This window comes from Oceanobacillus sp. J11TS1 (assembly GCF_018333215.1).
GTDB lineage: Bacteria > Bacillota > Bacilli > Bacillales > Amphibacillaceae > Oceanobacillus.
In genome coordinates this window covers 57,672-148,683 of sequence record NZ_BORO01000008.1, presented here as the reverse complement: position 1 = coordinate 148,683, position 91,012 = coordinate 57,672, and the positions used below count along the sequence as shown (strand labels likewise).

89 protein-coding genes, 3 pseudogenes and 1 riboswitch (1 of these 93 running past the window's edge) are annotated in these 91,012 nt (G+C 37.1%); of the genes and pseudogenes, 15 read left to right on the top strand and 77 right to left on the bottom strand.

Going from position 1 to position 91,012, the window contains the following annotated elements:
• Positions 1-321: 321 nt before the first annotated feature.
• The 3 genes from KI343_RS08990 to KI343_RS08980 all read right to left on the bottom strand — a co-directional run bounded on the left by KI343_RS08990 (position 322) and on the right by KI343_RS08980 (position 4,350).
• Positions 322-1,347, bottom strand: a complete 1,026-nt coding sequence (locus KI343_RS08990; RefSeq protein ID WP_212926069.1) for an Rpn family recombination-promoting nuclease/putative transposase — start codon at positions 1,345-1,347, stop codon at positions 322-324.
• Positions 1,348-1,905: 558 nt separating this feature from the next.
• A complete protein-coding gene (locus KI343_RS08985; protein ID WP_212926068.1) occupies positions 1,906-3,777 on the bottom strand; it encodes a serine hydrolase in 1,872 nt (623 codons plus the stop codon).
• Positions 3,778-4,131: 354 nt separating this feature from the next.
• On the bottom strand, positions 4,132-4,350 hold the full coding sequence (locus tag KI343_RS08980; protein ID WP_280530122.1) for an ATP-binding protein: 219 nt from the start codon (positions 4,348-4,350) through the stop codon (positions 4,132-4,134).
• Between the two features lie 160 nt (positions 4,351-4,510).
• Between KI343_RS08980 and KI343_RS08975 the strand changes: the two genes are divergently transcribed.
• Positions 4,511-5,041: a P-loop NTPase family protein gene (locus KI343_RS08975; RefSeq protein ID WP_212926066.1), complete on the top strand. Its 531-nt coding sequence runs from the start codon at positions 4,511-4,513 to the stop codon at positions 5,039-5,041.
• Positions 5,042-5,188: 147 nt separating this feature from the next.
• Here KI343_RS08975 and KI343_RS08970 read toward each other — a convergent pair whose 3' ends face one another.
• Positions 5,189-5,491: a CD3324 family protein gene (locus tag KI343_RS08970; RefSeq protein WP_212926065.1), complete on the bottom strand. Its 303-nt coding sequence runs from the start codon at positions 5,489-5,491 to the stop codon at positions 5,189-5,191.
• Between the two features lie 375 nt (positions 5,492-5,866).
• Between KI343_RS08970 and KI343_RS20585 the strand changes: the two are divergent.
• The 3 genes and pseudogenes from KI343_RS20585 to KI343_RS20580 all read left to right on the top strand — a co-directional run.
• Positions 5,867-6,046: pseudogene (locus KI343_RS20585) on the top strand (winged helix-turn-helix domain-containing protein); the annotation flags it as partial.
• A 66-nt stretch (positions 6,047-6,112) separates the two neighbouring features.
• Positions 6,113-6,283 carry a hypothetical protein gene (locus KI343_RS20105; RefSeq protein WP_244856871.1) on the top strand — a complete coding sequence of 57 codons (171 nt, stop codon included), beginning with the start codon at positions 6,113-6,115 and terminating at the stop codon, positions 6,281-6,283.
• Between the two features lie 15 nt (positions 6,284-6,298).
• Positions 6,299-6,460, top strand: a complete 162-nt coding sequence (locus KI343_RS20580; protein ID WP_374705423.1) for a hypothetical protein — start codon at positions 6,299-6,301, stop codon at positions 6,458-6,460.
• A gap of 113 nt (positions 6,461-6,573) precedes the next feature.
• Here KI343_RS20580 and erm read toward each other — a convergent pair whose 3' ends face one another.
• From erm to KI343_RS08900, 13 genes and pseudogenes are all read right to left on the bottom strand, one after another.
• On the bottom strand, positions 6,574-7,311 hold the full coding sequence (gene erm / locus KI343_RS08960) for a 23S ribosomal RNA methyltransferase Erm (RefSeq protein WP_212926064.1): 738 nt from the start codon (positions 7,309-7,311) through the stop codon (positions 6,574-6,576).
• 623 nt (positions 7,312-7,934) lie between these two features.
• Positions 7,935-8,623 (bottom strand): annotated as a pseudogene (locus tag KI343_RS08955) (DJ-1/PfpI family protein).
• Positions 8,624-8,812: 189 nt separating this feature from the next.
• Entirely contained in the window at positions 8,813-9,583 is a 771-nt protein-coding gene (locus KI343_RS08945) for an NUDIX domain-containing protein (RefSeq protein WP_212926062.1), read from the bottom strand.
• Between the two features lie 109 nt (positions 9,584-9,692).
• A complete protein-coding gene (locus KI343_RS08940) occupies positions 9,693-10,325 on the bottom strand; it encodes a response regulator (protein WP_212926061.1) in 633 nt (210 codons plus the stop codon).
• Positions 10,318-11,370: a sensor histidine kinase gene (locus KI343_RS08935; RefSeq protein ID WP_212926060.1), complete on the bottom strand. Its 1,053-nt coding sequence runs from the start codon at positions 11,368-11,370 to the stop codon at positions 10,318-10,320. Before KI343_RS08935 ends, KI343_RS08940 begins: the two co-directional genes overlap by 8 nt.
• Complete coding sequence (liaF, locus tag KI343_RS08930) at positions 11,367-12,098, bottom strand: cell wall-active antibiotics response protein LiaF (RefSeq protein WP_212926059.1); 732 nt, start codon at positions 12,096-12,098, stop codon at positions 11,367-11,369. Before liaF ends, KI343_RS08935 begins: the two co-directional genes overlap by 4 nt.
• A 99-nt stretch (positions 12,099-12,197) precedes the next feature.
• On the bottom strand, positions 12,198-12,839 hold the full coding sequence (locus tag KI343_RS08925; RefSeq protein WP_212926058.1) for a PspA/IM30 family protein: 642 nt from the start codon (positions 12,837-12,839) through the stop codon (positions 12,198-12,200).
• A gap of 28 nt (positions 12,840-12,867) precedes the next feature.
• Entirely contained in the window at positions 12,868-13,221 is a 354-nt protein-coding gene (locus KI343_RS08920) for a lmo0954 family membrane protein (protein WP_212926057.1), read from the bottom strand.
• 210 nt (positions 13,222-13,431) lie between these two features.
• A pseudogene (locus tag KI343_RS20100) lies at positions 13,432-13,725 on the bottom strand (RNA polymerase alpha subunit C-terminal domain-containing protein).
• A 94-nt stretch (positions 13,726-13,819) separates the two neighbouring features.
• Entirely contained in the window at positions 13,820-14,263 is a 444-nt protein-coding gene (locus tag KI343_RS08915) for a GNAT family N-acetyltransferase (RefSeq protein WP_212926056.1), read from the bottom strand.
• A 139-nt stretch (positions 14,264-14,402) separates the two neighbouring features.
• Positions 14,403-15,554, bottom strand: coding sequence for a serine hydrolase (locus KI343_RS08910; protein ID WP_212926055.1), 1,152 nt, complete (start codon positions 15,552-15,554; stop codon positions 14,403-14,405).
• Positions 15,555-15,574: 20 nt separating this feature from the next.
• Complete coding sequence (locus tag KI343_RS08905) at positions 15,575-16,441, bottom strand: ABC transporter permease (RefSeq protein WP_212926054.1); 867 nt, start codon at positions 16,439-16,441, stop codon at positions 15,575-15,577.
• Positions 16,434-17,366 (bottom strand): ABC transporter ATP-binding protein, encoded by a 933-nt coding sequence (locus tag KI343_RS08900; protein WP_212926053.1) that lies wholly within the window; start codon positions 17,364-17,366, stop codon positions 16,434-16,436. The genes KI343_RS08905 and KI343_RS08900 overlap by 8 nt, the downstream gene beginning before the upstream one ends.
• A gap of 243 nt (positions 17,367-17,609) precedes the next feature.
• Between KI343_RS08900 and KI343_RS08895 the strand changes: the two genes are divergently transcribed.
• On the top strand, positions 17,610-17,834 hold the full coding sequence (locus KI343_RS08895) for a hypothetical protein (protein ID WP_212926052.1): 225 nt from the start codon (positions 17,610-17,612) through the stop codon (positions 17,832-17,834).
• A gap of 173 nt (positions 17,835-18,007) precedes the next feature.
• Here KI343_RS08895 and KI343_RS08890 read toward each other — a convergent pair whose 3' ends face one another.
• The 20 genes from KI343_RS08890 to KI343_RS08795 all read right to left on the bottom strand — a co-directional run bounded on the left by KI343_RS08890 (position 18,008) and on the right by KI343_RS08795 (position 44,040).
• Complete coding sequence (locus KI343_RS08890) at positions 18,008-18,220, bottom strand: D-arabinono-1,4-lactone oxidase (protein WP_212926085.1); 213 nt, start codon at positions 18,218-18,220, stop codon at positions 18,008-18,010.
• A gap of 35 nt (positions 18,221-18,255) precedes the next feature.
• Positions 18,256-18,762 carry a DUF3189 family protein gene (locus tag KI343_RS08885; RefSeq protein ID WP_212926051.1) on the bottom strand — a complete coding sequence of 169 codons (507 nt, stop codon included), beginning with the start codon at positions 18,760-18,762 and terminating at the stop codon, positions 18,256-18,258.
• Between the two features lie 250 nt (positions 18,763-19,012).
• Entirely contained in the window at positions 19,013-19,423 is a 411-nt protein-coding gene (locus tag KI343_RS08880) for a VOC family protein (RefSeq protein WP_212926050.1), read from the bottom strand.
• Between the two features lie 21 nt (positions 19,424-19,444).
• The gene (locus KI343_RS08875; protein ID WP_306432558.1) at positions 19,445-20,620 is read right to left on the bottom strand and encodes a CAP domain-containing protein; all 1,176 of its coding nucleotides are present in this window, start codon (positions 20,618-20,620) and stop codon (positions 19,445-19,447) included.
• A gap of 223 nt (positions 20,621-20,843) precedes the next feature.
• The gene (locus KI343_RS08870; protein ID WP_212926049.1) at positions 20,844-22,070 is read right to left on the bottom strand and encodes a DUF819 family protein; all 1,227 of its coding nucleotides are present in this window, start codon (positions 22,068-22,070) and stop codon (positions 20,844-20,846) included.
• A gap of 127 nt (positions 22,071-22,197) precedes the next feature.
• Positions 22,198-23,079 carry a 4-hydroxy-tetrahydrodipicolinate synthase gene (gene dapA, locus KI343_RS08865; RefSeq protein WP_212926048.1) on the bottom strand — a complete coding sequence of 294 codons (882 nt, stop codon included), beginning with the start codon at positions 23,077-23,079 and terminating at the stop codon, positions 22,198-22,200.
• 242 nt (positions 23,080-23,321) lie between these two features.
• A riboswitch (Lysine riboswitch) is annotated at positions 23,322-23,502 on the bottom strand.
• 224 nt (positions 23,503-23,726) lie between these two features.
• Positions 23,727-24,650 (bottom strand): cysteine synthase A, encoded by a 924-nt coding sequence (gene cysK, locus KI343_RS08860; protein WP_212926047.1) that lies wholly within the window; start codon positions 24,648-24,650, stop codon positions 23,727-23,729.
• 3 nt (positions 24,651-24,653) lie between these two features.
• Complete coding sequence (locus tag KI343_RS08855; protein WP_212926046.1) at positions 24,654-25,079, bottom strand: PH domain-containing protein; 426 nt, start codon at positions 25,077-25,079, stop codon at positions 24,654-24,656.
• Between the two features lie 359 nt (positions 25,080-25,438).
• Positions 25,439-26,335, bottom strand: a complete 897-nt coding sequence (locus KI343_RS08850) for a 5'-3' exonuclease (protein WP_212926045.1) — start codon at positions 26,333-26,335, stop codon at positions 25,439-25,441.
• Entirely contained in the window at positions 26,322-29,963 is a 3,642-nt protein-coding gene (locus KI343_RS08845) for a dynamin family protein (RefSeq protein ID WP_244856869.1), read from the bottom strand. The genes KI343_RS08850 and KI343_RS08845 overlap by 14 nt, the downstream gene beginning before the upstream one ends.
• 350 nt (positions 29,964-30,313) lie before the next feature.
• Positions 30,314-31,843, bottom strand: coding sequence for an acyl-CoA carboxylase subunit beta (locus KI343_RS08840; RefSeq protein WP_212926044.1), 1,530 nt, complete (start codon positions 31,841-31,843; stop codon positions 30,314-30,316).
• A gap of 21 nt (positions 31,844-31,864) precedes the next feature.
• Positions 31,865-32,650, bottom strand: a complete 786-nt coding sequence (locus KI343_RS08835; RefSeq protein WP_212926043.1) for an enoyl-CoA hydratase — start codon at positions 32,648-32,650, stop codon at positions 31,865-31,867.
• 15 nt (positions 32,651-32,665) lie between these two features.
• On the bottom strand, positions 32,666-32,875 hold the full coding sequence (locus KI343_RS08830; RefSeq protein WP_212926042.1) for an acetyl-CoA carboxylase biotin carboxyl carrier protein subunit: 210 nt from the start codon (positions 32,873-32,875) through the stop codon (positions 32,666-32,668).
• Position 32,876: 1 nt separating this feature from the next.
• Positions 32,877-34,232: an acetyl-CoA carboxylase biotin carboxylase subunit gene (locus KI343_RS08825; protein WP_212926041.1), complete on the bottom strand. Its 1,356-nt coding sequence runs from the start codon at positions 34,230-34,232 to the stop codon at positions 32,877-32,879.
• A 16-nt stretch (positions 34,233-34,248) separates the two neighbouring features.
• Entirely contained in the window at positions 34,249-35,391 is a 1,143-nt protein-coding gene (locus tag KI343_RS08820; RefSeq protein WP_212926040.1) for an acyl-CoA dehydrogenase family protein, read from the bottom strand.
• Between the two features lie 335 nt (positions 35,392-35,726).
• Positions 35,727-38,186 (bottom strand): DNA topoisomerase IV subunit A, encoded by a 2,460-nt coding sequence (gene parC, locus KI343_RS08815; RefSeq protein WP_212926039.1) that lies wholly within the window; start codon positions 38,184-38,186, stop codon positions 35,727-35,729.
• Positions 38,187-38,211: 25 nt separating this feature from the next.
• Positions 38,212-40,167: a DNA topoisomerase IV subunit B gene (gene parE, locus KI343_RS08810; RefSeq protein WP_212926038.1), complete on the bottom strand. Its 1,956-nt coding sequence runs from the start codon at positions 40,165-40,167 to the stop codon at positions 38,212-38,214.
• 851 nt (positions 40,168-41,018) lie between these two features.
• A complete protein-coding gene (locus KI343_RS08805) occupies positions 41,019-41,435 on the bottom strand; it encodes a CoA-binding protein (protein WP_212926037.1) in 417 nt (138 codons plus the stop codon).
• A gap of 20 nt (positions 41,436-41,455) precedes the next feature.
• On the bottom strand, positions 41,456-42,979 hold the full coding sequence (locus tag KI343_RS08800; protein WP_212926036.1) for an ABC transporter permease/substrate-binding protein: 1,524 nt from the start codon (positions 42,977-42,979) through the stop codon (positions 41,456-41,458).
• On the bottom strand, positions 42,976-44,040 hold the full coding sequence (locus KI343_RS08795; RefSeq protein ID WP_212926035.1) for an ABC transporter ATP-binding protein: 1,065 nt from the start codon (positions 44,038-44,040) through the stop codon (positions 42,976-42,978). The genes KI343_RS08800 and KI343_RS08795 overlap by 4 nt, the downstream gene beginning before the upstream one ends.
• A 158-nt stretch (positions 44,041-44,198) precedes the next feature.
• Between KI343_RS08795 and plsY the strand changes: the two genes are divergently transcribed.
• From plsY to KI343_RS08775, 4 genes are all read left to right on the top strand, one after another.
• Positions 44,199-44,780: a glycerol-3-phosphate 1-O-acyltransferase PlsY gene (gene plsY, locus KI343_RS08790; protein WP_212926034.1), complete on the top strand. Its 582-nt coding sequence runs from the start codon at positions 44,199-44,201 to the stop codon at positions 44,778-44,780.
• Between the two features lie 112 nt (positions 44,781-44,892).
• Complete coding sequence (folE2, locus tag KI343_RS08785) at positions 44,893-45,822, top strand: GTP cyclohydrolase FolE2 (protein ID WP_212926033.1); 930 nt, start codon at positions 44,893-44,895, stop codon at positions 45,820-45,822.
• A gap of 7 nt (positions 45,823-45,829) precedes the next feature.
• Positions 45,830-46,066, top strand: coding sequence for a membrane protein insertion efficiency factor YidD (yidD, locus tag KI343_RS08780; RefSeq protein WP_212926032.1), 237 nt, complete (start codon positions 45,830-45,832; stop codon positions 46,064-46,066).
• 260 nt (positions 46,067-46,326) lie between these two features.
• Complete coding sequence (locus tag KI343_RS08775; protein WP_212926031.1) at positions 46,327-46,626, top strand: HesB/YadR/YfhF family protein; 300 nt, start codon at positions 46,327-46,329, stop codon at positions 46,624-46,626.
• Positions 46,627-46,681: 55 nt separating this feature from the next.
• Here KI343_RS08775 and KI343_RS08770 read toward each other — a convergent pair whose 3' ends face one another.
• From KI343_RS08770 to KI343_RS08750, 5 genes are all read right to left on the bottom strand, one after another.
• Complete coding sequence (locus tag KI343_RS08770; RefSeq protein WP_212926030.1) at positions 46,682-46,978, bottom strand: hypothetical protein; 297 nt, start codon at positions 46,976-46,978, stop codon at positions 46,682-46,684.
• Between the two features lie 2 nt (positions 46,979-46,980).
• Entirely contained in the window at positions 46,981-47,409 is a 429-nt protein-coding gene (locus KI343_RS08765) for an acyl-CoA thioesterase (RefSeq protein WP_212926029.1), read from the bottom strand.
• Positions 47,410-47,437: 28 nt separating this feature from the next.
• On the bottom strand, positions 47,438-48,043 hold the full coding sequence (locus KI343_RS08760; RefSeq protein ID WP_212926028.1) for a TlpA family protein disulfide reductase: 606 nt from the start codon (positions 48,041-48,043) through the stop codon (positions 47,438-47,440).
• Positions 48,044-48,208: 165 nt separating this feature from the next.
• Entirely contained in the window at positions 48,209-50,920 is a 2,712-nt protein-coding gene (gene acnA, locus KI343_RS08755; protein ID WP_212926082.1) for an aconitate hydratase AcnA, read from the bottom strand.
• A 248-nt stretch (positions 50,921-51,168) separates the two neighbouring features.
• Positions 51,169-52,290, bottom strand: coding sequence for an ATP-binding protein (locus tag KI343_RS08750; RefSeq protein WP_212926027.1), 1,122 nt, complete (start codon positions 52,288-52,290; stop codon positions 51,169-51,171).
• A gap of 464 nt (positions 52,291-52,754) precedes the next feature.
• Here KI343_RS08750 and KI343_RS08745 point away from each other — a divergent pair, with 464 nt between their 5' ends.
• Complete coding sequence (locus KI343_RS08745) at positions 52,755-53,231, top strand: DUF2621 family protein (protein ID WP_212926026.1); 477 nt, start codon at positions 52,755-52,757, stop codon at positions 53,229-53,231.
• A gap of 128 nt (positions 53,232-53,359) precedes the next feature.
• On the opposite strand, the gene KI343_RS08740 is transcribed toward KI343_RS08745, so the two are convergent.
• From KI343_RS08740 to sirA, 4 genes are all read right to left on the bottom strand, one after another.
• Complete coding sequence (locus KI343_RS08740) at positions 53,360-53,830, bottom strand: CcdC family protein (RefSeq protein WP_212926025.1); 471 nt, start codon at positions 53,828-53,830, stop codon at positions 53,360-53,362.
• 410 nt (positions 53,831-54,240) lie between these two features.
• A complete protein-coding gene (locus KI343_RS08735; RefSeq protein WP_212926024.1) occupies positions 54,241-54,945 on the bottom strand; it encodes a cytochrome c biogenesis CcdA family protein in 705 nt (234 codons plus the stop codon).
• Positions 54,946-55,601: 656 nt separating this feature from the next.
• On the bottom strand, positions 55,602-55,823 hold the full coding sequence (locus tag KI343_RS08730) for a YneF family protein (RefSeq protein WP_212926023.1): 222 nt from the start codon (positions 55,821-55,823) through the stop codon (positions 55,602-55,604).
• Positions 55,824-55,870: 47 nt separating this feature from the next.
• Complete coding sequence (gene sirA, locus KI343_RS08725; protein WP_212926022.1) at positions 55,871-56,329, bottom strand: sporulation inhibitor of replication protein SirA; 459 nt, start codon at positions 56,327-56,329, stop codon at positions 55,871-55,873.
• A gap of 375 nt (positions 56,330-56,704) precedes the next feature.
• On the opposite strand from sirA, the gene KI343_RS08720 reads away from it, so the two are divergent.
• The gene (locus tag KI343_RS08720; protein ID WP_212926021.1) at positions 56,705-57,739 is read left to right on the top strand and encodes a hypothetical protein; all 1,035 of its coding nucleotides are present in this window, start codon (positions 56,705-56,707) and stop codon (positions 57,737-57,739) included.
• A gap of 132 nt (positions 57,740-57,871) precedes the next feature.
• Here KI343_RS08720 and tkt read toward each other — a convergent pair whose 3' ends face one another.
• From tkt to KI343_RS08705, 3 genes are all read right to left on the bottom strand, one after another.
• The gene (tkt, locus tag KI343_RS08715; RefSeq protein ID WP_212926020.1) at positions 57,872-59,872 is read right to left on the bottom strand and encodes a transketolase; all 2,001 of its coding nucleotides are present in this window, start codon (positions 59,870-59,872) and stop codon (positions 57,872-57,874) included.
• 100 nt (positions 59,873-59,972) lie between these two features.
• The gene (locus tag KI343_RS08710) at positions 59,973-60,206 is read right to left on the bottom strand and encodes a DUF896 domain-containing protein (RefSeq protein WP_212926019.1); all 234 of its coding nucleotides are present in this window, start codon (positions 60,204-60,206) and stop codon (positions 59,973-59,975) included.
• A gap of 159 nt (positions 60,207-60,365) precedes the next feature.
• The gene (locus KI343_RS08705) at positions 60,366-61,022 is read right to left on the bottom strand and encodes a YneB family resolvase-like protein (RefSeq protein WP_212926018.1); all 657 of its coding nucleotides are present in this window, start codon (positions 61,020-61,022) and stop codon (positions 60,366-60,368) included.
• Positions 61,023-61,841: 819 nt separating this feature from the next.
• Here KI343_RS08705 and lexA point away from each other — a divergent pair.
• The gene (gene lexA / locus KI343_RS08700; protein WP_212926017.1) at positions 61,842-62,462 is read left to right on the top strand and encodes a transcriptional repressor LexA; all 621 of its coding nucleotides are present in this window, start codon (positions 61,842-61,844) and stop codon (positions 62,460-62,462) included.
• A gap of 181 nt (positions 62,463-62,643) precedes the next feature.
• Complete coding sequence (locus KI343_RS08695; RefSeq protein ID WP_244856867.1) at positions 62,644-62,907, top strand: hypothetical protein; 264 nt, start codon at positions 62,644-62,646, stop codon at positions 62,905-62,907.
• Between the two features lie 166 nt (positions 62,908-63,073).
• Here KI343_RS08695 and spo0A read toward each other — a convergent pair whose 3' ends face one another.
• From spo0A to KI343_RS08575, 24 genes are all read right to left on the bottom strand, one after another.
• The gene (gene spo0A / locus KI343_RS08690; RefSeq protein ID WP_212926015.1) at positions 63,074-63,853 is read right to left on the bottom strand and encodes a sporulation transcription factor Spo0A; all 780 of its coding nucleotides are present in this window, start codon (positions 63,851-63,853) and stop codon (positions 63,074-63,076) included.
• Positions 63,854-64,175: 322 nt separating this feature from the next.
• On the bottom strand, positions 64,176-65,360 hold the full coding sequence (gene spoIVB, locus KI343_RS08685) for a SpoIVB peptidase (RefSeq protein WP_212926014.1): 1,185 nt from the start codon (positions 65,358-65,360) through the stop codon (positions 64,176-64,178).
• Positions 65,361-65,605: 245 nt separating this feature from the next.
• On the bottom strand, positions 65,606-67,300 hold the full coding sequence (gene recN / locus KI343_RS08680; RefSeq protein WP_212926013.1) for a DNA repair protein RecN: 1,695 nt from the start codon (positions 67,298-67,300) through the stop codon (positions 65,606-65,608).
• A 24-nt stretch (positions 67,301-67,324) separates the two neighbouring features.
• Positions 67,325-67,774 carry a transcriptional regulator AhrC/ArgR gene (ahrC, locus tag KI343_RS08675; protein WP_212926012.1) on the bottom strand — a complete coding sequence of 150 codons (450 nt, stop codon included), beginning with the start codon at positions 67,772-67,774 and terminating at the stop codon, positions 67,325-67,327.
• Between the two features lie 23 nt (positions 67,775-67,797).
• Complete coding sequence (locus tag KI343_RS08670) at positions 67,798-68,607, bottom strand: TlyA family RNA methyltransferase (RefSeq protein ID WP_212926011.1); 810 nt, start codon at positions 68,605-68,607, stop codon at positions 67,798-67,800.
• Positions 68,608-68,627: 20 nt separating this feature from the next.
• Positions 68,628-69,512 (bottom strand): polyprenyl synthetase family protein, encoded by an 885-nt coding sequence (locus KI343_RS08665; RefSeq protein ID WP_212926010.1) that lies wholly within the window; start codon positions 69,510-69,512, stop codon positions 68,628-68,630.
• Positions 69,513-69,515: 3 nt separating this feature from the next.
• Positions 69,516-69,758: an exodeoxyribonuclease VII small subunit gene (locus KI343_RS08660; protein WP_212926081.1), complete on the bottom strand. Its 243-nt coding sequence runs from the start codon at positions 69,756-69,758 to the stop codon at positions 69,516-69,518.
• Positions 69,736-71,106, bottom strand: coding sequence for an exodeoxyribonuclease VII large subunit (gene xseA, locus KI343_RS08655; protein WP_212926009.1), 1,371 nt, complete (start codon positions 71,104-71,106; stop codon positions 69,736-69,738). The genes KI343_RS08660 and xseA overlap by 23 nt, the downstream gene beginning before the upstream one ends.
• The gene (folD, locus tag KI343_RS08650) at positions 71,103-71,957 is read right to left on the bottom strand and encodes a bifunctional methylenetetrahydrofolate dehydrogenase/methenyltetrahydrofolate cyclohydrolase FolD (RefSeq protein WP_212926008.1); all 855 of its coding nucleotides are present in this window, start codon (positions 71,955-71,957) and stop codon (positions 71,103-71,105) included. Before folD ends, xseA begins: the two co-directional genes overlap by 4 nt.
• Before the next feature lie 12 nt (positions 71,958-71,969).
• Positions 71,970-72,350: a transcription antitermination factor NusB gene (nusB, locus tag KI343_RS08645; RefSeq protein ID WP_212926007.1), complete on the bottom strand. Its 381-nt coding sequence runs from the start codon at positions 72,348-72,350 to the stop codon at positions 71,970-71,972.
• A 339-nt stretch (positions 72,351-72,689) separates the two neighbouring features.
• The gene (locus KI343_RS08640) at positions 72,690-73,073 is read right to left on the bottom strand and encodes an Asp23/Gls24 family envelope stress response protein (RefSeq protein WP_212926006.1); all 384 of its coding nucleotides are present in this window, start codon (positions 73,071-73,073) and stop codon (positions 72,690-72,692) included.
• 17 nt (positions 73,074-73,090) lie between these two features.
• On the bottom strand, positions 73,091-74,458 hold the full coding sequence (gene accC, locus KI343_RS08635) for an acetyl-CoA carboxylase biotin carboxylase subunit (protein WP_212926005.1): 1,368 nt from the start codon (positions 74,456-74,458) through the stop codon (positions 73,091-73,093).
• Between the two features lie 13 nt (positions 74,459-74,471).
• Positions 74,472-74,963, bottom strand: a complete 492-nt coding sequence (gene accB / locus KI343_RS08630; protein ID WP_212926004.1) for an acetyl-CoA carboxylase biotin carboxyl carrier protein — start codon at positions 74,961-74,963, stop codon at positions 74,472-74,474.
• 256 nt (positions 74,964-75,219) lie between these two features.
• Complete coding sequence (locus KI343_RS08625; RefSeq protein ID WP_212926003.1) at positions 75,220-75,774, bottom strand: SpoIIIAH-like family protein; 555 nt, start codon at positions 75,772-75,774, stop codon at positions 75,220-75,222.
• A gap of 13 nt (positions 75,775-75,787) precedes the next feature.
• Positions 75,788-76,426 (bottom strand): stage III sporulation protein AG, encoded by a 639-nt coding sequence (gene spoIIIAG / locus KI343_RS08620; protein WP_244856866.1) that lies wholly within the window; start codon positions 76,424-76,426, stop codon positions 75,788-75,790.
• Positions 76,423-77,037: a stage III sporulation protein AF gene (spoIIIAF, locus tag KI343_RS08615; RefSeq protein ID WP_280530121.1), complete on the bottom strand. Its 615-nt coding sequence runs from the start codon at positions 77,035-77,037 to the stop codon at positions 76,423-76,425. The genes spoIIIAG and spoIIIAF overlap by 4 nt, the downstream gene beginning before the upstream one ends.
• A gap of 19 nt (positions 77,038-77,056) precedes the next feature.
• Positions 77,057-78,235 carry a stage III sporulation protein AE gene (spoIIIAE, locus tag KI343_RS08610; RefSeq protein WP_244856863.1) on the bottom strand — a complete coding sequence of 393 codons (1,179 nt, stop codon included), beginning with the start codon at positions 78,233-78,235 and terminating at the stop codon, positions 77,057-77,059.
• A gap of 76 nt (positions 78,236-78,311) precedes the next feature.
• Positions 78,312-78,704, bottom strand: a complete 393-nt coding sequence (spoIIIAD, locus tag KI343_RS08605; RefSeq protein ID WP_212926002.1) for a stage III sporulation protein AD — start codon at positions 78,702-78,704, stop codon at positions 78,312-78,314.
• 11 nt (positions 78,705-78,715) lie between these two features.
• Positions 78,716-78,916 carry a stage III sporulation protein AC gene (gene spoIIIAC / locus KI343_RS08600; RefSeq protein ID WP_042534715.1) on the bottom strand — a complete coding sequence of 67 codons (201 nt, stop codon included), beginning with the start codon at positions 78,914-78,916 and terminating at the stop codon, positions 78,716-78,718.
• Positions 78,917-78,961: 45 nt separating this feature from the next.
• Complete coding sequence (spoIIIAB, locus tag KI343_RS08595; RefSeq protein ID WP_244856861.1) at positions 78,962-79,480, bottom strand: stage III sporulation protein SpoIIIAB; 519 nt, start codon at positions 79,478-79,480, stop codon at positions 78,962-78,964.
• Positions 79,443-80,396 carry a stage III sporulation protein AA gene (gene spoIIIAA, locus KI343_RS08590; protein WP_212926000.1) on the bottom strand — a complete coding sequence of 318 codons (954 nt, stop codon included), beginning with the start codon at positions 80,394-80,396 and terminating at the stop codon, positions 79,443-79,445. The genes spoIIIAB and spoIIIAA overlap by 38 nt, the downstream gene beginning before the upstream one ends.
• Positions 80,397-80,654: 258 nt before the next feature.
• The gene (gene efp, locus KI343_RS08585) at positions 80,655-81,212 is read right to left on the bottom strand and encodes an elongation factor P (protein ID WP_212925999.1); all 558 of its coding nucleotides are present in this window, start codon (positions 81,210-81,212) and stop codon (positions 80,655-80,657) included.
• A gap of 24 nt (positions 81,213-81,236) precedes the next feature.
• A complete protein-coding gene (locus KI343_RS08580; RefSeq protein WP_212925998.1) occupies positions 81,237-82,298 on the bottom strand; it encodes a M24 family metallopeptidase in 1,062 nt (353 codons plus the stop codon).
• Positions 82,299-82,382: 84 nt separating this feature from the next.
• Positions 82,383-82,907 (bottom strand): YqhR family membrane protein, encoded by a 525-nt coding sequence (locus KI343_RS08575; RefSeq protein WP_244856859.1) that lies wholly within the window; start codon positions 82,905-82,907, stop codon positions 82,383-82,385.
• A 556-nt stretch (positions 82,908-83,463) separates the two neighbouring features.
• Between KI343_RS08575 and KI343_RS08570 the strand changes: the two genes are divergently transcribed.
• Positions 83,464-83,841, top strand: coding sequence for an SA1362 family protein (locus KI343_RS08570; protein WP_212925997.1), 378 nt, complete (start codon positions 83,464-83,466; stop codon positions 83,839-83,841).
• A gap of 284 nt (positions 83,842-84,125) precedes the next feature.
• Here the strand turns inward: KI343_RS08570 and KI343_RS08565 are convergent, their stop codons facing one another.
• From KI343_RS08565 to KI343_RS08555, 3 genes are all read right to left on the bottom strand, one after another.
• Complete coding sequence (locus KI343_RS08565) at positions 84,126-85,016, bottom strand: patatin-like phospholipase family protein (RefSeq protein WP_212925996.1); 891 nt, start codon at positions 85,014-85,016, stop codon at positions 84,126-84,128.
• 137 nt (positions 85,017-85,153) lie between these two features.
• Entirely contained in the window at positions 85,154-85,573 is a 420-nt protein-coding gene (mntR, locus tag KI343_RS08560) for a transcriptional regulator MntR (RefSeq protein ID WP_212925995.1), read from the bottom strand.
• A gap of 353 nt (positions 85,574-85,926) precedes the next feature.
• Complete coding sequence (locus KI343_RS08555; RefSeq protein WP_212925994.1) at positions 85,927-88,485, bottom strand: vitamin B12-dependent ribonucleotide reductase; 2,559 nt, start codon at positions 88,483-88,485, stop codon at positions 85,927-85,929.
• A 289-nt stretch (positions 88,486-88,774) separates the two neighbouring features.
• Here KI343_RS08555 and KI343_RS08550 point away from each other — a divergent pair, with 289 nt between their 5' ends.
• On the top strand, positions 88,775-89,149 hold the full coding sequence (locus tag KI343_RS08550; protein WP_212925993.1) for a rhodanese-like domain-containing protein: 375 nt from the start codon (positions 88,775-88,777) through the stop codon (positions 89,147-89,149).
• 484 nt (positions 89,150-89,633) lie between these two features.
• On the opposite strand, the gene gcvPB is transcribed toward KI343_RS08550, so the two are convergent.
• Positions 89,634-91,012: the 3' portion of an aminomethyl-transferring glycine dehydrogenase subunit GcvPB gene (gcvPB, locus tag KI343_RS08545; RefSeq protein ID WP_212925992.1), read on the bottom strand. 79 nt of this gene lie beyond the right edge of the window; 1,379 of the gene's 1,458 nt are visible here — the last part of the coding sequence; its start codon lies beyond the right edge, outside the window; it ends in the stop codon at positions 89,634-89,636.

Genomic DNA, 91,012 nt, shown 5'->3' with positions numbered 1-91,012 from the left:
TAAAGGTATTTTGATTTATACTTTGAGACATGGTAGGGTCTCCTTTCTTGATTTTTTGTCCAATTTCGAGGGTACCCTACCTCTTTTTTTATCTCAACTATTTTACACAAACTATTTTACGTCATCTAAGTATTAGATTAGAAACAGATATATCCTATTCAGAAGATATATCTGTTTTTTCGTTTGAGTAAAGTTTAAATTATGTTCCCTAACAAATCACATAAATTTTTATAACCAATAGCAGTTTCTAAAAATTTAAAGAACCTATTGTTGCTAATGTGAAATAATTAACAGTGATAGGTTCTTTCACAGGTGATTTGATTAATTTTCAAGTGATTTCCGTAGCTCATTAACTTTCTTAAGCTCGAGACCAGTTAATTCAGATATCTCTTCATCCGAATAGTTTCTTTCTAAAAGCTTCTTCACAAAATTTCGTTCTGCTTCTTTCATTCCTTTCTCTATACCTTTTTCCATGCCTTTTTCCATACCTTTTTCCATGCCCCTCTTTGTCGCTTCTTCTTCGATTTCTCTAAACAATCTTCCAAACGTCGGAGTGTCTCTTAACTTTTCCATTCCCATTATTTTTCCTTCCTCCTTTTCATTTTGTGCGATTGGTAATGATTCGTACAGTTTTTCCTGGAATTCCGGTGGTATTTGCAGGATATAATCGATAAAGTATAACAAGGCTGAAAGATAAGTTCCGCGATTTGAATATTTTTTGAATGCCAGGCTGATGAGTTTCTGCTTAAAGTGGAACTTTTTTTCATTATCTTTATCTGTCTTTCCAGTGTTTTTACTGACATAAATTCCCGCAAGAACAGCTAAAGCGAATGGATTATCAGATCTTTTCAGCTCCTCCTCATCTTTTCCATAAAATCGATAAGTATTATATGCATAGGTTAGTTCTGTTCCATAAAAAGAATAATGAAACGAGTCTTTATGATGCTGATGGCTTGCATCGGTTAGAAGGGCGATGGAATAAATCGGTTGATTGTATTTATCGTAGATTCGGTAAAAATATTTAAACATACGTTCAGCAAAGACTTGTTCTCCTATGGCCTGCACTTCGATATGGATGAAGACATATTTTTCTTCTCCGTTTTTCAGCAGCACTTTGACTAATTTGTCCGTATAATTTCTTCCTTTTCTCGAATCAATAACAAACTGAAAAAGTTCCAGATTCAAGAAGTTTGCTCCTTTTTCCAAATCAATTTCCGGATACAAATCATGTGCAAAATATTCGATAAATTCCCGAAACAATTCCTCAATCAAATCTTTCCAGAGCCCATCGTAATCCGTATTTCTTTCACGGTAAGTCTTTTTATTTTCTTTTACTATTGTCGGCATTATTTTACCACGTCCCCAAGTAATAATAAATTTATTTTAATTGTATAGACTTTGTAGGGAAAAGCAAAACCGTAAAATAGGAATTTCCCTGTACATAATCAATGTATAAATAGATTTTCAAACCCGTATTTTACGTTTTTCAACCATTGAACAACATTTATATTGATTTTTTGGTAATGTTAAATCATTGTTAAATTTCTGATTCGAAGGTACATTTCCTTCTGCAGATAAACAAAACGGCAAAGGCTCCATTGGTCTGCACTTTGCTCTAAAATAAATTCATGAGTTTAATTTTCATCTAAATCATAGATATAAGTCATTTGATCATCAGTTTTTTTTAGAAATCTGTCAAAAACGTTATATCCTCAACCAGCACTCCCGGAATGTCAAGTAGCCCCTCCTCATCTGGAACAATAGAAATATCATTCTATGAGAAAATATGTGTATATCTCAGACCACTCAAATACAATCTGTAAATAAACATGTAATTGGGAAAAAAGAGAATCCGTCAGCGATAATGACTTCCTCTCTTCGTTTCAGCAATACAATATTGTTCATCTATGCATACATCTGCCAAATAATCAGCCAAGCAATAAACAAAATGCTGCTGATACAAGTCAGTAGATATCCAACCTTCTTCCATTTCGATAGCCGAGCTTTTTTCCAGACTATTATCACCATAACAATGGAAATTAAACTGATTATAGTAAAAACATAGTTACCTATAAAATGGATAAGCAGCTCTGAAGAAGCCCGCATTGGGTTAGATAACATGCGTACAGCTAACACCGCTAAATTAACCGCTAATGCCGTTCCTGAAAGCGTCATCACCCAGTTCCATTTTGTAACTGCCGTTGCTCTTTGTTTCCTTCTCTTTCGTAAAAATGCCAGCACCATTAAAACAAATGGAGAAATCAGAAAATATACCATGAACCAAATAAACAGTCCTAAGCTTATGAAAAGAAAAGGTTTACTTTTATCCATAGCCACATAATCAGCATAAACAGTTGAAATTTGCTCTGCTTCTCCATCATTCACATGAAAATACATCACATTGTTTGGGATAAAAATATCATTTCCACTTTTTAACTTATAGACATATGGACTTGTTTGCACATAAGTTGCTTTAAAACCTGCTAAACCCAATTCAATTTCATTGTCGTTAATAGATTGAACATCCAATGGTGCTAAATAGGCATAAAGATTCATAAAACCATTATATGTACGGCGTGCCGTTAGATAAGATCCTTCTACTTCAGACGTTGAAGGAAGATTTTCTTGCACCGTTTGATCCCCCCTTCCAACTAATTCATCTATCAGCCCATATGAAAGATCTGTTTCAGCAGCCTGATTAGTCAAAACGATAATTGCAAAATTATCTTCCGGTACGATTTGCATATTACTGGAATAAGCAACGGTATTTCCTGCATGCGTTAACCCTCTGTAAGCACCATCGTATTCCCAGAAACCATGAGCGAGTCCTGGAACACCCTCCTCAGGAGAATAACTTGTTGAAAGCAGTTCAGATAGTGTTCCGTTTTCTTGGAATAAAGAAGTCTCCTCCGACTCAGGCGGCATCAAAGCCTGTGCAAACTTTGCTAAATCTATCGCTGTTCCATTTATTCCTCCACTCGGATAAACGGAAATATAAAAAGGCTGCGATTCTGTAAAATCACCGTTCTCTCCAGTTAAATATCCTTTTCCTTTATTAAGCATAATTTCTTGATCATCTTCAACAGGCAAATGCATGGTTGAATAGCTCATTCCTAATTCTTCAAAAATATGTTCATCCACATACGCATAAAAAGGCTGACCGGTGATGCCTTCCATAATATAAGCGGCTAAGGAAGTAGAATAATTGGAATAGGCAACAACCTCTCCAGGCTTATAAACCTGTTCTGGTTCTGCTAATTTCAAGGATTCCTCCAAAGGTTCTAAATGTTCTGGAGAGTCAAATGACAAATCAAAAATATACTCTTCAAAGCCTGCATTATGATGCATTAAGTTTAGCATGGTAATGGGTTCATCAAAATGTAACTTGGTCAGAAAATCATCCGGTAAATAGGTTCGGATATCTTCCTCTAAATCCAGTTCTCCTTGCTCAGCAAGTTGCATAGCGGAGACCCAGACGAATAATTTTGTAATCGATCCCCATTCGAGAACCGTTGTCTCTGGATCCATCCGAATTTGATTTTCTACATCAGCATAACCATAGCCTTTGGATAGGACAATTTCGTTATCTTTGATAGCAATAATTGCTGCGCCTGCTACGGTATTTCCTATGTATTCTTCTGCATAATCGTCTACAAATTCCTCCAGTTCCTCAATTGGGATACCGGATGGTGTTGTATCTTCTGCTGCTGAAAGCGTGCGTGGTAAACATAAACCTAATAAGAGTATATAGAGAAAAACATGGATTCTTTTTACCATTTGCTTCCCCTCTTCCCTTTTCTTCTTTTTCAAATTACTAGTTTAATATTCATCATAACATTAAAGAACATGTTCTGACAGTTATTATTTAAAAAATTCTAATAATTATACAACTTTGATTTCCCGTAATATGACAGAAAAAGGAAAGTCACCGCATTGTTTGATGTTAAAAAGGAATTTACTAAGACAGTCTATTCATCAAATAATCCTCTTTAATTAAATTCTGCTTTCCACTTAACAATACTTCTTCAAAGAATCTTTGAACCTCTTTTTAATTATTAGTATAGTTAAACGAAAAACAACAGCTATATACCTCAAGCTGCCGTTTTTCTTCACTAATCTTTTTATAAAATTTTAATCATAAGGTAATTCCACCACAATCGTTGTCCCTGACTCCGGCTCGCTATTCACTTCAATAGATCTTTCATAAGCAGTAATGATTTGCTGGACAATTGCCATTCCGAGTCCGGTTCCTTCTGAACACGATTCTGTAGAAGTTCCTCTATAATAGCGGTCAAATAAATGGCTGACTATATATTCGCCCATGCCATTGCCACTATGATAAAGAAATATTAGCTGAATTAATTATTGGTGTTAAAACAATGTCGGGAAAAACTTGACACATACGATATATTTCTATGTTTAGAAATCAATAAAAATAAGTGTTTATATACATTCCTAAATAGATGAAGATGTTATATTGATGATACGTATTGAAAGGAGTGGGAATAAAATGATGGAAGAATACAGGTCAATCGCCAATCGAATCATAATCATTGGAAGTCCGGGCGCAGGTAAATCAACATTATCCACTCAAATTGCTCAAATAGGAAACATTCCTTTGCTACATTTAGACAGCATTCAATGGATTGACAATGAAACGAATGCCTCTCAAGCAACTTTTGATGCAAAATTGAAAGAAGAAATCAAAAAAGACCAATGGGTTATTGACGGTAATTATGCCAGAACGCTAGAATTGCGAATGAAACGTGCAGAAATGGTTATTTGGTTAGATCTCCCCCGGAGCGTCTGTTTATATCGTATACTCAAGCGTTATGTGAAAAATAAAGGAAAGAAGAATCCACACGGAAATCCGGATAGACTAGACTTTTCTTTTCTCCGTTTTGTTTGGAATTTTAAGAAAGAAAATGATTCTAAGATAAAGTCATTGAAGATTAAATATCAGGAGCAGCTTCATTTCATGCCTATTCATTCTGGGCGACAGCTCAAAGAATTCATGAAAAAATTTGAAACCAAGCCTTAGCAGAAATATATATGTCGATATGTACGTATGTTTTTGAAACGAAACTTCATTCTATAGCGGGGATTTTGATACGATAAAAAAGAGTGGTCTCACTAAGACGTTAGCGAATGCCACTCTCTTAATAAAAGGGGTTTAGTCTCAAGCTCCCTATGGATGTAAATACGGTTTTACGTCGCTATGGAGCTCACGTGTTTTATAGACGATTTTACGAATACTATCCATCGACAGATTATAGGTTTGCTCCAATTCCTCAAATGAATAGCCTTCTTCATATAATCGGTAAATCTCTTCATTTCTTTCAGCCAGGGCAAGACGTGATCCATTCGCTTCTCCCCATCCCGCACGCTGGTTGGTTTGCTTCGGAATATAAATAAGCTCTCCTTGAATATATTTCTGGAGCTCCTTTAACAAATGAGGTGGAAGCACCTCTCTTCCATTTTTATATGACAAGCTAGAACATCCTTTCTATCAAGATGTATGGTCCGGACATGCATTAATTTCTTATCCATCATTAAAACTCCTTTCATTTGGTTTTATTTTACGTAAGCCTTTTCATTTTTAGTATACATGAGTTTAGGAAAGAAAAGGAGACCGCAAAATAAATGCGGCCCCGTTTTTTATGATTTCCGCTATGCGAAAATCACCTCATATTTTGTGATCAATTTCAATCAGCCTCCTTTCCGAAATTCTATCGGTCCGACACCCTTATTAACTCATATAATCCCCCTTCTGAACAAGGGGGAAAACGATTATAATTATTTTTTACCTCTTTCTGTGATTCATCATTCCCTGATTCAGCCAACCCGCCACTAACATGTATATTCTATCCAAAGTAATAATCTGCTGCTGGTATTCTTAGCTCCTAATCAAGCTTTCCGTAAAGAACAACTCTATGATAACATTTGGGGAACACATGAATATGGTGACATCAATACAGATACGATTCATATACAAAAAATCAGAGAAAAACTGAGGTACAGCAGCTATATCACTGCTTTACGCGGAATAGGCTATCGTTATCATCACTGCTTGTATACCATTTCCGCTTATATTGAAGCGTTACAGGATGGCATGGCAGAGAGTTCGGAGGAAGAGCAGCGTTATTTAAAAGTCATTCAAAAAAAGGTACATGTATTAAATGAACTTTCCAATCAATTAAGCTTAAGCTACGAAACACCGGACACCATTCATTTGGAAATCTATGAATGGGCAGTGGACTGGCTGGAAAGCATTCTTGTGTAATGCCAGACAACGGATATACATCCCCAATTACATAGGATTTTTGAACGGTTTTATACGGTAGAACTGCACAATGCCGATGGTCATCTGGGTTTAGGACTTTATATAACGGCTACACTTGTTCAAGCGATGGATGGGAAAATAACAGCCGCAGTGAAAGATGGCCGGATATATTTTTAAATTACTTTTCCAATTGTAAAGATTTAATTTTATTCATCGATTTCTGTTCTAGATAGAGAAAAGCATTCAAAAGATTTTCTTCTGAATGCTTTTCCCTTTTTAATACCTTTTCTTCAATTTAGGAATAACTTATAGCTCTGAAACATTGATAACACCTGCTCACCAGTTAAACAATTTATATTTGTTACCCCGGCATGCTTCAATGTCTTTTTAAACTGATTTTTTGTAAACAGCTTATAATATTCCTTATTTACCAGTTTATAAACAAAATACTGATACAATTCTCTATCTCTCAAATGAACTTTAGATACTTTTCTTCTAAGCCGAATTAAAACAGAATTTATCCTAGGCTTAGGATGAAAATAGTCACGGGGTATTATTTTTAAAACGCTAATATCAACCTCTGGAAATAATAGTAATCCTAAAGCTCTTCTATAATCTGTCAGCCGCTTAAGAAAACCTTCTTCAACAATCAAAAAGCTATCTGTAGCAACACTTCCGAAGACAATCTTCTTCACTATTTTCGTACTTATATTATAGGGAATGTTTCCATAAATTTTATACGGCTGATTTCCTTTTGGAAACGTATAATTTAATATATCTGAGTTAACGACCGTAAAATTATTAGAACTGCTGATTGACCTTTCTGTTATTGATGCAAGTTTAGGATCTATTTCAACAGCTGTGATAAAATAACATCTCTTCACAATTTCTCTCGTGAAATGACCTTTTCCTGAGCCAATTTCAATAACGGTATCCTTTTTACATATATTCGTTCGAGATAATATATCATTAATATGCTTTTTCGACGTAATGAAATTTTGACTATCTTTTGGATTTATTTTGTTCATTATAACCCTCTATCCCATTGGTTATAACGAACTTTATTTATCGTTCATTATAACCATTTCATATTTTTCTTGGTTTATAATGAACTTTTTTAACAACAGCAATGCTGCAAATTCCCATGTCTATCCTCCTTTCGAAAATTTTAGAAGAACAGACAATTATCTATTACTGCGATAGACGCAATTCCCATTACAATTACCTCCAAATATAATATTACAGATTGATTATAACAGATGCTTGCATTTAAAAACAGCCTAACTCTATCATTCTGCTATTGGCAATACACTCTGTGCAGCCAAACCTCCATAGTGACTCTTGTCAATAACGACTTCAACGCCATGCGAATAGAAATAATCTACTTTTCAATCAGCAATCCCAGACCATGCCTAATCTCTCAAGAACGATTGCTCCCAAGCATATAGTGCGGAGTATTATATTTCTTTCTGGCGGCTATCGTCCTTTCTGCTGAATTGACCGTTCTCAAGCAATATAATACTCAACCCATTAACATGATAAAACTTCATTCGTTCTTCCAAGTCCATTTTTTAACTCCAAATTATTACCTCCACTAATTTTGCAGTGTTAATATAATGGCTGTATCACATATATTTAAATAATTAAACACTTATTTCATGATTTTCAGGATGCTTTTCGAATGTTTGACCATCCCAAGCAATTCCATCCCCTTTTTTGCATCTTTTGTTAATTTCGTCCCTGCTATTTTTTTAATTTTTTCTTCCGCATTTGAATAATTACCAACCTCGAATAATGGTTGCGGATCATATTCTATCGCGAGTTGAATCGCTTTCGTTTCATCTTCTCCAACAAGCTTATCTGATAAATATAAAGCCATATCTATACCCGCTGATACTCCCGCAGCAGTGATATATTTTTCTTGCTCTACTATTCTCTCTCTGACTGGTATTGCTCCAAAATCACTTAGTAAATTTATAGGCTTCCAGTGTGATGTTGCTTTTAATCCGGTGAGTAAACCTGCTGAAGCCAATAACATGGATCCTGTACATACCGATGTCGTCCATTTTGAGGTTTTATCTATTTCCCTTATCCATTTCAATACCGGTTCATTTTTCATTTCTTTTATAAATCCAATTGTTGAACCTGGAATTATTAAAATATCAGCATTTTTTATTTCATCAATACATTAATATCTATAAAACCTGAATCAACTTTTATTTCTCCCTTTCTTTCTGCGACAAAGCACACTTCTGTATCCCTCATATTTCTTAAAACCTCGTAAGGCCCAATAGCATCAAGCATTGTTATGCCATTATATAAGTAGATGACTATTTTCATAATTGCCTCCTTCTTTTTCGTTTATTTTACTGTTAAAAATTCTATTTTGAAATATAATTGCCTGTCGTCAGAGCTGTGTATTCCAATATTCAGAAAAACAATCTCTATGTTAGTAAAAAGGATATATGTCTTATATAATAAGCATATATCCCCTTCGTTAAATCTAGTAATATAACAGAGCAGCAAGCTCTAATTGGAAAGGATAAGGTTAGAAACAACTATTTTTGACCATGATTCCAACTCGTCAAAATGTTGTTTTAACTCCTCTTTTGTCATCCATATCCCCGTAAGCTCTTCTTCCTCTGATTGAATATCTTTACTATTTAATTCTATTTCATAAATAATCCCCAGATGATCACTATCGACACCATCATTCGTTTTAATTATACCTTTCATTTCCAGCTTTTTAACCTTTTCTGCTTTTATTCCAGCCTCTTCTTCCAGTTCACGCCAAAGTCCGTTTTCAATAGAACTTTGAATATCTCCGGCTACTGCATCCATTTCCCCGACGTGTCCCCCGAGAAACCCTTTTTTTCCGGCAAGTCTGCTTTCGCCGACACCTGCTCCACGCAGTATAAAAAAGTATTCCTCTTCATATCTAACAGCGACGTATGGGATCGGGTGCCTTTGGTTCGGGTGGTATTCCAATAAACTCCGTTCTTTTATTTCATAATCTATTAAAGGCAGTTTCTTTGCTTTACTGAACCCCAATGGGATACTGTCTAAGTCAGCTTCTTTAAAATATAATATTTTTTCCGCTGTACTTGGTTTTTTCTTTTGTAAAATTTCCGATTTAATCTTATTTAAATACTCCCACTCATCTGATTCAACAGGATACTGTGACCTCGCAGCTAGTATTTCTTCCAGACTTTTTTCTTTGAGAAAATTTTCATCGTTTTTAAGAAAGTTGGCTGTCTCCTTCTTTTTAATAGAAGAATACATCGTTTCTTTATTTGTCATAACATCACCTTTTCTCTAAAACTAGAGGTCTCTTTTCATTTATTTAATGAAGCTGAAGATAGCCGTTCCAACAGGTTTCTTAGGGTAAGTACTTGCAACCCCAGAAATACTACTCCACCAGCTTATTCTGAAAAGCATAAATCACAGCTTGCGTCCGGTCGTTAACTTCTAATTTCCCTAAAATATTGCTAACATGAACCTTCACTGTTTTTAAAGCAATAAACAGTTCATCCGCAATTTCTTGATTGGACTTCCCTTTTGCCACTAATAATAAAATTTCCTTTTCCCGTTCCGTTAATTGTTCGTGTAAGGCTTTCTCCTGCTTTGTTCGCATCCGATTCATAATTTTCCCGGTAACTTCCGGTTCCAGGATAGATTGCCCCTCGTGGGTTGCTCGAATCGCCTTGGCAATCTCTCCAGCTTTTGATGTTTTCAGCATATAACTTGTTGCTCCAGCTTCTAAGGCAGGATAAACCTTCTCATCATCCAAAAAACTGGTAACAATAATAATTTTTGCTTCCGGCCAGGCTGCCATTATTCTCTTTGTTGCTTCAATTCCATCCATTTCCTTCATCACAAGATCCATAAGAATGATATCTGGACGAAGCTCTAAAGCTAAGTCTACTGCACTTGAACCGTCATCCGCTTCTGCAATCACGTCAATATCTGGCTGAGAAGAAAGATATGCGGATACGCCGATACGTACCATTTCATGATCATCAACAAATAAAACTTTAATCATTGGATGTATCTTCCTTTCTTAAAATAGGGACTTTTACTTCCAAACGTGTGCCTTCATTAGGTAAACTGATAATTTTTAATATACCACCCACTTCATAAGCACGTTCACGCATATTCTGCATTCCATAAGAACTCGTTTTAACAGCTTCAGCCTGAAATCCAACTCCATCATCAGCAACACGTAAAATGATATTTTCATCTCTTTCAATTAATAGAACTTGCAGTTTGGTCGCCTTCGCATGGCGTAAGGTATTGGAGATAGATTCCTGAAAGATGCGGAATAATTGATCTTCGACGCCTTTATCTATCTTAAATTCCTCTACTTTCGCATCAATTTCCAAAGGTACTTTTTGTGTTAATTCATGTAAGAGCCCTTCTACTCCTTCTTGTAACGACTTGCCTTTTAATGCAACAGGACGTAAGTGTAATAAAAGCGCACGCATTTCCAATTGCGATTGGTGAATCATTTTTTCAACCATTGTTAATTGTTTATTTAAAGCCGGGTCCTCCGGCGGTCCTGCTTCATTTATCGCAGACATCAACATCGAAGCCGCAAATAGCTGCTGACTGACAGAGTCATGCAGTTCCCGGGCTAGACGATTTCTTTCTTGCACAACGACATCTTGTAGGCTTTGTTCACGCTCATTTGCTCTTTCTGTCGCAATTCGCTGTGCATGCTCTGTTTGCGCTCTTAATTTTTCTTGGAGCTGATTCATTCGATTGGATATCGCATCAAGCTCTTTGGGAACTTCCTCCATTTCTGGATGTCTGTCTCCTTGGATAATTCCTATAAGCATCTTCTCTATTTGCTTTAAGATCCCTTTCCAATACCAGCCAATGATCGCACCGATAATGGAACCGAACGTTATACTAAAAGCAAATACAGTCAGAAGAAAAGAAACATCTCCTATTTTTCCTTGCCAAAGTACTTTCCACCCCAGTGCGTCATCTATGGAGAAAGTAATAAAAGTTAATAGAACCATGGAAACAGCTAAAATGAAACTACAGGCAATAGACAAGAGGACATAACGAATAATTGTATTCATACGCGTTTCACCTCAATATCTCCCGAAAATAAAGAGGTAACTATTTTCACTCTTGGATAGGTAATGTTATAATCCTTCGTTTCATAGTGAATGGATTTATTCATCAACCGGCTGTGATACGCGCCAAAAATCGAAGCTCTGCCGAAAACAGAGCTATGATGAATGCTGACTTCCACTTCATAAGGAACATAAATCTCAATATTCCCTACTACATGACGAATAGAGATAATCGCTGTATCATTTGGCAGCACCGTGTTACTTAAATCTATGATACGATCCCCGTAAATACCCTGCATATTGACATCTTTCCATTGATAAGCCGTTTCTTCTGTCCGAAAATCATCAAAAAAGCGTTCATCGAATAAAGAATCAATTTGAATGAGAGGCTCCTCATTCAAACTCGCATTATTTGGGAATTCTGGTTTTACTTTGCTTGGTTCCTTCGTTGATTTGATATAGTTTAAAATTAAAAAGACAATCGTAACAACCACAAAAAAGCGAACTGCAAGTAAATTGAAAAATGCAAGGACAAAACTAATCATTGAAATCGCAAATACAATTTTCCACCATAAGGTATGAAGCCTTTTCCAGCTAAAGTAAACAAAGAAACCAGAAATGACAGCAGAAACTAATGAGCCGCCATGAAAAAAGACGATTTCAAAAATAAGGAGAATAGCGCCAGTAATCAATATCCAATTTAAATTTTTCGTAGTAAGTTGTTTGAACATGCTCCATTCTCCTTTCATTTCGTATGTAAAATATACAGGCGCAAGAACAACTTGCGCCTGTATAAGTATATCATGAATTTTTATTTCAACCTACAAATTCTAGGCTTCTTCATTTCCCTTTTCTGCTAACTTCTTTTCCAGTGCTGCAATTTTATTGTCAAAAGTACTTTGGTAGTAAGAGCTATTTACTCTGTACTCCAGATTTTCAATATATTGCTCCATTTCTTCAAACTTGGAGAAGGGTTTTTCGGGTGATTCCTCAACAACCCGGTTGATTTGGTGGTTTGCTTTAGCGATATTTTCACGTCCCATTAGTTCCATACGGCGCAAATGCATATCTTTTAAGCGATGCTTCATTTCTTCATATTTTTGCTCCAGATTTTCAAGTTGTGTAATTGCTTCCTCTCTGGATGCTTTCATGCGGTCTGCACGGTTTTGATATTCTTCATGCTCTTTTAAGGCAAATTCATGCATTTCTTCTTCTTGTGCACGCTCTGCTATTTGCGCTTGTTTTAGACGTTTATCGGCAAGATCTTGCGCCTTCAAATACTCACCTGCAAATTCTTCTTTTAACTTATATTGGCGATCAATCAGCTTTCTTACTTTTTCCTTTTCTTGTTCGCTTTGACGTAAATAATGATTTAACGCTGCAATCGGATTTTTTTGTTCCTTCTTATCCATCATAGTGTGAAGATCTGCTGAAATAGAATCCTTTATTCGAGTGAAAATATTTGTTGACATAAACAATCTCTCCTTATTATTTAGTGATTTATTTATTTAACTCTGCCCACTGTTTTTCAAAGTTAGTGAATGGGTCATCCTCTTCTTTAATTTCGTGGACAACAGAGCTTTCCGGTGTGTTCCAATTTTTATAGATAAGGTAAAGCGCATATGCTGCGGCAACACCTAAAACGGCATAGATGTTCGAGAATGTGATGCTTAGTACGATTAATCCTAAAATCACCCATCCTATTTTGGCAGCAACTGAATCTGTACTGATAAATTTTTTAAAGCATAAATAAAGTAACCATACGCTTAATGCTAGTAATACCATTGGACCAAGATTTGCAAGAAGTACAAGCAAAGCTACAAGCCCTCCGATAAATAACATAAATTTTTTCATTTACGTTTTCCTCCTTTCATTATCGTATCTTTATCTTACCGAGTAATGCTTTTTTCCGTAATGAGCCTGAGAAATATCTTTGTCTAAGCCTTAAGGTCTATTTGCTTCTAAACCGTTACTGCAGTACTGTAATAAGTTTCGAGAAATTCCCACCAACTCAAAAATGGAATGATACCTTCGACTTGAGATACCATTCCATTTCTATTCCGTCTATTCATTTTTAAATGTAAGACCTGTTTCATTTAAAGCCTTAGTTAATTTTGGCAGGGATGCTGGACCTATCCCGTGCAGGCCCAAGATTTCTTTCTTTGTATGAGCTGCCAACTGTTCTTCCGTTGTTATACCTTCATTTACGAGAGCTCTTCTTGCTGGAGCGGAAAGATCTGCAAGAAAACCTCATTCTGGCTTATTTTCCTTTTCACAAACCGGACAACTTTTACAATCAGAACTCTTAAAAAAAACATGCCCTTTCTGACATATTTTCCGTTGCTTTTGACTGGTCATTTAACTTCCTCATTTCTTATTTTCATTATATGAAGAATGAATTCCTAACAACTTTAGTTTACATAATATAATTATGGTAACTTAAAAGATAATTTTATACATGTTTCTCCATAATAATTTCTCCCTCTGGGTCATATTCGCCTGTTCGCTTGAAAGCGTGCTTTTCATATAAATGTTCAGCTTGCTTATTTCCGGGCACAAAGCTTAAGCGAATCAAATCCACAGAGTAATTATCCTTGATGTACTTCTCAATTAATGGGATAAAGCGATTTGCATAGCCTCTTCCCTGGTAATGGGAGTCAATCATGAAACGGTCAAACCATATGCTTCTGTTGTCCTCACAGTAAAAACCGACCATTGCATAGCCAACCGGCTTACCCTCGTCGTATAAACCAAGCGATGTTGTACGCTGTTCCATAAGGCCTTCTGCTAAACAAAACGGCACACTTTCTATAAAATCTTTTTGATTTTCTGCTACTTTTAACGCAGCAATTTCTCTCCAATTTTCTCTATTTACTTCTTCTATATAAATTGACACTTATTTACACCGCTTTCTCTTCGTTTGCTCTCCATCATTATAAGCCAAACTTCCAATTGTTGCATTAACAGCAGAATGGAAAAATCCCCTCATACTTTCCTAACCAGTATGAGGGGATGATAGCAGGTACATTTTTGAGTTACTCGGCCAGTGCTTCTCTAACTTCCTCTCGAAATGCTTCCTCGGTTAATAATTTATCATGTAATGTTTGAACCTGTGTGGCAACTATCTCTAGCTCTGAAAGTCTGAGGTTGTTCGTAAATAATATCATTTCGAAACGATTACCATTCCTGTCTTCTACATATACTGCCTGATTGAGAACAAAAGCGGTACTTCCACCTTTTTGCGCTGCACGTACAATCGAATCATCTTCTGTTTCTATGCTGAAGATGGCATCTAATTCTTCGTAAAATGCGTCAGAATAATGCTCTTTTTTATTTAGCATGGTCATTATTTTATGATAGTCTTCTGCCGTGGAATGGGCCAGACGATCTGACCAAACCTTTTGAATGGACATATCAAGAAATGCAATAGCGTCTTCTCTTTGTTCTTTACTTAAGGGCTTCTCTTGCCATTCTTCAAAAATATCGACAGCTGTTTGCCGGTAAGAATCATCATCCAAATCACGCAAGACGGCTTCTAATTCATTTTCTTCTAAATCATTATCTTCCATTACTTTTTTCGGAATGACAATACTTGCTGTTAATGGATAGATCGGCTTATGATTAGTTAAATCCAATTCTGCAATCCGATGGTTTACTTCTTCTAAACCTAATCTTTCCATTAAATAATCTGTATTCGCATTTGAGCTAAATCTCATCATACCTTGTGCAATTTGTTCCAGAGATACTTGCTCTTCCCCCTCCAAGGTACGTTTCCAGGCTTGATGCGCTCCGCCGTCTGTATTTGGAAAATAGTACTTATCTACTTCTTCCATAGATACCTTATCAGAAGGGACGATTTTACCTTCTTCGGCTTGACTCGCAAACTCTATCGCGATAATGATTTTGACCACACTGGCAAGAGGTAAAGCTAAGTCTGGATTGATTTCTGCGATTATTTCACTATTCCAAGTTGCTATAAAAGCGACTCGGTCAGATTCTTTATTATCATGAATAAATTCCATTAATAGACCTGTATCTAAATCAAGTCTTTCTTTATCCTCATTATTTCCTTCCCTACCCTCGACTTTAGATGAATTTCGACTGTCCTTTTGCTTTTCCTCACCGTCATTAGAACAAGCACCTAGAAGAATAAGACAAACAAATAAAAATACATACCTGCTCCTCATTATTATCCTTCCTTTCCCAATTAATGTCCCGTCACATCCCTTTTTTGGAAGGTAAGCCAGGATATCACCATAAATACAAGATAATATATAATCAGGATGGTAACTGAGAAGCCAAAGGAAGTTTCCTCAACTAAAGGAGCCCCTTCAAAAATACTTCGTAAGTTTAGATGTGCTGTTAAGAGATACTTACTAATTTCGTATTTACTTACCATTAGTGTAATAATTGGTGCAGCGATATATACGGTAAGGCTTGCCGCAATAGCCATTGCACTTCCTTTGAATAAAATAGCAACCATAAAGGACAACGTTGCTATCACAATTAATGGGACAAGATAAAATAGTACGTCCTTACCAATTGCAGCAATCATGGAAATTTCCGTATAACTAGATCCCATATTATCTAAAATGATTGGATTCCATGCATCTATGCCAAAGAAGATAAGTCCAATTAACATGGATAAAATAATTGTATAAATAATTAACACAACCGAAAAAAGCAAAACGGTAATATACTTTGATGTTAGCACCGTCCCCCTTCCCGCTGGACGAATAAGTAGTAATTTAATGGTTCCCCACTTATACTCATTCGAAATGATTTTAGCAGCAACCACAATGGTAAATATTATAATTAGGTTAATTAATGAAATGTTTTCAGACAAAAACGCCCACATATCATAAGCAGGAATTTCTACTCCCATGGACTGATAGGCTTCTGCAAGTCCCTCTTGAAATGTCTCGTTAATCATTAAACTTTGATCAACAAAAAAACGAGTAATTAACGCGCTGCCAACCAGGAGGACAGCTATGAAAATATACATTGCCCAAGTAGATTTATAATGATGCAGTTTAATGAATTCGTTTTTTACTAATTGGTCTAAGTTACTCAATGACATTCTCTCCAATCAAATCGAAAAATTTGTCTTCTAATGTGTTTTTCGTTGCCTGCACCTCGTACACATTTATATGATGGTTCAATAATTCTTTTAGAATGTGAGGGACTTGCTCACGTTGGATAGCAGTTTGGATTGTCGTATCGTCGATAACCCGCACAAATAAAGAATTCTCTAATCCATCCAGATGTTCTTTCGCTGCTTTCGCCTTATCCACATAAATTAGGTATTCAGAGATATCGCTATCCTGCAGCTTTCTGTTTTTTTCTACATCTTCTACAGCAATTAAAGAACCATTTTTGATAACCCCTATCCGGTCACACATTAATTCAATTTCGGATAATAAATGGCTAGAAACAATTACACTGACATTTTCCTTTTCTGCCAATCTGCGAATATATTGGCGAATCTCCTTCATTCCAGATGGATCGAGCCCATTTGTCGGCTCATCTAAAATTAGAATGGATGGCTTATGTAACAGAGCTTGTGCGATTCCTAGTCTTTGCCGCATACCGAGTGAATAACCGCCAACCTTATCATGAATTACTTTCTCTAGGCCAACTAACCGGACGACTTCTTCAATTCGTTCTATTGATGTCCCTGGTACCATCCGGGCAAATTGTTCGAGATTCTTTCTCCCTGTTAAAAACGGGTACATCTCCGGATTCTCTACAATAGCGCCAACTTCTCGTATTGCCTCACTGAAGTCCGTTTGAATACTTTTGCCAACAATCCGGATATCTCCTTCTGTTAGTTTCATTAAACCAACCATCATTCGAATCGTAGTCGTTTTACCAGCTCCATTGGGGCCAACAAATCCAAATACTTCACCTCGCTTGATTTGAAAACTGACATTTTTAATGATTTCCTTATTTTTAATCCGTTTACTGACATTTTTCAATTCCATAGCTATTTCTGTCAATTCTAGCCCTCCTCCTGCGAATTTCACTTCTCCATTTTATACGAAATGATTAAATAAAAGTTTCATATTTACCTGTATTTTTCAATTAATCGTCAAGTCATCGCTCTTATTCCGGTTAAGAGGAAGAGAACTTGGCATGTAGTATACATCTCATTTAAAAAATGTGTTAGCTCCTATTAGGTTTGTCTAGTCTCTTTTTTTTTCCTTGCGTATATTAATTGAGAAAGGAGGGAAAAGCTATGTGTGCTAAACATCCTTGTAGAAGAAGAAGACACGACGACCACCATCACTGTGGTTGCGGCCGACGCAGAGATTATCATCATGATAGGTGTCACCACGACAAACACGATCATGATGGATGTCATCGGGACAGGCATCATCATCACCATCATCACTGTGGTTGCCGGAAAAGCTATTATAGAAGCAAAAAGAAATTCTGTTATTGTTGTAACAGATTCTACTAATTAAATCTCATCTGAAAAATTAGTCGGACGGTAAGCTTCATTCCTCACCAATTCACCCCAGCAAGAAGAGCGAAGACTCTCCATGTTGGGGTGAGTTTTATTTACTAGAAATTCGTATATAAAAGGTACAAGTCTTCTGACAGCAATAAACCTTTCATATAATCATTTAAAAATATATTATTTGGATCTATTTCTCCGCAAAGAGGTCTGTCGCTGTATTTTTTTCATCAGCTGTTCCATTTCCGTAAAATGGACTTCGTACTCCATCCCTTCATAAATATGAAATGCAAGATAAGCAGATTCTCTCTGGTAAAACGGGCTAAGCCAACTTTCATGAAATCGTTCTGAATTTAATTTTCTAGAAATTCGTTCTATTTGTACAAGAACCATCAAAAAGTTATTTTTGCATAGTTTTCTAAAGAAAATCACTTAAACTTCTTATTCTCCAATACAATTACATTGGAGTTCATGGAATGACTCGCTTTTTTCGTTTCCTCAACTAACCGGTTAATTTTTTCACAGCATTGCTTTGCACCCACAACTAGTAAAGGTTCCCCTAAAAAGTTGATATTTAATCCCCTTGATAAGAAGCCCCCGACAGTCATTGCAAGAGGTACAGTAGGAGAAGTATTAGAAAGAACAATCTTTTCATCCATAGGAGCCCTATCCTGTAATAAGGTTGCTAGTTCACTTAGAGCTGGTACGACATATTTATTATTTCTTCTGCCTATGGTAAATACAGCATTACCTTCCTCATCGATACCGTGAAAAATAAGCTTACCAAGATCGTGCTTGGTTAATTTATTAAAGTATCTGACATGAAGTATTTCTCCCTTTGTCAGTTTACGATTCAAAGGAAGTTTGTTTAAATGATAAGCTGCAGCAAGTGAAGTGGTATGTGTACCGCCATAATCATTATATATATAAATCAAACTGATTATCTCCTTTCAAAAGTCCTCAAATGCCCTTTTCTAAATCTGCCCCTTGCTTTTCCTGTTTAAAAAATGTGCCTTATGTATTTTAAATGCTCCCTTGCTATTTTTTCTCAAGCTTTATTATTATCCAATACTAAAAAGTAATACATTTTAAGCGTCCTTCCAAAGATAAAAATAAAACAAAAATTTTATCCATATAAAAAGAGGATGAACGCTTATAACAATCCATCCTCTATGCAGTATGTGCTTATTTTTTAGTGTAATTCAAATCCCAAATCACGCCAAACTTATCTCTGACTTTGGCATACTTTGCTCCCCAAAATGTATCTTGTAGCTCCATAAATATTTCACTTTCATCTTGCAAGGCATCATAGACATTCTGAATTCTTTCTTCGCTCTCCATTTCGAGCACTAAGGAAATATGATTCCCTATTTCAACAGGCTGATTAGGAAACGTGTCTGAAACCATAAAAGATAATGCATCTTTTTTAAATTGGGCATGGATAATTCTATTTTCCGCCTCAGGAGGAGTTGGATAATCCGCTTCACCGAACGTTTGCATTGATATGATTTCCCCGTCAAAAACCTCCTTATAATAATTTAATGCTTCCTTGGCATTTCCGTTAAACGTAAGATAAGGTGTTGCCTGATTTTTCATTAAAAACACTCCTTCTTTTTATTAATTACTGAAAAAATTCTCCGTGTAGAATGGCTGATCACTTTCATTAAAATCAACACCGACTCCTAGATTAGTAAAGTCTTCTTGTAAGATATTTTCTCGATGTCCAAGGGAATTTAATAAACCTTGATGAGCAAAAATACTGCTAAATTGTCCATATGCAAGGTTCTCGCCAGCGCTCATGAAGGAAATATCATCTGCTTCCATTCGTTCAAATGGAGATTGGCCTTGTAGATTGGTATGATTGAAAAAATTATTCACAGCCATGTCCGTACTATGTTTTCTTGCTGTTTCTCTAACTGCTTCGTCCCATTCTAAAACTGGAAGTTCATATCTCACTCGGGTAGCATTCGTTAAATCAAATAATTGATATTCCAGTCCTTCCCTCAATGCCTCGTTTCCAGGAGTGTAAAGCGCACTTTTTGCAGCTTCTAAGTCCTCATCAATGATTTGAATTGCAGTTACTTCATCCGCTTCGTGAATATCATAAAAAATCGTTATATAACTGCCATCCATATGGTAAACATCGTATTCCCCTTCACTTTCAATCTTATAGTTAAACCAGCCATAGCGAATCATTTCTTCCGGCTCGCCCAATGTCTCATTTACATAAGATTTCGTATCACCCAAGGTTATATCAACTTTGGAAGAGATTAAATCTTGATTGGTGAAGAGTCCCCGAACCACATCTTGTTCATCGTAGGAAACCATCATAAAGTTTTGGTAGTTTTCATGGTATGTGGACCATTTTTCCCCATATTCATTCTCGCTTTGTCTTGCTGGTTCTCCATACATTTCTTCCACTTGATCTCTTGTGTCGCCTAACTCCACGTTTCCAATTGAAAAAGATTGTTCCTCCGGAGTTGCGAGTTCTGGCTTCTCTACGGGCTCTTGCTTCGTTCCTTTATCGGATTCTATAATGGAAGCGAAAAACGAAGCAGCTTCCTCTGTTACCTTCTCAAAATGAAAGTCACTATTTATTGTATCCGTAATAAATTTCTTTGTAGAATCAAACGTATCCGTAACGGCGTCAGGGACAAATTCACTTACCTGTTCCTCCCATAACGGTTTTGTCCAAATAACTACCAATATAATTAACAACATTAAAAACAATCGCTTTACAATATCTATCCCAACCTTTTTTGTTCCATCGCTTTGTTGTTTCCCAAAGGACAACTAATATTCTATTATTTACAAAAATAGCTATGTTCATCCTTTAAAAAATAAGGTTTCAATAGCGATTTCAGCTAAATTATACTATCTTAGAATTGCTTTCAACAAACTTGAACATCTATTTTTTTAGGTGACTGTTAAAGCTTCTTCCTGAAAAAGAAAATCTGCTTCCATACTGTATACAGAAGCAGATTTCTCTCACAGGTCGCACGGTAACAAACAATCCTTAACTTATCGTAGCAAACCATACAGCTAGGAACGTTCCAATATAATTTCCTATGATATAACCTATTGTTCCTACAATTAATATCGGACCTACTAATTGCCTCCATCCTTTCGCAATGGCAAAAGCTGCAGCAGTAGTAGGACCGCCAATATTTGCGTTACTTGCCAGCAGGATTTCTTCTAAACTCAGTTTAAATACTTTCCCGAACAAAAGAGATAGAATTAAATTAATTGCTACAATAATGAATGCAAATAAGAGCAATAATGGCGCAGTATGGATAATTAAAGAGATCGAAGCTGGTATTCCAATAACCACAAAAAATAGGTGAATAAGATATGTTCCGATTTCTTGACTTCCATTTAGCTCAGATGTAAATTTGGGTAATGCAGCTAAGAAAGCAAAAGTTAATGTGGTTAATACAAGATATTGGTCACCGATTAATCCATTTAATAAGTTATTGATAAAGGATGCATCTTCTCCACTTGGGATAATAGCCGCAAAGAAATCCGCGATTTTTAAAGAAACGATTACTAGCAAAAAAGCAGTTCCCACAGAAAGCGCCATATCTTTTAAAGAGATTTCCTTCCTTTTCCAAAAGCTTTCTGCCAATGTGGAATTGTTATCACTAGTTTGATTTTGTTCGACTCCTTCAATATGCGGTGTTGGATAGCATTTCCGAATGAAATGAATCGCAGGTATCATCATTAATATAATAAATAAAAGCGCCATCATTAAGTTATCCGCAACCACGGCCGCAGAAACAATCTCTCCAGGCACTTCAAATTTGGCAACCATCGCTGCAAAATTCACGCCTCCACCAATATACGTAGCACTAAAAATACCGCTCAATTGATCTAATAAAGGAATGTGATTTCGTAATGTAAAGAAGGCCACGATGGTTCCTGCAACCGTGCCAATGGAACTCAGCAGGAAAATAAATAACAGTCTGCTGCTTTCCTTCCATAATTTTTTAATATTCACATGAAATAATAGCAGCGGTATTGCTAGCGGAACAATAATGGACCAAACTGCATCATAAACTGGTGATTCTATAGGAATGATACCTAAATTGGAAAAAGCCATCGCACCGACTAATGCAATAATTGCTCCGGTGATTTTGGAAGCCCAGTTATAACGCTGCTCTAGAAATATACTGACAGATGCCCAAATAATGATGATTCCCCATAGCGTAATCGTATCATCTGCCTGAATGAGTGTTTCTCTCATTATCTCCCCATCCCCTTCTCCAATTATTAATTTGTATTATATTTTACCATTTATCTTTATAAATGGATGGTTCTTTTACTTCAAAAAAAACCTTCCTCAACATTTTGAAGGAAGGTTTTTTACATTGTTATTTTACTTGCTCAAACAAATCTAATTTTTGATTTAAAGCGTCCAATTGTTCATCATTTAATGGTATAAGCGGCAAACGTACACTGCCAACATTGATGCCATTTCGGTTCAATGCCGCTTTAACAGGTCCTGGGCTTGGAGCAGCAAACATTTCCTGCATCACCGGCAAAATACGTTGGTGAATCGAAGCAGCTTTTTTCGTGTCGCCTTGTTCAAAAGCCGTAATCATCTCTTGCATCTCATTACCAATAATATGTCCAGAAACCGATACAATTCCAGTTGCTCCAACGGCAAGAGAAGGCAAAGTTAAAGCATCCTCTCCACTGTATACAGAAAAGCTCGTATCTGTTTGTGCAACCATTTCAGTCATCTTATCCATATCTCCGCTTGCATCTTTAATTGCCACAATGTTATCAATTGCTGATAAACGAATGACTGTTTCAGCTGCCATATCAACAGATGTTCTGCCCGGCACATTATATAACATTATTGGTAATTGAACCGCATTTGCCACCGCTTTGAAATGCTCATACAAACCATCTTGAGAAGGCTTATTATAATACGGGGTTACAAGCATAATGGCATCTACCCCTGTTTTTTCAGCAGCTTGCGACAGTTCAATAGATCCTTTTGTCTGGTTGGAACCTGTACCTGCAATAACAGAAACCCGACCATTTACTTTTTCAACAGTATGTGAAAATAATGCTAACTTTTCTTCATTTGATAAAGTTGGGGATTCTCCTGTTGTTCCTGCTACCACTAATCCATCTGAACCATTCTCAATCAGATACTCAATCAAGTTATCTAATGCCTCATAATCAATTTCTTTCTTCTCATTAAACGGCGTCACCATCGCCGTGACAACTTTCCCGAAGTTCATAACAACACACCCTTTGTATAATATCAACATTACTTGATGAAAAATAGACCAATAGCACAGAAGTAAAGTGCCTTAAAACCTAGAGGGTGGAAAGTAATTAAGATAGGCGGAAGCAAGGCTCAATTTTTTCACCTGCAGCTTCCTAATTTGTCTTCTTTTATTACCATTCATTCCTTTAACTATTTCCACAAATTAAAAAGCACCAACGGAGACCGCTGCTGCTTAAACATTAAAATGTCCTCTCAGCTGATAGCCCTCCACATAGTTTCCTATATGACAGCACTGGACTTATTCAATCCAAGTACCAGTATAATAAGAATAAGGCTTATTATACTTCGGCAAATTCCCCTTTCCATATGCTTCAACGCCAGCCTATTCTGCCTCTGCATATTTACTGATGGTTTTTGCACCTCTACCATTCACCTATGAATAATGAATTTGTCTGTATTATAGCAAGAATAATGAAGAAAAACAAATGAAATATAGAGGTTTTTTTAACGAAACTTCATTCTGCAATGTTTCTCATTCCATAAGCCTTGTTTTGTATACTATAAGTCAGCATTATCCAATTTTAAACTACATTTGCAAACGCTACTTATTGGTAATCTATGCAAAATGAACAGATAGGTGATTCATCTAATTACTCGTTACATTTCTTGTAAAAAATCCATAGAGAGGTATCTCTCCCCTGTGTCAGGTGCAATACAAACTACCTTTTGCGTAGGTGCTAAACGTTTAGCAACCTCCATGGCAGCATAAATAGCCGCAGCTCCAGACGGCCCGATAAACAAACCTTCTTTTTGAGCCAGTTCTTGTAATAGGTTTAATGCTTGTTCATCGTTAATTTGGATTATTTCATCGTAAACAGCGGTATTTAAAATCTCAGGTACAAAGCCTGGGCTTGTCCCAACTAATTTGTGCGGACCGGGTTCTCCGCCTGATAATACCGGCGAACCTTTTGGCTCTACTACAGCAATATGTAAATCTGGTAAAAATTCTTTTAATGATTCCCCAGTTCCTGTTACTGTACCTCCTGTTCCGGCAGTACAGACAAAAGCATCTAACTGATGATCCATTTGTTGTAAAATTTCCAGAGCAGTTGTTTTACGATGGGCATCTGGGTTCGATATATTTTTAAATTGTTGGGGGATAAAGCTATTTGGTATCTGTTCTTGCAATTCGAAAGCTTTTTTAATTGCGCCCGGCATTTTTTCATCACTTGGTGTTAAAACCACTTTTGCACCATACGCTTTTAAAAGATTCCTTCTTTCTTCTGTACTATTATCCGGCATAACAAGAATTGCATGATATCCTTTTGCAGCTGCAACCATCGCTAAACCAATTCCAGTATTACCACTGGTTGGTTCAATAATCGTATCTCCAGGGTGAATAAGGGTTTCCTGCTCTGCAACATGTATCATATGTACTGCAGCTCGATCTTTAACACTCCCGCTAGGGTTAAACATTTCTAGTTTGACATAAATTTTTGCTGCATGTTCTGGCTGCAAATGATTTAATGCCACCATGGGAGTGTCTCCTACTAACTCTGTAATATTATCTACTACTCGCATTTTTTACTCTCCTTCCTTTTCTTCTAATAAACGTTTATCTACCGAAATTTTGGGATTTAACTTTGTTAGTTCTTTGACAAAAGTATACTTATCCTTTGGTGAAATCGCAATAAGGTCATATTTTCCGCTACGAATTTGGATACGGTCCAAAGAAAGTGCAGGGGAAATAAGCGGCATTTTAGAAACAAGAATTAATTCTATCTTTTCTGTATAAATGGTTTGTCGAATAGGACCATAATAAATAATTAAACGTTCTTTTTCAATTTTATAACCTGTACGGAACCAAAACCAAAGTAATACGACACATAGCAGTAATATAATCAAAAAACTTGTAACTTGGCCTTTGAATAGCGGAATTAAAACACCAGCAATCACGACAATCCAAAAAACTATCGTTAACCATCTATCTTTTTTCGACACAAAATACATTGTTTTCCTCCGTTTTAGATGCTCTTCTTTTGCAAAATCGCGGCCTATCTTTCTGTACGTTACATTTATATGCTTACAGGACTCGGAACAAACTCTCGTCATTCATTATAACATAACGATTCGTAGTGTTTATACCAAATTTCAGCATTATTCGAACTTTCTAAGGATAGGGATAAGAAAAACTTATACAATAATTTTATTGTTCGTTATAATGAACGAATGAGATATAGCACTCTTTATTAGTGGATCTCACATCCGTTTCACTGGGCATCCTCCAAGATTCATAGAGAACAATAAAGGGGTATCCGATTTACCCCGTGCAGGTATAACGGATACCCCCTATTGTTTATCGGAGTTGCTTAAAGTGAAATGGGCTTTGTATCTTTCAATGGTGCTAACAGACGGTCTAAATGCTTCCATTCCAGCTCATCTAATTTCGTGATTACTTTTTCCTCTTCAAAATGCCATTGAGATGTTTCTAATTCACATGCTACTGGTACATCACATTTGATTTCAGCAAGCTTACGGGAGAGATGGAGCATATCCAAATCTGTTTGTAATTTATTCTGTACCCCTTTAGGCAGCTTCTCCATGTTCTCTAACAAATCATCAATTGTTCCATATTCCTGCAATAACTTTATTGCTGTTTTTTCACCAATCCCTTTAACCCCAGGATAATTATCCGAAGAATCCCCCATTAACCCTTTCAAGTCAATGATTTGTGCAGGGAAAAGCGCTTTTTTCTCGTAGAAGTTATCTTTATCAAAAACCTCATAATTACCTTGGCCTTTACGCATAATGATAACACTGATATTTTCTTTTACTAACTGAAGTAAATCTTGGTCACCAGAAAGGATAAGCACCTCATTTTCCTGGCTATATAAATTTGCGAGTGTTCCCATGCAATCATCGGCTTCAAAGTTTTCTAAGCCTATATTGGGAATATCAAATGAGTTCACGACATCTTTTACTAAGTCAAACTGAGGAATTAGTTCCACAGGCGGCTCATCACGGTTTGCTTTATACCCATCATATAATTCTGTACGGAAAGTTTTACTCCCCATATCCCAGCAGCAAATAACATGTGACGGCTGAAAAGTATGGATGGCATCTGTTAAATAACGTAAAAACTGATACACACCGTTGGTTGGAACCCCTTTTGAATTATACATAAAATTACCTCGGAAAGATGTTGCGAAAAACCCTCTAAATAGCAGCGCCATGCCATCTACTAATAAAACTTTATTTGTTGTCATTTCTATTCCCTTCCTCTCTGTATATATCTAGGATAACATCCATTTGTTCTTTTCGCTTAGCAAGATCTTCCATATCCACTTCAACAAACAAACGTTCAATAAACTGCTGATAAAGAATCGTAGCCTCATGTACAAGTTTTGTTTTTTCTTGTTGAATTCCTTTATCCCATTGCTGTTGGTAAGAGGAGCGGATAACTTGCGCACCTTGTTCCAAAAAATCTTGGATATCTGGCTCAATCAATTCATATAAATGCTCTTTTATGTCTTCCTTTTGATTTTGGACAAAGAAAGTTTTCGTATCTTTAAATTTACTAAATAGTTTTTGAAGGTCATTCCGCTTTTTAATAGAAAGCTTAATCGAGATATCCGGTGTATTAAAGGCGGTAATGTCCCATTCTGAAATAGAAAAGACAGGGTCAAGCTTTTTCGCTTTTTCAATCATCTCATGCTGATTTGTCTTCAATAAACTTTTTAATAAATGCTCAATTCGTAAAGAAATTGCTAATAATTCCTGATGCAATTCCTTTTCCATATAAGCGACTAATTGTTCAAATTGATTAGCCATCTGGTCTCTACCTGCTTTTCCTGACTCTGTAATGGTTGTAGGATTATAAATTTCTTTGAACAAATCATGAAAACGTATCGTAAAACGCTGGTTGAGAAAATAGATTTGCTTCTCTAATTTTTGATGCCAGCGATTTACTGTCGACGCGGTATCTAATTTTTCCGTCTCATCCATGATTTGCTGATAAGCATCATTTAATGCATTTTTGCGCTTCGTTTTTTCAGATTGATCAAGTTTTAATGATTGAATAAATTGCTCTAACGCTTCCCCTGTTCGCTGCATGTCACTGATTGCCGCTCTTTTGGCAAGAGCAGTTAAATCATGGTGAATAAAATCATAAAAGCGAGATTCAAACAACTGCATCTGTTCATTGAGAGGCGTTTTCTCTATTTTTTCTTCTAAAGACAGCTTGCTAGAGACTGGGAAGAGACGCGGAAATCGAATGCCTAATTGCGCTAGTTGATCTTTCACATAACCCGTTACTAAATCTAGCTCTTCCTGATTACTTGCAAGGTCTGCTGCATTTACAATGAAAAACATTTTATCTAATTCAAAGACATCTTTCACACGGCCTAACTGCATTAGAAAATCTTTATCCGCGCGAGATAAAGCGTGATTATAATACGTGACATAGAGAATCGCATCTGCATGTTTAATATATTCAAAGGATACGTTCGTATGTCTGGCATTAATGGAATCAGCACCCGGTGTATCTACAAGCGTAATTCCTTGTTTAGTTACCTCGCAATCATAAAAAAGATCCATTGAAGCAATGTAACAAGCTTTTTCTTCATCTGTCACATAGGATTCAAAATCCTCAAAAGTTATTTTTTTTGTAGATCCAATCACAGATTTAACTTGTTTATAACCTTCTAGTATCGCACTTAAATAAGCTTGATACATTTTGGGGAGGCGTGCATTGGTTAACACTTTTTCTTTTTCCAGCCATGTGATAAGTCCGTCCAGAGAAGTGTTTGGCGGTTCGCATTCTTTTGCCAATGTTTTTATATCATCCACTAGCATTTCCTCTGACTTAAAGGTCACGATAACGTCTCGGTGCCTGTTTTCATTTGTTACGGGACGAATACGATTGACTGCTGCAGTAGTTGGATTCGGTGATACAGGCAGTACACGTTCACCTAGAATAGCATTGGCGAATGACGATTTACCAGCACTAAATGCTCCAAATAAAGCAATTGTATAAGATCGTTCCGTTAGAGATATTCTTCGGTTCTTTAAATCTTGCTGATAACTTTCAAATCCTGGTAAATGGATAACGTTCAATACTTTATCTATATTACGGACAACATGTTGATCTGTCTCATGATATAAGTCGTTCTTTTTCTCTTCGTGTGTCTCCTCTTCAACTAGTACTTGCGATTCCTCTTCAAAAGTATCCAGATTTTCCGCCGCAGGTTTTGGAGGTACTTTGCGAGCTTCCAACGCATTCTTCATCTCTGCAATGATATCCGATGATATTTCTGGATCTGTTTGCTGCTCATCTAAATGCTTGAAATAAGCAGCCTCTTCACTTGCAAGCGCATGGTTTTCTTTTTGCTTTGCATCTGCATCTTGGAGCACTTCTAATTGTTGCGTCAGCTCTTGTAACTGCTGTTTATTTTGATCTTCTAGTTCCTTTCTAACTTCTTTAGCTAGCTGTTTCATCTGCTTCTTAAAATGTGCTTTCACACCAGCAGCAATTTCATTGGTATAATTTAAGACATAATCTCCATTCATAGTAGCACCTTGATGCAAATTACTTTCTAACCACGCTTCGTCCAAAGACCACTCTAAATAAGCGACTCCTTTCTCTTGATACGAGGAGTCTAGTTGATGGATTTCAATTTGCTCATACCATTTATCTCGAAGTTTCCATTTTAATGTTGTCTCCACGTTCTTTTCTAAAGCATTTACAAAGGCCTGCGTCCGTTCCTTTTTTGCCTCTTTTGTTTTTTTATTACTTTTAAATAACCCGCCAACTTTAAAGTCAGCCTGCGTCGATTCCAGATAAGCCTTCGCAAGCTCTCTTAAATCTGCTGGCATCAAATAAGCATTCTTGGAAGTTTGGTCAACTTCTTTTAAAAACGCCGCCTCTATATTGCCAGGTCTTTGCTTGATCTTGCTTATTTCTTTAGTCAGTGCTTCCATTTCACTTGCTAATGATGCTTCACTGACATCTTCCAAAGATTCTTCCTGACTCGCCATTTGTTGATGAATTTTATCTTTGTGATCATTCACGATTTGTCGAATACTTGCATCCATCGTCATGTACTCATCCTTGGACTCCAGCATGTTGAATACAGTGTCCTTCAGTGTTGACCACTCGTTATGCGGTGCTTCCGGATTTTTAAGAGATGTGTAGAAAATGGAAGAAGGGTGTAGATTCCATTGATCAAACGTTTGTTTAATTTTTTTATCAAATTCGACAAAAGGCAACTCTGCTTCATTATGCTTATCGATTTGGTTGATAACAATAATAAACGGCAGGCCATTTTCTTGCATCGCCTGTAAAAATAATAGATTGACTTCCGATTGAACATGATTATAATCCGTTACATAAATAAGAAAGTCCGATAGATGAAGAGAAGCTTCCGTTAACATTCTATCAATATCATCAGCAGCATCAATTCCAGGTGTATCTAAAATAGCTGTACGCGGCGGTAAAATCTTCTCACTTGTACTTATATGCAACTTCTTAATGTGATTTTTATTTTTGGTGAACTGTTTAATTTGCTCTAAGTTGTACGGTTCCCGGTATTCAACTACCTCGCCATTATGAAAAAACACGTTGGCCGTTCCTTCTCCTGAAGAGATTTTGACAACATTCGCACTGGTAGGGATGGGACTATTTGCTAAAATCTCCTGCCCCAGTAAATGATTAATTAAAGAGGACTTTCCTGCAGAAAAATGTCCTGTCAGCGTAATAATAAACTCTTGGTGTAAATATTTTTCCAGCATATCAAGCATCTTATCTGCATTCACTTTATCCCCCTTGTTTTTCATTTCTTGATAGAGGGATGCAATTTGTTTTTCCGTTACCTTTTTTTCCATATACGTGATCACAAGCCTTTACCCCTTTTCTACATATTCACATCGACACATAACGTTTATGATGTTTATTTCTGACTTTTATGTACCATTTCTATTATACGTAATATCGGTTCTGAATTCTAGGTATTAAAAAATTTAGTTTACATAATATTATTATAGTGAACTTTATTGCTTTAGAATTATTTTATTAAAATTGGCAAAATCGGGATATCACCTTGATAATCCGGAATTTAAAGGAGAGTCTTGGGAACTTTATCTTGAGATCATTGGAAAATGGCTTCACGTTCGTAAAATTTTGTACTTAAAAACGCTTAGGCAGCTTTTGACCTAAGCGTTTTAACATTGCTGTTGGAAATAATATATTATACAGGATATACCCCATGTTTGCGCTCTGTAAATTGCTTTTTCTTATTCTGATAAATCGAGAAACGTCTTATCAGTTCATTCCTGAGCTGATCTGGATCAATAATATCATCAATAATCATTTCCGAAGCTAAGCGATAGATATCAATATCCTCTTTATAGGCAGCTTGCTTCTCCTGGATATAAGCCTCTCTCTCTTCTTCTGGAAGTTTTGCAATTTTATTTGCTTCTACTGCATTTACTGCTGCTTCTGGCCCCATGACAGCAATTTGTGCATTTGGAAAGGCTAAGCAGCAATCTGGGTCAAAAGCAGGTCCTGACATGGCATATAATCCTGCTCCGTATGCTTTACGGACAATAACGGAAATTTTAGGAACAGTTACTTCAGCCATTGCAAATAGCATTTTTGCACCGTGACGGATAATCCCCTGTTTCTCTACTCTTGTTCCAATCATAAACCCTGGTACATCGGTTAAGAAAAGTAATGATATCCCAAATGCATCACATAATTGAATAAACTTTGTTGCTTTATCTGCTGAGTCTGTAAAAAGGACACCGCCTTTTACACGGGGCTGGTTCGCAATGATTCCTACACTTTGACCATCTATCCGTGCCAATCCGGTGATTAGCTCCGGAGCAAAACGCTTCTTCACTTCACAAAAACTATCTTTATCGATTGTACGATAAATCAGCTCATACATATCAAAAGCAGCGTTTTGATTTTCAGGAATAATTTCACTGATTGATTTGTCAAAGGCCTGTGGCTCCACAGAGGCTATCTTCTCAGGCTTTTCACGAAAATTAGCAGGGAAATACGTTAAATATTTTTGAGCAAATTGAATGGCCTCCTCTTCGGTATCAACTAAAACATCACCTACTCCTGAGGTAGTACAATGCATTTTTGCTCCCCCCATTTCTTCTAAGGAAACCTTCTCGCCAATCACCTTTTCCGCCATTCGTGGAGAGCCTAAATACATCGAGGCATTACCATCCACCATGACAACAGTATCGCAAAAAGCAGGAATATACGCCCCGCCAGCTGCAGATGGTCCAAATAATAAGCAAATTTGCGGGACCCTTCCAGAAAGTTTGATTTGATTGTAAAAAATACGTCCCGCTCCTCTTCTTCCGGGAAACATATCAATTTGATCTGTAATCCTCGCACCTGCAGAGTCAACAAGATAAACCATCGGTACTTCTAACCGTTCAGCAGTTTCTTGAATACGTAAGATCTTCTCTACTGTCCGCTGCCCCCAGCTGCCAGCTTTGACAGTAGAATCATTGGCCATCGCACAAACTGTTTGACCATTTATTTTTCCTGTAACAGTTATCACGCCATCTGCTGGCAAATCCTCAGCCATCACATTCGCAAATATACCATCTTCTATGACATCATGAGAATCAAAAAGGAGATTGATTCTTTCTCTTGCAAAAAGTTTCCCCTTTTCAGTATTGCTGTCATGATATTTTTGTTTTCCCCCCTTTTTAATTTTTTCAATACGATCACGCAGCTCCTTTTCCTTACTCATATAAGCATTCTCCTTCCTACTTTAGTATCCTTGATAATTGGGTTCTCTCTTCTCTTGAAAAGCAAGAAGGCCTTCTTTTCTATCTTTAGTCGGTATAACTTCTAAATAGGATTGGTGTTCTATTTGAAGCGCCTTATCAATTGGAAGCTCGATCCCTTGATTGATTGCTTTTTTGGCCTGTCTGATAGCGATAGGTCCATTTTTCGTTATCTGTTTAGCTAATTTGATCGTTTCACCTCGTAAATCCAAGAAATCGACTGACCGCTCAATCAGCCCGATGCCGAGCGCGTCCTCTGCTGAAATGGCTTTGGCTGTGTATATAAGCAGCTTTGCTTGCCCGATGCCTATCAATCTAGGTAATCGCTGCGTACCACCAGCACCCGGTATGATTGCTAGAGCCGTTTCTGTTAATCCTAACTTTACATGATTTGCCGCAATCCGCAGGTCACAGGCCAGTGCGAGTTCAAGTCCTCCTCCCAAAGCTGTACCATTGATTGCAGCGATAACTGGCACTTCTATTTTTTCGATCGCAGTGGCAACGCTGCCAATTTTCTGGACGGCGGCAATAACCTCTTTGTCGCTCATATTTTTCCTTTCTTTTAAATCAGCACCTGCACAAAAAGCTTTCTCTCCACTTCCTGTTAAAATCACACAACCGATTTCTTTTGTAGTCCTGATCTTTTTAATACAATCCTCTAATTCTGTTAATAATGCGACAGATAACGCATTTGCAGCTTTCGGCCGATTTAATGTTAATACTGCTATTTTCTCATGAATGATTTCATAGTTTACACATTGCACAGGCATACACCCCAAACTAATTTATTCAACGATAGCTATCGTATCTCCTTCATCAACAAAATCGCCTTCTTGTACTTTCCATTCCTTTAAAATACCTTTTTCCTCCGAAGCAATTGGAATTTCCATTTTCATAGATTCTAAAATAACAATATCTTGGCCTGCCTCTACTGCTTCTCCTTGCTGAACTGTAATTTTCCATACATTTCCTGCCATCGATGCTTTGATTTCCATATTAATTCCCTCCTGTTGTTGGTTGATAATATTTCCTTAAAAAGGATGTTTGTGTGTCTCCTTCTATAAATGCCTCATACGTTATAATTTCTTGAAGCATCGGTATGTTTGTTTTTATTCCTTCCACTTTAAATTGATGCAGTGTTTCTTTTAATTTATCTATTGCTTCGGAACGATTTTCTCCGTAAACAACGAGTTTGGCAACCATTGGATCATAAAAGGGGGTCACTTTATCTCCCGAGGTGACAGCACATTCGTTGCGAACACCTTCTCCTTTAGGCAATTCAAGTCTAGTAATTGTTCCTGGCGACGGAAAAAAACGAATGGGATCTTCTGCATAAATTCTTACCTCAATCGCATGCCCGTTTCTTTGTATTTCGTCTTGCTGAAACGGAAGTACTTGATTATTGGCAATATTGATTTGTTCTTTAACGATGTCAATACCCGTAATTTCCTCTGTTATTGGATGTTCCACCTGAATACGTGTATTCATTTCTAAAAAGTAAAAATGCTCCTTTTCATCGACTAAGAATTCAATCGTTCCAGCATTTGTATAGTGAATTGCTTCTGCAGCTTTTACTGCTGTCTTCCCTAAATTGACGCGAAGCTCTTCAGAAATGGCTGGAGAGGGAGCTTCTTCTAACACCTTCTGATTTCGGCGCTGAATCGAGCACTCTCGTTCAAATAAATGAACGGTATTACCATGATGATCTGCTAATACCTGTACTTCAATATGTCTGCTATTTTGTAGATGCTTTTCTAAAAACATTGCTCCATCACCAAAAAATGTTTCTGCTCTTTTGGAATTGTTTTCGAAAGCTTTTTGTAGTTCAGCGGCTGAATGTACTACTTCCATTCCGATACCGCCTCCGCCTGCAGAGGCTTTTAACATCACCGGATAGCCAATCTGTTCCGCAATAGCTACAGCATCTCTTGCGGAATCTACAGCGTGGTCTGTCCCAGGAATGACCGGCACGCCGGCTTTTATCATTGCTTTTCTTGCTTCAATCTTACTGCCCATCAATCTTAAAATGTCTGCTTCAGGCCCGATAAAAATGATATTTTCTTCCCTGCAGCGCTCAGCGAATGTTGGACTTTCACTTAAAAAACCATAACCTGGGTGAATCGCATCTACGTTTGAAATTTCAGCAACTTCCATTATTTTATCTAATTGAAGGTAGCTTTTCTGTACTTGTGAAGGTCCAATATGATAAGCCTCGTCAGCATCTTTTTTAAATAAAGCATTTTGATCTGCATCCGAATATACAGCTACAGTTTGAATGCCTAATTGTTTACAAGTACGAATAATTCTTCTTGCTATTTCCCCCCGATTAGCAATCAATACTTTTTTTATCATGGGCTTCCTCCCTTCTCTAGCAACCTAGAAGTCTTGCGATAACCACTCGCTGAATTTCTGAAGTTCCCTCGCCAATTTCTAAGAGTTTCGCATCCCGTAATAGTCTTTCTACTTCATATTCACGCATATAACCATACCCGCCATGAATTTGTATAGCTTGATTTGCTGCACGGAACGCCATTTCTGTTGCATATAATTTGGCGTATGCAGCTTCTTTAGAATAATTTCTATTTTGGTCTTTTAACCAGGCTGCTTTATAAACCATATTACGAGCAAGCTCAATTTCCATTGCCATATCGGCTAATTTAAATTGAATCGCCTGAAAGCTGGAAATTGATTTGCCGAACTGTTTACGGTCTTTTGCATATTGCAGGGAGCGGTCTAATGCGGCTTGGGCAATACCGACAGCTAATGCAGCAATGGAAATCCTTCCCCCATCTAGTGTTTTCAAAAATTGTTGATGTCCTTGATGCTTCGTACCGAGTAAATTCTCTTTGGGAACACGAACGTTATCCAAGATGACCTCAGCTGTATCAGATCCGCGAACTCCCATTTTTTCATAATTACTGCGAATCGTAACCCCTTCCGCATCTGTCGGGATAATGATGGCAGAAATTCTATTCTTATTGTTTGCATCTCTTTTGGTGACTGCCGTAACAATAATAAAATCTGCAAAGCTTGCATTTGTAATAAAACATTTTTCTCCTTGAATAATATAGTCATCGCCATCTAGCTTTGCAGTCGTTCTTGTACCTCCAGAATCTGATCCTGCATTTGGCTCTGTTAAGCCAAACGCTCCTAACGAACGCCCTTCAGCAATTGGCTTTAGAAACGTTTGTTTCTGTTCTTCTGTTCCAAAATAGTAAATAGGACTGGCTCCTAAAGAAACTGCTGCTGCATAGCTTAATCCAGTACTTCCACAGCAGCGGCCGATTTCCTCTACAGCGATAGCATATGAAATCGTATCACCGGCAGAGCCGCCATAGTTTTCAGGAAATGGAATACCTAATAAACCAAGCTTTCCCATCTCCTGAAAGATGTCTTCTGGAAAAGCAGCATTGACATCGATTTCAATTGCTCTTGGCCGTATTGTCTTTTCCGCAAAGTCAGAAACCATCTGCTGAATCATCTTCTGTTCTTTCGTTAAATCAAAATTCATCCTCGTGCCCCCTTTTGCCTAAAATGGAATCCATTCAATTATTTTTGTTAAATAAAATGAAGCTATCATCGTCTGGATTAACATCATTTATTTATCATACTTCCAATTAAATGGGTTAAGAACTTAAACTGCTCTTTTATTCACAATAGATTGGCAGATCATGCGATCAAACACAAATCACCTGTTTGAATGCGCTTCCATTCTATTTTATCAAAACCTGGGAGTTAGGCAAAGAAAAAGATAAAATGTTTTTTTGATTAGCGTAATGTTTTCTTTTTTCTTATAAAAAATCTCCCTAACGGTGCTGTTACACGTTAAGGAGATTTCCTTATTTCTTATGTTTCGTTGTCTGTATTTCCAAATGGTTTTTCATAAGTTGTTTCCTTATATACCTCGATTACTTCACCAGTTTGGTCGGTATCTACAATAAACGACCCATTGCTATAACGATCGGCTATGGACAACTCTAAAGGATATACTTTATGGGTTTCCCCATTTTTCGTTTCATAACAAATGGTTTCTTGCTTACTAACCATAAAAAATCCTTGAATTCGATGGGCTTTTTTCTTTAATTCTTTCAGCATAATTAACCCACGTTTCGCGCGGCTTGCTTTTTCAAAGGATTTTAACTTCATCCGTTTACAAGCTCCACGCTGTGTTATTACAAATAAATCTTTTTTTGCTTCTTGATCAAATACTTGTCCATTCACTACAAAATCATCATCCTTTAAAGCAATGGATTTTACGCCAGCTGCTCTTTGACCGACAATGGATACCTCAGCTTCCTCATACCATAAACCATAGCCCTTATTCGTAGTGATAAAAATATCCTTGTTTCCATCTGTACGACTTACTTGAACCAGTTCATCATTCCCTTTTAGATTTAAGGCAATTAATGCTTTTCCCCGACGCTGTGCTTCATAAAGCTGGAATTCGGTTTTTTTAACCATACCATTTCTTGTAAAGAACATTAAGAAGCCTTCCTCTTCTTTAAAATCACGAACAGGAATCACGTTAATCAGGTGTTCTTCTTTTTCTAAAGGTACGATATGGGAAATATGTTGCCCCATGTCCTTCCAGCGAATGTCTGGCAGTTCATGAACAGCACATAAAATATATCTGCCCTTATTCGTAAAGAGTAATAAATCATCTGTCGTGTTAACCTCTAATAGACTTATTGGATGATCATCATCTTTCAATGGTAAGTCTTGATTATTTGAAGCCGCATAGGAACGTAAGCTGGTCCGCTTCACATAACCATCCCTGGTGATAGAAACTAATACATCTTCGCTTGCAACCGTAACTTCAATATTAATCTTTAATTCTTCTACTTTGTCTTCAATATGGGTACGCCGAGCGTCTGTAAATTTTTTCTTGAGCTGTTTCAAATCACTCTTAATTGTTTGAAGCAATTTCTTTTCACTTTCAAGGATGGCAGAAAGCTTTTCCACTTGTTTCTGCAATTCTCTAGCTTCTTCCTCTAATTGAACAATATCCGTATTTGTTAATCGATAGAGCTGTAGATTAACGATAGCCTCTGCTTGAGGTTCCGTAAATCCGTACTTCATCATGATTTGATTTTTTGCATCTGCTTTATCTTTTGATGCACGAATTGTTGCAATCAATTCATCTAAGATCGAAATAGCTTTAATTAAACCTTCAACGATATGTGCTCTTGTTTTAGCCTTGTTTAAATCGAAGCGGGTTTGATTTGTGACAACCTCGCGCTGATGGCTGATATATGCGTCGAGAAGCTGTGGCAATGATAAAAGCATTGGCGTTTTATCTTTAATGGCAACCATATTAAAATGGTAGGTAATTTGTAAGTCTGTGTTTTTATATAAAAAGTTTAAAATACCTTCACTATTTGCATCTTTCTTTAATTCAACAACAATACGCAATCCAGTTCGGTCAGTCTCATCACGTACTTCAGCAATTCCTTCGACCTTTCGATCAATACGAAGCTCATCCATTTTCTTTACCATCGTTGCCTTATTTATTTCATACGGAATCTCTGTGATCACGATTTGTTCACGATTGCCTTTTAAGCTTTCGATAGCGGCCTTTCCTCGTACAACAACTTTTCCTTTTCCCGTCTTATATGCTTTTTTAATTCCTTCAATCCCTTGAATAATTCCGCCTGTTGGGAAATCAGGTCCTTTCAGCACACGCATTAAATCATCTACACTGACCTCTGGTTTATCAATGCGCATAATGACCGCATCAATTACTTCGCCTAAATTATGAGGAGGAATATCCGTTGCATACCCCGCAGAAATTCCTGTTGAACCATTCACGAGCAAGTTCGGAAATTTGGCTGGCAAAACAACGGGTTCATCTGTTGTTTCATCAAAGTTAGGAATGTATTCGACCGTCTCTTTATCAATATCCCGAAGAAGCTCCGATGCTATAGGAGATAATCTTGCTTCTGTGTACCTCATTGCAGCGGGTGGATCGCCATCGATACTGCCATTATTACCATGCATTTCAATGAGCCCATTACGAACTTTCCAGTCTTGGCTTAGGCGCACCATTGCTTCATAAACAGAAGAATCTCCATGAGGATGATAGTTACCAATAACTGTTCCAACCGTCTTAGCCGCTTTTCTAAAATTCTTTTCATGCGTATTTCTATCTACATGCATCGCATAAAGTATACGCCGCTGCACAGGCTTTAATCCATCTCTAGCATCGGGAAGTGCACGATCTTGAATGATATATTTACTGTATCTTCCAAAACGATCTCCTATTACTTCTTCTAAAGGAAGATCTAAATATTTCTCTGTTTGATCCAACTGGAATCACTCCTTACAATCCGAACTAATCTTCTTTATGAATATTTTCATTTTCTAAAATGGTGTCATCTTCTTCTAAACCAAATTTAACGTGTCCTTCAATCCATTTACGACGCGGCTCTACTTTATCTCCCATTAAGGTGGTGACTCTTCTTTCCGCTCTGGCAATATCATCAATCGATACACGAATTAGTGTGCGGGATTCCGGGTTCATCGTTGTTTCCCATAACTGATCTGCATTCATTTCACCTAGACCTTTATATCGTTGAATAATATAACCATTTTTTAATTCTTCCACCGCTTTTTTTAGCTCTTTTTCATCCCATGCATAATGTGTTTTTTCTTTCTTACCTTTGCCTTTGGAAATTTTAAATAGTGGCGGGAGAGCGATAAACACTTTGCCAGACTCGATTAAAGGTCGCATATAACGATAGAAGAAAGTTAATAGAAGCACTTGAATATGAGCCCCATCGGTATCTGCATCGGTCATAATAATAATTTTGTCATATTGAACATCATCCATATTAAAATCCCCGCCTACACCTGCACCAATCGTGTGGATAATGGTTGAGATTTCTTCATTTTTAAAAACATCCTGTAACTTGGCCTTTTCTGTATTAATGACTTTTCCTCGCAGTGGAAGCACTGCTTGGAATTTACGGTCCCGGCCTTGTTTTGCGGAACCGCCCGCAGAGTCTCCCTCTACAAGATATAATTCATTCTTTTTCGGGTTTTTCGATTGTGCTGGCGTTAACTTTCCGCTTAATAATGTATCTTTTCTTTTTCTTTTCTTGCCGGAACGAGCTTCTTCCCGCGCTTTTCTTGCTGCTTCCCGTGCTTCTTTCGCACGAATCGACTTTTTAATCAGCAAAGAGGACGTTTCTGCATTTTCCTCTAAAAAATAGGTTAGGTTTTCAGATACGACGGAATCAACTGCAGAACGTGCTTCCGTTGTTCCTAATTTCCCTTTTGTCTGTCCTTCAAATTGCAATTTATTCTCCGGGACACGAACGGATACAATCGCTGTTAAACCTTCTCGGATATCCGTTCCTTCTAGATTTTTATCTTTCTCTTTTAGTAACCCGGCTCTTCTTGCATAATCATTTATGGTACGAGTGATTGCCGCTCTTGCTCCAAACTCGTGTGTACCTCCGTCACGCGTCCGTACGTGGTTTACAAATGAAAGCATATTTTCAGCAAATCCGTCATTGAATTGAAAAGCAAATTCCACTTCAATTTCTGACTGTTCTCCTTCAAAGGAAACGACAGAATGAAGAACGTCCTTTTCTTCATTTAGCCACTCTACAAATGATTGCAATCCCTCCGGATATTCGTAAACTTGCTGTTCGCCATTATGCTCATCTTTTAATTCAATTTTTAGCCCTTTTAGTAAGAACGCAGATTCTCTTAAACGTTCAGAAATAGTTTCAAAGTTAAACACCGTTGTAGAGAAGATGGTTGGATCTGGCTTAAAATGAATACAAGAACCTTTTTTTCTAGAAGGCCCTTTATCCTCGAGAGTGGTTACTGGTTTCCCGCCGTTTTCAAAACGCTGTTCGTATTTATGTCCCTCGCGATAGGTTGTAACCGTGAGCCATTCGGATAGAGCATTTACGACAGATGCTCCTACCCCATGTAAACCTCCACTTGTCTTGTAACTTCCTTGACCAAACTTTCCTCCTGCATGCAGAACCGTAAAAATAACCTCGATTGTGGGCTTTCCTGTCGCATGCATTCCAATCGGCATACCGCGGCCTCTGTCCTCTACAGAAATACTGTCATCTTTATGTATCGTTACCGTAATTTGATTGCCGTGGCCAGCCAAGGCTTCGTCAACTGCATTATCAACAATTTCATAAACAAGATGATGTAATCCACGAATGTCTGTACTTCCTATATACATTCCTGGTCGTTTTCGTACTGCATCTAGCCCCTCCAAAACCTGGATAGAACTATCAGAGTATTGATATTCCTTCTCCACGAATCATCTTCTCCTTTCAAAACTTCCTCTATACACATAATAGAACTTTTGTTCTCATTTGACAAATAAGAAGTATAAAACTTTCCTTTCTGTATAAGCGTGACTATATTATTCAGCCAAAGACTTGGGGAATCATACATTTTCTAATAAAAGAAAAAAGCACAGAGCAATCATTCAGCAACAAACAAACCTGGTTACAAGACTTTCGATAAGAACCTGTAAGTAACTGAATGCTCAGAGCCTTAGATAGTTACACTTATAAAACGCATTTTCTTCTTCATTGGGTTTAAATTATTTAGTGCTTGTTTGTACAACTATAGAGCATAATCTGTTTTTTAGTCTAGTCTAAGCATACTAACTTTCTATAAATAAAAATATATTTCAATTCATAACAGACTTTTCACCAAAATCTGCGGAAGACAAAGGAGATGTAGTTACGCTTTTAGCGACAGCTACGGAAACAACACTACACTCGTTCATGTCATTGCCATGTTTCTACGATAAATTCCAACCACAGATTTTGGCGTTAACCTAAAAACAGTTTGCCTTCTTAAAGCAGGATTTAACGCACGATATCAATGTTTACATCATTTAATATCTTATTTGAAAAAACGAAGAAAAGCAAGGTAATCCATTCATTTAAGGTTATTCAAGATGGAGATCTTTATCGCGGGGGATAATTTATAGTTCTACAGAAACACCCTTCACTGGTTCATCTTTAAAGTGCAATAAAAAGCTAAAGTCTGGCTTATAACACCTGACTTTAGCTCTCTAGAACACATATGAAAAGCCTGTAAATCAGTAAATCTATGATGTAAAACTAACTTTTTATGTTATTTATCCTTAAAACTTTATTTCAATAAAACAGCATGAACTACTTTAATGCAAAGATCCATCACTACTTCAAAATCATGTTCTTTTAAAAAGTCATAAGCCTCTTTATTTATGATTCCTTGCTGCGCCCAAAACATTTTACAGTCAGTTTGTACAGCATCTTTTGCAACATCCATCAAATACTCAGGGCGGCGAAATACATTAATAATATCAATGGATTCCTCAATTTCTGCTAAAGTGCTATACGCTTTTTCTCCGAGAACTTCATCAAGCGTAGGGTTCACAGGGATAATTTTATACCCTTCCTCCTGCATTCGTTTAGCAATTTGATGCGATGTTCTTTCTGGATTAGCAGATAAACCAACAACCGCAATGGTTTTCGCATTCTTAAGAATTTCTTTTAATCTTTCTTTACTTGGATTTTCGATTGACATGATAATTCCTCCCTATATAATTATTTGATTAAACCTTTATCAATCAAGTATTCTCTGGCAACATCCTCTGCTGGTGCGTCCTCATAATCCACTTGATAATTCAATTCCCGCATTTCTTCATCTGTAATCTTTCCGCTTAGCTGATTAAGGATATCTTCTAGCTCGGGATATTCCTCCAATGTATCAGCTCGCATTAACGGTGCTCCTTGATATGGCGGGAATAAATCTTCAGGATCTTCTAAGGATACTAACCCTAATTCTACCATATAGCTATCTGTTGCATAAGCGTCTATCACATCTACTTCTCCACTGGAAATGGCTCCTCGGCGCAGACCTGGATCCATGGTATTAACCTCGCTAAAGTCTAAATTATATACATCTTGCATTCCAACATAGCCATCATAGCGATCATGAAACTCTAATGTAAATCCAGCTGTTATTTGATCTTCAATCGATTTCAAATCGGAGATAGAAGTAAGATTATTTTCCTCAGCAAACGCTTTCGTTACAGCTACCGTGTACGTATTATTAAAGGCCATTGGCTCCAAAAGTTCTAAATTAAATGCTTCTTTGACACCATCTCTGGCTTGCTCATACACTTCTTCTGCTTCATTTGACTCCGCTTGTTCATCCAGTAAAGAGACAATAACGGTTCCTGTAAACTCCGGATATATATCAACGCTTCCTTGCTGTAATGCGTTAAATACCATATCCGTTTTTCCCAGATTAGGTTCTAAATCAACGGTTATATCACTTTCCTCTTCAATCAAAAGTTTATACATATTCATGAGTATTTCCGGTTCTGCCCCTAATTTTCCAGCAATAACAATATCCGCTTTTTGATTGTTCAGGGTTATAAATGGAATCATTACTACGAGTATGACAATCACAAACATTGCAATAAAAGCTTGGATTCCATATTTTTTAGATGATTTCTCAAATAGACGCAGGATAAAATCAATTATAATTGCTAATAAAGCAGCTGGTATGGCACCTAATAATACAAGTTGAATATCTCCGCCCCGGTCTAAACCAAGTAAGATAATATCCCCTAGACCGCCAGCTCCAATTAAAGCTGCAATTGTTGTTGTCCCGACAATAAGGACCATAGATGTACGTATGCCTGCCATAATTACCGGCATTGCAATTGGCAGCTCTACTTTCATTAATTGCTTCACCGTATTCATTCCCATGCCTCTAGCGGCTTCCCGCAACGCTGGATCTACCCTGTTTATTCCTGTGTATGTATTTCGAAGGATTGGCAACAGGCCATATAGAACAAGTGCGACAATAGCCGGTTGAACACCAATCCCTAAAAAAGGAATTAAAAATGCGAGTATTGCCAGACTAGGTATTGTCTGTAAGACGGCAGAGGTTCCGATAATGGGCTCTGCAACACGTGGATACCTTGTCAGCATAATTCCTATTGGCACAGCAATCAAAATAGCAATCCCAAGCGAAAGTAAAGAAATTTGTAAATGCTCCCAAACAGCCTGAAATAGCATATCTTGGCGATTCTCAAAAACAGTAATAAATGAACTCATAGAAAGCTGGCTCCTTCCTTCTCTTGTTGATAGAAGTAGTGGAGCAGTTGCTGGCTGGTTACAACGCCCACAGCTTTTTGATTATCTCCCACTACAGGAAAATGGGATTGATTTGTCGAACGAATGATTTTATACGCATCCTCTATCGTACTTTCAGCTGGGATAGTTACTACATTTTTAACTTCTCGATGACTTTCAAACATACCTGTTAAATGCTGGTTTTCATCAATCATTATATAATACGGCACTTTTTCATCCATATTCGTACCAGACCTATCTTTTATAAAATAATTGATGTCCCTTTTCATTACTTCTTTGATTGGTTTTAGCCACGGTGATTGCCTATTTCCAATAAATTCTTCTACAAAGTCATCTTGAGGATTTTTCATTAATTGTTGAGGTGAATCACATTGAATCACTCTCCCTTCTTTCATTAAACAAATCCGATCACTCATTTTTAATGCTTCGTCCATATCATGGGTTACAAAAACAATCGTCTTCTTAATCTCCGTTTGCAATTTAAAAATATCAATTTGTAATTGCTCTCTGCTAATTGGATCCAGCGAACTAAATGGCTCATCCATCAGTACAATATCAGGATTAGCAGCCAATGCTCGAATAACGCCAATGCGTTGTTGTTGACCACCTGATAACTCATCTGGATAACGCTTCTTAAATATCGCTGGATCTAGTCCTACCATATCCAATAATTCATCTGTTCGCTTTCGCATTTTCTCTTTATTCCATTTTAAGAGCTCTGGTACGACTTGAATATTCTCCTGCACTGTCATATGTGGGAATAGAGCAATTTGCTGCAAGACATATCCGATATTCCATCGTAATTCATGAATAGCATATTCGCTTACAGGTTTATTATCTATGTATATCGTTCCTTTAGAAGGATCAATCAGACGATTAATCATTTTCATTGTTGTTGTTTTTCCACAGCCACTTGGACCGATTAACGTCATAAATTCCCCTTTTTCAATTGTTAAATTAAATTGATTTACTGCAGTTGTACCATCAGGGTATGTTTTTGTAATGTCTTTAAATGTAATCATGTTAAAATTCCCCCTTTCCGTAAAAAGATTCCCGATTATAAGACTTTAAAACCTCATTTCCAAGTTATTTTAAATTTTTTATACTTAATCAGATAGGTTCATGCTAAAATAGCCATAGGAAGATAAAATAAGAATTTGGAAGAGAGAGTTGGAAGCGTATGGATTATATTATTTTTGGGGTTATCGCCTATCTGTTAGGATCTATTCCATTTGCCTTGCTGATTGGGAAAATAGGATATAAAATAGATGTCCGCGAGCATGGAAGCGGCAACCTTGGAGCAACCAATGCCTTTCGCGTACTTGGAATAAAAGCAGGGAGTATCGTGGTAGTGGGCGATATTTTAAAAGGAACAGCAGCTGCTTTATTGCCTCAATTATTCGATGCAAATGTTTATCCTTTAATCATTGGTATTATAGCTGTATTAGGACATACTTATCCGATTTTTGCTAAATTTAAAGGCGGCAAAGCTGTTGCCACATCAGGCGGTATGATTCTCGGAATTAATCCTGTTTTGTTTATTATTATGGTGGCAACCTTTTTACTGTCCTTATATTTATCGAAATATGTTTCACTTTCATCTATGATTACTGGAATTATTGCCTTCATTGCTTCATTGTTTTTCCAAGATGTCGGGTTAACCATTGTTATCTTTATACTAACTGCTTTTGTAACTTATCGACATCGTACAAATATTAAACGAATAAAAGATGGAACGGAGCCTAAAATAACTTGGATGTAGAAGTTCGATAAATTGAATATTTAAGTTTCATTCAGTATACTAGTGGCTAGTTATCATTTTTGATTGTTTGAAGAAGCATCTTAGATGTTTTATTTAGAAAGGGCGTTATTTTATGCAAATAAACACGATTTCATTAAAAAAACTTCCACCAAAGGAAGAAAGACATAAATTATTTGGCTCTGTCCCGCCTGCCGAAAAGAAAAAGCCGACTGAAAAAAGTAAAATGGCTGACTTACAAAATTTGAAACGTGATTTCCTGTTTGCGCTCGATACGGTAGGGGTTGCAAATGTAAAATACCCTATCCGTGTCACAAGCAGACAAGCACCTATTGAGCAGACAACCATCGGTACATTTACATTCTCATCTAGTATCCCTGCAGATAGTAAGGGGACGAATATGAGTCGTTTTATGGAGTTACTAGAAGAATATCATCAGGCTGGATTTACAATTACTATTGATGAACTGAAACAGTTTACAAAGGACTTATCGAAAAAATTGGAACAAGAAGATGCGTCTATTTCGGTCACTTTTCCATGGTTTTATGAACGGGAAGCTCCACAGACTTTTGCTGCTGGACTCAATCATGCAGAAGCGTCTATTTCAGTACGTTATTCGAGAAATGAAGATTATCAAATTAATGTTTCTTTAAAATCACTAATCACGACATTATGCCCTTGTTCAAAGGAAATTAGTGAATATAGCGCACATAATCAACGTGGCAATGTAACGATTGAAACAGAGCTTGACCCTAGTTTTTCGGATACAGAGGAAGATTGGAAGATTCTTTTACTCGAAGCTGCCGAGAGCAATGCAAGTGCTCGGCTTCATCCCATCTTAAAAAGACCTGATGAAAAAATGGTGACAGAGCAAGCTTACGAAAACCCCCGGTTTGTAGAGGATATGGTTCGTTTAATTGCTGCCGATCTTTATGAAATTCCTTCTGTGATGAAATTTCATGTAGCATGTCGTAATGAGGAATCCATTCATATGCATGACGCCATTGCATCCATTACGTACGACAAACGCAACGAACAAGGATAATGGCATGATGAAATATATATTTATCGGGCTAATACGTTTTTACCAATTAGCCATTAGTCCATTCACTCCTGCAACTTGTCGGTTCTACCCAACTTGCTCAGCCTATGGCTTAGAAGCATTCCAACGTTTTGGATTTTTTAAAGGTGGAATATTGACTATAAAAAGAATTAGTAAATGTCATCCATTTCATCCAGGCGGGGTCGATTATGTCCCAGAAAAAGTGGAGAAGAAAAAGCATCAATAAAGTGTGAGTTCAAAAGGCTGATAAAAAGACCCAGAAGTTTGAGGCGACACAGTTTGAATAGCGAAATGCATGTATCTTAATACGTGCGCAATGCTTTTACTATGACGAGTAATCGTCGAAATCTTAGGGCTCAATGGTAAAAGCGCCGCAGGAAGTAATCATATCTAAGGTGCCCATACGACGCGGGCGATCTTGTAGCAATTCTTGATGCGAGATTTTTATTCGGCTTTTGGAACATCCACTATAAAGGGAGAGAGAAGATGGAAATTAAAGTATCAGAGCAAGCTGCAAAATGGTATAAAGATGAATTATTTTTAGAGAATGAAGAATATGTAAGGTTCTATCCAAGATACGGCGGAGTCGGCGGCAGAATTGCCGGATTTTCCCTTGGGATTAAAGTTGAAGAGCCTGAGAAAGCAGTCGCTTCAACAACCATAGAAGGTATTCATTTCTTTGTAGAAGAATCAGATGATTGGTATTTTGAAGGGGCAAACCTGAATGTAACTTATGATGAGACAAAACAAGAGCCTCAAATTGAATATCCAGAACAAAATAACTAAAACCATTTACCATAAAAGAAGCGCAGGATAGACAATTTTGTCCCCTGCGCTTTTATCATTTAAACCGCTCTAATTGGTCAAGCCGATTCTCAGATTTTAAAATTTTCCATTGATAGTCACCAAATAAATCGAAATGTGGATATTCAGGCTTTAGGTCAATCCAGGACGGATCCAAATTATACTTTTTTCCCCATTGTTTTAGCTTCTCTAAGTCACTACAACCTACTTTTGTAACTGTATTGCACCCAGGAAAACGGTCGTCAAGCCAATAATGGGTGATAAAATCAATCTGACCAGCCCGTACATTTTTCTTCCATTTGTTTAACTCTTCTCTTTTTAAACCAAAAGCCATTCCTAATCCTCTTTCTCTAATTGTTTTTGATACGCTGCATGCCAATCAGGGAATTTACGGCGAATGGATAATGGACGAAATGTCTTCTTATCAACAATTGTATGTGTGGTGGTTCCACTGACTGCCAGTTCTCCATTTTCATTTAAAATTTCATATCGATAAACGGTACGAATTCCATCATAAGCATCGAGCCATGTTTTAACAACTGGCTTTTCACCATAACGTATCGCTCGTTTATATGAAATTTGTGCATCAATAACTGGGGAAACAACATTATGCTGCTCCATGCCATCATTGTAGTTGAGTCCTAGTGCCTCAACAAATTTTGTGCGGCCGATTTCAAACCAAACTAAATAGTTTGCATGATAAACAACGCCCATCTGGTCCGTTTCTTGATACCTTACTTCTATTGGTGTTTCTGTGATTAACAAAGGTTCTTCCTCCTCTAAATCGCTTCAATCAATTCATATCCTGGATCATTTTTGCCATATATTCATAATCCATGGGCCCTATTCTTCTTGGATGTTGTATTGTTCCATCGGTTCCAATAAAATAGGTTGTTGGGGCTGCATAAACGACATATCGTTCTGATATACGCTCGTCCTCATCTAAAGGTACTGTAAAAGTATATCCATGTTCATCTATAAAGTTCGCAACATCAGATAAGTTATTTTCAACCTTGGTTAAATTAACCGTGACCACTTCTACCTCTTCTTGATAATCATTATAGAATTCTTGCAGCTCCGGCATCTCCTCTATACATGGAGGACACCAAGAGTACCAGAAATTCAAGATTACTTTCTTCCCGTGCAGATCAGACAGTTGAAAATTCTCTCCACCCAATGTTTTCAATTCAAAGTCAGGGGCAGGCTGTCCAGGTTCAAGACCAACACTTTCAGCAGGTGCAATGGCAGCACCTTGACCAGCAGATCCATCATCCCCAAGAACAGTTTCTCCTTCTACCTCTGCTGCTGTAGGATCTGATGGTTTATTTTGAATAATATTGGCAATAACTATTCCAACTAGCACTAATAACAAAGTCAACGCAGATATCCGTTTATACACTTTTATATCTCACCATCCAAATTGGTTTCCTTTTTCTATCGTAAAGAGGAACGATGTATTTGTAAAGGATAGAGCTCTTTTTAGAATTAGGACGCTTTAAATGCACAGAAAAAGAGCCTTATCTAAGAATAAGACCCTTTTCCTGTATGTTCATAATACGTCTATTTATGCTTGCACTTTTTCACGCAGTACCATACGTAAAATACCACCGTGACGATAGTAATCAACTTCTACATCACTATCAAAACGGGCAAGAGCTTTAAATGTCGTTACTTTACCATCTTCGTCTGTAGCAGTAACATTAACAACATCACCTGGTTTTACTGTTTCATCTATATCTACTGCAAATGTTTCTTTTCCAGATAAGCCGAGACTTTCCGCATTTTGACCTTTTTCAAATTGTAATGGAAGCACGCCCATCATTACAAGGTTAGAACGGTGAATACGCTCGAAGCTTTCAGCAATAACCGTTTTAATCCCGAGTAAGTTCGTACCTTTAGCAGCCCAGTCACGCGATGATCCCATGCCATAATCTTTTCCACCAATAACAATAAGTCCTGTACCAGCTTCTTGATATTTCATAGCAGCATCATAAATCGGCATCACATCACCAGTTGGCCAGTACGTCGTATAACCGCCTTCTGTACCTGGTGCTAACAAGTTACGGATACGAATGTTAGCAAATGTACCACGCATCATGATTTCATGGTTACCGCGGCGAGAACCATAAGAGTTAAAGTTTCTTGGTGAAACTCCTTTTTCTTGTAAGTACTTACCTGCTGGCATATCCTTTGCAATTGCTCCAGCTGGAGAAATGTGATCTGTAGTGACAGAATCTCCAAACAATCCAATAGCACGCAAACCAGATAATGGTTCAACTGTACCTGCTTCTGGTGTTAAACCTTCAAAGAATGGCGGATTTTGAATATAAGTAGAATCCTCATCCCATTCGAATATAGGTTCATCTGTTGTATCAATTTCATTCCATTTTTCATTGGAATTAAATACATCTTCATATTCTTTACGGAAGATTTCTGGAGTAACTACTTTCTCTACTTCTTCTTTGATTTCTGTAAGTGTCGGCCAGATATCAGACATATAAACATCATTACCATCTGCATCTTTACCAAGTGCATCTTTTGTTAAGTCGATATCTACTGTTCCTGCCAGTGCATATGCAACTACTAGTGGCGGTGATGCTAGGTAGTTAGCTTTCACTAAAGGATGGATACGCCCTTCAAAGTTACGGTTACCTGATAATACCGAAGAAGCAATTAAGTCATTTTCAGCAATAGCTTCTTCAATTTCTTCACGCAACGGGCCAGAGTTACCGATACAAGTTGTACATCCATACCCTACAAGGTTAAAGCCTAATTTGTCTAAATAAGTTTGTAAACCAGCATCTTCTAAGTAACGTGTTACAACTTTTGAACCTGGTGCTAGAGAAGTTTTTACGTATTCAGGAACTTCTAAGCCTTTTTCTACTGCTTTCTTCGCAACAAGTCCTGCACCTAACATAACATATGGGTTAGATGTGTTTGTACAAGATGTAATTGCTGCAATAGCTAGGCTGCCAGTCTTCATAACAGAAGTTTTACCATTTGGATGTTTGATTTCAACTTCTTTATCAAATTCAGATTTGTCTAATCCAAATCCTTGGTTTCCTTCTTTTGCCGTAATCGCTTTATTGAATTCTTTTTTCATGTTAGAAAGAGCAATTAAATCTTGTGGACGTTTTGGTCCAGAAAGATTTGGCTCTAAATCGGATAAGTTAATCTCAATTACTTTTGTATATTCTGGATCTGCGCCGTCTGCATCATACCATAAATCATTTTCTTTACAGTATTTTTCAACAACTGCAATTAACTCATCACTGCGTCCAGTTAATTTTAAGTAATCGAGAGTCTCTTGATCGATTGGGAAGAATCCACAAGTTGCACCGTATTCTGGAGCCATGTTAGAAATGGTCGCACGGTCAGCTAGAGGCATATCTTTTAGCCCTGGTCCAAAGTACTCTACAAATTTACCAACCACATTCTGTTCGCGTAATACTTGGGTTACCTTCAATGCGAGGTCAGTAGCTGTAGTACCGTTCGGGAAAGAACCAGTGAACTTCACACCGATTACTTCAGGAGCTGGAAAATAAGAAGGCTGTCCTAACATACCTGCTTCAGCTTCAATTCCGCCCACACCCCAGCCTAGGATACCTAAGCCGTTAATCATCGTTGTATGTGAGTCAGTACCAACCAGTGTATCAGGAAACGTTTCATACGTACCGTCTTCGTTTTCATTTGCATGTACAACATCAGCAAGGTACTCTAAGTTAACCTGGTGAACAATACCCGTTGCTGGGGGTACTGCACGATAATTATTAAATGCTTTTTGAGCCCAGTTTAAGAACTCATAGCGCTCTGCATTACGCTCAAATTCTAATTCCATATTCGCACGTAATGCATCTGGTGTACCATATTTATCAACCTGTACGGAGTGGTCAATAACTAAATCTACTGGAACTTCGGGGTTGATTTTATCTGGTTCGCCGCCCAAATCTACCATTGCTTTACGAAGAGAGGCAAGATCTACTACTGCAGGCACTCCCGTAAAGTCTTGAAGGATAACTCGGGAAGGCTTAAATGGAACATCTGCTCCTGTCGCCTTATCTGTTCCCCAATTTGCTAACGATTCAACATGTTCATTTTTAATTTGACGTCCATCATGCTGTCTTAGTAAAGATTCTAAAAGAACACGGATTGAAAATGGCAAACGATCTACTTTACCTAATCCAGCTTCTTCAAGGTCTTTTAAACGATAATAATTATACGTCTTTCCATTTAGTTCGAACTGCTTTTTTGCATTGTATGCATTTGTGTTCGACATATGTGTTACCCCTTTCATTTGCACTCCTCCTTATACGAAAATAAGGAGGTATTACTTTTTTGAATCAATACTGCTATTCCAATAAATAGCGTCTTCATACTTATAATATAGGAATCTATTAAATAAAACAAATAATTCTTGCTGATTAGTATATAGTAAAAAGTTATGCCATGAGATAACTTAAACTTATACATTGAATTAATTTTTCATAGTGAAAGTAATATTACGTTAAAAGATGTATCATCATCTTATTCTTCATCTTCACCGTCTGCGCTGGGAAAAATAATTTCAAAAGTACTTCCTTTACCTTCATTGTTATACATATAAAAGTCAGCATCGTGATTACTGAGAATCTTTTTAGTAATTAGTAGACCTAGTCCTGTACCTGATGATTTTGTTGTAAAAAAAGCCTCTCCAAGACGATGTAAAATCTCTTCAGGTAGACCGCTTCCTTCATCGATAACAGATAATTTAACTTTATCATCAATATTTTTCGCTTTTACAATTATATTTCCTGGCTGGTCCATCGCTTCAATCGCATTTTTCACTAAATTAATTAACACTTGTTTAATCTGAGAACGATCGCAAAGAATCGAAGCATTTGTATTGCTTTCTATTATAATTTGTATATTTTTTTGATTTGCTTGGGATTGTAACAGCATTTCAACGTCATGCATCATACTCGTTACCTCTTCTTTTGATCGTTTATCTGTTAAAGGCTTCGAAATAAATAATAATTCCGAGGTAATCGATTCAATCTTCTCGACTTCTTCAATCATAACATTGAAGTATTCTTCCTTATGCTGAGCACCTGCCTGCAATAATTGTAAAAAGCCCTTTAAAGACGTAAGTGGATTTCTGATTTCATGCACCAGACTTGCTGCTAACTGACCTGCAACATTCATCTTCTCTGAACGAATCATTAAATCTTCTAGTTTTAATTCTTCCGTTTCTCTTTCCAAATAAACAAGTAATCTTTTTTCCTTATCTATCTCTGTTGGAACATAATTCAACTCACAAGAAAAAGAGATATTTTCTCCTTTTCTGTCTGGAATATCGATAAATAGATTTTTATGTTTCATTTCGTCATCAGCCGACACCTGTACTTTAAACTTTGAATCTATTTCAGCAGAAAAATCATTCCATTTCTTTCCGATTAATTCTTTTGGTTCATAGCCAAGGATCCTAGATACGGATTCACTTATATATTCTATCTCACCATTTAAGTTTTGTACCAACACGATTCCTTCTATATTCTTACTAAGCAATGAAACAATAACAGTTGAAAGTGCTGCATCGGGGTGTAGATTATGAAGACTTTCAGAAGTGCGTATGTCATTTGGCAGCTTATTTTTTTGATGATTATCCATAACCATGCTCCTTCCAGAAATTCTTTATAGACGCTGTTCAAAAATGAATAAAAAGGAAACCAAGAAACCTTTTGCAAAAAATCGCTCACGTCTGAAGCACGCGTACAAGCCACTGCGACCTGAACCTCTGAATTTTCGACACGCAGTTATTATCAATGGGACAAGCAGTCGCAATTAGGCGTGTCGATATTTGTGGCATCAGGTGGTGCTTGAAACTTTTGCTGACACGGCTCTTTTTATCGTACTTTTTTGAACAAGAACTTATAAAATAATATGTATGATTATGACGAAATAATTATGAATACTTGTGTATATTTCTTAATGACTTTATAATATGAATTAAGTAATTATAACAATGTATTATAAGTTAATGTTACTATAATTTTCTAAAAAAATAAATTAATATTTTATAATAATTAGCAATATTCGTAATTTTGCTTGTTAGATTAAGGGTGAGGTGTACGATGATATCACTTATAATTATATTGTGGGGCTGTTTACTAATAGGGTTATTGGCTATCGGCGGATATTTTATGTTTCGTAAGTTCTTAAAGCGTCTGCCAAAAGAAGATGGCCGTTCTATTATGGATTGGGAAGAATATTATTTAGAGCAGACAATACATAAATGGTCGCAAACAGAAAAAGATTTCCTGGAAGAGCTTGTTTCACCAGTTCCTGAACTTTTTAGAGACGTCGCCAGGCAAAGAATTGCGAGCAAGATTGGAGAATTATCTATTCAAAAAAAGGAAGCAACCATTACACGTTCTACGTTAATTGAAGGATATATTTTAGCAACTCCAAAAAGAGATCATAAATTTCTTCGTAAAAAATTGAAGCAAAAGAATATCGACGTTACTCCATATGAACCTTATTTCCAGCAATCCAAAGATAACTATCAGGAAAATTGGGAAGAAAAGTATAAAAAACGAAAAAGATCTTAAAAATGTATTTACATAGTGAAACTCGAAACTTCATATTTAATCCTTATAACGAAAGATAAAAGTTTGGCCTATATTTCATCCGGCAACTTCTAACAAAACGTCAAAAGAAAAAAGCAAAGTGCAGATAATCATGACGCACTTTGCTTTTTTCTCAATTGTACATATTGATAGAGCATTGCTAATCTCCAAGTTCCTATCATTCCAAGCGCAAGTAAAAAGAACATGCCTGAAGTTTCACCAACGGATATACTTGTACCAATAATTAACTTTATAGTAATTCGAACGATTAATAGTCCGATTAAAATGATAGGGAACACCTTGGACGGTTTCACATAAATATGCTCACCTGCATGCTCTAATTTAGATGTTTTAATTAAAAAAATGGAAAATATCATTCCTACAATAAGCGCTTCAGCGACTTGAAGCCAACTTATTCGAAACATCGGAAATAAGAACATAAGCGCTCCGGTACTCATAAAAAATGGTGGCAAAATAATTCTTTTTACAGATGCAGGCCTTTTTGAAGCACGCATTCGCACAAATATCATCACAATTGCCATGAATGCAAAGACAGCTGTAGTTGCAATTGCAAAATACATAAGTAACAACTCTTTTCTCTATATTCTAGCAAGTATCGGTCAAGGATGGTTTGACCCTTTTTTCACCTATTATTTTAGGCTCTTCACCAAAAACCATGGTTGACAAACTAAGCTTAAATTGATAAAGGCAACCGCTGCGGAAAAACACTACGCTTTCCGTGGGCTTGTCCTCAGCCTCCTCGAAAAAGAAGACCACTTTTTCTGCGGGGTCTTCACACTGGGACTGCGATTACTCGCCCCACCGAAGATCATTGCGCATTCCTACAGGAGTCTCCGTATTTTTCCTCCGCTAGCTAGTTTTTACTACTTATATTTATTCCTATATTTCAACCATTGATGTTGGTGTTGACCCCTATTTTTAAACCTTTCTTTCAAATAGCATGACCTTAAACCATGCTACTTGAAAGAATTTAGAATCCTGAAAAACCAAACAAGCCTGCTAAAAATCCAGTGAGTTTACTCATCCAATCAAAGAATAATGCAATCCCCACAAAAATCATAATCCATCCACCGATTTTCACCATTGTTTGGCTGTGCTTTTTAAACCATTTCAGTTTACCGATAAAGAAAGCAAGTAATAAGAATGGGATAGAAAAGCCTAGAATGTAGCTAAACATCATGACAAGTCCGATATTGGGACTAGTTGCAGCTAGTGAAAATACAATAGCAAGAATTGGACCAGTACAAGGTGTCCATCCTAATGAAAATGCCATACCAATTATAACAGAACCAAGATAGCCTGCTGGACGATTTTTAAAATGAATTTTTCGGTCTTTCATGAGAAATTGGAAATTCAATACGCCGACAATAACCAAGCCAAAAAAGATAATTAAAATAGCACCAATCTGTCTTATTGTATCTTGATAGGTCATTAAGAACTCAGAAATATACGTAGTCGTAAATCCAATCATAATAAAAATACTTGAAAAACCGACTAGAAAACATACCGTATGTAATATTGCTTTTCGATCTAGCCTTCTATTATCTTGATTTATTTCACTCATGCTCATTCCGGTAATATAAGAAAGAAATACAGGATACAGCGGAAGAACACAAGGTGAAATAAATGAGAGAAACCCGGCTGCAAAGGCTAAGAAAATATTAATTTCCTCCATGATAATCCCCCTTATCAATCATTTCTATTCTAACAGAGAAATACAAAAATAAAAGCTAATTTTATGACAATCTCTATACATTTTACGTAAGTATAAAAAAAAGATGACTGCTAATCATTGATGCTATCCCTCACCCTATCCTTATGTTTTTTTACCAATAAGAAAACTGTCTTTTAAAATATAGAATATACCTTGTATCGTCATCCTAAAACTATGGTTCGGCAACATTAGCCCCTATTAAATAGATTCCAAAAATAAAAACGCATCCAATGATGCGCCATGTAATCAATTTAATCAATTTCTTCTTGAATAGAACGAAACCCAATTTAATTTATCTTCAATGTAATCTCATTCGACAGCAGATAGCGTTAATTCTTAGGTAGACTTCTCCAGCTGTCTCTTGTTTTTTAGTAATAATAGTGATGAAATGGATGCTTACGTTATTTATCCACCTCCTCTCTATTACTTAATCAAAACTTTAGTAGTAACAGTATATGCTACACAATAATAGATTCTACTAAATTAATAGAAACGTGAACAGAGCTTTCTTCACATAATGATACGCCGGCATGTAGATTCATTATAAAATATTTGCTAAAAGAAAAAACCACCTTCTACAAAGTGGTTTTATTGCTTGTCCTTAAAATAACAATAGATTACTTACCAGACTGATTATTCATTGCTCGCATCATTTGATTAATTTTCTTTTGCGATGGCTTTTGACCCATTTGCATCATCAATGTACGAAGCATTTGCTCATTAATTGGCGGATTCTTTTTCAAATAATTCATCATATATTTTCTAGCAATGAAAAATCCAAGAGCAACACCAGCAACTAAGGCTGCGATTGCAATTAATACTACCCATATCGTACTCATGTTACAAAATTTCCTCCTTCGTGTTGTCTCTAGTACAGTATATTAGATTAGAGGAAATTATACAACACTTGACTTTCGTCTTCCTGTGCTTTTAATGGCTTAGGAGAAATCCATCCATATTGAGGTGTGTCTTTCCCCTGTACAAAGAAATAAGGATGTATATCTTCCAATATCGGAAATAGTAGCGAGACTGCAGACACTAAATGATTGCATTTTAAGACTAACTCTCCATTTTCAATATATAAGCATAGTGACTCTTCTCCCTTTTTTACGAGCACTCTATTTCCTATTCGTTTTATGTTAATTTCAGGCGAAGAAAACGTCTTTAAATGCATAACGAACTTATAAAAATGGATTTTTCGAGTTATGAATCGAAATTGCCTTCTAAATACAATTTCATCCTGTTTTTCTGCATATTCTAAAAAGAACCGATGTAATAAATCACTTTTATGGAAATAGTTTTTTGCCACATTGTCTTCAATCCAATAAATTGCGTATTCATTCATCACGTATTCCCCCTTTATCTATTATTATAGGGGAATCTATTTCCGAAGGTTGTCAAAATAGTGTGCAAGGAACAACTTCTTTTGTCGAAACAATAAGAAAAGCATAAGTCGCGTCCGGTCGCCAATTTTCTATTCCCCTATTGTTACTTTGTAAATATCTTCAGAGGGAACCCCCTCTATTAAATGAACTATTGCTGGGTTAATATGGGTTCTAATCCAACTAGTCAATGACATTTACTAAAGAAGTAATGGTTGGTAAAATAATCGTATGTTTCCAAGGTAATCACAATCACATTACATTCACCAAAACGAGGAATGGGCATAAGTTAATTAAACAAATACCTAAAATTTGAAATCAAAAAAGGAAGTGTCACCTTGAAAAAATATTATTATGTTACTGCGAATACGTCGGAAGGATTTGTGAATTTACTTCCTTCCAATGTAAAACAGCTGCAACAAATCTTTGGTCTAAACCATCCCTCCCAAACGGTAAAAGCAATCATTCTAAAAGATATCATCACGAAGTATGAATCTACCTATGAAGTAGAAATATTAAAGAGCCCGTTAGGCGAACGTTATTTAGATGGTGTTATAATTCGTGACAAGGGCCTCGCTTTTTTAAATGATTCCATCGTACCAGCTGATATGCGCACGGTAATCGATCTGGATTTAAATCGATTTACAAATGACAGTCCGGTAAGAAATAAGAAACTAGAAGAAAACTTTAACCATTATACAGAAAAAGCATATAAACATTTAGAAACAGGGTTACGCATCCACGATGATCTGGAAGCAATTTATATTAAAGAAATGAATTTTAAACGGGCGGATGAAATTGCTGATACGTTTATTCAAGAAGTCTTAAAAGGGCAACCGAAGAAGGATCGAAATGGCCATGAGTATCACCGTCTTTTTGGGACCACAACCGTAGATGGTCCGGTTAATATCGTCCCCCATCTTACAGAAAAACTTTCTCGCGTTTATTATATAAAGGGGCGAGCTGGAACAGGCAAGTCAACATTTATGAAAAAAGTAGCGAGTGCTTGCATTAAACATGGTTACGATACGGAAATTTATCATTGCAGTTTTGATCCAAATAGTATTGATATGGTACTCGTTCCAGATTTGAATTTTTGTATGTTCGACAGTACGGATCCCCATGAATTTTTCCCAACTAGAGATGGAGAAAAAGCCATTGATTTATATGAAGAAGCCGTCACCACCGGAACAGATGAGAAATATGCGGCGGAAATAAAAAAAATAAATGACCATTACAAATCTTATATGAAAAAAAGCGTTGTAGAGCTGAAAAAGGCTGGAGAATTTTTGGAGGCTTTGGAGCAACAGTATTCCTGCTCCAAACAAGAACGAAAAGAAATCATTCATTTTATTGAGCAACAATTACAATAATAGTGCTCGTCGCCTGGATTTATGAGCGCTCCGTATTAAAAACTTGCAGTAATTATACGTTCTATTACAACAGAAAAGAAGAGAAATGCTAGCATCTCTCTTCTTTTCATATCACAAATATATCGTTTTTCCTTATTTCGTTACTTCTTCTACTAATTGAACTACATTATCTACTGTGAAGCCAAATTTCTCAATCAATAGGTCTCCATTAGCGGAAGCCCCAAAGCGATCAATTGTAAGTGTTTTTCCTTCAAAGCCGACATAGCGGTCCCATCCAAAGGATGAAGCCATTTCAAGTCCAACTCTAGCTGTTACTTCTTTAGGAAGAACTTTGTTTTTATATGCTTCATCTTGTGCTTCAAAACGATCCCATGAAGGCATACTAACAACTTGAACATCGATATTTTTATCCTTAAGTGCTGCTTGAGCTGCTACTGCCAATTGCACTTCTGAACCAGTTGCTAAAAGAAGCGCATCAGGTGTTTCTTTCTCCGATTTACTTACAATGTAAGCACCTTTTTTAACACCTTCATATGCTAATTCAGCTGTATTTGCTAGTGTAGGCAGATTTTGACGAGTTAGTACAAGAGCTGTTGGCTGATCAGTTGATTCTAAAGCTAATCTCCATGCAGCTTGTACTTCATTAGCATCAGCTGGACGAATTAAAGAAAGATGCGGCATAGCACGTAAAGCTGCTAATTGCTCAATCGGTTCATGGGTTGGACCGTCTTCCCCAACTGCAATGGAATCATGCGTAAACACATATGTTACCGGTGCATTCATAATAGATGCCAAGCGAATAGATGGGCGTAAATAATCGCTGAATACAAAGAACGTACCGCCGTAGACATTAAGTCCCCCATGCAGTGCCATACCGTTTAATGCAGCGCCCATTGCGTGTTCCCGAACGCCAAACCACACATTACGCCCAGCATAATCCTCTTTCGTAAAATCATTTTCGTCATTCATCATTGTTTTATTAGAGCCAGCAAGGTCAGCACTTCCACCAAAGAAGTTTGGAACAGCTTTTGCAACTGCATTTAATACTTCACCTGAAGATGCACGTGTAGCTAGTTTTGTCCCTTCTTCATAAACAGGTAAAGACGTGTGCCAGTTTTCAGGAAGTTCTCCTTTTATAGCAAGATCAAACTGCTTACCCAATTCTGGAAATGCCTCTTTATAGGCTGAAACAAGTTCATTCCAAGCTTCTTCTTTTTTAGATCCGTCGTCAACAATTTTTTCTTTAAAATCAGCATATACTTCTTCAGGTACATGGAATTCATCATGACCCCATTTATAGTGCTCTTTCGTTAATTTTACTTCATCGGCTCCAAGCGGAGATCCATGTGAAGCACTAGAAGCAGATTTATTTGGTGAACCATATCCAATAATTGTTTTTACTTCAATTAATGTTGGCTGATCTTGGTTTTCCTGTGCTTCCTTAATTGCTTGGCGAATCTCATCTACATTATTACCGTCTTCTACTCGTAATACTTGCCAACCATATGCTTTAAAGCGTTGCTCTGTGTTTTCAGAGAATGCACGATCTAGATCACCGTCTAATGAAATATCATTGGAATCATAAAGTGCAATTAGCTTACCTAATCCAAGGTGACCAGCTAAGGATGCAGCTTCATGCGAAATCCCTTCCATTAAATCTCCATCGCTCACAATAGCGTACGTATAATGATCTACAAGGTTGTACCCTTCTTTATTATACGTAGCACCTAAATGTGCTTCTGCCATTGCCATACCAACAGACATTGCAATACCTTGACCTAATGGACCAGTTGTTGCTTCAACTCCGTCAGTATGATGTACTTCCGGATGACCTGGTGTTTTAGAGTCCCATTGGCGAAAACCTTTTAAATCTTCAATGGATACTTTGTAACCAGATAAATGCAATAAACTATAAAGCAACATAGAACCGTGACCAGCAGATAATACAAAACGATCACGATTAAACCATTGTGAATTCTTTGGATTATGATTCATAAAATCTGTCCAAAGCGTATATGCCATAGGAGCTGCCCCCATCGGTAATCCAGGATGTCCGGAGTTTGCTTTCTCAATCGCATCGATAGATAGTGTCCGAATCGTATTAATGGATAGTTCTTCAATTTGTTGTGTCATGATTTTTCCCCTTCCACTTCAAAACATATTCTGTACCTACTCTATTTTATAATGAAATCCTTTACTAGACAAGCTAAGCGGATCTGAAGGTTATGAAGAATTAGTGTTTCTTATTACGTTCTTGATAGTCACGAAGCTTCTGCGGAGTAACATCATTGCCTTTTGGGTCAATAACTGTCATTCCTTTCAAGTGATTTTTAAAAGAGCCTCGAACATTTGCTAAATACTCTTTACGTAATATTTGCTGTTCTTTTTTTTCTTCTTCTGTTAATCCTTCACGTTTCGCCTTATTAGCTAAAACATTTATTCTATCTAATTTATCTTTTGATAACATGCCTTGTGCCTCCCTCCTTTATATTAGAAAAAGAGCAGTGCGCTCTTTTACTCGTAGAGATTGCGTTTAAGAACTCGAATTCGTTCCATAATGCCCAATCTACCTTTTTAAACGTAAGATAGAGGAGCAGGATTTAATTTTCCTGTCCTCTATCTTACGTTACGATTGGCTTTCATTCAAGGAATTCATATACTCTTGATAACGACGATGGATTGTAGCCTTAGATGCATCATAACCCAAGCCTTTTAATACAGTTGCTATTTCTTGAAACGTTAATTTATTTTGACGTAAACGGACAATCTCTTCTATTGGAACCTCTGCACGTTCTCTCCCTGGAGAACGATTGATATGACTTAAATTCTCTTGAGGGTTATATCCATTCTGCACTGCGCGGCGCATTCCTCGTTTAATCTTCATATTATGTATTTTGCGCTGGTACTCTTCTACTGCACCGACAATATTTAGCACCATCGAGTCTGCTTCATTTACCTCCAATATTCCTCTATGCGTGATAGTATAAATAGGAATATTCATTTTTTGCAGCTGATGAAATAAAGCGATTTTTGTATTTCCCCTGCCTAATCTTGTTTCGTCCTGAATACAAAGACAGTCAGCTTCTTGATTTGAAAAATAATCAAGAAGCTTAAAAATACCGTCTCTATCTATATTATATCCGCTTGCTTTTTCTTGAATACAATCAACTACAGTGAAGTTTAATTCTTTTGCCAGTACTGTTAATTCTTCATATTGCCTCTGAAGCGATGTTTCTTGTGTTTCTTTCTCTGTGCTTACCCGACAATAAATAATCGTTCTCAATGTTAAATCCCCCAATAATAACCACACTATTTGGCATTTCTGACTATTCCATAATAACTTCTGTCAGTATTACAAATTTTATTTGTTCTATAAAAAACGTGCAAGGAAATAGATCATTCGGTGACCAAACCACATAAGAGCATGTGGAACGCAACACGCATAGCGCCCATTTAAAAGACAGCAATTTGAGCCACCGTTCTTTGATGGTGGCTCGACAATAGACGATTCTTCATTTCAAGGAAGTAGGATGAGGTATTGAACCATGAATTTCATCAATGGGCATAAGCGAGACTATCGCTCTGCCTGCGTCTGCCGGCTTGCCAATCACCTTTACCTAGCCTTAATGTAGGGAACTATCGTGTTGTCTCTAAAGTTTGGCGCTTGGAGATGGATATGACTATTGTTGAATCAAATTTTAATTATACAAAATTTTATACTCGCTTATTCACTTTCCCTAACTGGGACTGCGAATACTGTCCCCCTCGATAAACGAGCTAAATTTTATACTTCCTTAAAGTGCAAATAATACCCGCCGTCCGAACTCCCGCATCTCCTTACACAGTAGTTACCATCATCGTATATAAAAATATTAATGCAATAATAAAAGCTACAATATAAAACGCATCAGATTTCATTAGTTTTTCAAACATATAAAAAACTCCCCTTCAGTATTTTATAATATTCCGGAACAGTTGTTCTGACTTCAGTATATTTAGAACAGTTGTTCTTGTCAACTACTTTTAGAACATTTGTTTGTAAAATATATTTTTAAGTGCTATACTATGTTTAACAAATACCTATGCTAGAGGGGAGAAAGTCATGACAAAACTATCGAAAAGACAGCAGATGATTTTTGACTTTATTAAAGAACAAGTAGATCAGAAAGGTTATCCGCCTTCTGTGCGTGAAATCGCAGTTGCTGTCGGATTAGCTTCAAGTTCTACTGTTCATGGTCATTTAGAAAGATTAGAGAACAAAGGCTATATACGACGGGATCCAACCAAACCGCGTGCCATTGAAATTATTCACGACAACGAAAATGACGCACCTAGGGATAAGGCCATTTATGTACCTGTAATCGGAAAAGTTACTGCCGGCATTCCTATTACGGCAATTGAAAACATTGAGGAATTTATTCCAATCCCCAGCTCTTCAGCTGGACCAGAGGATAATCTATTCGTGCTTATAATTGATGGGGAAAGTATGATTGAGGCTGGTATTTTGGATAAAGATATGGTCATTGTCAAACAACAAAGTTCTGCAGATAATGGTGATATTGTTGTTGCCATGACGGAAGACGATGAAGCTACTGTAAAACGATTTTTTAAAGAAAAAAACCGTTTTCGTTTACAACCCGAAAATGCAACAATGGAACCTCTCTATTATGAAAACGTGTCTATACTAGGGAAAGTTATCGGTCTATATCGAAATATCCACTGATTCAAAAGTTTATACCTCTAACGTACTAAGAGCTGCATATTTAAGTTGTCAGTTAGATTTTATAATAAATGAAAAGGTTAACGAGAAACATATCTAAAATATGTTCGTTAACCTTTTACACATAAATTTAGTCCATATCTAATACGCTTATATAAAGTACAAGTACAAGGAGTGTATGAAATTGACAACGTTTATTAGAAAGAAACGCTGGCTTTATATCCCAATATTAATGGCTACCTTTGTAATTGGTATTATCTATTTAACAAAAGTTGCCGACTATTTAACGCTACCTTTTTTATCTGTACTTTTGCTTATTTTTACGTTTCTAGAAGTATATCCAACAAAAAACTACTTTTCCAAAGGCAATGTAATCAAAATGATCTCTGCTATTATTGTGATTGCTTTAGCGCTATGGTATCAAATTGTCGTTTTTATTCTTGGTTAATAGTTGAAATACAACAAAAACAGTTTGGTGGTTCTAATCAAAAAATAAATAATATACTGATTCTTACAATTATAGAGCAGCAATGTATAAATAATAATACTTTTGAATTAAAACGTCGATTTACTGTACTGTGTCACGTCTACTGCTTCAATCCCTCTACACAAATTTATGACACCTTATGTTCCAAACGTAACCGGTCAGCGACCATTGCGATGAATTCGGAATTGGTAGGTTTTGCTTTAGAGATATTGATGGTATAACCGAATAATGCGGAAATCGAATCAATATTCCCTCGGCTCCAAGCAACCTCGATTGCATGACGAATAGCTCTTTCAACACGCGAAGCAGTTGTATTGAATTTTTTTGCGATATCTGGATAAAGGACTTTCGTAATGGAGCCTAGAAGATCAATATCGTTATAAACCATCGTAATTGCTTCTCTTAAGTACATGTATCCTTTTATATGTGCTGGTACACCAATTTCATGAATAATATTGGTTATATTTGCTTCTAAGTCTTGCTTTTTCTTATCTTCCGTGGAAGGTTTATTGATACTGGAAACCCTGGCAACACTGCCCTGAACCTGCATAATCTGATCAGCCAGATTTTGTATATCGAACGGTTTAAGAATAAAATAAGAAGCTCCTAAATCCACTGCTTTCTTCATTACTTCTTCTTGACCAAAAGCTGTCAGCATAATAATATGTGGTTTTTTGGTTAAGTTCATCCTTCTAATTTCATTTAATACTGCAATTCCATCCATATGCGGCATTATAATATCTAATACTAATACGTCTGGATTCTTTTCTTCAATCAGCGGGATACAGTCCCGGCCATTTAATGCTGTTCCAACGATTTCAATTTCTTCCTGTTCTCCAAAAAAATCCTCCATTAATTGTATAAGTTCACGATTATCATCAACAAAACATACTGTTATTTTACTCACTAAAAATCCTCCTTTTGCTTTTTATACACCTATAACATATTCTACAAAAAATATGAATATCCTCTTTAAATTTAAAAAACTTTTGATTTATTTCGGTTTTCTTTATTATTCTTTGATTTTCTTTGTTTTCCACCAACTTTCGACATCCTTTTTTAACTTCGTTGTATCCGTTTTCATTATAACAGATAATGATACTTTGTGAAACACATCACTTTGACAAACATACTGCATATTTTCTTTATCGGCAGTCTCAATCACTTACCGGTTAGCAACCGGAGCAAAAAAACACTTGTAATGGCGTCGTTACCATTACAAGTGTTTTTTAAGCGGCATTTTCGTTGGAGTTCGGTTTTATAATTCCTGCGTCTTCAAGCATCCATTCAATATGAACACCATAGCCTGAAGTTGGGTCATTTACAAATACATGTGTTACTGCTCCAATAATCTTGTCATTTTGAATAATTGGACTGCCACTCATCCCTTGCACAATTCCACCCGTTATTTCTAAAAGCCGCGGATCTGTTATTTGAATAACCATCCCTTTGGTTGAAGCTGATTTCTGAGGAACACTGCTGATAATTTCAATATCAAATTCTTCAATCTTTTCACCGTCAACCACTGTAAGAATTTTTGCTGGACCTTCTTTTACTTCGTGAGACAAAGCTACGGGAAATGGCTCTGCATATTTTTCATGGTTTACTTCATTCTCTAAAATACCAAATATTCCGTAATCTGTATTTTTTGTTATATTTCCAATTCTCTCTTCTTGCGTTTGGAATGAGGCTTGCTTTTCCCCCGGCAAACCATTATCCCCTTTTTCAATTGATGTTACAGAAGAATGGATAATAGAACCATGTTTAATGTCAATTGGCTTCTTGGTGTCCATATCTGAGATAACGTGTCCTAGTGCGCCGTATCGCCCTGTTTCTGGGTCATAAAACGTCATCGTGCCAATACCTGCAGCTGTATCCCGGATATATAGCCCGATTTTATACGAATTTTCTTTTTTATCTAATACAGGCTTCAAACTGGTATCGATAAACTTGTCACCGCGTTTCAGTTTAATTTGTAACTCCTTCTTTTCTTTTCCACTAATATCTACAATTGATTTAATTTCTGTCATATGATTAATTTTTTGTCCATTGATTTCTACAATTGTATCCCCGACATTAATTTCAGCATCTTCCCCTGGCGATTTTATACCTTGTGATGCTTTAACCTGGTGATGCCCGACAACCAGCACTCCTTTTGTTTCCAGCTGCACACCAATCGATTGTCCTCCCGGTACAACCTTCACATCTTCTAAACGATGATGCTTCTTCTTATTATCCTGCTTTGTATTTTCCCCTTTATCGAAAAAAGGTATCATTGGCTGCTCATTAAATACCTCTTTATATCCTTGTATGGATGTATCAGCATGGATAAAAGAAGGAAAAAGAAAAAACAGTATAAGAATAAGCGATAAAATCGAACATTTTCCATATTTCCTGTTGTTTTTACTTCGCATAAATCGTCTCCTCCTCTTACAAAAAATATTATCTTTCTGTACATATACTTTTTGCAGTCAGAGGACTCTTTAAACTGGAACAACCTATGTGATATGTGTATCTTTTCCTCTAAAAAATAGATAAACTAACGTATAGTGAGTCGTTCTATAGATGCAAAAGGACATGCTATTAACGGAATTTGTAAGTATAGGAAAAAGAAAAAACCGGTACACTTATTGTCCGGTTTTTTAAAGATTTTATCCAATTAATTCGATTTTTTAAAACTGCTCGCTAATGTCAACATTTCCTTCGCATGTTCTTTCGCAGTTTCTGTTAATTTAGTGCCAGTAATCATACGACTCAATTCTTCAATAAGGTCTTTGCCAGTTAGCTCTACGACTGAAGTAAACGTGCGATTCGCCTTTTCTTTTTTTTGGATAAATTTATGTGTGTCTGCCATCGCAGCAACTTGAGGAAGATGTGTAATACACAAAACCTGTGATTCAAGCGATATTTCATGAATTTTTTCGGCGATGGCTTGTGCCACTCTGCCACTTACTCCCGTATCCACTTCATCAAAAATGACACTGGTGATCCCTTGATGTTTCGAGAAAATTTTCTTCAAGGCAAGCATAATTCTTGATAGCTCTCCACCAGATGCTATTTTTGTAAGGTCCTTCAATGGCTCTCCCACATTTGTCGAGATACGAAATAAAATTTTATCATATCCATTAGGTTTAAGCTTACGTTGTGCCGAGTCCTCAAAATCAATGGAAAAAGTTGTTTTTTCTAGATATAAGTCCTTTAATTCCCGATGAATATCATTTGTTAGTTGTTCAGCAGCTTGCTTTCGTAAATGGTGGAGTTGTTCTGCCTCTAATAATGCATCTTTTTCTAATTCCTCAATTTCCGTTACAAGCGTATTTAAATGTGATTCGCGATTGGTGATCTGCTCAATTTCTTCTTCTACGCGCCCTAAATAGTCTAACATTTCTTCTACAGTAGGACCGTACTTACGTTTTAATCGATTGAGTTCATCCATTCTCTGTTCCAGCTCATTTAGCCTTTCCGGATTATACTGCAGCTGATCGAGATAATTGCGTATCTCAAAAGTAATTTCCTCCAGCATATAATAGTGATTGGACATGCCTTCTAATTTTTCTGCAATAAAAGGATCTAAATCTGATCCGTCCTGCAATGATAATTGGGCTTGACTAATTAAATCCAATCCACGCTGCTCACCATATAAAGCATGATAAGCATCAGAGAGTGATTTATGTATTTTTTCATAATTAGCAAGCTGATTCCGCTCTTCCTCTATCTCGACATCTTCATTCGGTACAAGATGTGCTTCCGTTAATTCCTGTTGTTGAAATTGGAGCAAATCTAGACGCTGGGCCATCTCCTGTTCATTATCATTAAGGTTACGATATTTCTTCTTCAGCTGCTCTAAACGATAATATATCTCTTGATAATCTTTTTTGGCTTCTCTTATTGTATCCCCAAGATAAAGATCTAAAAAGTCAATATGCTGCTCATTATCCATTAATGATTGCGTCTCATGCTGGCTATGAATATCGATTAATGTTTTCCCGAATTCTCTAAGTATTGCCAGCGTCACTAATTTACTATTTACACGACAAATGCTTTTTCCAGAAGAAGTAATGGTTCGTTGCAGTACAATTTGTTCATCACTTATTTCTACTCCGTATGCTTTACCTACTTGATAAACAGGATGCCTATCATGATCAATAAAAAATAGTCCTTCAATCTCTGCTTTATTTGACTCATGCCTGACAAAATCAACAGATCCTCTTGCCCCGGCTAACAATTGGATTGCATCAATAATAATTGATTTCCCCGCTCCTGTCTCACCTGTTAATACGGTAAGACCCTCATGAAAGCTTAAGGATAGTTCTTCAATAATCGCAAAGTTCTTTATAGATAGTTCTGTTAACATGATACTCACCCCATATAAACAATTTTAAAGCATCCCTATTAATCGATTTTTTATTAATTCTGCATGTTCAGGTGTTCTGCAAATAATTAAGCAAGTATCGTCCCCACAGATTGTACCCATAATTTCTTCCCAATCTAGATTATCAATCAAGACACCAACAGCATGTGCATTACCAGGAAGTGTTTTTAAAATAATAAAATGACTCGCATTTTCTATTTTGACAAAGGTATCTACGATTAAGCGCTGAAGCTTTTGCAGTGGATTAAATCGCTGATCCGCTGGTAAGCTGTATTTATATTGTCCCGTATTTGTCGGAACTTTAACTAATTGTAACTCTTTAATATCTCTTGATACCGTGGCTTGTGTTACGTTATAGCCGAGATCTTTCAATGAATCGACAAGTTCATCTTGTGTCTCAATAATATTTTCTGTAATCAATTCACGGATTTTAATATGACGTTGTATTTTACTCAATCTCTAAACCCTCCTTATAAAGATTATTGGATTAATGCCTGCTGTGCATCCCTAACCACTTCCTGTAAAATTACTTCTTTCGGCGTTCCCTCGTTCTTCCATCTAAAGTGTGCTAAAAATTCTATATTCCCTTCTGTCCCTTTAATAGGGGAATAAGTTAAATCAACTAAAGTGAAAGATGCATCAGCAGCATACTTTACAACTTTCTCCAAGACTTCTAAATGGATCGCGGGATCTCTTACGATGCCTTTTTCACCTACTTGATCTCGAAAAGCTTCAAATTGGGGCTTTATCAAAGCGATAATATCATTCTTTTTAGGCAATAAGGTCGCTAAGACAGGGAAAATATGCTTTAAAGAAATAAAAGATACATCGATGGAAACCACTTCAGGCAAACCGTCATGTAAAATGTCAGGTGTTACATGTCTGAAATTTGTCCGCTCCATCGGGATAACACGGGGATCATTTCGAAGCTTCCAGTCCAATTGGTTATAGCCGACATCGATGGCATAGCATTTTTTTGCTCCATTTTTCAAAGCACAATCTGTAAAGCCGCCAGTCGAGGATCCAACATCCATAAAAACTTTGCCTGAAACGTTTACTAAAAAACATTGCAGTGCTTTTTCAAGTTTGTAACCGCCACGGCCAACATATTTTAATCGCTTGTCTTTTATACGCAATGGAGTCTCAACTGGTAAAAGGCTTCCAGGCTTATCGATGCGTTCCTCCCCAGAATAGACCATTCCAGCCATAACAGATCTTTTTGCTTTTTCAACATCCTCAGCTAGTTCTCGCTCCACCAATAGTTCATCAATTCTTTTCTTTTTTTTCATAAACCTTTTCCTTTACTAATTTAGTGGTCTCTTTCACTAAAGTAATCCGTCAATGCTTTCAAAAGTGAATCTTCCGCATCAGCTAATTTCAAATTTTCGTAAGCCTTTTGTACATATATTTCTTTCTGCTTTATAGCACCGTCTAGACCGAGTAATTTAGGATAAGTGCTTTTTTCATTTTGTTCATCACTGCCCACTGGCTTACCCAGCTTTTCTTCCTCTCCAGACACATCAAGGATATCATCCTGCACTTGAAAAATAAGCCCTAAATAATAGGCATATTTCTCTAAATAATGTAACTGATCGTCTGATGCATTTGCTAAAAAAGCTCCTGCGAAAATAGCAAAGCGAATCAATTCCCCTGTTTTTAAAGCATGAATTTCTTCCATTGCCTCTAATGAAACAGATTGCTTCTCAGCTTCCATATCAAGAATTTGTCCGCCAACCATTCCTTTAGGTCCACTGCATGCAGCCAGTTCTTTAGTTAAAATAACTTTCTCTTCCGATGAAAGCAATGGATCATTTAAAATTAATTCAAAACTATAAGTTAACAATGCATCTCCGGCAAGAATTGCTGTTGCTTCATCAAATTGCTTATGATTTGTTAACATACCGCGTCGGTAATTATCGTCATCCATTGCTGGTAAGTCATCATGAATGAGGGAATAGGTATGTATCATCTCAAGTGCTACAGCTGATGACATGGTTTTTTGCACGTCTTGACCATATACTTCATAGCTAGCAAATAATAGAATAGGACGTAACCTTTTTCCTCCGGCATCTAAAGAATACAGCATCGATTCCTTCAAATTACTCGGTATTTGAAGCTTATCAAAGTAGGCTGCATATGCCTTTTGGAGCTCTTGCCGATAATATTCCAAATAAGCTTGCAATCGTTTATGCATATCTCACTTATCCTCCTCTACTTCAAACGGCTCTAATTCGCCTTGTTCATTGAGTATATGAACCATCTTATCCTGTACATTAGTCAGCTTCTCATTGCATAATTTAGAAAGCTTCATGCCGTCATGATAATATTCAATTGCTTTTTCAAGAGGTACATCCCCTTCTTCCAGCATGGTTACGATTTTTTCTAATTTTTCCATCGCTTGTTCGAAAGTTAATTCTTCATAGCTCTTCTCTTCCGCCATCATCGTCTACCTCCCTTATCTTTTGTACTTCTGCAGATACATATCCGTCTTTTAGCCGTATATCCATTTGCTCCCCTTGCTTAACTTCTTTAATTGACTTAATCACATTTCCTTTTTGATTGTAACTAATACCATATCCACGAGCCATGATCGCAAGCGGATTAACAAGTGTGAGTTTGTTAATTGCTGTTTGCAAATCTCTATCTGCTTTTGTAAAGAGCTGTTTCATTGCCTTGTTTAGCTGAGATGTTAATTGGTTCTTTTTCTTATTTGCGGTCTCTATTTCTTGTTCCGGATGTTGTGTTGTCAGCCTTTTTAAAATATGTGTATATCGAACCTGTTTCTGCTCTATTTGATTTTTTAACGAACGATTTAATGTATCCAACATTTTATCAAGCTCTTGTTCTTTTTGAGCTATTAGCTGTTTAGGATATTTAAATGCATAGGTTTGACGTAAAGCATCCAACCGTTTTGTTTGCATTTGGATTTCTGTACGCAGGCTTTGTGATAAACGTTGCTTTAAGTATGCGACTTTATCAAGCAGCTCAACCTGAGAAGGTACTGCTAATTCTGCTGCTCCTGTTGGCGTAGGCGCACGTAGATCAGACACAAAATCAGCAATCGTTGTATCCGTCTCATGTCCGACAGCAGAGATAATCGGAATACGCGACTCATATATAGCTCTTGCCACGATTTCCTCATTAAAACTCCATAATTCTTCAATAGATCCGCCACCACGGCCAACAATTAAAACGTCATACTCATCTGGAAATGCATTCGCATATTGAATGGCATGGACAATGGAATGAGCAGCCTGTTGCCCTTGTACTAAAACTGGTAATACGGTGATTTTTACAGAAGGTGACCGCCTTTCAATCGTTGTCACAATATCACGAATCGCTGCTCCTGTCGGTGACGTAATAACTCCAACATGCTTTGGATAAGCAGGTATTTCTTTTTTATGGTCATTAAGAAATAAGCCTTCTATTTGCAATTTTTCTTTTAATTGCTCAAAAGCTTGATATAAAGCCCCAATTCCATCTGGTTCCATTTCATGAATATAAAGCTGGTATTGCCCATAAGCCTCAAATACACTAACCTCTCCACGAATTAGCACATTCATACCATTTTCTGGCCGGAATAAAAGCTGTCTATTATTAGAAGTAAACATAACTGCCTGTATACGGGCATTGTCGTCTTTAATCGTCATATACATGTGTCCGCGGCTATGATGCTTAAAATTAGATATTTCCCCACGTAACCAAATATGACGTAAATGAGGGTCTGTATCTAACTTACGTTTAATATATTTGGTCAGTGCGGATACCGTTAAGTAGTTATCTTTCACTTTTTAGCCAGCCCTTTTGCTGCCTTGATCGTATTTTTTAAGAGCATGGTGATCGTCATCGGACCAACACCGCGAGGAACAGGTGTGATATAAGAAGCTTTTTCCTTAGCACTTTCAAATTCTACATCACCTGTCAACTTACCGTTTTCTTGACGATTGATTCCAACATCAATAACGACTGCTCCCTCTTTTACATAACTTCCATCGATGGCATGTTTTCTTCCCATAGCAACCACTAAAATATCTGCTTCTAATGCAATTTCACGGAGATTTTCGGTACGGGAGTGGCAATATGTAACTGTAGCATTTTTCTGTAATAATAGTAATCCCATTGGCTTTCCAACAATATTGCTGCGTCCAATAATCACTGCATGCTTACCTTCTATTTCAATATTTTTAGATTCAAGCATTGTTTGAATACCAAAAGGGGTGCATGGTAAAAAAGTATCCTCACCATTAACTAATTTCCCAATATTAATTGGGTGAAAGCCGTCAACATCTTTCAAAGGAGAAATAGCATGGATAACCTTTTGTTCATCTATATGATCTGGCAATGGCAATTGGACGAGTATTCCATGGACATGTTCAGCATTATTTTGTTCGTCAATGACGTTTAAAAGCTCTTGTTCTGAAACGGATCCAGGTAATTCAATTAAATCAGATGAAATGCCAGTTACTGCACAGGCCTTTTCTTTCCCTTTCACATAAGATTTGGATGCAGGATCATCCCCTACTAAAATAACGGTTAGATGTGGGTGGATATTCTCTTGCTTTAAAACATCCACTTCTTGTTTCATCTCTGCTTTTAATTGATCAGATAGGTCTCTTCCGTTTAATAATTCTGCAGTCATATTAGCTCCCCCTTAAGAAATAACTTTTGATAGTACCCCGTTAATAAATTTTCCAGATTGTTCATCACCAAATGTGTGAGCGAGTTCTATTGCTTCGTTAATCGACACATTTTGGGGAATGTCGTCCACGTATAATAATTCATAAACTGCAAGTCTTAAAATAGTTCGTTCAACTGCTGCAATACGTTCCATTGACCAATTTTCCAGGTTCTCAGCTATTCTTGAATCAATCGTTTCCTTATAGTTGATTACTCCTTCAATTAGCATGGTAAGGAATAAATCTTTTCTTTCATCTTCTTTCAATGATTCCATCGCTAAATTTACTTCGTCTTCATTCATATCTAACTGAAAAAGCGTCTGAAATGCTTTTTCTCTAGCTCTATGTCGATTCATCACGTAACTCCTTCTAAATTCTTTCATTTACTGTTAAAATCATAACACGTTTCACTGATTTTTGGCTAGGATACAGTATGCCCGCTTCTTTCAAAAAATAAAGCAGAACTCCTATAGCCAAAAGAAAACACAGGCGGTATACCTGTGTTCCCCTTTGTACCTAGAACAAAAGCGCAGAGCGGCTGTCGGCTTGCTAATCCTATAAATAGTTAGCCGTCTGGAAATATCTTTTAATGTCTAGGCAAATACAAAAATGTATATTCATACATTTTCTTCGTTTCTTCATTTAAACACGTTTAGGCAAGAGTCTTTCGGATAATTAACAACTGATTAAAACATTTATACAATTTCTTGATTGTCCATTTGAACACCCACTACATGCACATTAACTTCTCCAACCTGGATAGACGTCATTGTATTAACATTTTGTTTAATCGCTGTTTGTAATTTTGTTGCGACTTCAGGTATCGATGTTCCAAACTGAAGGATTACATAAATATCAATAATTGCACCCTCGTCTGTCAGCTCAACACGTACACCTTTGCTATGCGATTTTTTGCCAAACTTTTCAGCAACGCCTGTCGCAAAGTTTCCATGCATAGATTTCACACCATTTACTTCTGTTGCTGCTATTCCTGCAATAACTTCAATGACTTCTGGTACAATCTGAACACTACCTAAGCTGTCATCCTCAGACATGTCTAATAATAGTTGGTCACTCATTGCCTCCACTCCTTATTCTAATCCTTATCTTCCCTTTCCTGGATAATTGGATATTCTGTTAAGAAATTTGTGTTAAAGTCTCCCTCTTTAAATACGGGGTGGCTCATAATTTGATATTGAAATGGAATTGTAGTGTGAACTCCTTCAACAACAAACTCTTCCAGTGCACGCTTCATACGTTCTACCGCTTCTTCTCTAGTCGAAGCGTAAACGATAAGCTTAGCAATCATGGAATCATAATATGGTGGAATTCTATATCCACTATAGGCACTAGAGTCAACCCGAACACCCAAGCCGCCTGGTGGAAGGTACATCTTAATTTCACCAGCAGAAGGCATAAAGTTTTTGTACGGATTTTCCGCATTAATTCGGCATTCAATAGCATGTCCTTCAAATGTAATATCCTCTTGACTAAATGAAAGTTCTTGACCTTCTGCCACACGAATTTGTTCCTTGATCAAATCCACTCCAGTAACCATTTCTGTTACAGGGTGCTCTACCTGGATACGTGTATTCATTTCCATAAAGTAAAATTCGTTGGATTGTCTATCAAAAATATATTCAATGGTTCCAGCCCCAACGTAATTAACAGCCTGAGCTGCTTTCACGGAAGCTTCACCCATACGCTGACGCAGGGTTGCATTAAGAGCAGGTGACGGAGATTCCTCTACTAATTTTTGAAGACGCCGTTGGATAGAGCAATCTCTTTCTCCAAGGTGAACTACATTTCCATGTGTATCTGCTAAGACTTGAATTTCCACATGCCTAAAGTCTTCGATATATTTTTCAATATAAACACCAGGGTTACCAAAAGCCGTTTCTGCTTCTTTTTGTGTTAACTCCATCCCTTTTATTAATTCTTCTTCCGAACGAGCCACGCGGATTCCTTTACCGCCGCCCCCGGCAGTCGCTTTAATAATTACTGGGTAGCCGATTTCCTTAGCAATTTCTTTCGCGTGTTCTGTGCCGTCAACAATCCCCTCGGATCCAGGAACAACAGGAACATCCGCAGATTTCATTGTTTCTTTGGCAACATCTTTTATTCCCATTTTCTGAATTGCTTCAGGTGTCGGACCTACGAAAGTAACATTACATGCTCTGCAAATTTCCGCGAAGTCAGCATTTTCTGCTAAGAACCCATATCCTGGGTGTATCGCATCCACATCTGTAGATAATGCAACACTCATAATATTAGTTATGTTTAAATAGCTATCTTTACTTAATTTTGGACCCACGCAATACGCTTCATCTGCCAGCTCAACATGTAATGATTCTTGATCCGCTTCAGAATAAATGGCAACCGTCTCTATCCCCATCTCTTTACAGGCGCGGATAATTCGGACAGCTATTTCTCCACGATTGGCAACTAATAGCTTTTTAATCAATTATTCCATCCCCTTACTTCTTCTTTACTCTAAATAATGGTTGACCGTATTCTACGAGCTCTCCATTTTCAACTAAAACGTCAACGATTTCCCCATTAATTTCTGCTTCAATTTCATTGAATAGTTTCATTGCTTCTACTATACAAACAACAGTATCTGCGTTAACAGTGCTTCCTTGTTTTACAAAAGGTTCACTGTCTGGTGAAGAAGAAGCATAAAATGTTCCTACCATTGGAGAAACAATTTCATAATCATAGTTTGCTGAAGGTGCTGCATGTTCTTCCACTTTTTGTTCTGCTTGTTGAGTTACTTCTTCTGACTTTGCTTCTTGGACTGGTGCAACTACTGTATCAGTTACAACCTGAGGTTGAGATGGAACAGTCGTGACAGACCCTGTATTTTTTTTCATTGCTATGACGGCACCATTGGCCTCATAAGAAAACTCCGTTAATGATGATTTATCGACCATTTGAATAATTTCTCTAATTTCATCTACATTTAACATATTAGCACTCCTCACTTCAATTAAATCTTTTTTCACTTTTTTATAGTGGACTGTTGCATTGCCTTCTAATATATTACGATAAAATGAATAGAAACTTCAAGTCTACCGTAAACACTATCTTGTTATTATAACAGTTATATGTACTTTAGTTGTATTAAAAGCACCGCAGTAGCTCGAATTTTTCTAGCAGACGATCCGTTAATCGTTTTCTATCGAAATGAAAAAGCTAGCAACACAAGGGATGCTAGCTTAATTCCTATTTACTGGTTGGCTGAAAATTGACTTCTGTTCTAATATCCTTACCAAATTCATCTCGTACCATTTGCATGATATTTGCTGCGTCTGTTTTAGATAATTCTTCTGTTTTTACATGGACATGGACTTTATCTCCATCAGAGCGAACCAAAACATCTTCATATTCTGTAGCAGCTATAAGTTGGTCCTGAAGAATGTTTTCTTTACTCGATAATTCCTCTAAACTATCAATTTCTTTCAATGCTTCATCCTTTTCAGTAGGTGATGCATTCGCAGAAGCCACTACCTCTGTTAACTGGCTTTTTTTGCGGCTGCGCTCGTCTTGAATCTCCATACGGATGGTCGTAAACAATTCATCGCTATCCACATTTCCTTTATTCTCTACTTCGACTCCTTCTTCCGACTGCGTTGCCGGTACCGCATCTTCTGTAGCAGCATCTTGTCCATTATCTACAAAAGCTAAATCATTTCCATTTGCTGAAAAGATGTAGTAAACACTTAAAACAACCATCAAGCTCAACATTGTTAGTAACCATACTGTTTGTTTTTTTAACATACATTCTACCTCCCTAATTTTTAGGCATTACTGATATTTTATGTGAAGGAACATCTAGCACTCGGGATACAGCTTCAATGACTTGGCTTTTGGTTGATTGGCTTTCAATACCCTGTGCTACAATAAATACGCCCCGCACCTCTGGCTGCTTTGTTTGTACAAGTAAAGGGGTCTCCTGATCTCCTTGTCGGTAGAGCACAACCTGATGATCATCGGTCTGATCTTGAACCACTCTTGTACCTCCATTTCGATCGGTTTCATCCGTTGTCTGCTGACCTGTTGTTCTATTTTTTTCATATACTTGTTCACTGGTTGCCTCTAAATTAATCATTACTTCTGTTTCTGAAACACCGTCCATTTTATTCAACATAGCGGCTAACTGATCACCTAATTCATTTTCCAGCTCTTTTACTTCACCATTCATTGATTGGGACGCTGCCTCTTCTGAAATTTCTATCTGCGTATCCTCATAAGGTACAGGCTGCGTGTCCTGTTGCGGCTTCATGAAGTTACTTATAACCATAAACAGAATCCCTATTAAACCTAATATGATGATAAACCCTATTTTTTTCGATGGCTGCTTTTTCTCTTGCCCAGAAGCTTGTTCATTACTATTGGTCTGTTTTAAAAAAGAAGTTAGTTTATTTTTCAAAATCCCTCTCCTTCCCAATAGACCGTTATTTCTTTATCCTCAATCTCCCATACTTCTTTTAGCACCGCCTCAATCTCTTGAAACGATTCTTCTGAATGCGCTTCCTCCTCTTGGTCCCATTCAATAACGACATCTTCAACCGTATTCATCGCTCCTTCCCCTGGTTCTGATTCTGTTATATAGACAATGACCTCTGTTAACTCCTCATAGGACAAGGAGTCTGTTCCAGAAAATTGGAAATCAATAGATGCAATCTCGACGGCAAATTCCTCTTTTAAAGAATCTTCCGCTATTTTTTCCAATTCAATAGCCATTTGTTCTAAAATATATGCACCTTGTCCACTTTCTATTTCTTTTTTTTCTAAATCTATTTGATTTTCTATCGAAGGTTGATCATTTAATTGATTCTCGATCTTGTTCATAGAACGTGATATAGCTGCATTTATATCCGTATTAAATAAATAAAAAACGGGCTGAAGCAGAATCAAAATTAATATTAAACTAATGGCAAGTCGTACATATTTTTGCAAATGATTTGCAGGGACAAGTAAATCAATGACAGAGGCCAAAATAATAAACAAAATGATTTGTGTAACCCAATCTGTAAATATTTCGATTCTCGTCGACCCCCTAACGTAATAACACGGTTAAATTACTTGCAGCTACAATAATGACAATGCCTAGCAAGAACATAAGTGATACAGCCAATAGACAAGCTAGGATAAACAAAATATAGGTGCTGACTGTATTCAAGCACTGAACAATCGGGCCACCCCCCAACGGTTGTAAAATAGCAGCTGCCAGTTTATAAATAATCGCCATTGCCCCTACTTTTAATGCAGGAAAGGCGACAATAAATAAAATAATAACCAACCCGATCATTCCAACAGCATTTTTTAAAATCAGTGATGCGCTAAGTATCGTATCGGCTGCATCTGTAAAAGTTCGTCCTAAAACCGGAATGAAATTTCCTGTCACAAATTTTGCTGTCTTCATGGCTACACCATCTTGAATAGCTGTTGCCGTACCTTGGACGGAAATGACTCCTAAGAAGATTGTTAAGAAAACACCAAGCCCACCAACTGCAACGTTTCTAAATAGATTAGCTAAATGAGTAACCTTAAAATGACTATTTAAACTACTAATAATGACTAACATGGCTGAGAGAAACAATAAAGGTAAGACAAAGGTTGATATAAATACCCCGCTGAAATGAATAAAGAAAATAATAACCGGGTGAAAAAAAGAGACGGAAATTACACTTCCAAAGCTTGCCATCATGCCTAGTACCATAGGAAGAAGCGCAATCATAAATCCTTGCATCGTATCGATAGCTTCTTTTGTGTAAGAGGTAGCTAGATAAAAACTATTCAAAACAATAAATAATAAGACTAAAAAAACAACAAAATAGGCAACCTTGCTGACGGTTGTTTGCTCAAATGCGGATTGAATAGATTGAAGAACGACAGCAAATAATGTCAGCATCAAAAGAATACCCAGCAGTTTTCCATTAATAATTAGTTCATGCAGGAGGTAATGCAGAAAATGTAGCAGGATATCTTTCACAGAAAAACTGTTTCCATTCTTTATCCATTCGTATATGCTGATTTTTTGTAAATCAGGCAGACTATCGCCATATTCTGCTATTAATTGATCCCAATATATTTGAACTTCATCTAAAGAAATTTCGTCTAATAACGTATTCTGAAGCTTTTCTTCCTCTTCTACGGTAATTGGATTATCCTGATTTCCCTCTGCCGAAACAACTGCAGAGCTTTCTTGAATAAATATTAGAACCATCAAAAACATGCATGTCATCCGGAGTAATTTGGCAGGTCTTATACACAATCTAAATACTCCCTTCCTGGCTTCTTTTCTTGATCAGTTAGATATTTGGAATAAACCCGATAATCGCTTCAATCACTGCAGTAATAATTGGAACAGCAAGCAATAAAATAAATATTTTCCCCGCAAGTTCAATGTATTTTGATACCGAATGAAGACCTGCATCTTTTGTTAAATGGGCTCCAATTTCAGCAATATAGGAAATCCCAATAATTTTTAAAATGGTTGTTAAATAAAGCCCCTGAACATTTGCCTGATCTCCTAACCTTTGGATTGTTTCAAATATTAATTGGATTTGCTGTATAATTGAAAAAAAGATGACAATACCGGTAATTAGGATAATTAAAAAAGCAATAGAAGCATGTACTTCTTTAAGAAGGATATATAATATACTTGCTAATACGCCTAAAACCGTGATTTGGAGAATATCCATATACAATCTCCTTAAAATAGAAATACAGACCTAATCTGCTGAAATAAATCTGAGAGCCCGTTTACCACAATAAGCAGAACCAATATAAAACCAATTAATGTCGCAAACTGAGCAATTTCTTCCTTCCCCATTTGTTTTAAAATCGTATGGATTAGCGCGACTATAATTCCTATGCCAGCAATTTGAAAAAGTATTAATGCATCCACAAACATGTCCCTACTCCTTCCCTTACCACCAAACCTTTTTTATGCTAGATACTAGATGAACAAGAGAGCCAGAAAAATTCCACAAAGAAGACCAAGTACATTCGATAACTTTCCGTAAGTATTAAAACGTTCCGCAGCTTTTTTCCACTGCTCCTCTAAATAGAGGTTTGTTAATTTTAAATGCTTTTGCTGCTGTTCAATGTCATGCTGACCAAGTGTCCTGCCAAATTGAATGAGTATCTCCAGCTCACTTTTTTGGAGCGACGATTGTTCGATTAATTTTCGAACACCTCCTGACCATATTTCATCAAAGTCCTTTTCTTGATTTTTTAACTCTTCAGCGACTTCTTGATAAAATATGGCGATAGGATTAGGTATTTTCTTCCCGATAATTTGAAATGCCTCCTGTAATGGTACTTGGCTATATACCATTTCCGCCTCTAAAATCTGAAGCGATTGTAAAAATAATTGAATATGCTTTGGACGCTGCTTTAATGCTCTGCCCCATTCCCATCCAAGAGCCGTAGACATACTAATTAAAAGCAGTACGCCAATCCATTTCAATGCCACCACCTCTTCGCTTGAGATTGATCTGCTTACCGTCACTATCAAAAGCATGCATAAGCTTACCAATCTTTTTTCCTTGACCCAGTAATAAGAATCGTTCAAAAATAGATTCATCTAATAACTTTTGTAAAGTTGGGCGACGATATAAATCGGCCATATCACTGGCGTGTATCGTACAAATAACTTTTACTCCTGCTTGAGATGCTTCAATAATTGCTTCGACATCGTTCGCTGCCCCAATTTCATCTACCACGAGAATATCAGGGGATAAGGTGCGAATTGCCATCATCATCCCCTCTGCCTTTGGACAAGCATCTAAAACATCCGTTCGTTCTCCTACATCATGCTGTGGAACGCCACGGATGGAAGCTGCTATTTCTGAACGCTCATCTACAATCGTTACTTTTTTAGAGCGATTTGAATCAGATTGGATAGCTATCTGCCTGCAGATGTCCCGGATTACCGTTGTTTTTCCAGATTGTGGTGCTCCGAGGATCATTGTATGATGATAAGAACCATCATAGATATAAGGCATTAAACCATCTGCACATCCTTTTTTTTGCTTGGCAATACGAATATTAAAAAAAGAAACTGGCTGAATTGCTTTGACCCTTCGATCACTCATTATAATTCCGCCTGCGATACCAACACGATGCCCCCCCTCAATCGTTATATATCCATTGCGCAATTCTTCTTCCATTCGATAAAGGGAATATTCACTCAGTTGATTAAGAATATATATCGCTTCTTTTTTTGTCGGCAACGGCTTGTCCAGCCAGCAAATAGAGGAATCAAAAATAAATTCTATTTTTTGATGCATACGCACCCTGATTTCTTGGAGCTGAGACCAGCGACGACTGACTAAATCTTCTATCCGGTCTTGAAAATATGGTGGAAAAAGACGCAAAATCTCATTCATTATAAAACCCCGCTTTTTTGAAAAAACATTGTTAGCTTGTTTTACTTAGAGATATATGATTTTAAAATGAAATTATGCTCGAGGGATTAGAATCAAATCATGATTCCTTGCAGAAAAGTTTAAAATATAGGGGCTATGGAGAAATGTTGGTGGAGAATATACAAGGAAAAAACGTTCATAAGTCTGCCATCGCTATTTTTGGCATAAAAAAAACAAACAGCCTGCTTCATCTATGCAGACTGCTTGTTTTCACTAAAATTATGCTCTGGAAACGTATTTTCCGTCAGCTGTATTAATTACGAGCACGTCACCTTCGTTAATAAAGAAAGGTACTTGTACTGTATGTCCAGTTTCTAATGTAGCTGGCTTTGAACCGCCACTAGCAGTATCCCCTTTAATTCCAGGCTCTGTTGCAGTTACTTGAAGTTCAACGTTATTTGGAAGGTCTACACCAATAATTTCGCCTTGGTAGGTAATGACGGAAACTTCCATATTTTCTTTAATAAATTTTAATTGATCTTTAATTTGGTTTTCAGGAATTTCAATTTGTTCGTATGTTGATGTATCCATAAAAGCATGCGCATCGCCAGAAGCGTATAAATACTGCATTTTGTTATTTTCAATATGTGCTTTCCCTACTTTTTCACCCGCACGGAAAGTTCTCTCTTGGATATTACCACTACGTAAATTACGCAGTTTAGAGCGAACAAAAGCCGCTCCTTTACCAGGTTTTACATGTTGGAATTCAATAACCTGCCAAATATCATTGTCTACTTCAATGGTTAATCCTGTTTTAAAATCGTTTACTGAAATCATATTTTTCCTCCTGTTGCCCTTATTTTATAGTTGTATTAATTCTTTTGGAGCAAATGTCAGCCGTTCATTACCGTCTTCCGTAATTACAATATCATCCTCAATACGACAGCCGCCCAGACCCGGAATATAAATTCCCGGCTCCACTGTAACTACCATACCTGGTTTTAATACCGCATCAGATCGAGTTGATAAACCGGGACCTTCATGTACTTCCATACCTACAGCGTGACCTGTCGAATGACCGAAATATTCACCAAATCCTTTTTCCGTAATATAATCACGGGTTAAAGCATCCGCCTCTTTCCCAGTCATACCTGGTTTTGTACCTTTTACTCCACGAAGGTTCGCCTCTAATACTATATCATAAATTTCACGTAACTCTACAGAAATTTCTCCAACAGCTACAGTTCTTGTAATATCAGAGCAATATCCATCATATAATGCACCGTAATCGAGCGTCACAAGTTCTCCCTCTTGAATTTTCTTACGTGAAGCAACGCCATGTGGCAAAGCTGAGCGTTCCCCTGAGGCAACTATTGTATCGAAGCTAGATGAAGTCGCTCCCTGTCTGCGCATAAAAAATTCCAATTCATTCGATATTTCAATTTCCGGTACGCCCGGCTTGATATATGATTGAATATGCTCAAATGCATCATCGGCGATTTTGGTAGCTTTTTTAATAATAGCTAATTCATCAGAAGTCTTGATCATACGTAATGATTCAATTAATCCTTCTACAGGGACTAATTCTTGAGAAAATTGGTGTTTATACGTCTCAAACTGGCTATAAGTTGTATAATTTTTTTCAAAAGCAAGTCTCTTAACGCCTAACTTATTTATTTGATTGGCAATTTCTTGAATCATCCCTTGCTTATGTTCCACAATTTCGAACGCTGGTGCCTGAGCAGCAGCTTGTTCTGTGTAACGGAAATCCGTAATAAATATCGCTTTGTCCGCCGTTACTAATACGGTGCCGGCTGTACCAGTAAAGTTTGTAATATAACGTCTGTTATAAGGACTATCAATAATCATTGCATCCACTTTGTGTTCTTCTAATTTTGCACGCAGGTGATTAATTTTCGTCAAAAGGCTTCATCCTCTCCAAAATCTCAAGTATCGTAAGTAATTTTATCATAGATAGAAAGAAGTTTGAATAATCACAGGAAAATTCTAGCTATTTTCAATCATATCTTCTGTCTGCTGCGAATCCATAAAATCATATGAGATAGAATAGCCAATAAATGTACCATATAAAATAAATAAACATATCGTTGTCACCCATGTATCTATTGTCCATTCCATAATATGGGGTATATCTGTAAATATCGGACGGAAAACAACGAATAGGATGGCCCATAATATAAAACCATACAGGACCCCTGCCCACATATATTTTATCTTTTTAAAGATAAGGTAATATAAAAATGCAACGAGCAAAGAGACTATTCCCGCTAGAATGGTTGTGAATAAGATGCCCAGCCATGTATCGGTCCACCCTGCATCTACCCAAGACGTTAATAAATATAATTTCGGAGAGACTTCAAGAAAATTGAAGTAATATAGAATACTCCCAAGCAAGCTAAACACAACCCCTCCTACAAAGCCTGTATACATCGCCTTCTTTAATATAGATTCCTCGTTTTCTTTTAATTGTTGCTCCTCTTTTTGTACTTTCTTCGTCATTCGTCTCATCATAAAACACCTCCGTCATCTAGTATGACCAATTATTAAAGCGAGTATGATTGAATAATCTTTCAATAAGTACGTGTTCAAAAAGTTCGGTAAAAAGGAGGGTCAAAACCAAAATAATCTATGGTTGATATTAAAGAATAAATATGTTAATTATGTCTAGCTAGCGGAGGAAAAACACGGAGACTCCTATGGGAAAGCGCAATGGTCTTCGGTGGGGCGAGTAATCGCAGTCCCAGTGGGAAGACCCCGCAGGAAAAAGTGATCTTCTTTTTTCGAGGAGGCTGAGCGCAAGCCCATGGAAAGCGTAGTGTTTTTCCGTAGCGATTGCTCTAACAAATTCATTATAATTTGTCATCCATAGATTTTGGTGAAGAGCCAAAAAGGATGCGTCATTTTTATAGGGCTTTTTGAACAACCTCTATAAATTAGGAGAATATTATTCATAAAAAAGGGGAATAAATAATTAGTAAGAAACGCAGAATAATATTACACAGCATCTCCCATCAGGATATGGTAAAATGGGCAGTAGAATATATTGTGTGAGGAAGGAGGATTTCAATTGAGAAGTAAAGCAGTATCTATCTTTGTTTATTTGATAATCGCTTTTGCGGCATTTGGTTTATTTTCACAGCTGTTCGGCAATACAGTCGCATTTTTATCAAGACTTTTCATCTCTGTCTTCATAGGGGCAGCTATCTTTGGATTGATTTATTTCTTTCTCATGCGCAGGCAGCCTTCTGGCCGGCAAACAGATAATATGAAGAAATACAAACAGGCTGTGAAACAATCTAAATCAAAATATGGTCATCACAAGGCCGTGAAAACTGTAAGCCATCAGAAATCACCCCAAAAGAAAAGAAATCCTAAAAGAGCAAGTCATTTGCGTGTAATTGACGGAAGCAAAGCGAAGAAGAAAAATCGGGCTTCCTCATTATAAGGTCATTTATAAAATATAGTGATTACGAAATTACATCGTACCTATCGCAAACATACCCAGGAGCTTATATTGATTAGGCTCCTTTTCCTTTTGTTTCAAAAAAGTTGTCCTATATAAAACGAAACATCCTTTAGCTGGAAGTTTCACATTCTATTTTGAGGAGCAATTTTGGGGTGGTCGTCCCATGTAAAGGTAGAACGCATTCAAATTTGTGAATCATTTGAATGCGTATCTAAGTGTGTTTTATCTTGATCTCCATGAGCTTTAAGGTAACGAACTTCTCCTCAACCGCTCCAAGTACGCAAGAATTTTTCACTAGATTTCTTTCCGATCTCGCGTAATTCCTCTCTTTTATTATCTGTTATATTAAAATTCATGGAATTCACGCCGGGGATTGGAACAAAAATAATCTTATTTGCTTGATTTTTGGAAATATATCGATTGTCGTGTGCCTGTTTCATTGTTGAGAACAAAGAAGGAAACATATTAAGAGCATTTCGGATTTCCCGTGAATCAATTGAAGTATCCGTTTCTGTCAATTTCACACCAATAACTGGACGAATTTGTATACCCTTATCCTCAGAAAAAATCCATAGGGGAAAGTTACTAAGTAAACCACCATCAATCATAATGCTTTTTTGCTTGTTTTTGCCTTGGATTGTTTTTGGCATAAAAAAATAAGGGAATCCAGCACTCATGCGGATTGCCGTTGCTACAGAAAAAGAATCTGGATGAATGCCATAAACTCTTTCTAGATCATCAGGAATGACAACTAATTTCCCAAGTGATAAATCGCTTACCACTACTTTTAACGCGTCTTTTTTTAAATCGCTAAATTGATATACATTGCGGTCGGCCAAAGCTTGAGCAATCCATTTTTCTAACTTCTCTCCTTTGTATAACCCTAATTGAAAATAAAGAAATAACCACTTTGTTATAGGGAATAGCTTTGATAATACTGGTGGGTCAGCCAGTTCATTTATATCCAACGTTTTCATTAATTCTTTAATGTCTGTACAGTGATAACCTGCCGCTATTAATCCTGCAACAATCGCTCCCGCGGAAGTACCAGCTACGCGTTCCACTTGTATATTTTTCTCCTCCCACGCCTCAAGTACACCGACGTAGGCAAATCCCTTCACTCCCCCGCCAGAAAATACAGCATCAATTTTCATGACATCGCCCCATCCCATTTAGTTGCTTATTGATTTATACGCCGAAATGCTTGTTTATTATGCGTTTGGCTCGCTGTAAGGAGGTAATATCGGGTAAGTTGCCATAAAAAAAGCCAGTTATTCTATAGAACAACGGCTTATGCTTTGTTAGCTTTATTTAATTTTTGTAAATCATCTCTGCGTTTCTCATCCTCTTTGAAGTAAGCCACGACATCTGCAATTCGATCAATCGAATTCCAGCTAAGATGGTGTTCAATGCCTTCCACATCATTATAGATATGCTCTTTTTCTACACCGATTAATTCAAGAAAATCCTCTAGCAGCTCATGTCGAAAAACAAGCCGTTCACCGATTTTCTTTCCTTTTGCAGTTAAAACAAATCCGCGGTACTTTTCATAATCTAGATAATTGTCCTTGTCCAATTTTTGAACCATTTTTGTTACCGAGGATGGGTGTACATCTAAAGCCTCAGCAATCGACGAAACCCTGGCATACCCTTTTGCTTCTATTAAATTATATATAATTTCAATATAATCTTCCATACTTGGTGTAGGCATAAAAAGCTCCTTCCTTTACTCACAATTAGTGACTGCCTTCAATAATAAAGTTAACTTTTTTTATCGAAGGAAACTTTTTTTCAACTTTAATAATAGCTGATTTTACTATAAAACTCAAGGTGCATTCTTTTACGTTTACCTGTAATCTGGAAATTATTTTTGAGCAAATCCTGCAGGGACTGCTTTTATTCTGCTTGCAGTTTCTTCTCCTTTAATGGATTTCATTTTAGACGTTTGAGATAAACGTTATTTGATGGGCTGACGGCATAGTTATCTGCTTGTTTCGGTGATATGAACAGATTTTTTAGTGCATACAAGAAGAGAGTGATTACACAAACCACTCTCTTCTTGTATTATAAACCACATTTTAATTGTGCACCGCAGCTTGTACATGTATTACATCCGCCAATGTCCTGGACACTTCCTTCACGGCATACAGGACATGTATCTCCTACCTCTGAACCAATTGTTACATTGGTTTTATCTAATTCTTGAATCGTGTCCATCAGCACAACTTTTTTCTTATCTTCAGGGAATAATTCTGTCTGCTCTCCTATTTGATTATCTTCTGCTTTTAAAGTAAGAACTTGAGAGTCCCTGCTTCCATCAACATAGACCGTGCCACCCTTTGCACCGCCTTGATAGAGACGACGGTAAACACTCTCTACTTGGTCTACTGTATAACCTCTAGGGGCGTTGACCGTTTTAGATATAGAACTATCCACCCAGCGCTGAATAACACACTGTGTATCGGCATGTGCTTCAGGACTTAAATCCATCGCAGTTACAAACCAATCTGGCAGTTCTTGATCACGAGCTTCCGGATGGGCATTTAAATATTCTTGGACAATATCCGCTTTTACCTCTATAAATTTACCTAATCGTCCGCTTCGGAAATAAGAGAACGAGAAGTAAGGTTCTAGACCAGTACTTACACCGACCATCGTTCCTGTACTACCAGTTGGCGCTACAGTTAAGAGATGGGAATTGCGGATACCGTGTTCTAATACACCTTCTCGAATGTCAGCTGGCATTTTTTTCATATAGCCCGTTTGTATAAAACGTTCCCGCAAAGCCCTTGTTTCTTCTTCTGTTTCACCAATTAAAAACGGGAAGCTTCCTTTTTCTTTCGCCAATTCAATGGAAGTTCGATAAGCGGTTGTTGCAATGATTTCAAACACTTGGTCAACAAGCTTATTTCCTTCCTCTGAGCCATAAGCTGTCTCACAATAAATTAATAAATCATGCAGTCCCATAACTCCTAAACCAACACGTCTTTCACCTAAAGCCTGTTCTCTATTTTCCTCTAAGAAATATGGCGTTGCATCAATGACATTGTCTTGCATGCGCACACCAGTCTTGACAGTATCTTTTAATTTTTCCACATTCACCGTTTTCGTGCTCTTATCAGCCATCTCAGCAAGATTGACAGCAGCTAAATTACAGACAGAGTATGGAGCAAGCGGCTGCTCACCACAAGGGTTTGTTGCGACAACCTGCTGACCATAGCTTGTCGCATTGGTCATATCATTGGCATTATCAATAAAGAAAATGCCCGGTTCTGCTGAATAAGTTGCGCAAATATTGATTAAGTTCCATAGCTCTTTTGCTTTTACTTTACGGTAAACACGAACACCATAACCCATTTCTTCCCACTTACGGACGTCTCCAACTTGATGCCACTGTTCATTATAAGCTTCCATTTCTTCTGCTGTATAATTCTCTACATCTGGGAAACGCAACTCATAATAATCGTCCTTTTCCACAGCCTCCATAAATTCCTTTGTAATACAAACAGAAATATTTGCACCTGTCAGGAAGTCTGGGTTGTGGACGGAATAAGTTCCGCCATCACGTAATTGATCATCTGCCTGCTTCATTACAGCATCTGTAAATCCACCCTGGCCTGGTATGGCTTTATAATTAACAATGCCTTGGTATAAATCAAACTCTGTTTCAGTCAGTGGCTTAAATTTTAGCTTTTCTTTAGCGAGTTGCTTAATTTGTTCATCGGTTGTATTTTCAATTAAATAGCGTAATATACGCGGATTTTGCATTTTAGAAATAATAAATTCAATAATATCTGGATGCGAATCAACAAGCATGATCATTTGTGCCCCGCGTCTAGAACCGCCCTGTTCAACCAGATTGGTCAGTTTAGCTATATCGTCCAGCCACGAAACGCTGCCTGAAGATTTTCCATTAACTCCTCTAGCTAGTGCATTACGTGGTCTTAATGTAGAACCGTTCGTACCTACACCGCCACCGCGTGACATAATCTCCATCACCTGTTTACGGTGGTCCGAAATTCCTTCACGTGAATCTTGTATAAATGGCATTACATAACAATTAAAATAAGTTACATCTGTTTCAGCACCTGCTCCGTATAACACACGCCCTGCCGGAATAAAATTCAAAGATGCTAATTGATTATAGAAAGCATCGAATGACGCAGCTTTTTTTTCCTCTGTTACCTCTACCTCTGAAAGTCCAGCCGCATTTCTTTTTGCGATTTGTTCATAATAAATTTCTAAAGGTTTCTCAATCACATCAAGAGATCGCGTTATAATACCGCTTTCCCTCTCCTCTTCCTTATCTAAAACACCTATATAATCTGATTCAACAGCCACTTCCGCCTTATTATCTTCCCAGTTAATATCTATAATAAACCCAAGGCCGCGCGCCGGGAATTTAGGGTCAGCTTTTACGGTTAAGACTACAAAATCTCCCTTTTTCAATGTTTTTTTCTCTGTATCTTTATATGCATATCTATCAAGCATGACTAGCCTGGAAACCCCTTGATGTGTAATGTGCATTTCTTTCGTAATTGGATGAACTGCTTTAAATTTTTTAATATCCTCATTAAGAGAAGTGATATTCACTTTTCTTATTGATTCAAATTGGATAGTCAATATTATCGCTCCTTGTTTAACGGTTATCTATATACAGCTTATCATATCCCCGCGCCATTCGACAATATATAGTATTATTTTCATCATTCAAACCACAATATATAGGCAATTATCAGAATAGGAAGTATTTTTTCTTGAACTAATAAAAATGAAGCAAAGGTCCCTTTCACATGGAGGATGATTGATCTTTTCACAATAAATGTCCATTTATCAAATAAAAACTTTGAAAAATAAAATCGCTGCCCATATAATGAATATGTAGAATATAAAGATAGACGGGGGAAACAAAATGACATTTTTAATCATTGCTCTAGTTGTTCTGCTTGCGATTGGAATTTTTCGCTTCTATAGACAACGCACTTATTTAAATGTATTGACGGAAGACCAATTTCGAGAAGGATATCGTAAAGCACAGTTAATTGATGTACGTGAGCCGCAAGAATTTGAGAGAGGACATATACTAGGAGCGCGGAATATACCAGTGACACAGATGAAACAGCGTCTCGTTGAAATGCGAAAAGACAAGCCTGTATATCTGTACTGTCAAAACAGCACTCGTTCAGCAAGAGCTGCACAATTATTGCATAAAAAAGGATTTAAGGAGATCTATCAGTTAAAAGGTGGATTTAAAAAATGGACAGGTAAGATTAAAACAAAAAAATAGTCTTCCTTCATTGAAAACACTTATGACTGCGAAGGAAGAAATAAATTAAAGTTAGATATTATAAAAACAATAAAAGCTGATGTAGAGCAAAATCTCTAGATCAGCTTTTATTATTCCGTACCTTCCTCTTCTCTCGGACAGCCATTTTTTGATGCAACAATTCATCGCAGTATGCTCTCCACACAGGAATTTTCTAAGAATGCACCTTATAGTGGATGTTCAAAAAGTCCGGTAAAAATGACACTTCGGGAAAAGGAACTTCTACTAAAGTCGCCCACGTCGTGTGGGCAACGTAGAAGTCACCACCTCCTGTGGAAGCTCGTTGGCTTGCTTTTCCGCTCCTCATGTACCTTTTGATGTACACTCCGGTGCTCAAATCTGCGCCGCCTTGAACTTCTCGGTCCTTTTTATCCTCCTTTTTGAACACGCACTTATACTTGTTCCTTTAATAATAATAAAGAGCGAAATTTATCTCTCTCTTTAGCTACTCCCTATATCGCAAAATTGGTTTTCGAGCAGCGGTTGCTTCATCCATTCGCTTCACAATTGTATTGTGCGGGGCCTCCTGGACAATTTCCGGATTTTCTTCTGCTTCTTTTGCAATATGAAGCATTGTATCAATAAAGGAATCCAGTGTTTCTTTAGACTCTGTTTCTGTTGGTTCAATCATCATCCCCTCTTCTACATTCAGCGGAAAATAAATGGTTGGCGGATGAAAATCAAAGTCTAATAGTCTTTTTGCCATATCCAGCGTTCTGACACCTAATCTTTTCTGAATGCTTCCAGATAATACAAATTCATGCTTACAATGCTGCGGATAAGGCAATTGAAAAGCTTTTTCTAATTTACGCATCATATAATTTGCATTTAACACAGCATATTCACTGACCTTTTTCAGACCTTGTGCACCCATTGTGCGAATATACGTATACGCACGTAAATTAATACCGAAGTTCCCATAGAAAGGTTTTATTCGTCCAATAGATTTTGGCCTATCGTTATCAAATGTATAATAATCATCTTTTTTAATAATCACCGGCTTTGGCAAATAAACTGCCAGCTCCTCACTGACTCCAACCGGCCCCGAACCCGGTCCGCCGCCTCCATGTGGTCCGGTAAATGTTTTATGAAGATTTAAATGTACAGCATCAAAGCCCATATCTCCAGGTCTTACATAGCCCATAATGGCATTTAAATTTGCCCCATCATAATAGAGCTTACCGCCTGCTTCGTGGACGATTGCTGCCATTTCTAAAATCTCTTTTTCAAATAAACCTAAGGTATTAGGATTCGTAAGCATTAATGCAGCTGTATTTTCACCAACTACACGCCGTAAATCATCAAGGTCAACTAACCCTTCTTCATTCGATTTCACAGTAACTGCTTCGAAACCCGCAACCGCTGCGGATGCTGGATTTGTTCCATGCGCTGAATCTGGTACAATCACCTGATTTCGGTGGTGGTCCCCATTTGCTTCATGAAATGCACGTATCATCATTAATGCGGTCCATTCCCCTTGCGCTCCAGCTGCTGATTGCAGGGAAACTTCATGCATACCAGTAATTTCTTTTAAAGATTCCTGCAAATCATAGAGCATTTCCAAAGCTCCCTGTACTGTACTTGGATCTTGATATGGATGAATATGGCTAAAGCCCTCTAAACGCGCAATGTCTTCATTTATTTTGGGATTATATTTCATCGTACAGGAACCAAGTGGATAGAAACCAGAATCAACACCATAATTTCGAGATGCTAACCCTGTATAGTGGCGAATAATATCCAGTTCACTTACTTCTGGAAGCTTCGGGGCTTCTTTTCGGATATAAACTTCATCTAGCTCACTTTCTAAATCAAAGGATTCGG

Coding starts and splice junctions, on each gene's coding strand:
- KI343_RS08990 (WP_212926069.1), bottom strand. CDS start 1,347: ATGCCGACAATAGTAAAAGAAAATAAAAAGACTTACCGTGAAAGAAAT.
- KI343_RS08985 (WP_212926068.1), bottom strand. CDS start 3,777: ATGGTAAAAAGAATCCATGTTTTTCTCTATATACTCTTATTAGGTTTA.
- KI343_RS08975 (WP_212926066.1), top strand. CDS start 4,511: ATGATGGAAGAATACAGGTCAATCGCCAATCGAATCATAATCATTGGA.
- KI343_RS20105 (WP_244856871.1), top strand. CDS start 6,113: ATGGCAGAGAGTTCGGAGGAAGAGCAGCGTTATTTAAAAGTCATTCAA.
- erm (WP_212926064.1), bottom strand. CDS start 7,311: ATGAACAAAATAAATCCAAAAGATAGTCAAAATTTCATTACGTCGAAA.
- KI343_RS08945 (WP_212926062.1), bottom strand. CDS start 9,583: ATGACAAATAAAGAAACGATGTATTCTTCTATTAAAAAGAAGGAGACA.
- KI343_RS08940 (WP_212926061.1), bottom strand. CDS start 10,325: ATGATTAAAGTTTTATTTGTTGATGATCATGAAATGGTACGTATCGGC.
- KI343_RS08935 (WP_212926060.1), bottom strand. CDS start 11,370: ATGAATACAATTATTCGTTATGTCCTCTTGTCTATTGCCTGTAGTTTC.
- liaF (WP_212926059.1), bottom strand. CDS start 12,098: ATGTTCAAACAACTTACTACGAAAAATTTAAATTGGATATTGATTACT.
- KI343_RS08925 (WP_212926058.1), bottom strand. CDS start 12,839: ATGTCAACAAATATTTTCACTCGAATAAAGGATTCTATTTCAGCAGAT.
- KI343_RS08920 (WP_212926057.1), bottom strand. CDS start 13,221: ATGAAAAAATTTATGTTATTTATCGGAGGGCTTGTAGCTTTGCTTGTA.
- KI343_RS08910 (WP_212926055.1), bottom strand. CDS start 15,554: ATGAGGAGCAGGTATGTATTTTTATTTGTTTGTCTTATTCTTCTAGGT.
- KI343_RS08890 (WP_212926085.1), bottom strand. CDS start 18,220: ATGGTTCTTGTACAAATAGAACGAATTTCTAGAAAATTAAATTCAGAA.
- KI343_RS08880 (WP_212926050.1), bottom strand. CDS start 19,423: ATGAAAAATCAGGCAACACCTTATCTTACGTTTAACGGAAATGCCAAG.
- KI343_RS08870 (WP_212926049.1), bottom strand. CDS start 22,070: ATGAGAGAAACACTCATTCAGGCAGATGATACGATTACGCTATGGGGA.
- dapA (WP_212926048.1), bottom strand. CDS start 23,079: ATGAACTTCGGGAAAGTTGTCACGGCGATGGTGACGCCGTTTAATGAG.
- cysK (WP_212926047.1), bottom strand. CDS start 24,650: ATGCGAGTAGTAGATAATATTACAGAGTTAGTAGGAGACACTCCCATG.
- KI343_RS08855 (WP_212926046.1), bottom strand. CDS start 25,079: ATGTATTTTGTGTCGAAAAAAGATAGATGGTTAACGATAGTTTTTTGG.
- KI343_RS08850 (WP_212926045.1), bottom strand. CDS start 26,335: ATGACAACAAATAAAGTTTTATTAGTAGATGGCATGGCGCTGCTATTT.
- KI343_RS08840 (WP_212926044.1), bottom strand. CDS start 31,843: ATGAGTAAGGAAAAGGAGCTGCGTGATCGTATTGAAAAAATTAAAAAG.
- KI343_RS08835 (WP_212926043.1), bottom strand. CDS start 32,650: ATGCCTGTGCAATGTGTAAACTATGAAATCATTCATGAGAAAATAGCA.
- KI343_RS08830 (WP_212926042.1), bottom strand. CDS start 32,875: ATGGAAATCAAAGCATCGATGGCAGGAAATGTATGGAAAATTACAGTT.
- KI343_RS08825 (WP_212926041.1), bottom strand. CDS start 34,232: ATGATAAAAAAAGTATTGATTGCTAATCGGGGGGAAATAGCAAGAAGA.
- KI343_RS08820 (WP_212926040.1), bottom strand. CDS start 35,391: ATGAATTTTGATTTAACGAAAGAACAGAAGATGATTCAGCAGATGGTT.
- KI343_RS08805 (WP_212926037.1), bottom strand. CDS start 41,435: ATGTCAATCGAAAATCCAAGTAAAGAAAGATTAAAAGAAATTCTTAAG.
- KI343_RS08800 (WP_212926036.1), bottom strand. CDS start 42,979: ATGAGTTCATTTATTACTGTTTTTGAGAATCGCCAAGATATGCTATTT.
- KI343_RS08795 (WP_212926035.1), bottom strand. CDS start 44,040: ATGATTACATTTAAAGACATTACAAAAACATACCCTGATGGTACAACT.
- plsY (WP_212926034.1), top strand. CDS start 44,199: ATGGATTATATTATTTTTGGGGTTATCGCCTATCTGTTAGGATCTATT.
- folE2 (WP_212926033.1), top strand. CDS start 44,893: ATGCAAATAAACACGATTTCATTAAAAAAACTTCCACCAAAGGAAGAA.
- yidD (WP_212926032.1), top strand. CDS start 45,830: ATGAAATATATATTTATCGGGCTAATACGTTTTTACCAATTAGCCATT.
- KI343_RS08775 (WP_212926031.1), top strand. CDS start 46,327: ATGGAAATTAAAGTATCAGAGCAAGCTGCAAAATGGTATAAAGATGAA.
- KI343_RS08770 (WP_212926030.1), bottom strand. CDS start 46,978: ATGGCTTTTGGTTTAAAAAGAGAAGAGTTAAACAAATGGAAGAAAAAT.
- acnA (WP_212926082.1), bottom strand. CDS start 50,920: ATGTCGAACACAAATGCATACAATGCAAAAAAGCAGTTCGAACTAAAT.
- KI343_RS08750 (WP_212926027.1), bottom strand. CDS start 52,290: ATGGATAATCATCAAAAAAATAAGCTGCCAAATGACATACGCACTTCT.
- KI343_RS08745 (WP_212926026.1), top strand. CDS start 52,755: ATGATATCACTTATAATTATATTGTGGGGCTGTTTACTAATAGGGTTA.
- KI343_RS08740 (WP_212926025.1), bottom strand. CDS start 53,830: ATGTATTTTGCAATTGCAACTACAGCTGTCTTTGCATTCATGGCAATT.
- KI343_RS08735 (WP_212926024.1), bottom strand. CDS start 54,945: ATGGAGGAAATTAATATTTTCTTAGCCTTTGCAGCCGGGTTTCTCTCA.
- KI343_RS08730 (WP_212926023.1), bottom strand. CDS start 55,823: ATGAGTACGATATGGGTAGTATTAATTGCAATCGCAGCCTTAGTTGCT.
- sirA (WP_212926022.1), bottom strand. CDS start 56,329: ATGAATGAATACGCAATTTATTGGATTGAAGACAATGTGGCAAAAAAC.
- tkt (WP_212926020.1), bottom strand. CDS start 59,872: ATGACACAACAAATTGAAGAACTATCCATTAATACGATTCGGACACTA.
- KI343_RS08710 (WP_212926019.1), bottom strand. CDS start 60,206: ATGTTATCAAAAGATAAATTAGATAGAATAAATGTTTTAGCTAATAAG.
- lexA (WP_212926017.1), top strand. CDS start 61,842: ATGACAAAACTATCGAAAAGACAGCAGATGATTTTTGACTTTATTAAA.
- spoIVB (WP_212926014.1), bottom strand. CDS start 65,360: ATGCGAAGTAAAAACAACAGGAAATATGGAAAATGTTCGATTTTATCG.
- recN (WP_212926013.1), bottom strand. CDS start 67,300: ATGTTAACAGAACTATCTATAAAGAACTTTGCGATTATTGAAGAACTA.
- KI343_RS08670 (WP_212926011.1), bottom strand. CDS start 68,607: ATGAAAAAAAAGAAAAGAATTGATGAACTATTGGTGGAGCGAGAACTA.
- KI343_RS08665 (WP_212926010.1), bottom strand. CDS start 69,512: ATGCATAAACGATTGCAAGCTTATTTGGAATATTATCGGCAAGAGCTC.
- KI343_RS08660 (WP_212926081.1), bottom strand. CDS start 69,758: ATGGCGGAAGAGAAGAGCTATGAAGAATTAACTTTCGAACAAGCGATG.
- folD (WP_212926008.1), bottom strand. CDS start 71,957: ATGACTGCAGAATTATTAAACGGAAGAGACCTATCTGATCAATTAAAA.
- nusB (WP_212926007.1), bottom strand. CDS start 72,350: ATGAATCGACATAGAGCTAGAGAAAAAGCATTTCAGACGCTTTTTCAG.
- KI343_RS08640 (WP_212926006.1), bottom strand. CDS start 73,073: ATGAGTGACCAACTATTATTAGACATGTCTGAGGATGACAGCTTAGGT.
- accB (WP_212926004.1), bottom strand. CDS start 74,963: ATGTTAAATGTAGATGAAATTAGAGAAATTATTCAAATGGTCGATAAA.
- KI343_RS08625 (WP_212926003.1), bottom strand. CDS start 75,774: ATGTTAAAAAAACAAACAGTATGGTTACTAACAATGTTGAGCTTGATG.
- spoIIIAE (WP_244856863.1), bottom strand. CDS start 78,235: ATGTTTTTGATGGTTCTAATATTTATTCAAGAAAGCTCTGCAGTTGTT.
- spoIIIAD (WP_212926002.1), bottom strand. CDS start 78,704: ATGGATATTCTCCAAATCACGGTTTTAGGCGTATTAGCAAGTATATTA.
- spoIIIAC (WP_042534715.1), bottom strand. CDS start 78,916: ATGTTTGTGGATGCATTAATACTTTTTCAAATTGCTGGCATAGGAATT.
- spoIIIAA (WP_212926000.1), bottom strand. CDS start 80,396: ATGAATGAGATTTTGCGTCTTTTTCCACCATATTTTCAAGACCGGATA.
- efp (WP_212925999.1), bottom strand. CDS start 81,212: ATGATTTCAGTAAACGATTTTAAAACAGGATTAACCATTGAAGTAGAC.
- KI343_RS08575 (WP_244856859.1), bottom strand. CDS start 82,907: ATGATGAGACGAATGACGAAGAAAGTACAAAAAGAGGAGCAACAATTA.
- KI343_RS08565 (WP_212925996.1), bottom strand. CDS start 85,016: ATGAAAATTGATGCTGTATTTTCTGGCGGGGGAGTGAAGGGATTTGCC.
- mntR (WP_212925995.1), bottom strand. CDS start 85,573: ATGCCTACACCAAGTATGGAAGATTATATTGAAATTATATATAATTTA.
- KI343_RS08550 (WP_212925993.1), top strand. CDS start 88,775: ATGACATTTTTAATCATTGCTCTAGTTGTTCTGCTTGCGATTGGAATT.